96 protein-coding genes and 1 tRNA gene (1 of these 97 only partly in view) are annotated in these 94,166 nt (G+C 65.3%); 47 read left to right on the top strand and 50 right to left on the bottom strand.

Annotation, left to right across the window (positions count from 1 at the left end; genetic code table 11):
* Nucleotides 1-267 precede the first annotated feature (267 nt).
* Nucleotides 268-777 (bottom strand): hypothetical protein, encoded by a 510-nt coding sequence (locus tag IT549_RS04015; protein ID WP_292970142.1) that lies wholly within the window; start codon nucleotides 775-777, stop codon nucleotides 268-270.
* 168 nt (nucleotides 778-945) lie between these two features.
* Here IT549_RS04015 and rplU point away from each other — a divergent pair, with 168 nt between their 5' ends.
* From rplU to IT549_RS04000, 3 genes are all read left to right on the top strand, one after another.
* Nucleotides 946-1,356: a 50S ribosomal protein L21 gene (rplU, locus tag IT549_RS04010; protein WP_292970141.1), complete on the top strand. Its 411-nt coding sequence runs from the start codon at nucleotides 946-948 to the stop codon at nucleotides 1,354-1,356.
* 20 nt (nucleotides 1,357-1,376) lie between these two features.
* Nucleotides 1,377-1,643 (top strand): 50S ribosomal protein L27, encoded by a 267-nt coding sequence (gene rpmA, locus IT549_RS04005; protein WP_292970139.1) that lies wholly within the window; start codon nucleotides 1,377-1,379, stop codon nucleotides 1,641-1,643.
* 220 nt (nucleotides 1,644-1,863) lie between these two features.
* Nucleotides 1,864-2,418 (top strand): GNAT family N-acetyltransferase, encoded by a 555-nt coding sequence (locus IT549_RS04000; protein ID WP_292970138.1) that lies wholly within the window; start codon nucleotides 1,864-1,866, stop codon nucleotides 2,416-2,418.
* Between the two features lie 221 nt (nucleotides 2,419-2,639).
* On the opposite strand, the gene IT549_RS03995 is transcribed toward IT549_RS04000, so the two are convergent.
* On the bottom strand, nucleotides 2,640-3,533 hold the full coding sequence (locus tag IT549_RS03995) for a metal-dependent hydrolase (protein ID WP_292970137.1): 894 nt from the start codon (nucleotides 3,531-3,533) through the stop codon (nucleotides 2,640-2,642).
* Nucleotides 3,534-3,561: 28 nt separating this feature from the next.
* Between IT549_RS03995 and IT549_RS03990 the strand changes: the two genes are divergently transcribed.
* On the top strand, nucleotides 3,562-4,158 hold the full coding sequence (locus IT549_RS03990; protein ID WP_292970136.1) for a helix-turn-helix domain-containing protein: 597 nt from the start codon (nucleotides 3,562-3,564) through the stop codon (nucleotides 4,156-4,158).
* Here the strand turns inward: IT549_RS03990 and IT549_RS03985 are convergent.
* Nucleotides 4,146-4,856, bottom strand: a complete 711-nt coding sequence (locus IT549_RS03985) for a folate-binding protein (RefSeq protein WP_292970134.1) — start codon at nucleotides 4,854-4,856, stop codon at nucleotides 4,146-4,148. The genes IT549_RS03990 and IT549_RS03985 overlap by 13 nt on opposite strands.
* Before the next feature lie 38 nt (nucleotides 4,857-4,894).
* Here IT549_RS03985 and pyrC point away from each other — a divergent pair, with 38 nt between their 5' ends.
* Nucleotides 4,895-5,941, top strand: a complete 1,047-nt coding sequence (pyrC, locus tag IT549_RS03980; RefSeq protein ID WP_292970132.1) for a dihydroorotase — start codon at nucleotides 4,895-4,897, stop codon at nucleotides 5,939-5,941.
* Here the strand turns inward: pyrC and rarD are convergent.
* On the bottom strand, nucleotides 5,918-6,832 hold the full coding sequence (gene rarD, locus IT549_RS03975) for an EamA family transporter RarD (RefSeq protein WP_292970130.1): 915 nt from the start codon (nucleotides 6,830-6,832) through the stop codon (nucleotides 5,918-5,920). The genes pyrC and rarD overlap by 24 nt on opposite strands.
* Before the next feature lie 89 nt (nucleotides 6,833-6,921).
* Between rarD and IT549_RS03970 the strand changes: the two genes are divergently transcribed.
* Nucleotides 6,922-7,617, top strand: coding sequence for a hypothetical protein (locus IT549_RS03970; RefSeq protein ID WP_292970129.1), 696 nt, complete (start codon nucleotides 6,922-6,924; stop codon nucleotides 7,615-7,617).
* Nucleotides 7,618-7,623: 6 nt separating this feature from the next.
* Here IT549_RS03970 and astD read toward each other — a convergent pair whose 3' ends face one another.
* Entirely contained in the window at nucleotides 7,624-9,039 is a 1,416-nt protein-coding gene (gene astD / locus IT549_RS03965; RefSeq protein ID WP_292970127.1) for a succinylglutamate-semialdehyde dehydrogenase, read from the bottom strand.
* Between the two features lie 184 nt (nucleotides 9,040-9,223).
* Here astD and IT549_RS03960 point away from each other — a divergent pair, with 184 nt between their 5' ends.
* From IT549_RS03960 to IT549_RS03940, 5 genes are all read left to right on the top strand, one after another.
* Nucleotides 9,224-10,126: an alpha/beta hydrolase gene (locus IT549_RS03960; protein ID WP_292970125.1), complete on the top strand. Its 903-nt coding sequence runs from the start codon at nucleotides 9,224-9,226 to the stop codon at nucleotides 10,124-10,126.
* The gene (locus IT549_RS03955) at nucleotides 10,123-11,271 is read left to right on the top strand and encodes a glycosyltransferase (protein WP_292970123.1); all 1,149 of its coding nucleotides are present in this window, start codon (nucleotides 10,123-10,125) and stop codon (nucleotides 11,269-11,271) included. The genes IT549_RS03960 and IT549_RS03955 overlap by 4 nt, the downstream gene beginning before the upstream one ends.
* Before the next feature lie 114 nt (nucleotides 11,272-11,385).
* Nucleotides 11,386-12,186, top strand: a complete 801-nt coding sequence (locus tag IT549_RS03950) for a tetratricopeptide repeat protein (protein WP_292970122.1) — start codon at nucleotides 11,386-11,388, stop codon at nucleotides 12,184-12,186.
* Nucleotides 12,187-12,210: 24 nt separating this feature from the next.
* Nucleotides 12,211-13,554: a PQQ-like beta-propeller repeat protein gene (locus tag IT549_RS03945; RefSeq protein WP_292970121.1), complete on the top strand. Its 1,344-nt coding sequence runs from the start codon at nucleotides 12,211-12,213 to the stop codon at nucleotides 13,552-13,554.
* A gap of 51 nt (nucleotides 13,555-13,605) precedes the next feature.
* Nucleotides 13,606-14,970 carry a DUF1295 domain-containing protein gene (locus IT549_RS03940; protein WP_292970120.1) on the top strand — a complete coding sequence of 455 codons (1,365 nt, stop codon included), beginning with the start codon at nucleotides 13,606-13,608 and terminating at the stop codon, nucleotides 14,968-14,970.
* Here the strand turns inward: IT549_RS03940 and IT549_RS03935 are convergent, their stop codons facing one another.
* The 5 genes from IT549_RS03935 to IT549_RS03915 form a co-directional block, all read right to left on the bottom strand.
* Nucleotides 14,971-15,270 (bottom strand): putative quinol monooxygenase, encoded by a 300-nt coding sequence (locus IT549_RS03935; protein WP_292970119.1) that lies wholly within the window; start codon nucleotides 15,268-15,270, stop codon nucleotides 14,971-14,973.
* On the bottom strand, nucleotides 15,270-16,640 hold the full coding sequence (locus IT549_RS03930) for a glutamate--cysteine ligase (RefSeq protein ID WP_292970118.1): 1,371 nt from the start codon (nucleotides 16,638-16,640) through the stop codon (nucleotides 15,270-15,272). Before IT549_RS03930 ends, IT549_RS03935 begins: the two co-directional genes overlap by 1 nt.
* 77 nt (nucleotides 16,641-16,717) lie before the next feature.
* Nucleotides 16,718-19,141 (bottom strand): CshA/CshB family fibrillar adhesin-related protein, encoded by a 2,424-nt coding sequence (locus IT549_RS03925; RefSeq protein WP_292970117.1) that lies wholly within the window; start codon nucleotides 19,139-19,141, stop codon nucleotides 16,718-16,720.
* 56 nt (nucleotides 19,142-19,197) lie between these two features.
* Nucleotides 19,198-19,941: a 16S rRNA (uracil(1498)-N(3))-methyltransferase gene (locus tag IT549_RS03920; protein ID WP_292970115.1), complete on the bottom strand. Its 744-nt coding sequence runs from the start codon at nucleotides 19,939-19,941 to the stop codon at nucleotides 19,198-19,200.
* A 32-nt stretch (nucleotides 19,942-19,973) separates the two neighbouring features.
* Nucleotides 19,974-20,582 carry a DUF2306 domain-containing protein gene (locus IT549_RS03915; RefSeq protein ID WP_292970113.1) on the bottom strand — a complete coding sequence of 203 codons (609 nt, stop codon included), beginning with the start codon at nucleotides 20,580-20,582 and terminating at the stop codon, nucleotides 19,974-19,976.
* 373 nt (nucleotides 20,583-20,955) lie between these two features.
* On the opposite strand from IT549_RS03915, the gene ubiA reads away from it, so the two are divergent.
* Complete coding sequence (gene ubiA, locus IT549_RS03910) at nucleotides 20,956-21,873, top strand: 4-hydroxybenzoate octaprenyltransferase (RefSeq protein WP_292970111.1); 918 nt, start codon at nucleotides 20,956-20,958, stop codon at nucleotides 21,871-21,873.
* Nucleotides 21,874-21,885: 12 nt separating this feature from the next.
* Nucleotides 21,886-22,506 (top strand): SOS response-associated peptidase family protein, encoded by a 621-nt coding sequence (locus IT549_RS03905; RefSeq protein WP_292970110.1) that lies wholly within the window; start codon nucleotides 21,886-21,888, stop codon nucleotides 22,504-22,506.
* A 187-nt stretch (nucleotides 22,507-22,693) separates the two neighbouring features.
* Here the strand turns inward: IT549_RS03905 and IT549_RS03900 are convergent, their stop codons facing one another.
* Nucleotides 22,694-23,065 carry a VOC family protein gene (locus IT549_RS03900; protein ID WP_292970109.1) on the bottom strand — a complete coding sequence of 124 codons (372 nt, stop codon included), beginning with the start codon at nucleotides 23,063-23,065 and terminating at the stop codon, nucleotides 22,694-22,696.
* A gap of 249 nt (nucleotides 23,066-23,314) precedes the next feature.
* On the opposite strand from IT549_RS03900, the gene soxR reads away from it, so the two are divergent.
* Complete coding sequence (gene soxR / locus IT549_RS03895) at nucleotides 23,315-23,755, top strand: redox-sensitive transcriptional activator SoxR (protein WP_292970107.1); 441 nt, start codon at nucleotides 23,315-23,317, stop codon at nucleotides 23,753-23,755.
* Here the strand turns inward: soxR and IT549_RS03890 are convergent.
* The 6 genes from IT549_RS03890 to IT549_RS03865 all read right to left on the bottom strand — a co-directional run bounded on the left by IT549_RS03890 (nucleotide 23,752) and on the right by IT549_RS03865 (nucleotide 30,232).
* Nucleotides 23,752-23,943 carry a hypothetical protein gene (locus tag IT549_RS03890; protein WP_292970106.1) on the bottom strand — a complete coding sequence of 64 codons (192 nt, stop codon included), beginning with the start codon at nucleotides 23,941-23,943 and terminating at the stop codon, nucleotides 23,752-23,754. The two genes, soxR and IT549_RS03890, sit on opposite strands and share 4 nt — an antisense overlap.
* A gap of 20 nt (nucleotides 23,944-23,963) precedes the next feature.
* On the bottom strand, nucleotides 23,964-27,389 hold the full coding sequence (locus tag IT549_RS03885; RefSeq protein WP_292970104.1) for an AAA family ATPase: 3,426 nt from the start codon (nucleotides 27,387-27,389) through the stop codon (nucleotides 23,964-23,966).
* A gap of 32 nt (nucleotides 27,390-27,421) precedes the next feature.
* The gene (locus IT549_RS03880) at nucleotides 27,422-28,180 is read right to left on the bottom strand and encodes a thioredoxin domain-containing protein (protein WP_292970103.1); all 759 of its coding nucleotides are present in this window, start codon (nucleotides 28,178-28,180) and stop codon (nucleotides 27,422-27,424) included.
* Between the two features lie 102 nt (nucleotides 28,181-28,282).
* Nucleotides 28,283-29,020 carry a thioredoxin domain-containing protein gene (locus IT549_RS03875; RefSeq protein ID WP_292970101.1) on the bottom strand — a complete coding sequence of 246 codons (738 nt, stop codon included), beginning with the start codon at nucleotides 29,018-29,020 and terminating at the stop codon, nucleotides 28,283-28,285.
* A gap of 4 nt (nucleotides 29,021-29,024) precedes the next feature.
* Entirely contained in the window at nucleotides 29,025-29,702 is a 678-nt protein-coding gene (locus tag IT549_RS03870) for a thioredoxin domain-containing protein (RefSeq protein ID WP_292970100.1), read from the bottom strand.
* The gene (locus IT549_RS03865; protein ID WP_292970099.1) at nucleotides 29,699-30,232 is read right to left on the bottom strand and encodes a DciA family protein; all 534 of its coding nucleotides are present in this window, start codon (nucleotides 30,230-30,232) and stop codon (nucleotides 29,699-29,701) included. The genes IT549_RS03870 and IT549_RS03865 overlap by 4 nt, the downstream gene beginning before the upstream one ends.
* Before the next feature lie 29 nt (nucleotides 30,233-30,261).
* Between IT549_RS03865 and IT549_RS03860 the strand changes: the two genes are divergently transcribed.
* The 7 genes from IT549_RS03860 (at nucleotide 30,262) to IT549_RS03830 (ending at nucleotide 38,005) form a co-directional block, all read left to right on the top strand.
* Complete coding sequence (locus IT549_RS03860) at nucleotides 30,262-31,305, top strand: A/G-specific adenine glycosylase (RefSeq protein ID WP_292970098.1); 1,044 nt, start codon at nucleotides 30,262-30,264, stop codon at nucleotides 31,303-31,305.
* 14 nt (nucleotides 31,306-31,319) lie between these two features.
* Nucleotides 31,320-32,618: a serine hydrolase domain-containing protein gene (locus IT549_RS03855; protein WP_292970097.1), complete on the top strand. Its 1,299-nt coding sequence runs from the start codon at nucleotides 31,320-31,322 to the stop codon at nucleotides 32,616-32,618.
* 12 nt (nucleotides 32,619-32,630) lie between these two features.
* Nucleotides 32,631-33,950, top strand: coding sequence for a serine hydrolase domain-containing protein (locus IT549_RS03850; RefSeq protein WP_292970096.1), 1,320 nt, complete (start codon nucleotides 32,631-32,633; stop codon nucleotides 33,948-33,950).
* Nucleotides 33,947-34,828 carry an NAD(+) diphosphatase gene (gene nudC, locus IT549_RS03845; RefSeq protein ID WP_292970095.1) on the top strand — a complete coding sequence of 294 codons (882 nt, stop codon included), beginning with the start codon at nucleotides 33,947-33,949 and terminating at the stop codon, nucleotides 34,826-34,828. The genes IT549_RS03850 and nudC overlap by 4 nt, the downstream gene beginning before the upstream one ends.
* A gap of 2 nt (nucleotides 34,829-34,830) precedes the next feature.
* Complete coding sequence (locus IT549_RS03840; RefSeq protein ID WP_292970094.1) at nucleotides 34,831-35,523, top strand: DsbA family oxidoreductase; 693 nt, start codon at nucleotides 34,831-34,833, stop codon at nucleotides 35,521-35,523.
* 215 nt (nucleotides 35,524-35,738) lie between these two features.
* Nucleotides 35,739-36,110, top strand: coding sequence for a hypothetical protein (locus tag IT549_RS03835; protein WP_292970092.1), 372 nt, complete (start codon nucleotides 35,739-35,741; stop codon nucleotides 36,108-36,110).
* Between the two features lie 29 nt (nucleotides 36,111-36,139).
* Nucleotides 36,140-38,005, top strand: coding sequence for a diguanylate cyclase (locus IT549_RS03830; protein ID WP_292970091.1), 1,866 nt, complete (start codon nucleotides 36,140-36,142; stop codon nucleotides 38,003-38,005).
* Here IT549_RS03830 and IT549_RS03825 read toward each other — a convergent pair.
* From IT549_RS03825 to IT549_RS03815, 3 genes are all read right to left on the bottom strand, one after another.
* Nucleotides 38,002-38,739 carry a DNA-binding domain-containing protein gene (locus IT549_RS03825; protein ID WP_292970090.1) on the bottom strand — a complete coding sequence of 246 codons (738 nt, stop codon included), beginning with the start codon at nucleotides 38,737-38,739 and terminating at the stop codon, nucleotides 38,002-38,004. The genes IT549_RS03830 and IT549_RS03825 overlap by 4 nt on opposite strands.
* Nucleotides 38,736-39,566 carry a DUF692 domain-containing protein gene (locus IT549_RS03820; RefSeq protein ID WP_292970088.1) on the bottom strand — a complete coding sequence of 277 codons (831 nt, stop codon included), beginning with the start codon at nucleotides 39,564-39,566 and terminating at the stop codon, nucleotides 38,736-38,738. The genes IT549_RS03825 and IT549_RS03820 overlap by 4 nt, the downstream gene beginning before the upstream one ends.
* 76 nt (nucleotides 39,567-39,642) lie before the next feature.
* Nucleotides 39,643-39,927: a hypothetical protein gene (locus IT549_RS03815; protein WP_292970087.1), complete on the bottom strand. Its 285-nt coding sequence runs from the start codon at nucleotides 39,925-39,927 to the stop codon at nucleotides 39,643-39,645.
* A 183-nt stretch (nucleotides 39,928-40,110) separates the two neighbouring features.
* Between IT549_RS03815 and IT549_RS03810 the strand changes: the two genes are divergently transcribed.
* From IT549_RS03810 to IT549_RS03795, 4 genes are read left to right on the top strand one after another with little or no spacing between them, the layout of a single operon-like run.
* Nucleotides 40,111-40,386, top strand: coding sequence for a DUF2282 domain-containing protein (locus IT549_RS03810; protein ID WP_292970086.1), 276 nt, complete (start codon nucleotides 40,111-40,113; stop codon nucleotides 40,384-40,386).
* Nucleotides 40,383-40,847, top strand: coding sequence for a DoxX family protein (locus tag IT549_RS03805; protein WP_292970085.1), 465 nt, complete (start codon nucleotides 40,383-40,385; stop codon nucleotides 40,845-40,847). The genes IT549_RS03810 and IT549_RS03805 overlap by 4 nt, the downstream gene beginning before the upstream one ends.
* Nucleotides 40,844-41,371 carry a sigma-70 family RNA polymerase sigma factor gene (locus IT549_RS03800; RefSeq protein ID WP_292970083.1) on the top strand — a complete coding sequence of 176 codons (528 nt, stop codon included), beginning with the start codon at nucleotides 40,844-40,846 and terminating at the stop codon, nucleotides 41,369-41,371. Before IT549_RS03805 ends, IT549_RS03800 begins: the two co-directional genes overlap by 4 nt.
* A 4-nt stretch (nucleotides 41,372-41,375) precedes the next feature.
* Complete coding sequence (locus IT549_RS03795) at nucleotides 41,376-42,020, top strand: DUF1109 domain-containing protein (protein WP_292970082.1); 645 nt, start codon at nucleotides 41,376-41,378, stop codon at nucleotides 42,018-42,020.
* 1 nt (nucleotide 42,021) lies between these two features.
* On the opposite strand, the gene IT549_RS03790 is transcribed toward IT549_RS03795, so the two are convergent.
* Complete coding sequence (locus IT549_RS03790) at nucleotides 42,022-42,417, bottom strand: DUF1489 domain-containing protein (protein ID WP_292970080.1); 396 nt, start codon at nucleotides 42,415-42,417, stop codon at nucleotides 42,022-42,024.
* Nucleotides 42,417-43,850 carry a magnesium transporter gene (gene mgtE / locus IT549_RS03785; RefSeq protein ID WP_292970079.1) on the bottom strand — a complete coding sequence of 478 codons (1,434 nt, stop codon included), beginning with the start codon at nucleotides 43,848-43,850 and terminating at the stop codon, nucleotides 42,417-42,419. The genes IT549_RS03790 and mgtE overlap by 1 nt, the downstream gene beginning before the upstream one ends.
* Before the next feature lie 107 nt (nucleotides 43,851-43,957).
* Here mgtE and IT549_RS03780 point away from each other — a divergent pair, with 107 nt between their 5' ends.
* Nucleotides 43,958-44,407, top strand: a complete 450-nt coding sequence (locus IT549_RS03780; RefSeq protein WP_292970078.1) for a peptidylprolyl isomerase — start codon at nucleotides 43,958-43,960, stop codon at nucleotides 44,405-44,407.
* 88 nt (nucleotides 44,408-44,495) lie between these two features.
* On the opposite strand, the gene IT549_RS03775 is transcribed toward IT549_RS03780, so the two are convergent.
* The 15 genes from IT549_RS03775 to IT549_RS03705 all read right to left on the bottom strand — a co-directional run bounded on the left by IT549_RS03775 (nucleotide 44,496) and on the right by IT549_RS03705 (nucleotide 56,493).
* Nucleotides 44,496-45,200: a peptidylprolyl isomerase gene (locus IT549_RS03775; protein WP_292970077.1), complete on the bottom strand. Its 705-nt coding sequence runs from the start codon at nucleotides 45,198-45,200 to the stop codon at nucleotides 44,496-44,498.
* A 32-nt stretch (nucleotides 45,201-45,232) separates the two neighbouring features.
* A complete protein-coding gene (locus IT549_RS03770; protein ID WP_292970076.1) occupies nucleotides 45,233-46,117 on the bottom strand; it encodes a LysR substrate-binding domain-containing protein in 885 nt (294 codons plus the stop codon).
* 2 nt (nucleotides 46,118-46,119) lie between these two features.
* The gene (locus tag IT549_RS03765) at nucleotides 46,120-47,004 is read right to left on the bottom strand and encodes a hemolysin family protein (RefSeq protein WP_292970075.1); all 885 of its coding nucleotides are present in this window, start codon (nucleotides 47,002-47,004) and stop codon (nucleotides 46,120-46,122) included.
* A 58-nt stretch (nucleotides 47,005-47,062) separates the two neighbouring features.
* A complete protein-coding gene (ybeY, locus tag IT549_RS03760; RefSeq protein WP_292970074.1) occupies nucleotides 47,063-47,560 on the bottom strand; it encodes an rRNA maturation RNase YbeY in 498 nt (165 codons plus the stop codon).
* Nucleotides 47,561-47,681: 121 nt separating this feature from the next.
* A complete protein-coding gene (locus tag IT549_RS03755; protein WP_292970073.1) occupies nucleotides 47,682-48,701 on the bottom strand; it encodes a PhoH family protein in 1,020 nt (339 codons plus the stop codon).
* Nucleotides 48,702-48,940: 239 nt separating this feature from the next.
* On the bottom strand, nucleotides 48,941-50,251 hold the full coding sequence (gene miaB / locus IT549_RS03750) for a tRNA (N6-isopentenyl adenosine(37)-C2)-methylthiotransferase MiaB (RefSeq protein ID WP_292970072.1): 1,311 nt from the start codon (nucleotides 50,249-50,251) through the stop codon (nucleotides 48,941-48,943).
* 33 nt (nucleotides 50,252-50,284) lie between these two features.
* Nucleotides 50,285-51,166: a lysophospholipid acyltransferase family protein gene (locus IT549_RS03745; RefSeq protein WP_292970070.1), complete on the bottom strand. Its 882-nt coding sequence runs from the start codon at nucleotides 51,164-51,166 to the stop codon at nucleotides 50,285-50,287.
* Nucleotides 51,166-51,930, bottom strand: coding sequence for a lysophospholipid acyltransferase family protein (locus IT549_RS03740; RefSeq protein WP_292970068.1), 765 nt, complete (start codon nucleotides 51,928-51,930; stop codon nucleotides 51,166-51,168). Before IT549_RS03740 ends, IT549_RS03745 begins: the two co-directional genes overlap by 1 nt.
* A complete protein-coding gene (locus IT549_RS03735; protein WP_292970066.1) occupies nucleotides 51,930-52,352 on the bottom strand; it encodes a Fur family transcriptional regulator in 423 nt (140 codons plus the stop codon). The genes IT549_RS03740 and IT549_RS03735 overlap by 1 nt, the downstream gene beginning before the upstream one ends.
* 121 nt (nucleotides 52,353-52,473) lie before the next feature.
* Complete coding sequence (locus IT549_RS03730; RefSeq protein ID WP_292970065.1) at nucleotides 52,474-52,911, bottom strand: MucR family transcriptional regulator; 438 nt, start codon at nucleotides 52,909-52,911, stop codon at nucleotides 52,474-52,476.
* A gap of 182 nt (nucleotides 52,912-53,093) precedes the next feature.
* Nucleotides 53,094-53,540, bottom strand: a complete 447-nt coding sequence (gene rimI / locus IT549_RS03725) for a ribosomal protein S18-alanine N-acetyltransferase (protein WP_292970064.1) — start codon at nucleotides 53,538-53,540, stop codon at nucleotides 53,094-53,096.
* Nucleotides 53,537-54,157, bottom strand: coding sequence for a tRNA (adenosine(37)-N6)-threonylcarbamoyltransferase complex dimerization subunit type 1 TsaB (gene tsaB, locus IT549_RS03720; protein ID WP_292970063.1), 621 nt, complete (start codon nucleotides 54,155-54,157; stop codon nucleotides 53,537-53,539). The genes rimI and tsaB overlap by 4 nt, the downstream gene beginning before the upstream one ends.
* A gap of 18 nt (nucleotides 54,158-54,175) precedes the next feature.
* A complete protein-coding gene (locus IT549_RS03715; RefSeq protein WP_292970062.1) occupies nucleotides 54,176-54,769 on the bottom strand; it encodes a malonic semialdehyde reductase in 594 nt (197 codons plus the stop codon).
* Nucleotides 54,770-54,795: 26 nt separating this feature from the next.
* The gene (locus IT549_RS03710) at nucleotides 54,796-55,371 is read right to left on the bottom strand and encodes a NifU family protein (protein WP_292970061.1); all 576 of its coding nucleotides are present in this window, start codon (nucleotides 55,369-55,371) and stop codon (nucleotides 54,796-54,798) included.
* A 63-nt stretch (nucleotides 55,372-55,434) separates the two neighbouring features.
* A complete protein-coding gene (locus IT549_RS03705) occupies nucleotides 55,435-56,493 on the bottom strand; it encodes a hypothetical protein (protein ID WP_292970060.1) in 1,059 nt (352 codons plus the stop codon).
* Nucleotides 56,494-56,637: 144 nt separating this feature from the next.
* Here IT549_RS03705 and IT549_RS03700 point away from each other — a divergent pair, with 144 nt between their 5' ends.
* The 7 genes from IT549_RS03700 (at nucleotide 56,638) to IT549_RS03670 (ending at nucleotide 64,503) form a co-directional block, all read left to right on the top strand.
* On the top strand, nucleotides 56,638-57,699 hold the full coding sequence (locus IT549_RS03700) for a hypothetical protein (RefSeq protein ID WP_292970059.1): 1,062 nt from the start codon (nucleotides 56,638-56,640) through the stop codon (nucleotides 57,697-57,699).
* A 41-nt stretch (nucleotides 57,700-57,740) separates the two neighbouring features.
* Nucleotides 57,741-58,277, top strand: coding sequence for a hypothetical protein (locus IT549_RS03695; RefSeq protein WP_292970058.1), 537 nt, complete (start codon nucleotides 57,741-57,743; stop codon nucleotides 58,275-58,277).
* A gap of 111 nt (nucleotides 58,278-58,388) precedes the next feature.
* Complete coding sequence (locus IT549_RS03690; protein WP_292970056.1) at nucleotides 58,389-58,814, top strand: DUF2147 domain-containing protein; 426 nt, start codon at nucleotides 58,389-58,391, stop codon at nucleotides 58,812-58,814.
* Nucleotides 58,814-59,302 carry an FKBP-type peptidyl-prolyl cis-trans isomerase gene (locus tag IT549_RS03685; protein WP_292970055.1) on the top strand — a complete coding sequence of 163 codons (489 nt, stop codon included), beginning with the start codon at nucleotides 58,814-58,816 and terminating at the stop codon, nucleotides 59,300-59,302. Before IT549_RS03690 ends, IT549_RS03685 begins: the two co-directional genes overlap by 1 nt.
* Before the next feature lie 113 nt (nucleotides 59,303-59,415).
* Complete coding sequence (locus tag IT549_RS03680; protein ID WP_292970053.1) at nucleotides 59,416-62,331, top strand: M16 family metallopeptidase; 2,916 nt, start codon at nucleotides 59,416-59,418, stop codon at nucleotides 62,329-62,331.
* Between the two features lie 121 nt (nucleotides 62,332-62,452).
* On the top strand, nucleotides 62,453-63,826 hold the full coding sequence (locus tag IT549_RS03675; RefSeq protein WP_292970052.1) for a class II 3-deoxy-7-phosphoheptulonate synthase: 1,374 nt from the start codon (nucleotides 62,453-62,455) through the stop codon (nucleotides 63,824-63,826).
* On the top strand, nucleotides 63,823-64,503 hold the full coding sequence (locus IT549_RS03670; RefSeq protein ID WP_292970050.1) for a spermidine synthase: 681 nt from the start codon (nucleotides 63,823-63,825) through the stop codon (nucleotides 64,501-64,503). The genes IT549_RS03675 and IT549_RS03670 overlap by 4 nt, the downstream gene beginning before the upstream one ends.
* On the opposite strand, the gene IT549_RS03665 is transcribed toward IT549_RS03670, so the two are convergent.
* Both IT549_RS03665 and IT549_RS03660 read right to left on the bottom strand, forming a co-directional pair.
* Entirely contained in the window at nucleotides 64,500-65,309 is an 810-nt protein-coding gene (locus IT549_RS03665) for an arginase family protein (RefSeq protein WP_292970049.1), read from the bottom strand. The genes IT549_RS03670 and IT549_RS03665 overlap by 4 nt on opposite strands.
* Nucleotides 65,306-66,283, bottom strand: a complete 978-nt coding sequence (locus IT549_RS03660; RefSeq protein ID WP_292970047.1) for a quinone oxidoreductase — start codon at nucleotides 66,281-66,283, stop codon at nucleotides 65,306-65,308. Before IT549_RS03660 ends, IT549_RS03665 begins: the two co-directional genes overlap by 4 nt.
* A 98-nt stretch (nucleotides 66,284-66,381) precedes the next feature.
* On the opposite strand from IT549_RS03660, the gene IT549_RS03655 reads away from it, so the two are divergent.
* Nucleotides 66,382-68,268, top strand: a complete 1,887-nt coding sequence (locus tag IT549_RS03655) for a CocE/NonD family hydrolase (protein WP_292970046.1) — start codon at nucleotides 66,382-66,384, stop codon at nucleotides 68,266-68,268.
* 7 nt (nucleotides 68,269-68,275) lie between these two features.
* Here the strand turns inward: IT549_RS03655 and IT549_RS03650 are convergent, their stop codons facing one another.
* The 5 genes from IT549_RS03650 to IT549_RS03630 all read right to left on the bottom strand — a co-directional run bounded on the left by IT549_RS03650 (nucleotide 68,276) and on the right by IT549_RS03630 (nucleotide 75,368).
* Nucleotides 68,276-69,544, bottom strand: coding sequence for a DUF3391 domain-containing protein (locus IT549_RS03650; protein WP_292970045.1), 1,269 nt, complete (start codon nucleotides 69,542-69,544; stop codon nucleotides 68,276-68,278).
* A gap of 87 nt (nucleotides 69,545-69,631) precedes the next feature.
* The gene (locus tag IT549_RS03645; RefSeq protein WP_292970043.1) at nucleotides 69,632-71,323 is read right to left on the bottom strand and encodes a phospholipase D-like domain-containing protein; all 1,692 of its coding nucleotides are present in this window, start codon (nucleotides 71,321-71,323) and stop codon (nucleotides 69,632-69,634) included.
* A 165-nt stretch (nucleotides 71,324-71,488) separates the two neighbouring features.
* Nucleotides 71,489-71,563: transfer RNA gene (locus IT549_RS03640), tRNA-Gln, on the bottom strand.
* 50 nt (nucleotides 71,564-71,613) lie between these two features.
* A complete protein-coding gene (gene yghU, locus IT549_RS03635) occupies nucleotides 71,614-72,453 on the bottom strand; it encodes a glutathione-dependent disulfide-bond oxidoreductase (protein WP_292970042.1) in 840 nt (279 codons plus the stop codon).
* A 179-nt stretch (nucleotides 72,454-72,632) separates the two neighbouring features.
* Nucleotides 72,633-75,368 carry a putative Ig domain-containing protein gene (locus IT549_RS03630; RefSeq protein WP_292970041.1) on the bottom strand — a complete coding sequence of 912 codons (2,736 nt, stop codon included), beginning with the start codon at nucleotides 75,366-75,368 and terminating at the stop codon, nucleotides 72,633-72,635.
* 167 nt (nucleotides 75,369-75,535) lie between these two features.
* On the opposite strand from IT549_RS03630, the gene IT549_RS03625 reads away from it, so the two are divergent.
* The 4 genes from IT549_RS03625 (at nucleotide 75,536) to IT549_RS03610 (ending at nucleotide 80,378) form a co-directional block, all read left to right on the top strand.
* Nucleotides 75,536-77,191 (top strand): M20/M25/M40 family metallo-hydrolase, encoded by a 1,656-nt coding sequence (locus IT549_RS03625; RefSeq protein WP_292970039.1) that lies wholly within the window; start codon nucleotides 75,536-75,538, stop codon nucleotides 77,189-77,191.
* A gap of 244 nt (nucleotides 77,192-77,435) precedes the next feature.
* Nucleotides 77,436-78,011: a MarR family transcriptional regulator gene (locus IT549_RS03620; protein ID WP_292970037.1), complete on the top strand. Its 576-nt coding sequence runs from the start codon at nucleotides 77,436-77,438 to the stop codon at nucleotides 78,009-78,011.
* A 61-nt stretch (nucleotides 78,012-78,072) separates the two neighbouring features.
* Entirely contained in the window at nucleotides 78,073-78,726 is a 654-nt protein-coding gene (locus IT549_RS03615) for a DUF4166 domain-containing protein (RefSeq protein WP_292970035.1), read from the top strand.
* Nucleotides 78,723-80,378: an SDR family oxidoreductase gene (locus IT549_RS03610; protein WP_292970034.1), complete on the top strand. Its 1,656-nt coding sequence runs from the start codon at nucleotides 78,723-78,725 to the stop codon at nucleotides 80,376-80,378. Before IT549_RS03615 ends, IT549_RS03610 begins: the two co-directional genes overlap by 4 nt.
* Here IT549_RS03610 and IT549_RS03605 read toward each other — a convergent pair.
* The 3 genes from IT549_RS03605 to IT549_RS03595 all read right to left on the bottom strand — a co-directional run bounded on the left by IT549_RS03605 (nucleotide 80,349) and on the right by IT549_RS03595 (nucleotide 82,905).
* Entirely contained in the window at nucleotides 80,349-80,756 is a 408-nt protein-coding gene (locus tag IT549_RS03605) for a thiol-disulfide oxidoreductase DCC family protein (RefSeq protein ID WP_292970032.1), read from the bottom strand. The two genes, IT549_RS03610 and IT549_RS03605, sit on opposite strands and share 30 nt — an antisense overlap.
* A gap of 6 nt (nucleotides 80,757-80,762) precedes the next feature.
* Nucleotides 80,763-81,863, bottom strand: coding sequence for a branched-chain amino acid aminotransferase (locus IT549_RS03600; RefSeq protein ID WP_292970031.1), 1,101 nt, complete (start codon nucleotides 81,861-81,863; stop codon nucleotides 80,763-80,765).
* Between the two features lie 484 nt (nucleotides 81,864-82,347).
* Nucleotides 82,348-82,905 (bottom strand): hypothetical protein, encoded by a 558-nt coding sequence (locus IT549_RS03595; protein ID WP_292970030.1) that lies wholly within the window; start codon nucleotides 82,903-82,905, stop codon nucleotides 82,348-82,350.
* 27 nt (nucleotides 82,906-82,932) lie between these two features.
* Here IT549_RS03595 and IT549_RS03590 point away from each other — a divergent pair, with 27 nt between their 5' ends.
* The gene (locus tag IT549_RS03590) at nucleotides 82,933-83,682 is read left to right on the top strand and encodes a TlyA family RNA methyltransferase (RefSeq protein ID WP_292970029.1); all 750 of its coding nucleotides are present in this window, start codon (nucleotides 82,933-82,935) and stop codon (nucleotides 83,680-83,682) included.
* On the opposite strand, the gene IT549_RS03585 is transcribed toward IT549_RS03590, so the two are convergent.
* From IT549_RS03585 to IT549_RS03575, 3 genes are all read right to left on the bottom strand, one after another.
* On the bottom strand, nucleotides 83,679-84,851 hold the full coding sequence (locus tag IT549_RS03585; protein ID WP_292970027.1) for an L-lactate dehydrogenase: 1,173 nt from the start codon (nucleotides 84,849-84,851) through the stop codon (nucleotides 83,679-83,681). The two genes, IT549_RS03590 and IT549_RS03585, sit on opposite strands and share 4 nt — an antisense overlap.
* Complete coding sequence (locus IT549_RS03580) at nucleotides 84,851-86,398, bottom strand: acetolactate synthase large subunit (protein WP_292970025.1); 1,548 nt, start codon at nucleotides 86,396-86,398, stop codon at nucleotides 84,851-84,853. The genes IT549_RS03585 and IT549_RS03580 overlap by 1 nt, the downstream gene beginning before the upstream one ends.
* Nucleotides 86,399-86,470: 72 nt before the next feature.
* Nucleotides 86,471-87,154 (bottom strand): TetR/AcrR family transcriptional regulator, encoded by a 684-nt coding sequence (locus IT549_RS03575; protein ID WP_292970024.1) that lies wholly within the window; start codon nucleotides 87,152-87,154, stop codon nucleotides 86,471-86,473.
* 143 nt (nucleotides 87,155-87,297) lie between these two features.
* Here IT549_RS03575 and IT549_RS03570 point away from each other — a divergent pair, with 143 nt between their 5' ends.
* The 8 genes in view from IT549_RS03570 to IT549_RS03535 are tightly spaced (at most 56 nt apart) and all read left to right on the top strand, a layout consistent with a single transcriptional unit that may run on beyond the window.
* On the top strand, nucleotides 87,298-88,449 hold the full coding sequence (locus IT549_RS03570; RefSeq protein ID WP_292970023.1) for an amine dehydrogenase large subunit: 1,152 nt from the start codon (nucleotides 87,298-87,300) through the stop codon (nucleotides 88,447-88,449).
* 56 nt (nucleotides 88,450-88,505) lie between these two features.
* Entirely contained in the window at nucleotides 88,506-88,937 is a 432-nt protein-coding gene (locus IT549_RS03565; RefSeq protein ID WP_292970022.1) for a MauE/DoxX family redox-associated membrane protein, read from the top strand.
* Nucleotides 88,934-89,527 (top strand): thioredoxin fold domain-containing protein, encoded by a 594-nt coding sequence (locus tag IT549_RS03560; RefSeq protein WP_292970021.1) that lies wholly within the window; start codon nucleotides 88,934-88,936, stop codon nucleotides 89,525-89,527. The genes IT549_RS03565 and IT549_RS03560 overlap by 4 nt, the downstream gene beginning before the upstream one ends.
* A gap of 1 nt (nucleotide 89,528) precedes the next feature.
* Nucleotides 89,529-90,077 (top strand): methylamine dehydrogenase light chain, encoded by a 549-nt coding sequence (locus IT549_RS03555; RefSeq protein ID WP_292970019.1) that lies wholly within the window; start codon nucleotides 89,529-89,531, stop codon nucleotides 90,075-90,077.
* Nucleotides 90,074-90,556, top strand: coding sequence for a c-type cytochrome (locus IT549_RS03550; RefSeq protein WP_292970017.1), 483 nt, complete (start codon nucleotides 90,074-90,076; stop codon nucleotides 90,554-90,556). The genes IT549_RS03555 and IT549_RS03550 overlap by 4 nt, the downstream gene beginning before the upstream one ends.
* Nucleotides 90,553-91,029, top strand: a complete 477-nt coding sequence (locus tag IT549_RS03545; RefSeq protein ID WP_292970015.1) for a cytochrome C — start codon at nucleotides 90,553-90,555, stop codon at nucleotides 91,027-91,029. Before IT549_RS03550 ends, IT549_RS03545 begins: the two co-directional genes overlap by 4 nt.
* Nucleotides 91,030-91,047: 18 nt before the next feature.
* Entirely contained in the window at nucleotides 91,048-93,261 is a 2,214-nt protein-coding gene (locus IT549_RS03540) for a TonB-dependent receptor (protein WP_292970014.1), read from the top strand.
* 30 nt (nucleotides 93,262-93,291) lie between these two features.
* Nucleotides 93,292-94,166 carry the 5' portion of an aldehyde dehydrogenase family protein gene (locus tag IT549_RS03535; RefSeq protein ID WP_292970012.1) on the top strand. Its footprint extends 529 nt past the window's final position, so 875 of the gene's 1,404 nt are visible here — the first part of the coding sequence; the start codon lies at nucleotides 93,292-93,294; the stop codon falls past the right edge of the window.

The following is a 94,166-nucleotide window of genomic DNA, read 5'->3' as shown; positions in this document are numbered from 1 at the left end:
TAGAGCCTGTCCTGATTAGGTGGAGGCATCGTCATCGCATCAGGAAGGCCGCTGGATAGGAGCGGCGTGCAGCAGGGGCTGGTTGCCCCTGCAAGCGACGCGACGCCGCCAGCGGCCTTCCTGATGCGACCCCGCAGGGGCGGGCCGAATTTGGCCCAGCGCCACGTTGCTCGTCGGTCACTATGCAACGGCATGGCTCCCTCCTCGCGCCTCACGCTGAGCCAAATTCGGCTCCGTGCCGACGCCTCCGCCTAAACAGGACAGGCTCTAACTTCCGAGCCGGTCCCTGAGTTCGCCCAGGACCTTGTCTTCCTGATCGATCAGCGCGGTCACCGTGTCGCGTGCGGCCTGGATCGCGCTGGCATCCTCACCGCGCAGCACCGTATCGTTGTAGAGCAGGTCCAGCTCGGTCAGCGCGATCATCGCTTCGCCCCGGGCGGCTTCGAGCTCGGACACCGCGACAGTCGCGATGTTCCATGATTCGGTGCCGATCCTTGCGCCCGCCGCCGAACCGGCCAGACTGCGCGCGCGGCCTTCCTTTTCCCTGAAGCGGGCATCGGCGCTGCGGGCCTTGGCGATCAGCGGCTCAAGCTTGCCGGTGATCTCGGCCGAAGGCTGGGGCAGGGGCTGCGGCGTGGCCGGGGTAGCCGGGGTATAGGTCGCGGTAATCCGCTCCATCGGGCGACGTTCGAGCGAGGGATATTCGCCGCTGGCACCGGCACAGGCGGCCAGCGACAGGACAAGCACGAGAGCGGGAGCGGCGCGAAACATGGCCATGCCATAGCATGCCCGGCAAACCTTGCCAGAGTGACTCTTCTGCCGTTGACAGTTCTGGCACCTTGGACTAGGGGCAGCCCTTCTTTCGGCACCCTTGCTTTTGGGCGAGGGCCGATGCGCTGCCCGAATCGCCGGGTGGCTTGGGTAAAACGAACGGATAGAAGCACCATGTTCGCAGTTGTGCGCACGGGCGGCAAGCAATACCGGGTTGCCGCCGGAGACAAGATCGCGGTCGAAAAGCTGGCTGGTGAAGCCGGTGAGACCATCACGCTGAGCGACGTCCTGCTGGCCGGCGACGGCGGCGAAGTGAAGGACGCCAAGGGCGTTGTCGTTTCGGCCGAAATCATCGCGCAGGCGAAGTCGGAAAAGGTGATCGTTTTCAAGAAGCGTCGCCGCCACAACTATCGCCGCCGCAACGGTCACCGCCAGCAGATGACCCTGCTGCGCATCGTTGCCGTTGGCGCCGAAGCCAAGAAGGCCGCTCCCAAGAAGGAAGCTGCGCCCAAGGCTGAAGACGCTGCCGCCGAAGCACCGGCGAAGAAGGCCCCGGCCAAGAAGGCCGCCAAGGCCGCTGAATAAGAATTCCGGAGTAGTACGACATGGCACATAAAAAAGCAGGCGGCTCCTCGCGTAACGGTCGCGACTCAGCCGGTCGCCGCCTTGGCGTGAAGAAGTTCGGCGGCCAGGAAGTGGTCGGCGGCAACATTATCGTCCGCCAGCGCGGGACCAAGGTCTATCCGGGTGCCAATGTCGGCATCGGCAAGGATCACACCCTGTTTGCGCTGACCGGTGGCCGCGTGCGATTCCACGATGGCAAGCTCGGCCGCAAGTACGTGTCGGTGGACATGGCCCAGGCAGCCGAATAACGGACAGTCGATAACGGGCTGTCCCTGATGGGATGGCCCCGCCGGTCCATAAGCCGGCGACAAGAGGGAGAGGGGCCAACCCGTCTCCCTTTTTTCGTTTCTCCCTCAGTCCGGTCGATCGGCATGCCCCGCCACGGAGGCATCCTGACGCAGGCCGTAATGGCAATGTCACACCTGACGCCTATCTGGGCCGGGTGGGGCGAATGACGAGAGGTGAGAAATGTTCATTCGCAGCGAAAGGCTGTTTTTGCGGCCCGGATGGCCCGAGGACTGGCAGGAACTGCTGTCCCGGATCGACGACGAGCAGGTGGCCAGGAATCTGGCCAAGGTGCCCTGGCCCTATACCGCGGACGATGCGCGCTGGTTTGCCCAGCAGCCGCAGCATTCGCGCTGCCCGCATTTCTTCGTCACCCTGCCGACCTGTTCGAAGCCGGCCGAGATCATCGGCTGCGTCGGGCTGGCCGAGGATGGTGACGAGGTGGAACTGGGTTACTGGTTCGCCCGTGAACACTGGGGCAAGGGCTATGCCAGCGAAGCCGCGCGCGCGGTGGTTGGTCTGGCGCGTACGCTGGGCCACCGCAAGCTGGTGGCCGGACACTTTGCCGACAACCCGGCATCGGGCCGGGTGCTGCGCAAGGTCGGCTTCAAGCCGACCGGGCAGGTCCGCCAGCGCTTCAGCCTGGCGCGCGGCGAAGAGGTCGCCTCGATCGAGCATTGCCTTGAGCTGGCCGAACCGGGCAATTGCGACGATCCGGTAGGCATGCGCGTGGCTTAATCGGCCAATCCCTCTCCATTTTTGGCGAATGCCACAAATGGGGAGGTGGCATTTGCGCCAGCAAATGACGGAGGGGTTGCTACCCTTGCGCCATAACCCCTCCGTCTCGCCTTCGGCGAGCCACCTCCCCATTTGCACTTCCCGCACTATGCGGGAAGTTCATCCTGAGCGCGGTTGCTAAGCCGCAAGCCGAAGGATGAAAATGGAGAGGGTCTTGCGGGTCAGGCCAGCACTGCGTCCGCGAACTCGCTTTCGGCCTTGCCGATCAGCGCGCGGTCGTCGTGGTTCCAGGGGTGGAAGCCGGGCATGAAATAGGCAAACCAGGCCGGCACGATCTTGCGCAGCACGCCGGGGGTGCCGAACAGATACCAGGCCAGCTTGGCCTTGACCTTCCAGCCGGTCAGCCCGTCCTGCGCCAGCAGTTCAAGCGTGTCCTTCCAGCGGTTCTTGATGAAGTTCTGGGTGATCACCAGCATCATCACACTTTTCAGCCGATATCGGCGCCCGCGGCTCCAGTCGCGGGTGGCGTGCTTGAAGGTATCGAAGGCAACGCCCTTGTGCTCGATTTCCTCGATCGCGTGCCAGCGCCACAGTGCGATGGTTTCGGGATCGCCGCCGGCGAAGTGCTTGGGATTGGCGAGGAATTCGTGCGCCATCATCGCCGTATAGTGTTCCAGCGCCATGGTCGCGCAGAGGTTGACGATCGCCGGGCGCTTGCGGATCTCGAACATCAGTTCTTCAATCCGGGCGTCGATCCGGTCCATGTCGTAACCGGCATCGGCGGCAGCCTTGTTGAGCACGATGTGTTCGCGGGTGTGGTTGATTTCCTGCTTCACGAAGGCGCGAATTTCGGCCTCCAGCTTGGGCGGCACGCCTTCGCGGAAGGCCTTGACCGATTCGATGAACAGCGCCTCGCCGCGCGGGAAGGTGGCGGACAGCGCGTTGTGCCAGGCGGTGGCGATCGGATCGTTGTTCAGCCACCAGCGCGGCGGTGCCTTGTCGCGGCCAAAGCGGCGGTCGCGCACAACGATCTCAAGATCGGCGGGGGTCGGAACCGGCTTGCCGATGGGCGCGGCGGGTTCTACGTCGAGCGGGAACTTGGTGGGGGCGTTCATACCTCCCGATATAGGGCAACTTACATTGATGTCAATAAGGAAGCGCCTGACCCAGGAGGAGAGCCGCACCGTGGCGCTGGAAGCCGCGCGCGCGCTGCTGATCGAACTGGGCCCGCAAGCGGTGACGCTGAAGGCGGTCGCCTCGCGAATCGGGCGTACCCATGCCAACCTGCTGCATCATTTCGGTTCGGCGGCGGGCCTGCAGAAGGCACTGGCCGAGCATCTGGCGGTGACGATCTGCGCAACGATCGAGGATGCGGTGCTGGCCAGCCGCGCCGGCGAGGGGTCTCCGCGCGAAGTGGTGGACCTGACCTTCGACGCCTTCGACAAGGAAGGCGGCGGCGCGCTCGCCACCTGGATGCTGATGAACGGCAACGAGGACGCGCTCGACCCGCTGCTTGAGGCGATCCACGAACTGGTCGATGATCTGGGCGATCACGAATCGGGCCAGATGCACGATGTCACCCACGCGCTGTGCCTGATGGCGCTGGGCGATGCGCTGATGGGCGCGCCGCTTGCCGCCTCGCTGGGCCTGCCGCGCACTTCGGCGCGCGATACGGCGGAAAAGATGCTGATCGACGGTGCGATTGCAGCGGGGATCGTGGTGCCCGGTCAGGCGGGCTGAAGCCACTCTGGCAGCCACTCCGCCCTTATATCCTCCACCCGGCGGTGATCGACCGCCAGCCCCAGTTCGGGATAGGCCACGCGCTGGCGTGCCGGGTCGCTCTCAGCCAGCGGCACCACCACCAGCCGCCGGTTGACCTTCTGCCGCCAGTTCATCCGCGCGGTGTTTTCCTGACCGACATAGCAACCCTTGGTGAAGCTCACGCCATTCAGTTCGGCGGCATTGCATTCCAGCCACAGCAGATCGCCCAGTTCGGCCTGGCCTTCGCACACGCCGAGTGAAAGGCGCTGCGCCAGCCAACTCTCGTCCGCGCTTTCACCACTGGCCTCACCCAGCCAGCGCTGCCCCAGCGCGGCGAGGCGCGGATCGGGTGCGGGGCCAGCTCCGGACTGCCAGTGCACCGCCACCGAGGGATCAACTGCGATCCCGATCTTGCGGCGCAGGCGATAGAGCGAGAGCCGCTTGGCCAGCGCCTCGGCCTGTGCGGCCTCGCAATCGAGCAGCAGGTCTGCCCCATCTGCCCAGACCACAAAATCGAACAGCACCTTGCCCTGCGGGCTGAGCAGTGCGGCCCAGACCGGCAGCGGGCCCGCAACGTCGTTGGTCACCAGCCCTTGCAGGAAGGCGCCGATATCTTCGCCCGGTTCGAGCGGGGTGAGGCGGATCACGGCGCGGCTGGTCAGGTGGCTGGCGGTCATGGGTGACAGATAGGGTGCCGCCCGCCTAAGGGGAAGAGATGACCGAAGCCGCGACTCGCCTGACCATCCGCCGCCCTGACGACTGGCATGTCCATCTGCGCGATGGCGCGGTGCTGGCGGGCGTGGTGCCCTTTACGGCTCGGCAATTTGGCCGGGCGATCGTAATGCCCAACCTGTCGCCGCCGATGACCGATTGCGCCGGCGTGGCGGCCTATCGTCAGCGGATCATGGCCGCCTTGCCCGAAGGCAGCGACTTCACCCCGCTGATGACGCTGTATCTGACCGACAGCACCGATCCGGATGAGGTGGCGCGCGGCTTTGCAGATGGCACTTTCGTGGCGGCCAAGCTCTATCCCGCGCATGCCACCACCGGATCGGCCCACGGGGTGACCGATATCGCCAACATCCGCGCCGTGCTGGAGCGGATGGCGGCGATCGGCATGCCCTTGCTGGTCCACGGCGAGGTGACCGACGCGCATGTCGATATCTTCGACCGCGAGGCGGTTTTCATCGAGCGCACGCTGGCCCCACTGGTGCGCGACCTGCCCGAACTGAAAGTGGTGTTCGAACATGTCACCACCCGCGAAGCGGTGCAATTCGTCGAGAGCTGCGGCAGCAATGTCGCAGCCACGATCACCCCGCAGCATTTGCAGATCAACCGCAACGCCATGCTGGTCGGCGGGATCCGTCCGCACATGTATTGCCTGCCGGTGGCCAAGCGCGAGGTACACCGGCTGGCCTTGCGTCAGGCGGCCTGCTCGGGCTCGGCCAGGTTCTTCCTGGGCACCGACTCTGCCCCGCATGCGCAGTCGCTGAAGGAAGCGGCCTGCGGCTGCGCCGGGATCTTCAACGCGCCCTTTGCGCTGGAAAGCTATGTCCAGGTGTTCGACGAGGAAGGCGCGCTCGACAAGTTCGAGGGCTTTGCCAGCCTGAACGGCCCGGCCTTCTATGGCCTGCCGGTCAACCCCGGCACGGTAACGCTGGAACGCGGCGAATGCCGGGTGCCCGAAACGATCGATGCCAACGGCACCGCGATCGTGCCGTTCCATGCCGGCGAAGTGCTAGGCTGGCGCCTGCTCGCCTGAGGCAGCGCGGCGGCGCGCCAGGATATCCCAGACGAACACCGCAATCGCGGTCCAGATGCAGGCGAAGCAGGCCAGCTGGCTGGGCCGCAGCGGCTCGCCAAACACACCCAGGCCGATGATGAAGACGATCGTCGGGGCCAGGAACTGGACCATGCCCAGCGCCGAATAGTCCATCCGCCGCGCCGCAGCGGCAAACAGCAGCAGCGGGATTGCGGTCATCGCGCCGGAAAAGGCCAGCAGTCCGGACGAGGCCAGATCGCGGCCCATCGCCGAACCATCGGGCCCTTGCGCGAACCAGGCGGTCACCAGCGCGGCGGGGATCAGCATCAGCAGCGTTTCGATCGTCAGGCCGGGCAGCGATTCGACCGGAGCCAGTTTGCGCACCAGACCATAGCTGGAAAAGCTGACCGCCAGCGACAGGCTGATCCACAGCATGTCGCGCGCGTCCCACGCCAGCAGCGAGACGCCCAGCGCCGCCAGGCCAACCGCCAGCCATTGCCGCCTGCTCAGCCGTTCGCCCAGGAACAGCGTGCCGAACAGCACATTGGCCAGGGGGTTGATGTAATAACCCAGGCTGGCCGCGAAGATGTGGCCTGACTGGATCGCGACCACATAGATCGTCCAGTTGACCGCGATCAGTACCGAGCTGACCAGCAGCGCGCCGACCACCCGCGGATTGGCCAGCGCCCGCAGCAGTGCGCCGTGTTCGCGCCGCAGCGCCACGATCAGCAGGCAGATCGGCAAGGTGCAGATGATCCGCCAGCCAATCAGCTCATAGGGCGGCACCCAGTGCACCAGCCGCAGGTACAGCGGCATCACCCCCCAGATCAGATAGGCGCCCAGCGCCATCGGCAGGCCGCCATGGGGCTGGGAAGGAGGCTGGCGGTCCATGCCAGCGCGCTAGCCGCGCCGGCAGGGTGGGGCAAGCCTTGTCGAAGGGGCTAGGCAGCGCAGCCCGGCTGCGGCACAAGGCGGGGATGTTGCGCGCGCACCTTCTCAGCCTGCCCCTGCTGCTCCTGCTTTCCGGTTGCTGGGGTGGAAACGACGACGATCCGGCCAGGGATGCACGCGATCCGGTGGCGGCTGCCGCGCTCGATGATCCGCTGCTGACCGATCCCGATCTGACCAGCCAGAACCGCGGCAACGCGGCGCTTGATGGCGGCATTCCCGACGGCGCCGTGCCGGCCTTCAAGCGGTCGAGCGAGGAAGTGACTGCGGCCAAGGCCGATGCCGAACGCCTGCTGCGCGGTCCGATTGCGGCAGCGCCCGATCCCGGCGGTTCGACTGGCACCGCGCGGCTGGCTGACGTGGTGACCATCGGCGGGCTGGCCAAGGCCAGCGGGCTGGGCGGCGCCTGCAGCGGCAGGATCGAATACGGCTTCGTCTGGGCGGCGCGGCTGCCGGCGGCTCTGCCGGTCTATCCGCGCGGGCATGCCCTGGCGGCGGGCGGCAGCGATCAGGAAGGCTGCAAGCTGCGCGTGGTGCGGTTCGTCACTCCGGTCGAAGTCGGCGACGTGGCCAGTTTCTATTACGCCAGTGCGCGGGCCGGAAAGTTGCCGGCCGAGCTGTCGCATGAGGGCGACGATACCGTGGTCGCCGGCAAGGGCTATGCCGCCTTCGCCCGCAAACGGGCCGATGGCCTGACCGAGGTCGATCTGGTGACCAGCGGGCTCTGACGCGGGTCAGGTATCGCGCAGGCCGACGCCGATCATCGCGCGCGGCTGTTCCATCTCGTTCGAGGCGACCGGATAGGCGCAGTAATCCGCAGCGTAATAGGCGCTGGGCCGGTGGTTGCCCGACAGTCCGACCCCGCCGAACGGAGCGGAAGAGCTGGCGCCGTTGGTAGGGCGGTTCCAGTTGATCACCCCGGCGCGGACATTGGCCCAGAACCGGTTGTATTCCTGCGGACTGCCGCCAATCAGCGAGGCCGAGAGGCCGAAGCGGGTGTTGTTCGCCTCGGCAATCGCCTCGTCGAAATCGCTGACCTGGACGACCTGCAGCAAGGGCCCGAACAGTTCGACGTCGGGGCGATCCTTGACCCCGGTCACATCGATGATCGCGGGTGACAGGAACGGCAGGTCGTCGCGCGGGCGGACCATGTGCTTGATCGCCTTGCCGCCGTGGCTGAGCAGGTAGAGGAAGCTTTCGGTCAGCCCGTCGGCTGCGCCGTTATCGATCACCGGACCCATGAACGGGGTGGGATCATCAAACGGGGCGCCGACGATGATCCGGTCGGCCAGGCGCTTCACCTCACCGATCAGGGCATCGTACATGCTGGACTTGACGATCAGCCGCCGCGCCGCGGTGCAGCGCTGCCCGGCGCTGGTGAAGGCCGACTGGATCACCAGTGCGGCCGCATCGGTTGTCTTGGGAGTGTCCCACACCACCAGCGGGTTGTTGCCGCCCATTTCCAGCGCAACGATCTTGTCGGGCCGGGCCGCCAGGCGGCGATTGATCGCGATCCCGGTATGGGCCGATCCGGTGAACAGGACCCCGTCGATCCCTTCGTGGCCAACCAGCGCCTGGCCTTCCTCGGCGCCGCCGACCAGCAGCTGGGCAACCGCCGCCGAAATGCCCGCACGGTGCAGGCACTGCAGCAGCATTTCGCCGGTCGCGGGGGTTTTTTCTGAAGGCTTGAACACGATCACGTTGCCCGCGATCAGCGCCGGGATGATGTGGCCGTTGGGCAGGTGGGCCGGGAAGTTGTAGGGACCCAGCACCGCCATCACGCCATGCGGCTTGTGCCGCAGCGAAGCGGTGCCCTGCAGCGCGTTGTCCAGCTTGCGCTGCGCTGTCCGGTCGGCATAGGCGCGGATCGAAATCTCGACCTTGTTGACCACGCTTTCGACTTCGGTGCGCGCTTCCCACAGCGGCTTGCCGGTTTCGCGCGAGATCATCGTCGCGAGCTTTTCGGCGTCCTTGCGTACTTCGTTGGCAAAGCGGCGGACCAGTTCCATTCGGTTGGCCAGCGGCTGCGCGGCCCAGGCCGGCCAGGCCCGACGGGCGCGATCCACGATGTCATCGACATTGCCGTGCTTGCCGCGCCAGATCTCGGCTCCGGTCGCCGGCTCATAGGAAACCAACTGCGCTTTGCTCAATGATTTCGTCCCGTTCCGGTGGTGGTTGCGAACACCAGGGTGCTGCGTGGGCCTTAGTCGGTGTCGTCCTAGTTGGAAAGTCTTCCTTTTCCGGCCAAGTGTTATGGTTAATTTCGATAGAACGGCGTGCACCGAAAAAGACCGGTGTCCGGCTTGCGCCCCGGGCCGCATCGGGCGATAGAGCATGCCCAGAATGACCGCCGATCCTGCCTTGACCGCACCGGCCACCGGTGCCGCTTTTGCCGACCAGTTCTGGACCAGCAAGGATGGCCTGAAGCTGCATTACCGCGACTATGCCGGGCGCGCGGATCGCCCGGCGGTGCTGTGCCTGCCGGGGCTGACCCGCAACGCGCGCGATTTCGCCCATGTTGCCGAGCGACTGGGCGGCGAATGGCGGGTGATCTGTCCCGATCTGCGCGGGCGGGGCGACAGCGCCTATGCCAGAGATTCTGCCACCTACAACCCGCTGCAATATGCCGAGGATCTGGGCGAACTGTTCGACCAGGCGGGGATCGACCGCTTCGTGGCGATCGGCACATCGCTGGGCGGGCTGCTGACCATGATCATGGCGCTGACCATGCCCCAAAGGATCGCCGGGGCCCTGCTCAACGATGTCGGTCCCGAGGTTTCGCCGGCCGGGCTGGAACGGATCCGCGGCTATGTCGGCCAGGGGCGGACCTTTCCGACCTGGATGCACGCGGCCCGCGCGCTTGAGGAAAGCCAGGGCGACGTGTTCCCCGGTTATGAAATCTCTGACTGGCTCGACATGGCCAAGCGCTGCATGGTGGTGGGCGGCAATGGGCGGATCGTGTTCGACTATGACATGAAGATCGCCGAGCCGCTGGCCCAGCCCGGCGGCGAATCCGGGGTTGACCTGTGGCCCGCGATCCAGGCGCTGAAGGGCAAGCCGGTGACGCTGGTGCGCGGCGAACTGTCCGATATCCTGAGCAAGGATGTCCACCGCAAGATGGCAAAAGGGCTGCCGGGCAGCGATGCCGTGACCGTGCCCAAGGTCGGCCATGCGCCAATGCTGAACGAACCCGAAGCGGTCGCCGCGATCGACCGGCTGCTGGCCCGGGTGGAATGAGCGTCAGCGCCGGCAGGCCGCGCCTGCTGCACCTTCATTCCAGCTTTTCGCCGGGCGGCAAGGAACTGCGCGCGGCCAAGCTGATGAACCTGTTCGGTCCGTATATCGATCACACCGTGGTATCGGGCGTGCCCGGCGCGCTGGGGGCCGCCGAGGCGATCGATCCGGCGATCAGCGTTACCTATCCCGCCGATTTTCCGCCGCTGTCGGGCAAGCCGCTGCCCTGGCGGCTGCTGGCGCTGGCCCGCGCGATGCGGGGCTTTGATCTGGTGCTGACCTACAACTGGGGGGCGATGGACGCGGTGATGGCGCACCGGCTGTTCGGCCGCGCACTGGGTCTGCCGCCGCTGGTCCACCATGAGGACGGCTTCAACCAGGACGAAGCGCAGCGCCTCAAACCGGCCCGCAACCGGTTCCGGCGGATCGCGCTGGCCGGGGCGCAGGAGCTGGTGGTGCCATCGCAGCGGCTGGAGCAGATTGCTCGCCAGGCCTGGCATGTTCCGGCAGAACGGCTGCGGCGGATCGCCAACGGGATCCCGCTGGCCGATTATGGCACGGCCCCGAATGGCGCTGCGTTGCCGGGCCTCGTCAAGCGCGAGGGCGAGCTGTGGCTGGGCACGCTGGCCGGGCTGCGCGCGGTCAAGAACCTGCCGCGACTGGTGCGGGCTTTTGCCGCGATGCCGGCGCAATGGCAGCTGGTGATCGTCGGAGAAGGCCCTGAGCGCGCCGCGATCGCGGCCGAGGCCGCCCGGCTGGGGCTGGCCGATCGCGTCCACTTGCCCGGTTTTGCTCCCGATCCGGCCAGGGTCGTGGGGCTGTTCGACCTGTTCGCACTGTCATCGGACAGCGAGCAGTTTCCGATCTCGGTGGTAGAGGCAATGGCCGCCGGACTCGCAGTGGTCAGCCCGGCGGTGGGCGATGTCGCGGCGATGGTCGCGCCGGATAATGCCGCGTGGATTACCCCGGCGGGTGATGATGATGCACTGGGCGCCGCGCTGGCCGCGGCCGCGCATGACCCGGCTGCGCGCCAGCAGATCGGCATGGCCAATCGCCAGCGCGCCCGCGCCGAATACGATGAAGCGGCGATGCTGGCGGCCTATCGCGATTGCTATGCCCGGGCCATGGGCCGTCAAAACTTTCCCTGATGGGCCGTTCACCGCAGCTTCAGCGGGGCATATCCACAAGTTGCGCGTTGAAATGGCCTCACCATCCGCTAAACAGCCCCGCAATCCATTCTTAGTCCAGCGAAGGCAGTAACCTTGGCCATCGAACCTACCAAGTCCCCGGTCCCATCTTCCAAGGCCGCCGATCGCGATGCGGCACAGCAGGACGGTTTCCTGCGCGAAGTCGATGAAGCGCTGCGTGAAGAGCAGATGGTTGGCGCGATCAAGCGCTATGCCAAGCCGGTCGGCGGTGTGATCCTGGCGGGTCTGCTGGCGCTGGGTGGCTATCTTGCCTGGGACTATTCGGTGAAGTCCAAGGCCCATGAGCGCAGCGAAAAGGCCGAACTGGCCTTTGACAAGCTGCGCGGCGGGCAGCTTGATGCTGCGGCCAAGGAATACGAGGCGCTGGCCAAGGACGGATCGGACGGCAGCCGCGCCGCCGCCGCGATGAGCCTGGCGGCCATCGCGCTGGCCCAGGGCAAGGATCAGGACGCTGCCAGGCGTTTTGCCGCTCTGGCCGCCGATCAGACCGCGCCCAAGCCCTACCGCGATCTTGCGGTAATCCGCGAAGTGTCGATCCGCTTCGATACGATGAAGCCCGATGATGTGGTGGCCAAGCTCAAGCCGCTGGCGGTTCCGGGCAATCCGTTCTTCGGCAACGCTGGCGAACTGGTGGCCATGGCCTATCTCGACATGGGCAAGCCGGACCTCGCCGGGGCGCTGTTCGCGCAGATCGGCAAGGACGAGAAGGCTCCCAAGTCGGTCCGGGTCCGCGCGCGCCAGATGGCCAGCGGGCTGGGCTATGATGGCGGAGTCGAACTTCCCAAGGAAGAACCTGCCGCCGGACAGCCCACAACGACCGCCGCGCCCGCGGGCGCAGCCGCACCCAAGCAATAACCGGCAACAGCCAAGGACCACTTGATGCCATCGATCCAGATCAACCGCCGCCTTTCCGCCCCGCTGGTGCTCGCGCTTGCGCTGAGCCTGTCCGGGTGCGGCATGTTTGGCGGCAAGGGCAAGCCAACCACGCCGACCCTGGGCAATCGCATCCCGATCCTGACCAAGGTCGATACCAGCGCCAAGGTCGATGCCGGGATCACCAGCCTTGCGGTCGTGGTTCCGCCGGCGGTCGAAAACGCTGAATGGGCCCAGGCCGGCGGCACCGCCAGCAAGAGCTATGGCAACCTGGCGATTGCCGCCGCGCCGCAGCAGGCCTGGACCGCGCGGATCGCCGGTTCGACCAAGAAGCAGCGGCTGGCTGCGGCCCCGGTGGTGGGCGGCGGAATGGTCTTTGTCATGGATACCATGGGCGTGGTCCATGCCTTCGATGCCAAGACCGGTGCCGAACGCTGGAGCCAGACCTTCCGGATTTCCGGTGACGGTGCTAGTTCTGTCTATGGCGGCGGGGTCAGCTATTCGGGTGAACGCGCCTATGTCACCACCGGGGTGGGCGAAGTGGCCGCGATCAATGCCGCCGATGGCAAGGTGCTGTGGAAGGTCAAACCTTCGGGCCCGCTGCGTGGTTCGCCAACCATCGCGTTCAACTCGGTCTTCGTGATGACCCAGGCCAACCAGATCGTCACGCTCAATCCTGAAAACGGTGCGCAGATCTGGAACGCAACGGCCTCGGTCGGGCAGACCGGGGTGTTCGGCGTGGCCGCACCGGCTGCCGGGCAGGGGACGATTATTGCTGGCTATTCGACCGGCGAACTGATCGCCTATCGTTATGAAAACGGACGCGAATTGTGGTCAGACGCGCTGGCCCGCACTTCGCTTTCGACCTCGGTCGGGGTGCTGACCGATATCGACGCCGATCCGATCATCGATCGCGGCCGGGTCTATGCCCTGGGCCAGGGCGGCCGCATGGCGGCCTATGAACTGGTGACCGGGCAGCGGATCTGGGAACTCAACCTGGCGGGGATTTCGACCCCGGCGGTGGCGGGTGACTGGATCTTCACGCTGACCGACGATGCGCGGCTGCTGTGCATTGCCCGGGCGACCGGCAAGGTGCGCTGGCTGACCCAGCTCAACGCGTTCCGCAACCAGGAAAAGAAGAAGGATCCGATCTTCTGGTCGGGTCCGGTGCTGGCCGGTGACAAGCTGTGGTTCGTCAATTCGCGCGGCGAAATGTACACCGCGTCGGTGGCCGACGGTCAGCCCAGCCTGTTCGCCAAGCTCGACGCGCCGGTAACCCTGGCACCGGTGGTGGCAGGCAACACGCTCTACGTGCTGGACGACAACGGCCGCATTCACGCGTTTCGGTAAGCAGAGCGCGTTACCGCGGCTTTAACCCTTTCGCGGTTATAGGCGCGGGCGATGAATGCTCGCGCCATCCCCGCCGTTCCGCGGCCCGCCAGCGATGTGTCGGCCGTAACCGGCTGGCTCGGGCTGATCTCGCTTACCCTGTGGATCATGGTTTGCCATTTCTGGCCGGAACTGGTCACGCTGTTCAACCTGCCAAGCCGGGCTGAACGGCTGACCGGGCCCAACGCGGCACTGACCGGGCTGGTGATCTGCGCGGCGCCGATGGTGCTGTGGGAAGTGCTGGTGGTGAAGGTTCACCGCCGCGCTTCGACCGGGATCGATTGGGACAATCCGCGCCGTCTGGCCGATGTGATTGACGTGTCGATCACCAAGCTTGCCGGGCTGTGGGCGACCTGGGCGATCATCGGCTTCCTCTATTGCGTCGGCCGCTGGTACTGGGATGGCCCCTATCAGATTTCGATGCAGGTGCTGGGCACGGCGGCCGTGCCGCTGTTCGTTCTGTCGGTGCCCTATGTGCTGTGGCTTGACCGGGTCCTGGTCAATCCGCGCGATCCGTGCTGGCATTTCGGCGCCTTGCTGGTGGGGCGCGAACCATTCGATCCCGAACAGATCTGGATTCACCTGCGGGCCTGGGCGGTGAAAGGCTTCTTCACGGCCTTCATGATCATGATTGTGCCGGGCGGCTTTGCCAACCTGGTCTCGCCCGACTGGAGCTCGTTCTTCCTGACCCCGGAAGGGATCGCGGCGCTGCTGATCACGCTGATGTTCGTGATCGACGAACAGATCGGCTCGGTCGGCTATATCCTGACGATGAAGCCGCTCGACGCGCAGATCCGTTCGGCCAATCCTTACCTGGCGGGCTGGCTGGCCGCGCTGCTGTGCTATCCGCCGTTCCAGATCATGAGCCCGGGCGATCGTCCGCTGTTCTATCTGGCCGAAACCCATGGCGACGATAACTGGCTGCATGTCTTTGCCGGCTTGCCGCTGATGATGTGGATCTGGGCCTGCCTGCTGGTGGTGCTGACCGCGATCTATGCCTGGGCAACGCTGGCTTTCGGGATCCGCTTTTCGAACCTGACCTATCGCGGGGTGCTGACCAACGGACCCTATGCCTATACCCGCCATCCGGCCTATCTGGCCAAGAACACCTTCTGGTGGTGCGCCTCGATGCCGTTCATGGTCACCAATGGGTCGATGGTCGATGCGGTTCGCAATGCCTTCTTCCTCGGCTGCGTCAGCGCGATCTATTTCTGGCGTGCCAAGACCGAGGAACGCCACCTGCTGGGCGAAGATGCCAAGTACCGTGAATACCACGACTGGATGAACCGCTACGGACTGATCACCGCGCCGCTGCACCGGCTGGGCCAGGCGATCAGGGCACGGCGTCCGGCGCTGCAGGCGCAGCCCGCCGAATAGTTAGAGTGACTTGCCTTCGCCAGCTTCGTAAACCAAAATGTTGCGCTCGGTCAGGCCAAGCTCGGCCCGCTCGCGCTGCCAGCGGGCCATGTGCGGCGTCTGCATGTGCGCGGCAAGCTGCTCGCGGCTTTCCCAGACCTCGCTGACCCGGATCAGCCCGGGATCGAGCACGTCTTCACCGTAATTGTATTCGACGCACCCCGGCTCGGCGCGGGTGAATTCCATCACCCGGCGCATCACCGGACGGGCCTCCTCCATCCGCTCGGGCGGAAAGCGGAACTGGCCGACGACCACGATCATCAGAACGACAGCTCGTAAACCCGGCTGATATCGCCGCCCCATTCGCCATGGTACTTGTCGAGCAGGACCTGCGCCGGAACCTTGCCGGTGCGGACGATCTCGTCGAGGGGCCCAAGGAACCCGGCTTCGGTATCGCCCATCGAATTGAGCCGGCTGCGCGAATTGAGCCCGGCGCGGCTGATCGCCAGCACTTCGGCGGCAATGTCGCGCAGGGTGCCGCCACCCGGGATCGGGGCATCAAGCCCCAGCTTGGGCACTGCCGCGCGCAGCGCTTCGCGGCCTTCCATGTCCCAGCCCTTGACCAGGTTCCACGCGGCATCAAGCGCGCCCTGATCATAGAGCAGGCCGACCCAGAAGGCCGGCAGCGCGCAGATCTTGCGCCACGGACCGCCATCGGCGCCGCGCATTTCCAGAAAGCTCTTCAGCCGCACTTCGGGGAAGGCGGTGGACAGGTGATCGATCCAGTCGCTCTCGGTCGGGCGCTCACCCGGCAGCGCGGGCAGCTTGCCTTCCAGAAAGTCGCGGAAGCTCTGCCCGGCGGCGTCGATGTACTTGCCGTCGCGGAACACGAAATACATCGGCACGTCGAGCATGTATTCGACATAGCGATCGTAACCGAAGCCGTCCTCGAACACGAAGCCCAGCATGCCGGTGCGGTGCGGGTCGGTGTCGGTCCAGATGTGGCTGCGGTAGGACAGGTAGCCGTTCGGCTTGCCCTCGGTGAAGGGCGAATTGGCGAACAGCGCGGTGGCCAGCGGCTGCAGCGCCAGCGAGGTGCGGAACTTCTGCACCATGTCGGCCTCGCTCGAATAGTCGAGGTTGACCTGAATGGTGCAGGTGCGGAGCATCATGTCGAGCCCCAGCTGGCCCACCCGCGGCATGTGCCGCAGCATGATCGCATAGCGGCCCTTGGGCATGATCGGCAGTTCTTCGCGGGTCTTGTCGGGCCACATGCCCAGCCCCAGAAAGCCCTTGCCGGTCTTCGCGCCGATCGCCTTGACCTGATCGAGGTGGCGCCCGGTCTCTGCGCAGGTCTGGTGGATCGTTTCCAGCGGCGCGCCCGACAGTTCAAGCTGTCCGGCCGGTTCCAGGCTGACGGTGCCGTCGCTGCCGGCCATCGCGATCACCTTGCCGCCCTCGATCACCGGTTCCCAGCCATACTGGGTCAGCGCGTCCAGCAGATCGCGGATCCCGCCCGGCTCGTCATAGCTGGGGGCATGATGATCGCTGGTGCAATAGACCAGCTTTTCGTGCTCGGTGCCGATCCGCCAGCGCTCTTTGGGCTTTTCCCCCTTGATCATCGGGGCCACCAGCTGGTCGCGGCTTTCGATGATCGGATCGTTGCTATCTGAAACCTGTCTGGTGCTCATTGCGCCGGAGTTATCGCTATGTTCGCCCCCGCGCCAGCAAATTCAGCTTGGCCGCGGCCAAGCAAAATGCACGGCGACTATTGCACCGTCACGTCATAGGTCAGGGCATAACTGCTGCCCGATTCCAGCGTGGGAGCAGCCCCGGCGATGCTGGCCCCGCTGCGCGACGCGCCGAACGGATCGCTTTCATCGGTACCGCTGTTGTCATCGTCTTCGACCGTCGCGGCGGCGGCGCAGCTGCTGCCCGAACGCAGCGAAGCGGCGATATAGCTGACGCTGGCAGGCAGGCTGTCGCTCAGCGCCACGGTGCTGGCGCTGGTGTTGCCGGTGTTGGTTACCAGCACGCAATAGCGCACCGTGGCTCCCGGGATCGCCTTGGCAAAGCTGGTGCCATTGACCGGATCGCTGATCACGCTTGAGCTCTTGGTGACCGCCAGCGAGGGATAGATCACCGTCAGCTGGTAATCCTCGACCTCGCCAAAGCCGGCCAGCCCCGAACTGGCAGCGCCGGTGTTCGATGAGAAGCGGAAACGCGCAAAGGTTGCACCGGTGCTGGCGGTTGCCGGCGGGGTTACTGCCAGTACGATCGTGCCGTTTGCCGCCCCGTCGCTGTCGCCCGCGCCGCCGTCGCTGACGCTGGCGGCGATCTGTTCGCCGCTATCGGCAAAGTCGTGGTCGCCGTTGAAATCGATCCAGGCGCTGAGTTTGCCCGGACCGGAAACCGGCACGCTGATGCTGGTGGCGACGCTGCGGAACAGGTTGGGCAGGGCCACCGCATCGTCGCTGTCGGCCGAGGCAGTCGGACTGTCGTAAACCGCATTTTCGGTGGTGATGGCGCTGCCCAGCCGCAGACCGGCGATCGTGCGGTGGCTGGCGGAGCCATAGCTGGTGCCGGTCAGCGGGGCATCCGAAAAGTCATATGGCGTGAAGATCCCGAAAGCTGCGGCCGTTCCGCCCCCGCCGTTAAGCGTGACGTTGAGCGATAGGCTGGTGGCAGTGGTTTCCAGCACCGCAGTGCCGCCGCCGGCATTGGCCGGATCGCTGATCGTGGCGCTGCCACCGCCCGTGCTGTAACTGATCGAGCCATAGCTTTCGACCGCCTGCCAGTTGCTGCCACTGGTCACCGCGACGAGCGATTCGCCGGGTGACGCGTCCTCGGCATCGCCCAGCACATAGCGCAGCGCGACCGGCGCGGAGTTGAGCGTGGCGCTGAGCGTCAGGTTCAGCGCCGGGTGAACGCCGTCAACATTGTTCCGCAGGCCGATCGGGTTCAGCCCGCCGTGCAGCAATTGCAGTGTATCGCCGCCCCAGGTGCCGACAGTATAGGGCGCGATATCGTCGCTGATCCCGGTGATCTGGCCGGTGATGGTCAGTCCGTCGCCCACGGTCCAGCTCTTGTTGACCGTTGCACCCTTGTTGAACAGCGTGGTGCCGCCGCAGCTCCAGTCGAGCCAGAATATCTGGCCCTTGTAGGCACTGGTTCCGCTGGAGGCATAGCCCGATCCGCTCGCGCTGCTTCCTGCCGGGCAATTGATGGTGTTGGCCCCCACGGTGATTGTCCGGCTGGCATAGTCGTCCTCACTGGTCACACCGTTGTTGACGGTCGAATCCGGGTCAGGCTGCGAACTGGCGGTGATCTGTGCGGCGTTGGTGATAGACGAGCCGACGGCTCCGCTGGCGGTGGCTGTGATCGTCAGGCTGGCTGTGCCGCCGGCCGCCACGCTGCCCACGCTCCATAAGCCGGTGCCTGAATTGTACGTGCCGGTCCCGGTCGCGCTGACGAAGCTGGTCCCGGCGGGCAGCAGATCGCTTACGGTCACGCCGGTCGCGGTGGCGCTCGATGTGCTCGCGCTGCTCAGGGTCAGGGTATAGGTGAAATTTGTGCCAAAGACCGGTGCTGTGCTTGAACTGGTCATGTTCAGCGACAGGTCGTTCAGCGTGGTTCCGGTAATGTAGAGATCGGATCGGGTGAAGGTGCCGATATCCTGCGCGAACTGGTCGCAGATTTTCAACGTCCAGGTTCCAGCCGAATGCTGGCCATTGAATGCCGAGAGCGCCGAGCTGGGCCGAAAGGAGTGCGAGTATGGCGGCACAGCAGCGGTCGAGTCAGTTGTGCTGACCGCATGGTTGGCGATTGGCTGGCTGGCTGAATCGTCGAACAAGTCTGACAGGTTATCGCCGTCGTTGGCGACAGTCGTCATCAGGGTCACCGCCGTTCCCTGCGGTGAGGTCAGTGTGATGATCAGGTCCTGCCGAAATGTATGGAGCAGCGCGACCCCGATGTTCACATCGGTGATCGTTACATTCGAACCGACCGAGAAGGTCCGGACCAGCTCGCTTCCGGTACCGCAGGTCAGGTCGGTGATCGCGCCGCTGGTCGAATTTGTATACTGGCTGCTGCTCTGGGCCAGCGCCGGAGCTGCCGGAATAACCAGCGCGAACAGCACGATCAGCCGCCGCAGCAGGCGGCAAGCAAGCATCTGGACGGATGTGCGGGTCATGGGGCGCTTGTGCCCCGGACATGGCTAATGGACCGCGAGCAGCGGCCTAGGGGAAACTACCAGTCGCCCCGGGTTCCCATCCACAGCGCCAGCCCGGCGATCGCGGCGGTTTCGCCGCGCAGGATTCGCGGGCCCAGCGTGATCGGATGGGCCTGGGGGAGCGCGCGGATCGCCTGGCGCTCGGCCTCGTCGAAGCCGCCTTCGGGGCCGGTCAGCAAAGCTGCCGGGCCGGGGTGGGCGGCAAATTCGGCTGCGGCATTGGCCCCGCCGTTCTCGTCAGCGAAGAACAGCGCGCGGGCCGGGTCCCACTGCCTGAGCAGCGACTCAAGTTTCACCGGCGCCAGCAATTCGGGCAGCGCGGTGCGGGCGCATTGTTCGGCCGCTTCGACCAGGATCGCGCGGGCACGTTCAAGGTTGAGCTTGTCGGCCACGCAGCGCCGGGTCAGCACCGGCTGGATTCGCGCCGCGCCCAGCTCGCAGGCCTTTTCCAGCACCAGGTCGAACCGGTCCTTCTTGAGCAGCGCCGCGCAGAGCGTGAAATCGGGCACCGCCTCGCGCGGGCGGAGCAGTCCGGCCACGGCCAGCCGCACATCGCGCTTGCCCGCGCTTTCGACCTGCGCGGCCCATTCGCCGGTTGCATCGTCGCACAGCACCACCGCATCGCCGGGGGCCACGCGCATCACCCGCGCCAGATAGTGCGCCTGCGGCCCCTCGACCGAAACCTGCGCGCCGATATCCAGCGGCCCGTCGACAAACAGGCGCGGGGCACTCTTGGGCGGCCAGGCGGGGGTGGCGGGCATGGCTGGTGCGATAGCCTATCGTGGGCGGTGCGTCATCCCCATGCGACGGGTTTGGTGCGCCGGGCCAGCCACAGCCCGACCAGCAGGTTTGGCACCCAGCAGGCCCAGGCGATCCAGGCATAGATTTCGCTGAAGCGGGTCAGGTCGATCGCGGTCAGCGGCAGGTATAGCCGCAGTGTGACCCCGGCGAAGGTCAGCGCAAAGCTGACAATCATCCAGCGCCGGTGGGCGTCGAACCGTCGTCTGATCGCGGCGACCAGCGCCAGCGAGGTAAAGGCGATCCACAGCACCGCCAGGCTGCCGAAACCGACCGCCGCAATCGGTCCGCCGTTCGATCCACCGGCGATGATCAGCCCGGCCAATCCGCCTATGGTGCACGACAGGACATAGATCCAGCCCAGCGTCCGGTGGATTCGCGGGCGCTTTTGGCGCAGCAGGTCCACGAATTGCCAGGGGCCGCTGAGCAGGGCGCAGGTGCCCAGGGCGATGTGGACGATAAAGCCGGTCTGATGATTGAGAAAATTGGGCCGCAATGGCGGCGGGACCATTTCAAGTCCCAGCACATACCGCATCGATCCGAAGCCGATCACAGTGGACAGGATCATGACCATGATCCAGTTCCAGCCGGGTCGGCCTGTCATATTCCTTGCCATGTGTGCTCCTCTCGCCACGGTCAAACTCAACTCGATGTAAGCAATGTTAACTTTGTAATTCGAAGTGTTATCGGTGTCAACATTGTTGAAGTTACTGGATTTTCTGGTGTTGGCAGTGGTGTGGCGCCGGTTGGAACTTACGATCTCCACCACCTCAGGGCGGTTGCGGCGGGATCAGGAAAAGCTGAGCGAGGTGCCTGTCCTACACCCGCAAGCTGTGGCAAGAAGCAGCCATGACCGCGCTCGAAAGCTCCGTCTCACTTGTGCCGCAGGGCGGACCAGGGCTCGAACGGATCGGATCTCTCAAGGAACCTTGTCCATTGTGTCCACTCAGCCATCTGCCAGACGGAACACCTGAACGATGACACGCGCCGAAGTGGTCCCCGACAGCCAGCACAAGGGTCTGGTCGCCGCGCTGCCGCAGCCGCTGCGCGACTATGCCCAGCTGGCCCGGTTCGATCGCCCGATCGGCTGGTGGCTGCTGTTCTGGCCCTGTGCCTGGGGGCTGCTGCTGGCAGGCGGGATGGGGCAGTGGCAACTGCTTGGCTGGCTGCTGCTGGGCTCGATCGCGATGCGCGGGGCGGGCTGCGTCTATAATGATATCGTCGATGCCGATATTGACCGGCAGGTGGCGCGCACCGCGCTGCGTCCGGTGGCGAGCGGGCGGGTCAGCAGGCGCGCGGCCTGGGTCTGGCTGGTGCTGCTGTGTCTGGTAGGGCTGGTGGTGCTGCTGCAATTGCGGCGCGAGGCGCAGCTGGTTGCGCTGGGCAGCCTGGCGCTCGTCGCGGCCTATCCTTTCATGAAGCGGATCACAGGCTTCCCGCAGGCCTGGCTGGGGCTGGTCTTCACCTGGGGGGCGCCGGTCGGCTGGATCGCGATCCGCGGGGCCGATGCGGACTGGCGGCTGGACGTGCTGGCCGCGCTCTATGCTGGGTCGGTGCTGTGGTGCGTGGGCTATGACACGATCTACGCCCTGCAGGACCGCGAGGACGATGCCATGGTCGGGATCGGATCAAGCGCGCTGACGCTGGGGCGGCATGTGCAGGCGGGGGTGGCTGGCTTCTATGCCGGTGCCGTGGCGCTGTGGGCGCTGGCCTTCTGGCTGCTGCGGCCTGACTGGCTGGTGCTGCTGGCTCTGGCCCCGGCGGCCGGGCATCTGGCCTTGCAGGTGCTTACGCTGAAGCCCGATGATGGTGACAACGCGCTCGCCCGGTTTCGCGCCAATCGCTTCACCGGCCTGCTGGTCGCGGCGGCCTGCCTGGTGGTGGGCAATGCCTGAGGTCCGGGCCTGATGTGCAACCTCTACCGCATGACCAAGGGCACCGCCGAAGTGGCCAGGCTGTTCGAGGTCGAGCCCGATCTTGCGGCGAACTATGCCCACGAAGTCTATCCCGGTTACCCCGGGCTGGTGGTGGCCGAGGGGCGGGCGCGGGCGATGAACTGGGGCTTCCCGCTGATGCTGAAGGGCAAGCAGGGCCAGCCGCTCAAGCCCAAGCCGGTCACCAATGCCCGCGAGGACAAGCTGCTGACTGGATTTTGGCGCGACAGCTTTGTCCATCGCCGCTGCCTGGTGCCGGTCAGCCAGTGGGCCGAAGCCGAGGGCGAGAAGGGCCGGATGACGCGGACCTGGTACGGGCTTCCGGAACAAGAGGTCTTCGCGGTCGCCGGGCTGTGGCGCTCCAGCGAGGAATGGGGTGAGGTTTACACCCTGGTGATGGTCGATGGCCACCCGCAGATGGCGCAGGTGCATGACCGGATGCCGCTGATCCTCTCCCGCGCGGCGCAGAAGTACTGGCTGGAGGGCACGGCAGACGATGCTCTGGCGTTGTGCCGGACCTGGGAGGATGCGCTCACGGTGGAGCGGACTTCGGAGCGTTGGGCCGGTGGGGGCGGGCAGGCGGCGTTGTTCTGATTCTTGGTTTCGCGCAGAGGGCGCAGAGAAGAAGAGGAGGCGCAGAGGGGGTGTGTTTGGGCCGAAGGCCCCCTCCATTCGAGCGGGTGCGACTTGCGGACAGATGCAATTTGAAAGCGACTTCGTCGCATTCGCTACACCTCTGCGCCTCCACTTTCTTCTCTGCGGCCTCTGCGTGAAACCCCTTCTAGGTGAAGGAGACCACCTCGAACTCGATCCCGTCCCAATCGAAGAAATAGAACCGCCGCCCGGGTTCGTAGTCCATGTGATTGAACGGCACGAGCCCGGCCTGGAGCACCACCTGCTCGGCCGCCTCCAAATCGTCGACCACCAGCCCGATGTGGTTGAGCGGCGCGCCCTTGGCAAAGCGTTCGCGCGGTTTTTCGTCGGTGTAGATCGCCAGGTAATCGCGCTCGTTGCCGACATGGATGGTCCATCCGCCCAGCTGGGAAGGACCGCGCCAGCGTTCGTGCCAGCTGCACAATTTTTGCAGCAAGGCGGATGAGCGATCGGGATCGCTGACCGTGATATTGGCGTGTTCAAGAAAGCCGATCGGCATGAAAAAGTCCTTTGTTCAGATGTTTACCGCGCAAACGAATCAAGGCGCTTTATCTTTGTGCAACCTCAAGCTAACTTGAGGTCAAGCGGAATCTCCAAACCCGTTCGTGCTGAGGAGGAGACTGAACTTGTCGAAGGCCCCGTCTCGAAGCACTGCGACCTAGCAGTCCTTCGAGACACCTTCCGGTCTTCGACAAGCTCAGCCCTCCAGGCTCCTCAGGACGAACGGGAGTGGGATAGGAGCAAGCATATGGACCGCAACGACCTGCTGCCGATCGGAGACCTTGCGCGCCGCACCGGGCTCGCGGTTTCGGCCATCCGCTTCTACGAGGACAAGGGGCTGATCTCGTCGCTGCGCACCAGCGGCAACCAGCGCCGTTTCCTGCGCAGCGACATCCGCCGCCTCAGCTTCATCCTGATCGCGCAGAAGCTGGGGCTGGGTCTGGTCGAGATCGAGACGGAACTGTCCAAACTGCCACAGGGCCGCACGCCAACGATCAACGACTGGCAGAAGATCAGCCGCTCGCTGCGCAAGGAAATCGACGCGCGGATTGCGCTCCTCAACCGCACCCGCGCCAAGCTTGATGAATGCATCGGCTGCGGCTGCCTCAGCCTCCAGCGCTGCCAGCTCTACAACCGCGAAGATAGGGCCGGGGCGGCAGGGGCCGGGCCGCGGTATGTGCTGGATTAATCGGAAGGGATATCGCCAATTTCAGGCAATTCGGTCCCGCACCAAGGACAATAGCTGATCATTATCACACCGCGCCCGCCATCGTGAATGATCAGGCCGTATCCGCCCCTGATCTGGGCGACCAAGGCATCCGGGCAGTCATACCGGTCAGTGTGTTGGGCGCAGATCTGTTCGAGATCATAGGCCATGCGGTCGCAGCAGGTCGCCATCACTCCGCCGCCAGCAGCTCTTCCGCCCCCTCAAGGTCCACGCTGACCAACCGCGAAACCCCGCGTTCGACCATGGTCACGCCGAACAGGCGGTGCATTCGGCTCATCGTCACGGCGTTGTGGGTGACGATCAGGTAGCGGGTGTCGGTTTCGCCGACCATTGCATCGAGCAGGTCGCAGAAGCGTTCGATGTTGGCGTCGTCGAGCGGCGCGTCGACTTCGTCGAGCACGCAGATCGGGGCCGGGTTGGTGAGGAACAGCGCGAAGATCAGCGCCACCGCTGTCAGCGCCTGTTCGCCGCCCGACAGCAGGGTCAGCGACTGCAGCCGCTTGCCCGGCGGCTGCGCGAAGATTTCCAGTCCGGCTTCAAGCGGGTCATCGCTGTCAACCAGCGCCAGGTGCGCCTGGCCGCCTTCGAACAGCTTGGTGAACAGCCGCTGAAAATGGGTGTTGACCGCCTCGAACGCCACCCGCAGCCGCTCGCGCCCTTCGCGGTTGAGGTTGCCGATCGAACCGCGCAGGCGGCTGACGGCTTCGGTCAGTTCGGCCTGTTCGGCCAGGCTTGTCCCGTGCCGACCCTCGGCCTCGGCCAGTTCATCGGCGGCGAGCAGGTTGACCGGGCCAAGCCGTTCACGGTCGGCGACCAGCTTGTCATGCTCGGCGCTTTCCTGCGGGGCCGGGCCGACCGCATCGGACTCAAACTCGAACCGTTCGGGCAGCAGCGGCGGCGGGCATTGGAAGCGTTCGCCAGAGATGCCGGCCATCTCGGCGCGGCGGGCTTCCTCGTTCTCGGCCCGGGCGGCGGCACCGGCCCGGCTTTCGCGGGCGCTGGCCAGGGCTTCGTTGGCCTGGGAAAATTGCGTTTCGATCCGGCGTGCGCTTTCGCCCAGTTCGGCGACCTTGCTTTCGGCCGCGTCGAGTTCGGCGGTGATCCGCTTGCGCACTTCGTCGCCCGCCTCGATCTCGCGCAGCAGACTGGCGGGCTTGGCGCCGACAATCGCGCGTTCTTCGGCGATTTCCTCAAAGCGGCGTTCCATCCCGGCGAGGCGGCTGGCGGCATCGCCGGCGCGGGCCTGCCAGCCCTTGATATCGCCGCGCAGCGAATTGGTCCGCTCGCGCGCGACGGCGATTGCCTGGTCATGCGCGGCAAGCCCGGCGGTGGAGGATTGCAGGCCCTGCCGCGCGGCGTCGTGGCGGGCCTGCGCGGCGGCCAGCTGTGCGCGGCCGCTTTCGGGATCGGGCAGTTCGGCCCGGCGGGCGCGGGCGGCTTCGCGTTCACCCTCGGCCAGCTTGACCTGCTCGGCAATGTCACCCGCAGCCTCGGCCAGTTCGGCGCGGCGCTGTTCGAGCCGGGCCTTGGCCGCTTCGGCTTGATCGACCGCGCGCAGCGCCGCACGCTCCGCCTCGGCGGCCTGCGCCAGCCCGCGTTCGGTCGCGATCAGTGCGGTCTGCAATTCGGACAATTCGGCCTGGACAGCAGCGGTAACCGCCTCGGCTTCGGTCACCACGGCCTGCTTGCCCGGCAGTTCGGCTTCCAGCACGGCAAAGCGGTTCTCGGCCTCAAGCCGGGCGGCTTCGGCGGCGCCTTCGCCCTGCGCGACAAACCCGTCCCAGCGCCGGATCCGCCCGGCTTTGGTGACCAGCCATTCGCCCGGACCCAGTGCGCGGCTATCGTCGCTTTCGGCGACATGGACCAGCGCCAGGCGGGCCTTGAGTTCGGCAGGGCACAGGGTGACATGCGCGGCCAGACTGTCGGCCACTGGCCCGGGTGCTTCAGCCCCGGTCCAGAACCGGCCATCGCCTAGCTGCGCCGGACCCAGCGGGGCCTTGGCATCGCGGCCCAGCACCGCCGCCAGCGCGCGCTCATAGCCCGGCGCGGCACGTACCACGTCGAGCGCCTGGGGCAGGCCGTGCTTGCCGCTGGCCTGGCGCGCACGGGCTTCGCGGTCACGGCTCAGCGCCTGGAATTCGCGCTCGATCCCGGCCAGTTCGGCCCGGGCACTGGCCAATGCCGACCCGGCGGCGTCGCGCGCGCCTTGCAGTTCCGCCTTGCGGGCCTGTTGCAGGTCAAGCGCGGTGCGGGCCTCGGCCAGTGCCTTGGCGGCATTGTCGCGCGCCTGCTCGGCTTGGGCCAGCGCGGCAAGCGGATCGCCTTCACGCTCCAGCGCGGCGCGCAGCTCGTCCTGGCGGCGCTGTTCGCCGGCGAGGCGTGCCAGCCGCTGTTCGGCCGCCGCCAGTTCGGCATCGGCGACGCGCCATTCGGCTTCGACCCCGGCCTGATCGGCAGTTGCCTTGGCCAGCGCGAGTTCGGCCTGGCGCAGGTTTCGGTCGGCATCGTCCAGCGCGGCGGCGACCACCGGGCGGCGGCGCTCGTCGGCTTCCAGCGCCTGTTCGCCATCGGCCAGATCGCGCTCCAGCTTGGCCAGCGCGGTCGCCGCGTCCCGGGTCAGCCGGTCGGCATCGCCGCGATCTTCTTCCAGCCGCTGGTGCTGGCGTTCAAGATCCTTGAGCCGCTGTTCGGCGGCTTCCAGCTGGCTGGTGAGCTGCGCCATGCGGTGACCATGGGCGCTGGCATCGTCGCGCCGGTCGGCCAGTTCGTCGCGCGCTTCGGCCAGTGCTTCGGCGGCCTGGTGCTGGGCATCCTGCGCGGCCTTCATCGCGGCCTGGGCCTGGGCCACGCGGGCATCTGCGCCCTGGGCCTCGGCGCGGGCGGCTTCGGCAGCGGCGGCGGCATCGCGCCAGCGGGCATAGACCAGCCGGGCTTCGGCCAGACGGATCTTGTCGGACAGCGCCTTGTAGCGTTCGGCGGCGCGGGCCTGGCGGCGCAGCGAACCGATCTGCGCGTCGAGCTGTCCCATCAGGTCTTCCAGCCGCGCCAGGTTGGCTTCGGTCGCGCGCAGCTTCTGTTCGGCGTCCTTGCGGCGCACGTGCAGCCCGGCGATCCCCGCTGCCTCTTCCAGCATCATCCGCCGTTCGGCCGGTTTGGCGGCGATCACTGCGGCGATCTTGCCCTGGCTGACCAGCGCGGGCGAATGCGCGCCGGTGGCGGCATCGGCGAAGATCAGCGAGACGTCCTTGGCCCGGACATCGCGGCCGTTGACGCGGTAGGCACTGCCTGCCCCGCGTTCGATCCGGCGCATGACCTCCATTTCGCTGTCGTTGTCGCCAGAATCGGCCAGCAGCACCACTTCGGCGAAGTCACGGGCCGGGCGCTGGGCGGTGCCGGCGAAGATCACGTCTTCCATCCCGCCGCTGCGCATCGACTTGGGCGAGCTTTCGCCCATCACCCAGCGGATCGCTTCAAGCAGGTTGGATTTGCCGCAGCCGTTGGGGCCGACCACCCCGGTCAGGCCCGGCTCGATGCGCAGCTCCGCCGGCTCGACAAAGCTCTTGAAACCGCTGAGCTTGAGCCGCTTGATCCGCATGAGCCGGTCTGCCAGTCTCCGCTTTCAGCCGCTCAGCGCGCGCCGGCTGCGCGCAGCGCTTCGGCGATCTTGGTCCATTCGGACATTTCTGAAGGCAGCTGACGGCCGTTGAGCACGAAGGTCGGCGTCTGGGAAATGCCGGATTCGCCGTACTTCTTGGAATGCTCGGCGATTTCGGTGGCGGTATCCAGCTTGGCCAGACAGGCATGGGCCTGGTCTACCGAAATGCCGCGCGCGGCGAAGAATTCGGTAAAGCCAAGCGCATCGGCCAGCGCCGGGAAGCGCTGGGCCGGCGGCAGGCTGCTGGCGGCCTGAGCGCGTTGTTGGACCTCGGGGGTTTGCAGCGGTGCGTTCATGGCTTCGAAATTGGCGAAGACCTGATCGACCAGCGGGAAGAACAGTTCCTTCGGAGCGCACCGCACCAGCATGGTCAGCGGGATATCCTGCGGGTGGATCGCAAAGCTGCGGAATTCATAGCTGACCCGGCCCGAGGCGACGAATTCGCTCTTCAACCCTTCAGCCGATTCCTTGCCAAACGCAGCACAATGCGGACAGGACAACGAAGCATATTCGACCAGCTTGATCGGGGCATCGGGGTTGCCCAGCAGCATCCCGCCGCCCGCCGTCTGCTGCACCGTCTCTTCCCACTTCTGGCCGGCCGGAGCGGCGACCTTGGCGATCGCATCGCCGGTGGGAGCGCCTTCCCCGGCGCTTTCGCCCTTGCAGGCGGACATGGCGAGGACGAGCGGAGCAGCGGCAAAGGCGAGCAACAGGTTGCGGTTGGCAGTCATGGCGCGTGTGATTCCTTGGGCTTGCGAGTCGTGAAGGCTAGCCGGGTTGGGTCCGGCGATGAAGGATCGGCCCGCCCGGTGGCGGGCTTCTCCACAGGTGAATCAGATCGTCGCGGGCGGGGGCAGCAGTGCGGCCTCGATCAGGGGCTTCAGCTGTGCCCAGCCATAGACGCTCTGGCGCTTGCCGTTGATCTTGAAGCTGGGTGTTCCGTTGACGCCTTCGGCCATCGCCTGCTCGGTCATCTGCTGGAGCTGCGCACCGCGCGCCTGGTTGGCCAGGCACAGGTCCATCTGCGCAGGTGTGTAACCGCGCTTCTGCATCACTGCGTAAAGGCCAAGATCACGCGCCACGATCCGATGCTGGGCAGTCTTGTTTTCTTCGAGGGCAGCCCAGCGCTGCTTGTAGGTCGGATCGGACGGTTCATTGAACCAGGTGGCCTGGGCCGCGAAAACGGCATCGTTGTTGCCGAACCACTTGTCCTTGGGGCCGCAGGTGACCAGCAGGCTGGCGATCAGGTCAAATTCGTTGCGGATGAACGGGCGCAGTTCGACCGAGACCTTGCCCGAACGCACCATCCCGGTGCGCAGCTCGACATGCGATTCCTCGTTGAAGTGCGCACAGTGTGGGCAGGTGTACGACATGTATTCAACCAGCTTCACCGGCGCATCGGGGCTGCCTAGGATCGGCGTGTCATCAGTGCTGAGCGTGACGCGCTGGTCAAGCGTGGCGATTGCGGCAGGTTTGGCCGGTGCGGCCTTGCGCTTGGCCTGGGCGGCGAGGCCGGCTTCGGCGGAAAACAGCAGCAGACCAATCGTCAGCGCGGAAAGGGACTTCTTCATCGGGTTACATGCTCGCATCGATCTGGGGGCGCAGCTCGGACCAGGTGTTGGTGGCGTCGAGCAGTCGGCCGTTGATGGTGAAACTGGGGGTTGACCGCACGCCCAGCGCATAGCCTTGCTTGGCCTGGTTGCCAAGGCGCTGGGCCAGCGCCTGATCGGCCAGGCACTTGTCGGTGGTCAGCCGGTCGTAACCGCGGCTCTGCATGATCGCGTAGAAGTGGAAATCGGTGGCGATTGCGCGGTTGCGCTGGGCCAGGGTGCCGCTCACCCAGCGCTGCTGCTGGGCCTTGGTCGATTGCATCATCGGCTTGATCCAGGTCGACTGGCTGCGCATGAAGGCCGAGTGGTTGAGGAAGAACTTGTCCTTCGACCCGCAATTGGTCAGCATCGCCACGGTCAGGTCGATCGGATCGCGCAGCAGGTGCCGCACCTCGATGGAAACCTTGCCCGAAGAGACATAGCCGATCCGCAGCGGCCCATCGGATTCGGTGGTGAACTGCGCGCAATGCGGGCAGGTGTAGCTGACATATTCGGCCAGCTTCACCGGTGCTGCGGGATTGCCCATGATGTGGCTGCCGTCGGCGCCAAGGTTGACCTCATAGTTCCACCCGACCGTCTTGGGGGCGGCGCTGGCAGCCGATGCCAGCACGGCCAATGCGGCGAAAGTAATCCTGCCTTTCACTCCTGGTCCTTCCCGTCCTTGTCGCCCAAACTGCGCGCCAGCGATTCAAGCACCGCGCGCAGTTCCAGGTCGCCGATGTCGCGCAGACTGTCGCCCAGCTCGATCGGGATCGGCTTGAGCGACGGCGGCGCTGCGGCGCGCTTTTCAGCAGGCGGCGGCTTAACCTCGCCTTGCCGAAGCTTGACCCGGGCCACCGCGTTGTAACCGAAGAAGCGGTTCACCCGCTCGATGATTTCGGGGATCACATGGCTGATGATCGGTGCATGGGCGGGCACCACCACCAGTTGCAGGATCCCGCCGCTCTTCTCGCCCTGGGCAAAGCGGATCGATTCGGGCGCGCAGACCCGTGCGTGGCGTTCGCCCACAATCTCGGGCCAGCGGGTAACCACGCTTGACTGGATGAAGCCAAAGCGGCGGAAGGCGGTGCGGCCCACTTCGGGCATCAGTTCGGCAATCGGGCGCACGCCGGAACCGCGCGGCCGTTCATAGCGGCGCGCTTCGGGCTTTGGCGGTTTCTTCTCCCGTTCCATTCGGTTGCAGGCAATGCCATAGGCGGGCGATGGACGCCAGCGCGCAGACGATCGCCCAGCTGTTGCTGGCCTGGTATGATGCCAGCCATCGCCGCCTGCCCTGGCGCAGCCCGCCCGGCGTTCCGCCGCCCGATCCCTATCGCGTCTGGCTGAGCGAAGTGATGCTGCAGCAGACCACCGTGGCCGCCGTGATCCCCTATTTCGAAAAGTTCACCGCGCGGTGGAGCGATGTCATGGCGCTGGCCGCTGAAGACGAGGCCGAAGTGATGGCCGCCTGGGCCGGTCTTGGATACTATTCGCGGGCCCGCAATCTGGTGGCCTGCGCACGGGCGCTGGCGGCGCGGGGCGGCGACTTTCCCAGGACCGAAGCCGAACTGCGCAAGCTGCCGGGGCTGGGGGCCTATACCGCGGCGGCGGTGGCGGCGATCGCCTTTGGCGAGCGCGCCGCGGTGGTTGACGCCAATGTCGAACGGGTGGTCGCGCGGCTTGATGCAATCGACCTGCCCTTGCCGCAGGCGCGCGGCGCCATTCGCGATCGGGTGGATGAACTGACCCCGGCCGAACGCCCCGGCGATTTCGCCCAGGCAATGATGGACCTTGGCGCCACGATCTGCACCCCGCGCAATCCGCGCTGCATGCTGTGCCCGCTGGCGGATCACTGCGCCGCGCGGCCGCTTGGGCCAGAGCGGTTCCCGGTCAAGCCGGCCAAGGCGGCCAAGCCGCAGCGCCGGGGGCAGGCGTTCTGGATCGCCGCTGAGGGCAAGGTCTGGCTGGTGCGGCGGGCGGCCAGCGGCATGCTGGGCGGGATGCGGGCGCTGCCCGATGATGGCTGGAACGCCCGCGGCGATGGGCAGGCTGAGCCGCCGCTGACGGGGTCATGGCAGCCCGGCGGTGTGGTGCGCCACTCCTTCACCCATTTCGATCTCGATCTGCAATTGATGCTTTATTCGGGAAACGATTGGGCTAGGCTGGCAAAAATGGCTGGCGAGTGGTGGCCGCTCGACCGTCTGGACGAGGCAGGGCTGCCAACGCTGTTCGCCAAGGCGGCGCGGCTTGCTTTGGCCGAAAACTGAGCAGGGAGAACAAGGTGCAGCAACTGGACCCGTCTGGGCTGAGCCGGCGTGAAGTGCTGGCGCGGGGCGGCCTGGGCCTGGCGCTGGCGGCACTGCCGCTTGGCGTGCTGGAAGCCCGCGCACGGGCCGGTGACTACCCGGCGATCACCGCGCTGCTTGAAGGGCTGATCAAAGAGGGCAAGCTGCCGGGGCTGGTTGCCTCGGTCGGCCTGGGCCGCAGTGCGCCGCGCTTCGTTTCGCGCGGGACGCTGGCCTTTGACAGCAAGGCGCCGATGGGGCCGGACAGCCTGTTCCGGATCTATTCGATGACCAAGGTGGTCACCGGCATGGCCGCCATGCAGCTGATCGCGGAGGGCAAGCTGAAGCTTGACCAGCCGATCGCCGAATTCCTGCCGCGCTTTGCCCGGATGCAGGTGCTGGCATCGCCCGACGCCCCGCTTGATCAGGTGCGTCCGGCCAAGGCACCAATTACTGTAAGGCAGCTTCTGACCCACACCGCCGGGCTTGGCTATGCGGTGGTTCAGACCGGACCGATCCAGAAGGCCTTCCTGAAGGCCGGGCTCAATGGCGGGCTGGCCAGCCGCCAACCGTCCGATCAGGGGCCTCTGGTCTATCCCAGCTCGCTGGCCGAGTTCGCCGACCGTCTGGCTGAAATGCCGCTGGTGTACGAACCTGGAACCCAGTGGTCCTATTCGGCCGCGCAGGACCTGCTGGGACGGGTAATCGAAGTGGTCAGCGGAATGCCGTTCGAACGCTATCTCTGGACCCGGTTCTTCGGCCCTTGCGGGATGAGCAATACCGCCTTCCATGTTCCCGCAGCCAAGGTGGCCCGCCTGACCACCAATTACGTGGTCAAAGACGGCGAGCTGATCCCGGTTGATCCGGGTGCGACATCGATCTTCCTCGATCCGCCGCCGCTGCCGTTCGGCGGGTCAGGGCTGATTTCGACCGCGCGTGATTTCGACCGCTTCATGGCGATGCTCGTGGCAGGCGGGAAGGCCGGGGGCAAGCGTGTGATGAACCCGCTTGCCGTGACGCTGGGCACATCGAATCTGCTGCCTCCTGGTGCTGCGACCAAGGGCACCTGGCTGGAAGGGGCGGGGCACGGGGCCGGTGCGCAGCTGGGGCTGGGCGCCAAGGCCGGAGTGCTGGGCTGGAGCGGTGCGGCGGGAACGGTGTTCCGCATCGATCTGAAGCGCGGCATCCGCGTCGCGATCTATTCGCAGCACATGCCGACCAGCGCCTATGAACTCTATGACAAGTTCCCAAAGGCGGCGGGCAGCGATCTGGGCGCGCCGCAGCTGGCGATCTAGGGAGTATCGGGAATGCAAGATCACCTGGCCCTTTCGCGCCGCGCGCTGTTTCGCGGCGGGGCGGCACTGGGCGCCGGAAGCCTGCTGGCCATCCTGCCGGCCAGCCGAGCGCTGGCGCAGGCTGCGGCGCGGGCCGAAGCCGGTGCCAGCTGGCCCAACGTCACCGCCATGGTCGAAAAGTACGTCCGCAGCCGCAAGATCTCGGGAATGATCGCAACGCTGGGTTGGCAGGATCAGGCGCCGCTCTACATCGCGCGCGGCCGCGAAGGGTTTGACGATCGCGATCCCGAAGGCCCGGAAAGCCTGTTCCGCGCCTATTCGATGACCAAGCCGCTGACCGGCATGGCAGCGATGATCCTGATCGACGAAGGCAAGCTGAAGCTTGACCAGCCACTGGCGGACTTCGCGCCCGAATTCGCGCAGATGCAGGTGGCGATCGATCCCAAGACCAGCCTGGCCGCCCGCCCGGCGCAAACGCAGATCACGATCCGTCACCTGCTGACCCACACCAGCGGGCTTGGCTATGCGGTGGTCGGCAAGAACAAGGTGGCCGACCGGCTGTTCGCGCTGGGGCTCAACCCGGGCCTGATCAGCAAACGCCGGATCAAGGGCGTCAACGATGGCCCGCCCACTCCGGGGCCGGACGATTTCCTGCGGCTGAGCGCAACGGTTCCGCTGGTCGCCGAACCGGGTACCCGCTGGTCCTATTCGATGAGCCTCGACGTGCTGGGGCTGATCGTTGGCCGGGCGGCGGGAACCAGTTTCGAACAGTTCGTCAAGGACCGCATTCTGGGCCCCTGCGGGATGGCCAACAGCTTTTTCCAGGTGCCCGCCAGCGCCTCTGCCCGGCTGACCACCAATTATGGCTATTTCCTTAGCCATCCGGTGGCGATCGACAAGCCGGGGCGCTCGATCTACCAGGATCCGATCCCCTTCGCCTTTGGCGGTTCGGGGCTGGTGACCTGCCCGGCCGACTTCGACCGGTTCCTGGCCATGCTGGTCAACTATGGCCGCGCAGGCAGCACCCGGGTGATGAGCGAGGCCGCGGTGCGGCTGGGCACATCGAACCTGCTGCCCGATGGAGCCGATCTCAAGGGGACCTGGGTCGAAGGGCAGTATTTCGGGGCTGGCGGAATTGTCGGCACGGGGCGCGATGAAGGGCTTTATGGCTGGTCGGGCGCGGCCGGGACGATCGGTTTCGCACAAATGAAACTGGCACTGCGTACCAGCCTGTACGTGCAGTACATGCCGCAGGACCGCTTGCCGATTCTCAGGGAATTTCCCAAGGCGGTCGGCGCGGATCTGACCGCGATGCAGGAGAAGAAAGCATGAGCATTGGCCCGATCGCATTTGCCGGGGCCGGACTTGACCGGGCCGACCAGATCCGTTCGGACGCCGATGCGCTAACCGGGCTGATGGACTGGCGGGCCCGGCTGCTGCGGCTCGACGGACTTGATCCGGTGATCGACCCCGATGGCAACCTGGCCTGGGGCACGCTGGCCGATGCCGCGTCCGACAGCGAACTGGTGTTTCTGGGACTGACCGGGGGCAAGGCCTGCTTTGCCGAGGTATCGCCTGCCTTGCTGGGCTCGGTCGCGCCGGCCAACCCGCGGCTGTGGGCGGCAATGTCTGCGCTCGAGCATGCTGAGCTGGCGACCTATGGCACCGCGCGGGCGCTGGTCGATTGGCATGCCCGCCACCGCTATTGCGCGCGCTGCGGCAATCCCACGGTGCTGGCCAAGGGCGGCTGGCAGCGCACCTGCACCAACAATGTCTGCAAGGCGGAGCATTTCCCCCGGGTCGATCCGGTCACGATCATGCTGGTGGAGTTTGAAGACCAGTTGCTGCTGGGCCGCCAGCCGCGCTTTCCGCCGCGGCGCTTTTCCGCGCTGGCGGGCTTTGTTGAACCCGGCGAAAGCATCGAGGAAGCCGTCGCACGTGAGGTCAAGGAAGAGGCCGGGGTGACGGTCCGCGACGTCAGCTATGTCGGCAGCCAGCCCTGGCCGTTCCCGTCCAGCCTGATGATCGGTTGCCATGCCCATGCCATGGGCCGCGATCTGGAAGTGGACCGGACCGAGCTGGACGAGGCCGACTGGTTTACCCGCGAGGAAGTTGCCCATGCGATGAGCGGGGCCGAAGACGGCCGCTTTATCGCCCCGCCGCCCCAGGCTATCGCGCATCATCTGCTCAAATGGTGGCTGGAGAAGTGACCATGCCCGCAAAAGTCTCGATCGACATCTATTCCGACGTGATGTGCCCCTGGTGCATCATCGGTTACAGCCAATTGCAGAAGGGGCTGGCCCAGCTCGACGGCGAAATCGAGGCCGAAGTGCGCTGGCTGCCGTTCGAGCTCAATCCCGACATGCCCGCCGAGGGCGAGGGGCAGAGCGAGCACATCGCCCGCAAATATGGCCGCACCGTGCACGAGGCCGAGACCAACCGCCAGCGCCTGATCGAGATTGGTGACCGGGCCGGCTATTCCTTCGCCTGGACGGGCACGGGCGAGCCGCCCAAGGCGATGATCTGGAACACCTTCGCCGCGCACAAGCTGCTGAAATGGGCGCTGATCGAGCATGGCGCCGAGGTGCAGAACCGGCTCAAGCTGGCGCTGTTCGATGCCCATTTCCAGCAGCGCCGCAATGTTTCGGACCCCGAAGTGCTGACCGACGTGGCGGCCTCGCTGGGGCTCGATCCCGCTGCCGCGCGGGCCGCGCTGGATGACGAGGCACTGGGACTGATCGTCCGGCGCGAACAGTCGCAGGCCTGGGACATGAACATCTCGGGGGTTCCGGCAATGGTGGTCAACGGCCAGTTCCTGATCCCCGGCGCGCAGGAGCCAGAGGTCTATGCCCAGGCGCTGCGCCGGGTGGTGGCCAAGGGAATCACCCCGCCAGCCCAGGCGTGAGACGCTGCTCGCGCCTACGGTGGCCGCGCTGGTCTTGCAGGCGCCTGACGTAAATCTTCATACCTTCGGATACCCGGCAAACCAAGAATTTGCAGTGGGTTAGCAGGCATTTGTTAGGGCCTTGTTAGGGCTGCTGGTTTACCTTTGCGGCACAAGCCAATGCTATTGGCGGCACGATTGCGATGCCTTGCAGCTTCACGATGAGGGAATTCGAAATGCCTGTTGCCGTGCGTTTCCGGACTGTCGTCACCCGCCTCGCCTCGGATGAGGCAGGTCTTTCAACGATGGAATATGGCATGATCCTGGCGCTTGTCGCGCTGGGGTCAATTCCGGCGCTTTCGGCACTTGGCGGGTCCAGCAAGCAGAACCTTGAGCAGACCGAAGCCAGAGTGGAACAGTATCGGCGCAACAACGCCGATCCGTTCAGCCGCGGGAACGGCAGTGTTGCCAGCGACAACCTGGGTTCGGGCAGCAATAGCGGTGGCACCAACCCAAGCGCGGACACGGGTAGCAGTGGCGGCTCGGGCGGTCAGAATGCGCGTGACCCCTTCGAGCCGGCTCCGATGCAAGCCGCCCCGCCGTCGTAAGTATCTGATTGGGTAGGACAGCGAGCGGCATGGGCGCGAAATTCATCGCCAGCGTGAAAGTCTGGACGCGCCGCTTTCGCCAGTGGTGGCGCCCGCTGCTGACTGCGGTGATCCTGTGCTGCGCAGTCATCGTGCTTGGCCCTTCGGATGGGCTCGACCGGCGCTTTTCCGACCGGTTCCTGGTTGCACAGGCGCTTCCCGCCGATCCGCAGATCCTGATTGTCGAGGTTGATCCGGCCGATATCAGGCAGTTCGGCGGCCCGCCGTTCAACCGCGACGCGCTGGCGCGTGTGCTGGAACGGCTTGAGGCTGATGGGGCACGGCGCGTGCTGATCGACATGTTCCTGGCCGATGCGCTTGACCCGGGTGACGATGCCCGCCTGGAAGCGGCGCTGGCGCGGTTGGGACCTGACCGGGTCGGTCTTGTCACGGCGCTCAATCCCGATGACAAACCCTACAGTCGCTTTGCCCGGCATGCGTCGCTGATCGACGCGCGGATCACCCCCGATCCCGACGGCTGGCATCGCCGCATGGGTATGGCGAACACCTGGTGGGGGGCAACGCCGGGAGCCTGGCTGGCTGACGGGCGCAGCGATCCGGCGGTGGTCAACTTCGATCTGCGGATCGTTTCCTCGGGATATCAGCGCCTTTCGATCAGCGAATTGCTGGCCAGCAAGCAGCGACTGGCTGGCCGTCTGGTGATCATTGGCGCAAGCCCGCTGGTTGCCCCCAGCCGCGCGATGTTGCCGCTCAATCAGGCGGCGGATCGCGGGGGGGTGATGGCAGTCGCCACCCAGTCCATCCGGGAGGGCTATGGGCAGCGCTTCCAGCTTGGCGAGCGCGCCAACATGGGGCTGCAGATCCTGGCGATCTTGCTGGGCTTTGGCGCGGCGCTGATGGCGCGTTCCGGGCGCGGGATGGCAATCCTGGCGCTATCCTGCTGCGTGGCGCTCTTTTCCGCCTCGGTCATGCTGGGCACCCGGCTGGGTGTTCCGGCCTATCCGGTGCGCACGCTGGGCGGGTTCATGGTGATAGCCAATGTCACCCTGATCCAACGCTTGCGGATCATTCCGATGATGACCTCGTTCTTCAAGGGCGACATGAGCCCTGAAGAAGTCTGGGCCTGGCGCAGCTGGGAGACCGCCAGTTACCCGGCGTTGCTGTTTTCCGCCAATGGCCGGATCAAGCGCAGCAATCAGGCAGCGCAGGATCTGGTGGCCGAAGCCGGTGACCGGCTCCCCGGCCTCTGTCTGCCGCGGCTGGGCGAACGGGCCAGCGAGATCACGCTGGCCGATGCCGGTGGCGAAGCTCGCAGCTGGCAGGCCGATTGGCCCGACAATCACCTGCCGATCGTGGTTCTGCGCGATACCAGCGAGGTTGAGTCCGCCCGCAGGGCGCTGCAGATCCAGCTGGCAACCGATGACCTGACCGGTCAGTCCAACCGTCGCGGCTTCGATCTGGCGCTGGCCGATGTCATCGTGGCCGAGGCCGGCTTTGCGGTCTTCTTCATCGACATGAACGGCTTCAAGGCAATCAACGACACCTACGGTCACGACGCCGGCGACGAACTGCTGGTGGTCAGCGCCGCGCGGATCGCGCAATGCGTGCGCCCGGGGGACACCGTGGCCCGGATGGGCGGCGATGAATTTGCCCTGATTGTGCGCGGGCTGACCGATCCGGCCCGGGTCAGCGAACTGGCAGTGCTGATCGAACAGGCGGTTTCACGCCCGGTTCGGCTCAACAGCTGCGCGCAGGATGTCCGCGTTGGTGCGGCCGTTGGCTTTGCAATCGCGCCGATCGGCTCTGAACTGACCGATCCTGTCGAGCTGCTGCGCGAGGCCGATCAGGCGATGTACCGCGCCAAACGTGCCGCCAAGAAGCTGCGCGCCGCCTAATCCGCCAGGCGCAGCCCGGCGAACAGGCCGTCGCCCAGCCACTGGGCGAACCACTGCCCGAACTGGTCCAGCCGGTCTTCCCCCGCCTGTGCGGCTGCTTCGCCGAAGCTGGCACCGTCAAGCAGCGGGGCCAGCGCGGCGAACTCGTCCAGGGCGACCAGCCGGTAGTGCGGCGCCAGACCCTTGCGCCAGACCAGCAGCATGGCTGGCTCGATCGCTGCCGGGCTCAATGGCCTCGCCGCCGGATCGGCCAACGCGGACCACAGCGTGGGCAGCGCGCAGGCCACCGGCCGGAAGGCCAGCCCGGCGGCGGGAAGCAGCTCCAACCGTTCCCAGTCGCTTTCCCCCAGTTCCGCACCCGCAAGCATTGCAGGCGTCAGCTCACCGCGATCGGGAGCGGCGAAGGCCTGCTGCATGTGCCATTCCAGCCAGGTCAGGTCGGCCACTTCGGGGTCTTGCGCGAACAGTTCGCGGGCCACGTCGGGAAAGCGCTCGCCATAGGCGTCCAGCGTCCAACTGCACGGTGGGTGGGACAGGATGTAGTGCGCGCTGGCGAGGTCGAACATGTCCGCGCCGACCCAGCGGCGGGTCCGTTCGAAGCTGACCGCCAGCGCATCGGCCAGCCGCGCGCGATAGGCATTGCGGTAGATCGCCATACCCGGGCTGGAAGGGGCCAGATCATCGTCGGCGGCGATCTCGGCGATGAAGCCGCGCTGGCGTTCGATCAGGCTCATGCCGGCAGGCTCGCATGGCTGCGCGCCTGATCGAGTTCGGCCAGCAATTCGCCCAGCGGCGGCACGGCATCGTCGCGCTCGATCATCGTCGCGCAGGGGGCGAAGCGCTCGACCGCCTGGGCATAGAGCGCCCAGACCTCGGCGCAGACCGGTGCGTCATGGGTGTCGATCAGCAGGCCTTCGGGGCCCTGACTGTGTCCGGCAAGGTGGATCTGGCGCACCCGATCCCGGGGTATGGCGTCAAGGAATTCAAGCGGATCGAAGCGATGGTTCACACTCGATACGAAGACGTTGTTGACGTCAAGCAGCAGGTAGCAGCCGCTCTCCTCAGCTAGGATCCGCAGGAATTCCCATTCGCTCAGCGTGCTTTCCGGGAAGGCGTGATAGCTTGACGGGTTTTCGACCAGCAGCGGACGTTCCAGCACGTCCTGCGCCAGCCTGAGATTAGCGATCACGCTCTCCAGCGCCTCGTCGGTATAGGGCAGCGGCAGCAGGTCGTGCGCTGTGTGGCCGGGCACGCCGGTCCAGCACAGGTGGTCCGAGAGCCACAGCGGGCTGACCCGGTCGGCCAGCATCTTGAGCTCGGCAAGGTAATCGCGGTCCAGACCATGCGGCGAACCGAGCGACATCGAAACCCCGTGCATGATCACCGGATGGCGTTCGCGCACCGCGCCCAGCGTGTGCAGCGGACGCCCCCCGCAGGCCATGAAGTTTTCCGAGATGATCTCGACGAAATCGACTGGCTGCTCCGCCGCAAGGAACGCGGCATGGTGTTCCTTGCGCAGGCCCAGGCCAAAGCCGGTAAAGGGTGCGATCTCGCCAGTCATTGAAGTGCTTTCAGGAAAGGGGGTGGCCCGGCCGGCCAGGATGGGGGGCAGGGGGGACCGGCCGGACCAAGGGGGCTCAGCCCAGATCGCCGATCGTGCCGCCCTTCTTGAGGCACTGGCCAGCCGTCATCGCCTTGAAGCCATGGCCCTTGCAGGCGTTCATGCCCTTGCATTCGTGCTGGGTGGTCTTGCAGTCGGCGGTGCCCTTGCAGCTGTTGACGCCGTAACAGTGAACGGTGTCGCCAGCGCCCAGCGCCTTGCCGGTGCTTCCCTGGGGAGCCGGGGCAGCCTGGGCCAGCGCGGCCAGTGCGAAGGTGGCGGCGGTTGCCGCAAGCGCGGCGGACTTCTTGATGGGGGTCATGGTCGTCTCTCCGAAATTCGGTTGTGCCGGGGTGGCATGGGGAATTCGCGGCGGCGGGGCGGATCGGTTACAGCAGGTGCCAAATTATTTTTTTGGAGCGCACCTGTAACCGGCGCATGATGCCGGGCGAATTGGCTGGTACCTGCCGCAGCGGCGGCGGGCATTTGCGACGGGAGAGTCCCTATGAAACCTGCCAAGACCACAGCCGCAATCGCCGCAATCGCGGTTGCCGCGCTGGCCAGTGCCGCCAGCGCGGGCAACGCCCCTGCCCAGCCGATGGAAAAGTGCTATGGCATTGCCAAGGCCGGCAAGAACGATTGCAAGGCCGGACCCGGCACCAGCTGCGCGGGCAGTTCGACCCGCGACTATCAGGGCAATGCCTGGAAGCTGGTTCCCAAGGGCACCTGCCTCACCACCAGGACCCCCAAGGGGCACGGCACGCTGGAGCCCCAGGCGTGAGCGTGATCGCCGCCACGCTTTCACGCTATGATGCGGCCACGCGCAGGCTTTCGGGCGTGGTGCCCGAAGGCTTGCTGCTGGCCTTCGTGCGCGTGGTGCTGGGCGGGATCTTCTGGCGATCGGGCCAGACCAAGGTGGAAGAGGGAACCTGGTTCCAGCTGACCGAAACCACCTATGAACTGTTCCGCACCGAATATGCCGGCGTGCCCCTGCCGGCTGAATTCGCCGCGGTCATGGCCAATGCCGCTGAACATGTGCTGCCGGCCTTGCTGCTGGCCGGGTTGTTCACGCGCGGTGCGGCGCTGGGCCTGTTGGGGATGACGCTGACCATCCAGGTCTTCGTCTATCCCGATGCCTGGTGGCCCGAACATTCGCTGTGGGCGGCGCTGGCGCTGGTGCTGGTGCTGCGCGGGGGCGGGCTGTTCAGCCTTGATGCCCTGCTGGCGCGGAGGCGGGCTTGATCGCTGACGAAGCCAGCCTGGCCCGCCTGGCGGGTCTTGCCCAGCGCGGCGACAAGCAGGCCTATGCGGCCCTGCTTGGCGCCGCGCGGCATTGGCTGGCGCGCTATTTCCGGGGCAGGGGAATGCCCTGCCAGATCGATGATCTGGTGCAGGAGACGCTGCTGTCGCTGCACCGCAAGCTGGCGAGCTATGATCCCGATCGCCCCTTCATGCCCTGGCTGGCGGCGATCGCGCGCTATCGCTTCGTCGATCACCTGCGGCTGGTCTATCGCCAGGCCGAGGATGAACTGGCCGAAGATCATCCCGCGCCTCAACTGGAAGAGCCCGCAATCGCCGCACGGATCAGCCTTGACCGGCTGTTCGAGGCCTTGCCCGAGGCCCAGCAGCGGGCCATCGCGCTGGTCAAGATCGAGGGCCTGTCGATCAGCGAAGCCTCGGCCAGCACCGGCCAGAGCGAAAGCGCGGTCAAGGTCAACATCCATCGCGGCCTCAAACGCCTTGCCGCGCTAGTAGAAAGAGCCTGAAGTGATGCCCAAGTCCACCGACGATCTGATTGCCGGCCTGGTCGATGATCTGCATCCGGTAAGGCCGCTGCGGCAGGCGCGCGGCATGCTGCTGGCCGTGCTGGCGCTGATTGCTGGCGCGCTTGGCATGGCGGGATTCTGGCCGATCCGGACTGATCTGGTCGCGGCGCGTCCTGATGGCATGTTCCTGCTGTCGGCCAGCCTGTTCCTGGTCCTTGGTCTGGCATCGGCCTGGGCGGTGATCGATATGGCCCGGCCGGCGGTGGGAATGCGCCGCGAAGGCTGGGGCTGGACTGCCCTGATGGCGGCAACCTTGCCGCTGGCCGCAGCGGCGCTGCTGGCATTCGAGCTGGCGCGCGGGATGCCGCTGGCGATTGACCGCGATGGCCTGGGCTGCATGCGCTTCGGCCTGGGCTGGTCGGTGCTGACCTTCGCTGCGCTTGTCTGGTGGCTGCGGCGCGGTGCTCCGGTGCTGCCGCAGCGCGCCGGCCTGCTGACCGGCGTGGCAGCGGGCGCGGCGGGGATCTTTGCGGTGTCGCTCTACTGCCCGCACAACGATCTGGTCCACATCGGGATCTGGCATGGCCTGACGGTGGTGCTGGCCGGCCTGATTGGACGGATCGCAGTTCCGCGCCTGATCGCCTGGTAAGCTAGACCAGCCCCAGCCGCGCCAGATCTGCCGCCAGCTGGCCGGGCATGGCATCGCCGGCCACCTCGCCCTGCGCCAGATCGCGCGGGGCGTCTTCGTCATTCAGGTAGCGCCAGCCCTGGTGCGCACGATGCGGCTTGGGCAGCACATCGATCAGCCGGGTCGAGATGACGATATGGGTGCGCCCGCCTTCGGCCTCTTCGAAGCCCAGGATCTCACTGCGCGCGACCAGCTGGCGCTTGAAGATCCAGAACAGCGATCCGCCGACCAGTTCGGCATGGCGCTTGGGCAGGTAACGGGTGGTCAGCCTGGCCACGTCGCCGCGATCGGCGAACCAGGTGTGCATCTCCTCAAGGCTCTGCGCCTTGAACGCCACCTTGGTCAGGTGCAGCGGCATCAGCCGACCAGGCCGCTGGCCACGGCCAGGCCGAGGAAGGCGAAGAAGCCCATCGAATCGGTGATCATGGTCACGAAGACCGAGCTCGCCACCGCCGGGTCCTGATCGAGCCGGTCTAGTGTTACCGGCACCGCTACCCCGGCAAGCCCCGCCGTGATGATGTTGACCACCACTGCGCTGCCGATCACCACGCCCAGCAGCGGGTTGGCGAAGAAGAAGGCCGTGGCCAGACCGATCAGGGCCGCCACGGTTACCCCGTTGAGCACCGCCACGCGCAGTTCGCGCAGCAGGATGCGCCCGGTGTTGGCACGGGTCAGCTGGTTGGTGGCGAGCGCGCGGACTGTAACCGCCATGGTCTGGGTCCCGGCATTGCCGCCGATCGAGGCCACCATCGGCGAGAGCGCGGCCAGGGCAACCAGCTTTTCGATCGCCCCGCCGAAGCTGGAGATGATCGTCGCGCCCAGCAGCGCGGTGACCAGGTTGGCGATCAGCCAGCGTACCCGGCTGACATAACTGTCACGGATCGGTTCGTTGATGTCGCCTTCACCGGCACCGGACAGCAGCAGCACGTCTTCGCCGGCTTCTTCCTGAATGATGTGGACCACGTCATCGACCGTGATCTGGCCCACCAGCCGGCCATCGGCATCGACCACCGCGGCTGAAATCAGCGCGTATTTCTGGAACCGCAGCGACACTTCTTCCTGGTCCATCGTCACCGGGATCAGGCTCTGCTCGCGGGTCATCACATCGCTCAGCGCGATGTGGCGCGGGGTGCGCAGCACCCAGCTGAGCGCGCAGGTGCCGACCGGATGGTGGCGCGCATCGACCACGAACACTTCCCAGAACTCGTTGGCGAGCTCGTGGTTGTCGCGCAGGAAGTCGATCAGATCGCCCACCGTCATGTGTTCGCCTACCGCCACGAAATCGCGGCTCATCAGGCGCCCGGCGGACTCTTCTGGGTAAGACAGCGCGCTTTCGATCGCGGCGCGGTCCTCGGGCTCCATCTCGGCGAGGACGGCCTGCTGGTCCTCCTCGTCAAGGTCTTCCAGCATCGCCACCGCGTCATCGGTGTCGAGCTGTTCGGCGATGTCGGCCACTTCGCCGGCGGGCAGCGCCTCGACCAGCAATTCGCGGACGTGATCGTTAAGTTCGGCGAAGACTTCCGAACCCATCAGGTCGCTGATCGCCTTGGCCAGCGCCGGGCGCTCGTCGGCATCGACCAGTTCGAACAGGTCGGCCACGTCGGCCGGGTGGAGCGGTTCGACCAGGTTATAGACCTCGTCGGTTTCGCCCGCTTCCAGCGCTTCGCGGACCCGCCGGACGAAGTCCTTCTTCAGCGTGTTCTCCTCATCAAGGCTGTCCTCCACGCGCGCGGTATCGGACGCTTCGTGCGCCTGTTCCGCTTCCGCCTGCAGGAGTTCCTCGGGAGTCATCCGCGCCGGTCTAGGCCGCTAGATCGCAAAAGCAACAGGCCAGTCCGCGTGGGCGTGACTTTCCCCACAAGCACCCTATATCGGGCCGCAAATCACAGGAGATTGTCATGGCAGAATACCTCACCCTTTCGCTCAGCAGCGGCGGCGACGTGAAGATCAAGCTGCGTCCCGATCTGGCCCCGGGCCATGTCGAACGGATCGTCGAGCTGGCCAATGAAGGGTTCTATGACGGGGTGAAGTTTCACCGCGTGATCCCCGGTTTCATGGCCCAGGGCGGTTGCCCCAACGGCACCGGGATGGGCGGTTCGGACAAGCCCGACCTGCAGGCCGAATTCAATTCCGAACCGCACGTGCGCGGGGTCTGCTCGATGGCGCGGACCAACTATCCGCACTCGGCCAACAGCCAGTTCTTCATCTGCTTTGACGATGCGACCTTCCTTGACCGGCAGTACACCGTCTGGGGCGTGGTCGAGGAAGGCATGGAGCACGTTGACAACTTGCCCAAGGGCGAACCGCCGCGCGAACCCGGCGTGATCGTCAAGGCGACCGTTAGCTAAGATCCGGATCCTCCCCCCTTTGGGGGAGGTGGCGCACCGCAGGTGCGTCAGAGGGGGCGCTAAGCTCGCTCCCTCAATTCCCCCACGGTCAGCGCTTCGCGCTGCCACCTCCTCCAGCGGGGGAGGATTGGGGAGGAACCCGCCGCGCCTTCAGCACCTTGACCTTGGGCTCAAGCATCTGGCCCTTCATCACCCCCTCGCCCTTGGTGGGCGAGCGGGGGCTGTCATAGATCTTGCGCACCACATCCATGCCCGAAACCACGTGGCCGAAGGCAGCATAGCCCAGCTGGGCATCAGGATTTTGGCTCTTGGGATCGGCGTCATAGCTGGTCAGGTCGGACAGCAGGATCGAAAAGTCGGCCCGTGCGGTGCCCGGCGCGTTGCGCGCCATCGACAGGGTCCCGGCCTTGTGGCTGAGGCCCGTCACGCTGGTTGGCTCGTGCGGGATCGGCGGCAGCAGCTTGAGCGGAAAATCGTTGAGCCCACCCTGCAGCAGCCCGTTGGGTTCGGTGCCCCAGGGCAAATGCATCGCCCGGTAAAACACCATGCCGTCGTAGCGGCCGCTATCGACATAACGCATGAAGTTCTTGACCGTGATCGGCGCGGCCTTGTGGTTCAGTTCGACCACGATCGAACCCATTTCGGTCACCAGTTCCACCTGCACCGTATCGCCCAGCGGCGGCGGGGGCGGCGGGGCCTTGGGGGCGGTCTTGCCCTTCTTCTTAGGGGCGGTTGCACCGGTCAGCGCGATCAGCGCTGCGGGCAGGGCGGACAGGACGAATCGGCGTTTCATGGCATGATTGTGCCGCAAGCCCTGCGGCGGCGCTACAGTCCCGCCTTCGAAATCCAGTCATGGAAAATCCGCACGCTGCGCACTTCCAGTGCATGTGGGCGGCAGATGAACCAGTAGGAATAGGGGCTTTCCACCTCAACCTCGAACAGCTTGGCCAGCCGGCTGTCGTGGCTGCGGTGGAAGTGATCGTCGTGCATGATCGCCACGCCCAGGCCATTGGCCGCCGCTTCCAGGATCAGCTGGCCGGAATCGAAATGATCGACCGCGGCCGGTTCCAGCCGGGGCATGCCGATCGCCTGCTTCCAGGCCACGAAACTGTCGGGCAGTTCGGTGTGGATCAGGAAGGTCTGGCGCGACAGCACCTCTTCATCGGGGTTCTGGCCGATTTCCTCGGCCAGCTGGGTCGAAGTGAAGGCATAAACCCGGTTGTGATCGAGCTGTACCGCGTGGAATTGCGGATCGGGCCGCTTCGACAGCACGATCGCCGCATCCAGCGTATCGCCGACCCGGGCATCAAGGTGCGGGCTGGTGTCGATATCGATGTGCAGGCGCGGGTGCGCCTTGCGCAATTCGGGCAGGCGCGGGAACAGCCGCTGGGTGCCGAACAGCGGCAAGACTCCCAGGTGCAGGCGCAGCACCTTGCTGTTTTCGACCTGCCCTTCGACCGCAGCGGCCAGTTCATCGAACTTGGGGCTGACCGCGTCGTAAAACGACTGGCCATCATCGGTCAGCCGCATCGCCTGGTGCTGGCGGGTGAACAGCCGCTTGCCGATGAAATCTTCCAGCGCGGCAACCCGGCGCGACAGCGCCGAGGGGCTGAGCCCCAGTTCGTCGGCGGCGGCGCGGGCGCTGCCCAGCCGGACGATCCGCACAAAGGCCTCGATTGCACGAAGGGGGGGAAGTCGGCGAATGGCCAAGGTCAGTTTTTCCGATCGTCCTGAGCTTGTCGAAGGGCCGGAGATTCGTCCTGGGGAGCAGGCGGATGCAGGCGCAAACGGGTAACGCGTTTTTCATCGCCCGCAACAACTTCCAGCGTCCAGCCGCTATCATGTTCCAGCATGGCGCCGATCGGGGGGACTTGCCCGGCCAGCAGGAAGGCCAGTCCGCCCAGGGTATCGACGTCTTCCTCGACTTCGGCCAGCCGCGGGTCGATCGCTTCGCCGACATCGTCCAGTTCGGCGCGGGCATCGGCTTCCCACATGCCCGAATCGAGCGCGACCAGCAGCGCCTCGGGCGCATCGTCGTGTTCGTCCTCGATCTCGCCGGTGATTTCCTCGACCAGGTCCTCGAAAGTGACGATCCCGTCGGTGCCCGAATATTCGTCGATCACCACCGCCAGATGCACCCGGCTGGCGCGCATGTCGTTGAGCAGGTCAAGCGCGTTGCGGGCCTGCGGCACGAACAGCGGCTGGCGCAGCAACGTGGTCCAGTCCCGCGGGCTCTTGCCGCTGGCCAGCAGCGGGAAGACGTCCTTGATCAGCACCATGCCGACAATCTCGTCGAGCGTTTCGCCATAGACCGGCAGGCGCGAATGGCCGTGTTCGGCAAAGGCCGCGACCACCTCGTCCCAGCTGGCGCTCTTGGGGATCGCGATGATCTCGCCGCGCGGGATCGCGACATCGTCGGCATCGTGTTCGCTGAAATGCAGCAGGTTGCGCAGCATCTGGCGTTCGAGCGGGGAAAGGTCGCCATCGGCGGAATCGCCGCCGTCTTCCTCGTGCTCGTCGATCGCCTCTTCCAGCTGCGCACGCAATGACTGGTCGGGCTCGACCAGGTTGCGCAGGCGGCGCACCATGCTGTTCATCCAGCTTCTACTGTCGCCGTCTCCGGAAGATATTTCGGCCATGGCCGCAGCTTGGTCCCTATGCCTCGTCGTGGTCGCCATATGGGTCGGCAATGCCCATCTGTGCAAGCGCCTTTATTTCGATCAGTTCCATTGCGCGGGCCTCGTCCGGGCCCAGTTCATGATCGTAACCGGCCAGATGCAGCAGCCCGTGGATGATCAGGTGAGCGGCGTGATGGTCCAGGCTGATCCCCTTGTCCGCCGCCTCGCGGGCGCAGGTTTCCAGCGCGAGCGCGAGATCGCCCAGCAGTTCGGGCGGACCGAGGGTGGGCAGCGCCAGCAGGTCCGCGCGTTCCAGCATCGGGAACGACAGCACATTGGTCGGCTTGTCCTTGCCGCGCCATTCGCGGTTGAGTTCGTGGACTTCGGCGTCATCGGCGAACAGCAGGCTGGCCGAAAGGCGCGGGTTGGCAAGTTCGGGGGCGAGTTCGGCCAGCACCGATGCTGCGCGCCCGGCCAGCTCCTCCCAGTGGGGCGGGGAGGGCCAATCCGCTTCAATATCGATCTCGAGTTCCAAATCCACACTCCGTCACCCCGGGCCTGACCCGGGGTCCCGCTTCCTAGGGCGGCACAAGCCTGCGCGGCAATCAAGAAAAGCTGGCCCCCGGGTCAAGCCCGGGGTGACGCGGTAAGAAGGCCTAGGCCTCTTGCCCCTCGTAAGCCTCGACAATCCGCCCGACGATCGGGTGGCGAACCACGTCGGCCACGCTGAAGCGGGTGACCGCGATGCCTTCCACACCCTCCAGCCGGCCGACCGCATCGTTCAGTCCGCTCATTCCCGGGCCGCCGGGGATGTCGACCTGCTTGGGATCGCCGCAGACCACCATCCGGCTGTTCATCCCGAAGCGGGTGAGGAACATCTTCATCTGCTCGCGCGTGGTGTTCTGCGCTTCGTCCAGGATCACGAAGGCATCGGCCAGGGTGCGCCCGCGCATGAAGGCGATCGGCGCGATCTCGATCTCGCCGCTGGCGATCCGGCGTTCGACCTGTTCGGGCGGCATGCAATCGTAGAGCGCGTCGTAGAGCGGGCGCAGGTAGGGATCGACCTTTTCCTTCATGTCGCCGGGCAGGAAGCCCAGCCGCTCACCCGCCTCGACCGCCGGGCGCGACAGGATCAGGCGCTGGACCGATCCGGTGATCAGCTGCGAAACCGCCTGCGCGACCGCGACATAGGTCTTGCCGGTGCCGGCCGGGCCCAGCGCAAAGATCACGTCCTTGCTGGCCAGCGCCTTCATGTATTCGACCTGGGTCGCGCTGCGCGGGACGATCGTTTTCTTGCGGGTGCGGATCATGATCGGCGGGGCGCCGTCATCGCCGCTGACGATCCCTTCCAGTGTCGGTTCGGCCGACATGGCGATGATCGATTCGACCGCGCCGGGATCAAGGTCCTGCCCCTGGATCAGGCGCTGGTGCATGGCCTTCAGCACATCGCGGGCGCGGGCCACGCTATCGTCGGGCCCCTCGATCTGCACCCGGTTGCCGCGTGCGGAAATGAACACGCCCAGACGGTTTTCGATCTGCACCAGGTTGGCATCGAATTGCCCGAACAAGGCGCCCAGAATGGTCGCTTCGTCAAACTCGATCTCGGTCCTGGCCCGGCGGGGGGCTTCGGACCTGCGGGGCGCCTCGTGATAGGCGGGAATCGGTTTGCGGGCCATAAGTGCTGGGCAGGCGCTCCTTTCGCGCGGGGCAGGGGTACCCCTGAGTCGGAAGATAGGCGCACCGCTGCCACGCGCAAGCCGGTGTGCGGTGGGCGGATGGGGATAATTTGGTTCACCCGAAGAACCGAAGAAGTCACCCTTGCAGCGAAGCTGCTTCAGATTCCCGCATACCGCACCGCTGGAATGGAGGCGGGGCCTGGCGGCCCAATGCAGCAGCTTAGGTGCTTAGGGTGAACCTATTGAACCAGCCGGCCCGAAAGCGAATTCGCGCCAGCCTCGACCAGTTCCACCTCGACCAGATCACCGATCGCGGCATCGGCGGTGAAGTGGACTGATTGCAGCCAGGGCGACTTGCCCAGCCACTGGCCGGGATATTTGCCCTGGCGTTCGACCAGCACGGAGCACCTGGTGCCAACCGAGTGCCGGTTGAACGCCAGTTGTGACGCGTTGAGGGCACCCTGCAGGCGCTGCAGCCGCTCATCCATCACCGCCGCTGGTACCTGTCCGTCCATCGTTGCGGCGGGGGTGCCGGGGCGCGGCGAATACTTGAAGCTGAAGCACTGGGCATAGCCAACCTGCTCGACCAGCTTCAGCGTATCCTCGAACTCGGCATCGCTCTCGCCCGGGAAGCCGACGATGAAATCGCCCGACAGAGCGATATCGGGCCGCGCTGCGCGGACCCGGTCAAGGATCCTGAGATAGCTGTCTACCGTATGGCTGCGGTTCATCGCCTTCAGCACCCGGTCGTTCCCGGCCTGAACCGGCAGGTGCAGGAACGGCATCAGCTTTTCAACGTCGCGGTGGGCTTCGATCAGGCCCTCGGTCATGTCGTTGGGGTGGCTGGTGGTATAGCGAATGCGGGCCAGTTCAGGGATTGCGGCCAGAACTTCAATCAGTTTCTCAAGTCCGCGGTTGCTCTCGTCTCTCCACGCGTTGACGTTCTGGCCCAGCAGGGTGATTTCACGCGCGCCGGCTTCGACCAGTCTGTGCGCTTCGGTGACCAGATCGTTGAACGGACGGGAAACTTCGGCGCCGCGGGTATAGGGAACCACGCAATAGGTGCAGAACTTGTCGCAGCCTTCCTGCACGGTCAGGAAGGCGCTGGGGCCCACCTTGCGGCGGGCGGGCAGCATGTCGAACTTGGTCTCGGCCGGCATGTCGGTATCGACGACGCGCCGCCCCTCGACCGCATCGGCGATCATCGCGGGCAGGCGGTGATAGGCCTGCGGGCCGACCACCATCGAAACCGACGGGGCGCGGGCCATGATCTCCTCGCCCTCGGCCTGGGCGACGCAGCCGGCCACCGCGATCAGCGGCGCGGTGCCATCTTCACGCCGCAGGCGGCCGATGTCGGAATAGACCTTTTCCGCCGCCTTCTCGCGGATATGGCAGGTGTTGAGCACCACCAGGTCCGCCTCTTCGCCTTCGGGAGCCGGGCTAATGCCTTGTTCGGCCAGCAGCTCGGCCATGCGTTCGCCGTCATAGACGTTCATCTGGCAGCCGAAGCTCTTGACCCGGTAGGTCCTGGGGGGCGGGGTGTGGCGCATGGGGTGGGGCCTATACCGCCCTTGCGGCTGGATTCAAACCTCACCTTTGGGCGCAACGTAGCCGACCATCGGCAGGTCGAAGCGGAACGGGCGCAGCGGCTTGCCCAGCGACGCGACCAGGCGGTCCTCGATCTGGCGCCGGGCCTCTGCCGCAATCGCCTTGCGCCCGCCCACTTCGTGCGGATCGAACGGGTCAAGGAAATGGACGTTGACCATAAACGTGCCCGGGCGGGCAAAGATCCGCCGGGCATTGGCAATCCCGGATTCCTGATCAAGCCAGGCGATCCATTCGGCCACCGGGCCGTAGTCGATCACCATCGGCTGAACCAGCATCCCCGGCGGCGGCGGTTCGAGCACCGAGATCATCGTGGTCTTGAACGGCAGCAGCGAATGGCCGTCGGTCACCGTGCCTTCGGGGAAGATCACCACCGACCAGGTATCGGCAATCGCCTCACGCAGGGCGTTGATCGTCTCGGCGATGTTCATCCGCGCTTCGCGCTTGGTAAAGACCGTGCGGTTGAGCCGGGCCATCCAGCCCAGCATGAACATGTCGGCAATCTCGGCCCGGCTGACAAAGGCCGATCCGGTGATCCCGCCGATCACCGGGATATCGAACCAGGAAACGTGGTTGGGCATGAAGAACACGTCGCGTTTCAGCGGCACGCCGTGGATCTTGACCCGCGCGCCGATGATCCACGCTGCCGCGCGCAGGAACCACATCGGGAAGGGCGAGCCATATTTGATCAGCCGGAACAGGTAGTGCAGCGGCACCACCACCAGCAGGACCATGGCCAGCATGATCGAGCGGCCCCACAACCGGCAGGTGCCGGTCAGGCCCAGCGGCAGCGGCGTGCCGGCGGCGGCATAGGGGATGGCTTCGTTGGAATCGAACCGGGGGAGTTTACTGTCTTGCACTAGTGGCTCGCCAACTCGCGATGAAGCGCCTCGCGCGCGGCCTGGGCGATGGTCTTGCGGTTCTCTAGCTCTGCGCCGGCCAGCGGCGGCAGGAAATGGACCACGACCTTGACCGGCCGACCACGCGCCAGGATCCGCAGGAAATTGTCGAGCCCGTGTTCCTCGCCAATCCAGGCAATTTGCGCGGCTTCGGGGCCATAGTCGAGCAGAACCGGCTGGATCGCGATACCGGCGGGCAGCGGCTCGAACGCCGACAGCAGCGAGCTTTTGAACGGCAACAAGCCCGTGCCGTCGCTGGTGGTGCCTTCCGGGAAGATCGCCAGCGCGCCGGTTTCGCTCAGCGCGGTGCGCACATCCTCAACCTGCCGGGCAACGCTGGCGCGATCGTGCCGGGCAACGAAGACCGTGTCGTTCATCTGGCACAGCCATTTGAGCAGCGGCATCGACGCCAGGCCGTCGTGACCGACGAAGGCCGTGCCGGTTGCCGCAGACAGCGCCGGGATATCGATCCAGCTGACATGGTTGGCGAGCAGGAACACTCCCCCCGCCGCCTTGCGGCCGCGATATTCCAGATCAACCCCGGCGATCCAGGTTACTCCGCTCAGGAATACCCGGGGCCAGGGATTGTGGCGCGAAACCAGCCGATGCAGGTAGAACAGCGGGATGCAGGCCAGCAGCAGCACGGCCATGCAGGCGATGCGGATCACCGCGCGCGCCCAGCCCGGCCATGAGATGCGCCGGGGACGAGCCAGCGCCAGTGGCATCAGCCCTCGCGCTCCAGCCGTACGCCGTAGAGCTCCATCCGGTGATCAACCAGGCGGAAGCCCAGCTTGGCTGCGATCTGCCGCTGCAGCGCCTCCAGTTCGGGATCGACGAATTCGATCACCTTGCCGGTCTCGACATCGATCAGGTGATCGTGATGCGCTTCCGGCGCCGCTTCGTAGCGCGAGCGGCCATCGCCGAAATCGTGGCGATCGAGAATGCCGGCCTCTTCGAACAGGCGGACGGTGCGATAGACCGTGGCGATCGAGATCTTGGGGTCGATCGCCGAGGCGCGCTCATGCAGGGCTTCGACATCGGGATGGTCGGTTGCTTCGGACAGAACCCGGGCGATGACCTTGCGCTGTTCGGTAATGCGCAGGCCACGTTCGGCACAGAGAGCTTCGATATCGATCGGTTGTTGCACGAAGTAAGGAATCCCCAATGAACTGCCCCGCCGATCATAGACCGGCGGGGCGATAGTTCAACCTTGCTAACCCTTTGTCAGCTTCGCGTAAGGAAGTGGCTAAGCGACCGAGTCAGACCGATCAGGCTGCCTTCTTGCGGCCGCGCTTGGCGCCCGGCTTGCGGCCCAGGCCAATCTTCTTGGCCAGGTCGCGACGCTTTTCGGCATAGTTGGGGGCAACCATCGGATAGTCGGCGGGCAGGTTCCAGCGCGCGCGATACTGTTCCGGGGTCAGGTTGTAATGCGTCATCAGGTGGCGCTTGAGCATCTTCAGCTTCTTGCCGTCTTCAAGGCAGACGATGTAGTCCGGCTTGATCGAAGCGCGGACCGAAACCGCCGGTTCAGGCAGCTTTTCTTCGGCCACGGCAGCCTGGCCAAGACTGGCCAGTGCGCCATAGACATTGGCGATCAGTGTCGAGACGTCATCAACCGAGACGCTGTTGTTGCTGACGTGCGCGGCAACAATATCCGAGGTCAGCGTGACCAGCATTTCGTTTGTATCGGCATGGGTTGCATCCATGGCCAATTCCTTTCAGTTCAGTTCTGTTTTTGTCGACCCTGTCCGTTGTGGACTTTGCCAAAGGTTTCCCTTGGCAACCTTTTGACTATACCGATTCTGCCAGCCTTTCAAGCATTGATTGGCAAGATATCAACATTTGATACAATCATGAATTGCTCGACTGGGTAAATATCGAGCAAACATCAGGCCAATTGCGATGTAAAAGTAATGGCATCTAGTCGTTCGCCATTGGGGGTGCGATAATACTTAGATCTCATCCCGACTGGGATAAAGCCATTGTTCCGATAAAGCATTTCAGCAGGATTTCCTTGCCGCATCTCCAGAAACAGGCGTTTTGCGCCGCGTTCGGCGGCATCTTGCGCCAATTGGCTGACCAGTTGCTGCGCAATTCCCAGGCGGCGATACTGCGGAGCGACCGCCAGCAGCAGCAGCTCTTCTTCATCGTAACCAGTTCGAGAAAGGAAAAAGCCGGCACATTCACCCTCGTGGAAGGCCAGCGCATAATGGCAATTGCCGGTCAGCAGCGCATCTTCGACCTGCCGCCGGTTCCAGGCCTCGCCAAAGGCCGGATCGAAGGCCGCGACCATGACCTGCATGATCCGGTCAAGATCGTCGGCCGGCGCGATCAAGTCGGCACCTGGGGCAGGCGCGCATCGGGTGCGCGGCCATAGATCGGGCTGGTGTCAGCCTGCAGCAGATGATCCGGCAGCAGCGTCAGTTGGCGGGCATCGGGCCAAAGCTCGCAGGCCGTTCCCTCGCCGCGCAGGGCAACCAGCTCGGTTGCCCGGCTGCCGGCTGCGAGCGTGCCGGTACAATGCGCCGCAGCGGCATCGGGCGCCAGTGACAGCACCGCCTCGCGCGGTTCCCCCTGGGCGTCGAAACGCTGCACAAACCATTCGCCGTGACCGCCGTTCATGACCACGTCGATGTCGCCGCCGGGATAGCCTTCGCGCGCCATCGCTGCGACCAGCGCGAGCGTGGGGTAACCCACCAGTTCAGCCTGCCAGGCCAGTGCCAGCGCACGTGCGGCGGCAAGGCCAACCCGAAGCCCGGTAAAGCTGCCGGGGCCGAGCGAGACTGCAATCCGGTCAGCCTGGCCCTTGCCGGGCAGGGCGGCGATCATCGGCACCAGCGCTTCGGCATGGCCGCGCCCCATCCGCTGGCATTCTCCGGCCAGCAGCGTGCCCTGCTCGAACAGGGCGACCGAGCAGGCCTCGGTCGCACAATCAATCGCCAGCAGTCTCATCGCCCAGGCTGTAGCGCGTCAGGCCATGCTATTGAAAGTATCGAAATCCGGACGCGGGCTGCGCTCAAAGATGCTGGCCGGATCGCCATAGCCCAGGGTCGAGACCATCAGCGTCCTGAAGTTGGGCTGATCGGCAAAGAAGGCGGCATCGATCGCCGGGGCGGCAATCCCGGTCATCGGCCCGGTATCCAGCCCCAGCGCGCGCGCGGCCATGATGAAATAGCCGCCCTGCAGGGTGGTGTTGAGGAAGGCCGAGCGCTCACGGAATTCGGCGCTGCCTTCGAACCAGGCCTTGGCATCGGTATGCGGGAACAGCCAGGGCAGGTTTTCATGGAACATCGTGTCCATCGCGATGATCACCGAAACCGGGGCCTTGAGGATCTTTTCGGCATTGGCGGGCATGGTGCAGGCGGCCAGCTTCTGCTTGGCTTCGTCGCTGGTGCACCAGACCAGCCGCGCGGGCAGCTGGTTGGCCGAAGTCGGGCCCATCTTCATCAGGTCCCAGATCGCGTGGAGCTGCTCGGTGCTGACCGGCTTGTCGAGATAGCCGTTATAGGTGCGGGCGGTACGGAACAGCTGATCGAGCGCAGCATCGGCAAGCGGCTGGGACATTTGGTACTCCGATTAAGGGGAAATGGTCAGGCGGCGCGCACTTCGCTCACTTCGGGGACATAGTGCTTGAGCAGCGTTTCGATCCCGTTCTTGAGCGTGGCGGTGGAGCTGGGGCAGCCGGCGCAGGCGCCCTGCATGGTCAGATAGACCACGCCTTCGCGAAAGCCCCGATAGACGATATCGCCGCCATCGTTGGCCACCGCCGGGCGGACGCGGGTTTCGATCAGGTCCTTGATCTGGGCGATCACATCGGCATCGGCGAGATCATCGCCCAGATCCTCATCCTCGGCCGGAACCGCAATTCCGGCGGCGCTGGGCGCGTTGAACAGCGGCGCGCCGGTGATGAAATGATCGAGCAGGATCGCCACCACCTGCGGCTTCAGGGCCGACCAGTCGACCCCCGGCGCGGCGGTGACCGAAACGAAATCGCGGCCGAAGAACACCCCGGTCACATCGCCCAGATCGAACAGCGCGCTGGCCAGCGGCGAAGCGGCGGCGTCCTCATCATCGCGGAAATCGCGGGTGCCGCTGGGCATCACCTGCTCACCAGGCAGGAACTTCAGCGTGGCCGGGTTGGGCGTCAATTCGGTTTCGATGAACATGCCTGCCCATGTAGGCGCGGCGCGGGTCAGGTCAAGCAGGCAGCGGCTTGGCGCGCGACAAGTTCAGCTATCGAGCAGGTCCTTCACCCCGATCCGGCCTTCGACCCCCAGCCGGCCATAGATCCGCCGTGCATACTCACGGTAGGAAGCCGGTGAGAGGCCGACCAGCTGGGCGATCGCTTCGCCATTCGCCGAAGTGCACATTGCCACTGCGACCTCGCGCTCACGCGGCGACAGATCAAGGAACGCAGCCTTGCGAATCCGGGCCAGGGCGCGCGGCACCAGCCGATGCAGACTGATCACATATTCGCCGCCGGCGGTGCGCTGGTGGGCAATGACCTTGATAGTGCCCCAGGGCGTGGAAATGACCTGCGAGGGCGGCTGCGCATTGCGGCCTTCTTCCGCCAGGTCAAGGCGCCGCATCAGTTCGCGCAGGCTGGCCGGGGCACTGGTCACGTTGACAAGGTTCCTTCCATCCCACGCGCCTGCCAGCTGGCTCAACAACAGCTTTGCGGTCGGGCTGGATGTTTCGATCCGGCCATCGGGTTCGACCAGCAGGATCTGCGGATCATCGGGCGTGGCGGCCTGTTCGATCGACAAGGTGACATCGACGCAATCAAGCGCGTGGAGGAAATGGGCGCGAAGGCCCAGCATCGCCTCAACCTCGCGGCGGGTATAGCTGCTGCTGCCCGGTTCGCGTCCAAAGGCCAGGATCGCGCGGGTCTTGCGGCCCTGGCGCAAGGGGAAATCCAGGTTGTTGCCGATCCCGTAGCGACGGAAAATCTCGTTCTTGAGCATCGACTTGTCCCACCCGGGGAAGTGTTCGAATACCCGCCAGCCGCCATATTCGAAGGGCGACTGGGCCATCTTGTTGGTTGATGGCGCGTGCGGATCAGCAGCCAGTTCGGGGCCGGCCGCGATCATTGCCTCGATCGCTTCGGGGATCGGTTGCTGCTCGTACATGTCGGTCTGGTTGCCGTCATCGTCGAGCCACATGAAGGTGCGGGTGCGTGACGGAATCAGCCGCTCCATCGCATCGACCATGGCCGGAATCGCCAGCCGCGCGCCAAGCCCCTGCGCGGCAATATGCCGGATATGCTGGATTGTTGCCGATGGTCCCATCGATCTTGCCCCCTGGCCCGGCGACTTTTGCCTGCCTCGACCCCCTGAGCGACCGGCGCGCAAACTCCCTCCAAACGGCAACAGTTTCAAGTCCGAATTTTGGATAGCCTCGCAGCAAAGTCATGCGATCAAGGAGGGCGGCCAATGCGGGGCACGATCGGCGGTTTCACTTCGCTGGGTCTTGGCATGGTTGCCCTGGGCGGGATCATCATGCTCGAACCCGCGCAGGCCGAACCCAACGGCCGGCCGCCGCCGATCAAACTGGGCACCCCGTCGCCCAGCCCGACGCCGGCACCGGCGCCGATCAAGATCGGCAAGCCTTCCCCCAAACCGGCCTCGGGGCCGCTGAGCGGCGTTGATTTCGACAAGATGATCGACGCAGCGCTCAAGCTGCCGCTCGATCCGGTGGACTTCACTTGGACCAGCGGAGACAAGCCGATCTACATGGGGTCGGCAGATTCGATGATCTGCGTGCTCACCAGGGTCAGTGGCAACTTCGCCGGCGGGGCCGAACATGTCCTGATCGACCTGAAGAAGCTGCCCAACGGCCAGGTCATGTGGCGGCTATCCGGCACCAGCGCCGCCGGACATATACAGGCCGGGGCGACATGTGTGAAGAAGGATCGCTTTACCACCGCAATGGTCGGCAACGAAAAGATCTTCCCGGCTCCGCTGCCGACAAAATCATATGGCGGCTGTGATGAGCATCGCTTCAAATCCGAGCTCGACGGGCCGAACGTCGCCCATTTCCTGGCTGAAGTGGCCGGCAAGTTCCGCGGTGGCGGGGACAGTGTGAAGGTCGGCGGGAGCTCAGTTTATGTCTATGGCTGTTCGGGTTACGCCGCTGGTTCGGCGATTGCCGTACAGATGAACGGTTCGGGGCCGGTCAAATACATTGGCCCAAAGGGCAAGACCACCAGCTTCGCGGCGGCAACTTTCGAAGGCTGGTCGAACAAGTACGAAAACTGGGAAAAGGTCCAGCCGGCCGAGACCTGGGTGGAAGGCGCAAGGTGGCTGTCGGCGGTCGACGGCAGCCTGTGCGGATTGACGGCCATTGCCGGCAACCTGGGGGATCACAACCACCATGTCGCGATCGTTCGGGAAAAGCACCCCGACGGCCACACCTACTGGAAACTGAACGTAGCCAATTCAACAGTGGGGATCGTGCGCGCCCGGGTGCGCTGTCTGGCCCGCGACCAGCGCTGACTTCACTTCCTGGCAAGCTCCATCAAAGAAGAGGATATTTCATGCGTAAAATGGTGCAGATGGTTTCGGTGGCCCTGTTGGCGGGGCTTGGGTCTGCGGCGCTGGTTGGCCAGGTGACAACCACCAACCGGCCGGCCCCGATCAAGATCACCACCGCGCAGGTTTCACCGGGAACCGCCAACACGGTCAGCGGCGAGGGACGGGCCGAAGCCCGGATTGCCGAGCTGGAGGGGCAGCTTGCCGCGCTTCAGGCCGAACTCAAAACGCAGAAGAACGCGATCGTTGGTCTTCAGAACGGCCTGAAAACCACCGCCACCAAGGGGTTTGAAACCGCCGGACAGGTCTCAAAACTGAGCACGAACTACGAACGCCATTCCCACTTCATCAACGATAACAATGTCTCGATGGCTCATGACCCGGACGGGCGCAATGTCATTCGAATTTACACAAATCATACTTCAACACCAACCCATGGCTGTACCGAGATTCCCAATTTTCAAGCGCTCGGGAAGTGGAAGTTCAACGTGAATCAGAATTGGGCTTTTCAATGGAACTGTCCGTCGACGAACGGTCACTAGGTCGTCCCGCCGTACTTGCCTGAGCGCGCCTTGCCCTGTCATCAAGCTATTCCCCCTGCTTGCGCGGCACGCAGCACCTATGCAACAACGCCTGGGCAGGGGGACTGCCGAATGGGTCTGTATCGCAGTGGGTTAAATCTCGCCGCAGTGGGGCTGGTGTGGATGGCCAATGGCGCGGTGGCGGCAACGTCGTCGCTTCCGCCCGGTGCGGTCGTCGGCAACTGGATCAACCCCAAGCGCAATGTTACGGTATCGACCGCGATGTGCGGCAAGCTGCTGTGCGGCACGGTCACTTCAGCCTCGCCCGACGCGCAGGCTGCCGCCCGCAAGGCCGGGGCGCCGCCGCTGGTCGGCACCCGGCTGCTGCGCGATTACAAGCAGACCGGCGCCAACAGGTGGCAGGGCAAGGTTTTCGTGCCTGACCGCAACGACAGTTACTATTCGACGATCAGGCAGATCGATGTGAATCACCTCAAGATCAGCGGCTGCATCCTGGGTGGTTTGCTCTGCAAGTCGCAGGTGTGGGAGCGGCAGTAGTGCGCCGGGCAGCCATGGCAACGGTGCTGCTTGCGGCGCAGGCAGCGCAGGCCCAGGCCCAGGCGCAGGCGCAGCCGCAGCCGATCCTGCCGGTGCCGCTGCAGCCGGTGGTGAGCGAGGCATTCCGCACCTGCACGCACAAGACGCCGTCCGGCCTGGGTTATCAATTGCTGCGTCCCGGCAAGGGCCGGCTGCCCACCCCGGTCGACGTGGTGCAGCTCGATTACATCATCTATTCGGCCTATTCGGGCGAAGTGTTCGATCAGGGAGTGGACAAGACCTTCCCGATCGCCGGGCTGGTTGCCGGCGTCACCGAAGGCCTGCAACTGGCGCCGCAGGGCGGTTTGGTGCGGCTGTGCCTGCCCGCCGCGCTGGCCTATGGCGACAAGGGCGCTGGACCGATCCCGCCCGATACCGATCTGGTGTTCCAGGCCGAGCTGCGCCAGGTGATAACCCGCAAGGAACTGGAGGCCAGGGCCCGGCGTTGATGCTTTCGTGCAGGGTCGGTTATTCACTGGCCCTTCACAAAGTGGCTGCCTATAGTCTGCCGCCTATGCACCTGAAATCCCGCGCCGCGCGCCTTTCCGCCCTTGTTATCTCCGTGCTTTCGCTGGTCGTCGCGCCAGCACTCGAAGCGGCTTCGGCGCCGGTTCGCAGGCCAGCTCCCGCCAAGCCGGCTGCCCCCAGGGTCGATCCCAACACTCCCTGGCTCTATCGCGGCAGTGACATTCCGCAGGACAAGGAATGGATCTTTGGCGAACTGTCCAACGGGGTGCGCTATGCGGTGCGCAAGAACGGCGTGCCGCCCGGCCAGGTTTCGATCCGCGTGCGGATGGATGTTGGCTCGCTGTATGAACAGCCGAGCGAAATGGGCTATTCGCATTTGCTGGAACACCTGGTGTTTCGCCAGTCCAAGTATCTTGGCGATGGCCAGGCGATCTCCACCTTCCAGCGGCTGGGGGCAACCTTCGGCAGCGATACCAATGCCCTGACCGGGCCGATCAGCACCACCTTCAAGCTCGACCTGCCCGACGTGAGCGGGGCCAAGGTGGACGAGGCGATGAAGCTGCTGTCGGGCATGGTGATCGCCCCGACCCTGTCGGAAGCCAACGTGCGCAGCGATGTGCCGATCGTACTGGCTGAAAAGCGTGAACGCGGCGGCACTGCTGAGCGCGTGTTCGAACAGACCCAGCAAACGCTTTATGCCGGGCAGAAGCTGGGCTCGCGCCCGGTGATCGGAACCGAAGCCGCGCTGACCGGTGCCAATCAGGCCTCGGTCAGGGCCTTTCACCAGCGCTGGTATCGTCCCGAAAACTGCGTGATCGTGGCGGTTGGCGATATCGATCCGGCCAAGCTGGAAGCTTTGATTAAGACCTGGTTCGGCGATTGGCGGGGTGTTGGGCCGCGCATGCCTGAACCGCCGTTCGGTGATCCGCTGGCGCCCAAGGGGGCCAAGGGCCTGGCCCCGGTTGGTGAAACCCGGGTGATCGTGGAGTCGACCCTGCCGCGCCAGATCACCTATGCGGTGCTGCGCCCGTGGCGGCCGGTGCGCGATACGGTGGTCTATAATCAGGGGATCATGATCGAATCGCTGGCTCAGGCGATCATCAACCGCCGGCTTGAAGCCCGCGCGCGGGCCGGGGGCAGCTTCCTGGTGGCGCAGGTGGACAAGCAGAAGATCAGCCGCTCGGCCGATGTTACCTATGTCTCGATCACGCCGCTGGGGCCGGACTGGAAGACCGCACTCGGCGATACCCGCGCGGTGATTGCCGATGCCCTGGCCAAGCCGCCGACCCAGGAAGAGATCGACCGTGAGGTCAAGGAATTCGCGGTCGCCTTCGAAAGCTCGGTCGAACAGCGCCGCCTGCTGCCGGGTGCGCGGCTGGCCGATGATATGGTCACCGCGCTCGATATTCGTGAAACTATCGCATCGCCCGAAACGGTGCTTGATATCTTCAAGCGCTCGATCCCGCTGTTTACCCCGGCCAATGTGCTGGCCCGCACCCGCGCGATCTTCCGCGGGACGGTGACCCGTTCGGTCTATGTCACGCCGCAGGCGAACGAGGCGAGCCCGCAGGCGCTGAAGCTGGCGCTGGCCGCGCCGATCGCGGCCGATGGCAAGTCGCGGGTCGATGCCAAGCCGATCGATTTCGCCAGCCTGCCACCGATTGGTTCCGCGCAGCAGCCTTCGGCCCGCAAGAACACCGGACTGCTCGACATCGAGCAGCTCGATTTCGCCAACGGGGTCAAGGTGCTGCTGTGGCCGACCGAGGACGAGCCCGGCCGGGTTACGCTGAAGGTCCGCTTCGGCGCGGGCTGGCGTGCGTTCAATCCGCAGACCGCGCCCTATGCGGCACTGGGTGATCTGGCGCTGGTCAGTTCGGGAGAGGGCAAGCTGGGCCAGGAAGAAATCGACAAGATCATGACCGGGCGCAAGATGGGCTTCGATTTCAAGATCGAGGAATCGACCTTTGTTTTCGCCGCCGATACCCGCTCGGCAGACCTGGCCGACCAGCTCTATCTGTTCGCTGCCAAATTCGCCACGCCGCGCTGGGATCCGCAGCCGGTACTGCGCGCCAAGGCGGCCAGCAAGTTGAGCTATGCGGCCTTCGCGGCCAGCCCGCAGGGCATGCTCGAACGCGATCTGCGCTATTTCGAGCGCAACCGCGATGCCACCTTCCGGACCCCCGATCCGCAGGAGATCGAGGCCACCACGCCCGAAGGCTTCCGTCAGGTGTGGGAGCCGATCCTGCGCCAGGGGCCGATGGAGATCCACCTGTTCGGCGATTTCGATCGCGATGCCGCCGTCGCCGCGCTGGCGAAGACCTTCGGTGCGCTGCCAGCACGCGGCGGGCTACCGGCCGGGACCGCCCCCGCGACGGCGCGGACCCTGGCACCTTCGCTTGAACCGGTCCTGCTCCACCACAATGGCGACAAGGACCAGGCCGCGGCGATCATCGGCTGGCCAACCAGCGGCGGGGCCGCCAACATCCGCGAAAGCCGCCAGCTGGAGATCCTGACCCAGCTGTTGCAGAACCGGGTGCTGGAAAAGCTCCGCGAAAAGCTGGGCCAGGCCTATTCGCCGCAAGCGGTCAACGACTGGCCGGTGGATCTCGACAACGGCGGCAAGATCATGGTGATTGCGCAGCTCAAGCCCGAGGCGGTGCCGGTTTTCTTCCAGCTTGCCGACGAGATCGCGGCCGATCTGGTGGCGCGCCCGGTCAGCGCGGACGAGCTGGGGCTGGTCACCGAACCGCTCAAGCAGCAGCTGACCCGCGCGGGCACCAGCAGCGCGTTCATCATGTACCTGATGGAAGGCGCCACCACCGATCCGGTACGCTTCACCACGGTGCGTTCGGTGATGAATGACTACACTGTCACCACCCCTGAAGCGATGCAGGCGCTGGCGAAGAAGTACCTGACCCGCAACGCCAGCTGGCGCCTGGCAGTGCTGCCGCAGGGCCGCACGCTGGCCAGCCTGCCGGGCTGGGTGCCGGGGGCCGTGCTGACGAAGTAAGGTAACCGGACGAAGCGCCGGAGTAACAAAATTTCACGATTGCCGCGATTGGCTTTGCAGTCTTTGCATTTGCGTCGATCTGGCGCTATGGCGCGCGCTTTCGTGAACCGGAGTATGTGACGTGGCGAGCAATTGGAACCCTGAAAGCTGGACGGCAAAGGAAGCGCGGCACCTGCCCAGCTATCCCGATGCTGCGGCCCTCGACCGGGTAACCGAAACGCTCACCAATTTCCCCCCGCTGGTCTTCGCGGGCGAGGCGCGCGCGCTCAAGGCGGACCTTGCCGAAGTGGCGCAGGGGCGTGGGTTTCTGCTCCAGGGCGGGGACTGCGCGGAAAGCTTTGCCGAATTCCATCCCAACAACATCCGCGATACCTTCCGCGTGCTGCTGCAGATGGCGGTGGTGCTGACCTTCGCCGGCAAGCAGCCGGTGGTGAAGGTTGGCCGGATGGCCGGCCAGTTCGCCAAGCCGCGCAGCTCGCCGGTCGAAGTGCAGGGCGATCTGGAACTGCCCAGCTATCTGGGTGACAACATCAACGGGATCGATTTCACCGCCGAATCCCGCATCCCCGATCCGCAGCGGCTGCTGCAGGCCTATTCGCAAAGCGCCGCGACGCTGAACCTGCTGCGCGCCTTTTCGACGGGCGGCTATGCCAACCTGCGCCAGGTCCACCAGTGGACGCTCGATTTCATGGGCCGCAGTCCCTGGGCCGATCGCTTTGCCGAAGTGTCGAACCGGATCGGTGAGGCGCTGGACTTCATGCAGGCCTGCGGGATCGATCCCGAAACCGTGCCGCAGCTGCAGGGCACCAGCTTCTATACCAGCCACGAAGCGCTGCATCTGCGCTACGAACAGGCGATGACCCGCCAGGATTCGCTGACCGGCGACTGGTACGATACCTCGGCGCACATGCTGTGGATTGGCGACCGGACGCGCTTCGAAGGATCGGCGCATGTCGAATTCCTGCGCGGGGTGGGCAACCCGGTGGGCTTCAAGTGCGGGCCCAGCCTGGCTCCCGACGAACTGCTGCGCCAGCTTGACCTGCTCAACCCCGCGCGTGAGGCGGGGCGGATCACGCTGATCAGCCGGTTCGGCGATGACAAGGTTGAGGCAGGCCTCGCCCCACTGGTCCGCGCGGTCAAGCGCGAAGGGCACCCGGTGGTGTGGTCATGCGATCCGATGCACGGCAACGTGATCAAGGCCGAGAGCGGTTACAAGACCCGTCCGTTCGACCGGATACTGAACGAAGTGCGCGGGTTCTTCGCGGTGCACCGCGCCGAAGGCACCCACGCCGGCGGGATCCACATCGAAATGACCGGCCAGGACGTGACCGAATGTGTCGGCGGAGCGGTAGCGATTTCGGATTCGGCACTGGCCGACCGCTATCACACCCACTGCGACCCGCGGCTCAACGCGGCGCAGTCGATCGAACTGGCGTTCCTGCTGGCCGACATGCTCAATCAGGAAGCGGTCGAACGGGCCCAGCGCGCGGCGTGATCCAGCGCGAACTGCTCGGCACTGCACAGGTCCCAGGGGGTGAGGAGCTGAAGCTCTATGCCCACGGGCGCGATTTCATGATTGTGCTGGGGCATAACGAGCTGATGAGCACGCGCATGCGCGGCTCCGAGGAAAAGCTCGCGACCATGACGCTTGACCGGCTGAAGGGCCTGGCCGATCCGCACCTGCTGGTCGGCGGTTATGGCATGGGCTTCACCCTGCGCGCCGCGCTGGCGCAGATGGGGCCGAAGGGACAGGTCACGGTGGCCGAACTGGTGCCCGAGATCATCGCCTGGGCGAAGGGTCCGATGGCCGAGATCGCGGCTGGCTGCCTTGACGATCCGCGCGTCACGCTGCGGATGGAGGACGTGGCCGACGCCATGCTGCTCGCGCCCGAACCGTTCGATGCGATCCTGCTTGATGTCGATAACGGCCCCGACGGGCTGGTCCGCAGCGAGAACAACCGGATCTACAGCAAGTCAGGCCTCCACAACGCGCGCCGCGCGCTGACGCCGGGCGGGGTGCTGGCGGTCTGGTCAGCCTTTCCCGACCCGAAGTTCCGCCGCCGGATGGAAGATGTCGGCTTCGCGGTCGAGGAAGTCGAGGTCCGCGCGCGCTATGATGCCCAGGGCAAGGGCAAGGGCCCAAGGCACGTGATCTGGTTCGGGCGGGTCTAACCGCCGTTTCGCACCGTCAGCGCGGCAAGTTCACGCACCAGCTTTGCCGCCAGGATAGCCGTGCGCTCGTTCTGGTCGAAGCGCGGATTGAGCTCGACCACGTCGGCGCCGACCACCCGCGCGCGCTGACGGCGCAGCACGGCCAGCACCTCGCGCACGGTCAGCCCGCCAGGTTCGGGGTGCGAGACGCCCGGCGCTTCGGAAGGGTCGATCCCGTCCAGGTCGATGCTGATGTAGAGCGGGCCTTCGAGCACCGGCACCCGATCCGGCGTGAAATCCGCCATCGGTACGATCTCTACCCCGAAGCGCGCGGCCTGGGCGCGGCAGTGGGCATTAAGCGTGCGGATCCCGACCTGCACCAGCCGGCTCGCCAGCCCCGCCTCCATGATCTGCGCGAAGGGTGAGGCGTGGCTGCGCGGATTGTCTTCGAACCTGTCGTAGAGATCGGGGTGAGCATCGAAATGGAGGATCGTCAGCGGGCCGTGCGCGGCGTGGACCGCGCGGACCACCGGGTGGGTCATCGCGTGATCGCCGCCCAGCGCCAGCGGGGTCGCGCCATCCGCGATGCTGGCCGCGACGGCCGCGGTGATAGCGGCATCGTCCTCGGGCACTTCGCGCAGCGCCAGATCGCCGCGATCGTCCAGAGTGAAGTCAAGCCCCACTTCCAGCCCGTCCTCGCAGGCCATGTTGCCGCGATCGGACCACAAGGCGGCGCGGATCGCCGCCGGGGCCAGCGCCGGGCCGCGTTCGAACGACGAATTGACGTCGCTGGGCAGCCCGATCAGTGCGATGCTGGGCAGGGTCACGGCAGCAGAAGGGTCGATCCGGTGGTCTGCCGGGCCTCCAGATCGCGGTGCGCCTGCGCCGCCTCGGTCAGCGGATAGGTCTGGCCGATGGTGATCGAAAGCTTGCCGCTGGCGACCATGTCCCACAGCCGGGCGGCACCCGCCTGGGCTTCGGCCGGATCGCGGTAATAGTCATAGACCCCCGGACGCGTGACGTAGAGCGATCCGCGCGTGGCCAGATCGCGCAGCGCCACGCCGGTCACCGGTCCGCTGGCATTGCCAAAGCTGACCACGGTGCCGCGCGGTGCCATCGAATCGAGCGAGCTTTGCCAGCTGGCCGCGCCGACCCCGTCATAACTGACCCGCACGCCCTTACCGCCAGTGGTTTCACGCACCTTGGCCACAAGGTCTGCGCCACCCGAAAGGAATACGGCTTCGGCCCCTGCGCCTTCGGCCAGCGCAACCTTTTCCGCGCTGCCCACGGTGCCGATCACTCGCACCCCGCGTGCCTTGAGCCACTGGACCAGCAGCAGGCCCACGCCGCCCGCTGCCGCCGGAACCAGCGCCCAGCCGCCCGGTTCGACCGGGGCAACCCGTTCGGCCAGGGCTTCGACTGTTGCGCCCTTCAGGAACACTGCCGCGGCGGTGCGGCTGTCGATCCCGTCGGGCAAGGGAAACAGTTCGGCGGCCTTGGCGATCCGCGCGGTGGCATAGGCCCCCGGCGTCCCGCCGAAACTGGCGGCGCGCTGGCCTGGGCGGAGGTGGCTGACCCCGTCACCGACCGCTTCGACAATTCCGGCCGCTTCGAACCCCAGCCCGCCGGGCAGGCGCATCGGATAGAGCCCGGTGCGCAGATAGGTGTCGATGAAGTTGAGGCCCACCGCCTCATGCCGGATCAGCACTTCGCCTGGACCGGGTGCGGGCAAGTCCACCTCGCGCCATTGGATCACTTCGGGGCCGCCGGTGGTTTCGATGAATGCCTGGGTCGCGCGCATGCTGGTTCTCTCCTGTTGTTCGCAGAATAGGCAATTGGCGCACCTTCTCAAGCGCAACAAAGCTGCTAGCCTTGGCAAAAATCCTTTGGGGAGCTTTCATGCGCCGTCATATCGCCACCGTCCTGCTGCTTGCCGCCGCCACACCCTTGTTCGCTCAACCGGCCGCCGCGCCGCTCGATCCGATGACCAACGACAAGGTGCCCAGCTATGACTGGGTGCGTCCGCAGGCTGACTTTGTCCGGCGTGAGGTGATGGTGCCGATGCGTGACGGGACCAAGCTTTACACCGTGATCGTGTTTCGCAAGGGCACCAGCGGAGCGCCGATCCTGCTCAGCCGCACGCCTTATGATGCCAGCGGCGCGACCAGCCGCAACCGCAGCCAGAAGATCGAAGAGATCCTGCCGGTGATGGACGCGCCGTTCGTCAACGATGGCTATATCCGGGTCTATCAGGACGTGCGCGGCCTGCACAAAAGTGAAGGCGACTATGTGATGGCGCGCCCGGTGCGCGGGCCGCTCAACAAGACCGGGATCGACCATTCGACCGACGCCTATGATACGATCGACTGGCTGGTGAAGAACGTGCCCGAGGCCAACGGCAAGGTCGGGATCATCGGCTCCAGCTATCTGGGCTTTACCGCGCTGATGGCGCTGATCGATCCGCATCCGGCCCTGAAGGCCGCAGTTCCGCAATCGCCGATGGTCGATGGCTGGATGGGCGACGACTGGTTCCACTATGGTGCGTTCCGCACTTTCGGGTTCGACTATGCGCTGGGCCAGACGGTGGAGAAGGGCGGCGGTTCGGCCCCGATCGGCAGCGGTGACGAATTCGACAGCTATCTGGCTGCCGTGTCCTCCGCCGGGTTCGCGCGGGCCTGGGGGATCGATGGCCTGCCGGCGGTGCGCAAGATGATCGAGCATCCCAGCTATGACCAGTTCTGGCAGGAACAGGCGGTCGACAAGATCCTGGCCAAGCGCAAGCTGACCGTGCCGACGCTGGTGATGCTGGGGCAGTGGGACCAGGAAGACAGCTATGGCGGCCCGGCGGTGTTCAAAGCAATCAAGGCTGCCCAGCCTGACGCACCGGTTACCCTGGCAATTGGCCCATGGCGGCATTCGGGCGCGAACTATGAAGGTTACAACCTGGGGCCGATCAGGTTCGAAGGTGATACCGCGCTGCAGTTCCGTACCGGGTGGATCAAGCCGTTCCTCGATTGCCGGCTGAAGAGCGCGGCACCGCCGTGCAAGCCGATGCCGGCGGCGGTCACCTATGCCACCGGCACCAATCGGTGGGAGAGCGACGCGACCTGGCCGGCGGGCAGCGAGAAGCCGCTTTACCTGGCCGGCAATTTCAGCCTTTCGTTCGACAAGCCGGCCGCGGCGGGCAGCGATGGCTATGTTTCCGATCCGGCCAACCCGGTGCCGTTCATCCCGCGCCCGGTGCGGATGGAAGGCGATACCTGGCGCAACTGGCTGGTACAGGACCAGCGCTTTGCGTCGGGGCGACCCGATGTGCTCAGCTATACCGGTCCGGTGTTGACCGAAGCGGTCCAGATCAAGGGCGCGCCGCGCGTGGAACTGCATGCGGCAACCTCTGGTGCGGACAGTGACTGGGTGGTCAAGCTGATCGACGTCTATCCGTCCGAACAGTCCGCGCCATCGGGCCTGCCGGGTTACCAGCTGGGGATCGGGATCGAGATATTTCGTGGCCGCTATGTCCACGGTTTCGCCACGCCCGCGCCCCTGAAGCCCGGGCAGACCTATAAGTTCGGCTGGTCGCTGCCCAATGTGAACCACGTGTTCCTGCCGGGCCACCGGATCATGGTGCAGGTCCAGTCGAGCCTCTACCCGCTGTATGACCGCAACCCGCAGACCTGGGTCCCCTCGATCTTCGACGCACCGCCCGCCGCCTACAAGAAGGCCAACCAGACGGTGCGCTGGGGTGGCAGCGAGGCGAGCGCGGTGTGGCTGCCGGTGGTGAAATAGCGCCGGGCTATTTCCCCCGCGCCAGCTTGGCCATCATCTGCGTGCGCAGCTCCATCACCTCTTCGGCTTCAAAGCGCGAAAGGTCGGCCAGCCCGACGATTTCGTCGGCGCCATAGCAGTTGGCCAGGTCGATATCCTCGCTGCGAACCGTTTCACCGGTGGCAAGCGAGAAGAAGGTGCGGACCTTCGGCTTGGTGTAGTCAGCCGGATCCTGGTCGATCACCATCGCCAGCCGCTGGCTCTTGAGCTCGACAAAGGTGCCAATCGGGAACGTGCCGATGCACTGGACGAAGGCGGCGAAGACCACCGGATCGAACCGCCTGCGCTGTTCGGACATGGCCTGCAGCACCGCGCCGGGATCGACCGGCTGGGCGCCGGGCATATAGCTCGCCAGCTCGTCATAGGCATCGCAGACCGCGGCCATGCGGCACAGCAGCGGGATGTCGCCGCCGATCAGCCGCTGCGGATAGCCCGAGCCGTCGTTGCGCTCGTGATGGTGACGCGCCACCGCGACAGTCGCTTCGGCCATACCGCTGGCCGCCAGGAAATTGGCGCCCAGTTCGGTGTGCTGGGCCAGCACATCGGGCGGCAGCCGGCGATGGTCGCTGCCATAGTCGGCCAGATCGACCGGCAGCAGATTGACCCCGACGTCGAACATCAGTCCGGCCAACCCGGCCTCGCGGATTTCACCGGGCGAGAGCTTGAGTGCGCGGCCCAGCGAGACCATTAGCGCCGAACAGGCCAGCGCGTGGCGATAGAGGTATTCGTTGTCCTGTTTGCAGCGCATCAGCCCGTTGAAGGCGTGCGGGTTGCGCTGGACCGAGGCGAAGATGTCCTCGATCACCGGCTCGACCGTATCGGCCCTGATCGACTTGCCCAGCCGCATTTCAAGGAACACTTTCGACACCACCTTGCGGCCGCGCTCGGCGATCCGCGTGGCATGGCCGAATTCGCGCGCGGTGCTTTGCGGCGTGGTCGAGCGATAGTCGAACTGCACCGGGCTGCTGGGCGGCACGAAGCGGCGGCGTTCGGCTTGCTGGCGGGCTGGCGGGGCCGGGCGGGCAACCGGCAGGTCGCCGCGCCGGACCAGCACGTCGCGGCCCTTGGAGATGTCGATCACCACGGCCTCGATATCGGCATCGCGCAGGTCCTGCAGCGTTTCCTCGTCATCGAGGACGAATTTGGTCTTCCAGAACGGATGCTTCAGCCAGCTGCCTTCCAGCTTCTGCACGAACATGCCCATTTCGACCTGTGAGGGGCTGATTCTCTTGAGCATTTTCCGTGCGTTCCCGTGCTGGCGTTACGCTTCGCGCATAACGCCGCCGGGACTGCGGCACGGTGAAGGGGGCGCTAGGGGTTTCTCCTAGTCGCCCAACATATAGCGCCGCCGTTTGGCCTTGTAGCCATCGGGTATCAGGTGCGGCGGCAGCCATTCGTCGGTCTTGGTCTTGAGATAGCCGGCATCGGGATCGGCCTTGCCCGCGGCCTTCAGCTTGGCCACCAGATAGCGGGCATAGTGGTGATCGAAGATCCGCATGAATTCGCCGAAATAGATGTCTGCCACGCGGGTATCGCCGCGGATCACCAGCATGTTCTCATCATTGTTGCGCTGCGACGGGCGGCTGAAATTGGCCGATCCGGTGATCACCAGCGGATCGTCGTCCAGCGGATCGACCAGCATGAACTTGTCGTGGATGTAGTCATTGGAATTGAGCGGGTTGCCGCTTTCTTGGGCGAAATTGGCCAGGGCCCCGGCATCCAGCTTGCCCCCCGCCGCGAACAGCACGTCCCGGTCCACCCCGATGCTTTCGTCGGCGGCAAGGTCATCGTCCTTGACGATGAAGCGCAGCACGTCGTTGTCCTTGGCGATAACATCGGAAAACAGCTTGTCGAGATTGAAGGCCAGCGTGATGCAGACCACCTTCTTCGCCTCATCCATCCGGTCGGCGTACCATTGCAGCGAGGTCAGCTCCTGCGTGCCGTCGCGCGGGCTGAACAGCGGGATCGTGCCCTTGCCGGGCTTGCCGGCGGGCAACGGGCTGAGTGCGCGGGCGGGCCCGCGCAGACTGCCGACGGCAGTATCGGCCTTCAGCAGCTTCCAGTATTCGTTATAGGCCGTGGCCACCGTCCGATCCCAGACGATGTGGCCGACATTCGAATGGCCGAAAATCCCGCCGTCCGAGATGTTGGTCGATCCGGTCCAGACCGCGACCGGATCATCGCCCTTGAACAGGATCATGAACTTGTTGTGGCGGATCCCGGTCGAGGTCCGGCGCGGGAAGGCACAGTTGCGTTCGGCCAGCCCGGAATGGGCGATCACCGCCTCGTTCTCGGCCTTGTAGCTGCTTTCCGCGTCATAGACGATCTCGACCAGCGCCCCGCGATCGTGCGCCTTGGCCAGCTCGATCGCCACCGGCAGGTAGTGGAATTCATAGAACGCGGCGCGCAAGCTATAGCCGTCCTGGGCGAGGCCAATGAACCCGGTCAGCGCTTCGAACAGCCCCCGCGACAGCCAGACCATTTCCTCGGCCCGGGGATTGTCGCGATCGGGCTTGCGGTTGTCGAACCGGCGGGCATAGGCCTGCGATCCGATCACCCCGCGGTTGAAATAGACGTCGTGCCGGGCCTTGTCGTTGGGCTGCTGCGGATCGAGCAGGTATTCCTTCTCGGTCGATATCCGGACCGAGGTGGCATGGCCGCTGCGCAGTTCGAGCAGCTTGGGCTCGCCATAAACCGGCACCACCTTGTAGCGATAGGTCTTGCCGGTCTGGGCGGTGTAGTCGGCCCACAGGAAGCTCTGCACCGGATGGTCGGCGCTGCTGACCGGAGTGCCCGGCGCCAGCCCGCGGTCCTTTTCGCGAAACCGCTTGATCCCGCGCATCCAGTAGCGTTCGACCACGGTGTTGCCTTCCAGCTCGGCGCGCTCGATCGCAAAGCCCATCAGCCCGTCGCGGGCCGCATCCTGCCCCGGCATGAAATCCCATGCCAGAACCACCACATAGGTCCCGGCGATCGCCCGGACCTTCAAAACCTGACCTTCCTTGATAATGCGCATGGACCGTCACCCTTCTGACCAGAGGATTTGCGACCCGGCCCTGTTGGCAACACGCGGCTGCACTGCGCTGCGCGGCGCAGGATATCAGCGACCCGCCGGATTTCCAGCAGCAATTTGGGGGGCGATGCCCGCGTGGCCGAACAAGACCGGCTGCAGGTCCATTCCTGGCTGGGGCGGAAGGATTCGAACCTTCGCATGCCGGTACCAAAAACCGGTGCCTTACCGCTTGGCTACGCCCCAGCAGGAGCGCGGCCTATAGTCAGGCCGCGCCGCCAAGGGAAGGGGGCAATTCAGTCTGCCAGCTTGTCGAAATCGGCGGCCGAATGGCGTTCGATCAGGCCGGTCGGCAGGTTGACCTTCTGCCCGCGCTTCACCGCCGGGCGGGCCAGGATTTCCTCCACCCAGCGCCCGATACTGGTGTATTCGTCCAGCGACAGGAACGTCGCCGCATCGTTGTAGGCAAAGCCGCGATAGAGCAGCCCCAGCCAGGCATAGGTTGCCATGTCGGCGATGGAGTAGTCATCGCCGGCCAGGAACCGGCTTTCCGCCAGCCGCTTGTCGGCAACGTCGAACAGCCGCTTGGTTTCCATCGCATAGCGGTCGATCGCGTATTCGATCTTGATCGGCGCATAGGCATAGAAATGCCCGAACCCGCCGCCGATGAACGGCGCGCTGCCCATCTGCCACATCAGCCAGCTGAGGCATTCGGCGCGGGCCTTGCCGTCGCTGGGCATGAAAGCGCCGAACTTCTCGGCCAGATGCAGCATGATCGCGCCGCTTTCGAACACCCGGAACGGTTCGGGCCCGGACCGGTCGAGCAGGGCGGGGATCTTCGAATTGGGATTGAGCGCGACAAAGCCCGAACCGAACTGGTCGCCATCGCGGATGTTGACCAGCCAGGCGTCGTATTCGGCGTCCTTGTGCCCGGCTTCCAGCAATTCCTCGAACAGGATCGTCACCTTCTGTCCGTTGGGGGTGCCCAGCGAATAGAGCTGGAAGGGATGCTCACCCACCGGCAGCTCCTTCTCACACTGCGCGCCAGAGGTCGGCCGGTTGATCGCGGCGAACTGCCCGCCGTTGTCCTTGTTCCAGGTCCAGACCTTGGGCGGGGTGTATTCGGTGTCGGACATGGCGGGGCTCCTGAAAAAAAGGGCGGGCAGATTGGTGCGTCGCAATGCACCAATCTGCCCGCCAGGCAGGGTTCAAGCAAGTGGGAACGGCGATAACGCATCGCTCAGGGCAGCCCAGATTGCTTGAGGTAAGCTTCCGGCGGAAGGAAGGGGGGCCAGAAGCAAACGCAGAAACCAAATCAGAGGAAGAAGTCACTCCCGCCAAGCGTGCCGGAAAGCCCGGACATCTGGATCTGAAAATCGGCAATGCCATCGCCATCGACGTCGGCAGAGATCACCCCGCCGGAATAGCGCAGCTGCCCGGCGACCCTGCTGAAACCGGCATTGCCGATGAAGGTGAAGGCCTGATCGCCATCGAGCAGGCTGTTGGCATCGAGCCCGGCGAGGTCGATCTTGTCCGAACCGCGGGTGAAGTCGGTGATCCGGTCGCGATTGCCCGATCCGACGCCGCTGTCGGACAGGGCGGTGAACTGGAAGATATCGGCACCGCGGCCGCCTTCGAGCACGTCCACGCCTGCGCCGCCAAGCAGGATATCGTTGCCGTTGTTGCCCAGCAGTTCATCGTTGCCGGCATCGCCTTCAAGCCGGTCATTGCCGTCACCGCCGCTCAGCGTGTCGCGCCCGGCGCCGCCCTGCAGCCGGTCGGCATCATCGCCGCCGAACAGGTAATCGTTGCCGGTGCCGCCGATCAGCCAGTCCAGCCCCGATCCGCCCAGCAGGAAGTCATCGCCAGCGCCGCCGTCGATCCGGTCATTGCCATTCGCTCCGAACACAACGTCATTTCCGCCCAGCGCGTTGATGATGTCGCCGTTACCGGTGCCGAACAGGAAGTCACGCCCTTCGGTGCCAAGGATCGGCAGCGGGCCGCTGGGGGCAACATTGATCCGGAAGGTATCGCTAACAGTCGCTCCGGCGCGGTCGGTGGCGGTGACCGTAATGTCCACCGGCCCGACATTCCCCGCCCCCGGGGTGCCCGAGAAGATCCCGGTTGCCGGATCATAGCTGAGCCAGGCCGGCAGGCTGCCGGGTGCGATCGTCAGGCTGTCGCCCACATCAGCATCCGCAAAGGTCCCGCTGGGCAGGGTGAAGCTGAATGCCGTGCCTTCGGTCGCCGCCTGGTCGGGAACGGCGATCGCCACCGTGGGCGCGTCATTGGTGTTGGTCACCGTGATCCGGAAGGTATCGCTGGCGCTGCGGCTGCCATCCGATGCCGTGACCGTAACATCAAAGCTGCCGACATCGCCATTGGCGGGGGTCCCGCTGAAGGTTCGCGTGGCAGGATCGAAGCTGAGCCAGGCCGGCAGGCTGGATACGCTGTAAACCAGCACAGCGTTATCGACATCGCTGAAGGTGCCTGCGGGAAGCGTATAGTTGAACGCGGCATCCTCGGCCGTGGTGCTATCGGCCAGCGGATTGGCCAGTTCCGGCGCGTCGTTGACCGCCGCGATTGCCAGCGCGATCGTTGCGACATTGCTGGTCAGCGAACCATCGCTGGCCCGGAAGGTAAAGCTGTCGGTACCGTTGTAGTTCGCGCCGGGCGTATAGACATAGCTGCCATCCGCATTGAACACGATCGTGCCGTGTTCCGGCCCGGTGACCAGCGTATAGGTCAGGCTGTCGCCATCGGGATCGCTGGCGGCGACCTGTCCGGTGATGGTGTTGTCCTCGTCGTTCGATCCGGTGCCGTTCTGCGCCACCGGGGCGCGGTTGGCCTGCTGTCCGGTGTTGAAGCTGCGGTGGCGCCACAGATCGAGGACAGTATCGACACTGCCATTCCAGGGATCGAAGGCTTCGCCGCGGTCAAGCCAGACCGCAGTAAAGCCGCCGCCGGGCATGGCCACCAGATCAAGCTGGCCCTGATCGCCGGTGGTGGTCGTGTTGACCGGCACCCAGTCTCCTACCGGGGTGCCATCGCGGTTGAACTGGCGCGCGACGATATCGTAACCGGTTGGGCTGGACAGGCTGCCAACAAAGCCCGCGACCACAAAGGTGCCGTCGGGCAGGGTAATCATGTCATGGGCATATTCGGGATGGTAGCCGGTCAGGTCCGTGGTCAGCGTGGCCTTGGGGCCCTGTGCGCTGCCATCGGCGTTGAACACCTGGAAGGTCAGGCCATGGATGTCGTTCCAGGTCATGATGAACGATCCGTCGGCAAACGCTTCGATCACCGGCGTGACAAGGTTCGTGGTGAAACCGCCAAACGAGCCAGAGCCGCTGTCGATGACCTGCGCGGGGGCCAGCGCAACGCCCGAAGGACTGAACACCTGGGCGTGCAGCGAAGGCAGGTCAAAATTCGTCAGCAACGGCTCGACCCAGGTCGCAACGATATTTCCATTGGGCAGAACCGAAATGTCGGCATGCAGCGGCACGTCGCCGCTGTTCTGGACAGTGCCTTCGACGATAGTCTGGCTGAGCTGGTTTCCGGCCGCGTCAAGAATGCGCAGCACCGGCTTTTCGACATACCAGGATGATCCGTCGCCCTGCGGAACCTCGAACAGGTCAACGCCGAACACCGCCAAGCCGCCATCGGACAGCACGGTCATTTCAAAGCCATTGCTGAACTTGGACATCGTTTCCGATTGCCCCAGCAGCGTGCCTGCGCTGTCAAAATGGAGGAAGTCGATCACTTCGCCTGAAACGACGCGCTGCACATAGAAGCTGCCATCGGCCCCGGCGATCGCGCTGCCAAAGGCGGTGGCGTTGCCCAGATCGGCTGGAAGGGTGAATGCCGCGCCCAACGGATTTCCGGCAGCATCGAACAGTTGCAGCATCATGGCTGGCGGTGAACCGGCTTCATCGGTCCAGCCCATCAGGGTGTTCCCGTTGGACAGCACCAGCGCCTGGCGCGGCACCAGAGTGCCATCGCTGCTGGTGTTGGGATTGGTGACGACTTCGCCTGAACCGGTAAGCGGCATGGTGGTTGCTCCTTTGCGGCTGAAGCTAACCGGCCAGCGCCGCGAATTGCAGGTCCAAGGACGTACTGGTGCATCGCAGCATTCCTCCCGTTCTGGGACAGTTGGTCGAACGGGGCTTAAGCGGATTGGCTGATTGCCCGGGCGGCCCGATTGGCTATGGTCGGGCGATGAAAAGACTGATCATGGCCTCGCTGGTGTTCATCGGGCTCGTCGCAACCGGTGCGCCCGCCACTTCGCAAGAACCGCTCAGCGCCGAACGGATCGTCGATACCGTCAAGGTGCTGACCGACGACTGGTTTCAGGGCCGCGCGCCGGGAACGCTGGGGGAAGAACGCACGGTCGGCTATCTGATCGGACGCTTTCAGGCCCTGGGGCTGGAGCCGGGCGGGCCGGGCGGCAAATGGGTCCAGCCGGTGCCGCTGCTGCACACCCGGCTGGGAACGCCCCAGCAGCTTGAGTTGGCGACGCCGCAAGGGGTGGTGCCGATCAAGCTGGGCACCGATGCCTATCTTTCGACCTTGCAGAATGCGGACGCGGCGAAGGTCAGCTCTGCACCGCTGGTCTTCGTCGGCTATGGCGTCACCGCGCCGGAACGCAAATGGGACGATTTCAAGGGCCTGGACCTGAAGGGCAAGGTCGCGGTCTTCCTGATCAACGATCCCGATTTCGAAGCCTTGAAGGGTGAGGCCGTGGCCGGCCGGTTCGGCGGCAAGGCGATGACCTATTACGGGCGCTGGACCTACAAGTTTGAGGAAGCCGCGCGGCGCGGGGCGGTGGCGGCGCTGATCGTCCACGACGCCGAAGGGGTCGGCTATGGCTGGAACGTGGTGGTCAGCCCGGGGGGCGAGAATTACGGCCTGGTTCGCAAGGACGGCAGCCAGACCAGCCTGGCGCTGCAGGGCTGGCTCAGCCACGAAATGGGCGACCGGCTGTTCGCGATGGCCGGGCAGGATCTGGGCAAGCTGCGCCTCGCGGCGCGCTCGGCCAAGTTCCGGCCGGTGCCGCTGACCGGCGTGACGCTCTCGGCGGCGATCCCGTCAAACCATGAGGTGGTGATCAGCCACAACGTCCTCGCCCGGCTGCCGGGCACCACCCGCGCGGATGAAGTGGTGATGATCGGCGGGCACTGGGATGCCTATGGCCAAGGCAAGCCCGATGCGCAGGGCCGGATCTATCGCGCCGGGGCCAATGACGATGCGCTGGGGATCGCCGCGATGCTGGAGATTGCGCGGCGGATGAAGGCCGGACCGGCGCCGCAGCGCTCGGTGGTGTTCGCCGCCTGGACTGCGGAAGAGCGCGGGCTGCTCGGCAGCGAAGGCTATGCCCAGGACCCGGTCTATCCCTTCGACAAGACCGTCGCCAACCTGACGATCGACGTGCTGCAAACCGCCGGTGCGGCCAAAGACGTGGTGCTGATCGGCAAGGGCCAGTCAACCATGGAGGACGAACTGGCCGCTTTCGCCGCCAGGCAGGGACGCACCGTGACGCAGGAAAGCCTGCCCGAACGCGGCCTGTTCTTCCGCGCCGACCATTTCCCGATGGCCAAGCGCGGAGTGCCGGTGCTGCTGATGATGGGCCTGGCCGGGGCCAGCGACCTGGTCGAAGGCGGCCGACCCGCCGGGCAGAAGTGGATCGATGACTATACCGGCCGCTGCTATCACCAGGCCTGCGACGCCTGGGACGCCAGCTGGAACATGGCCGGGGCAATGCAGGACATCGAACTGGTCCACGCACTCGGCTGGGACCTCGCCAATTCGAGCCGCTGGCCGCAGTGGAAACCGGGCAGCGAGTTTGCGGCGGCGCGGGGGAATGTGGGGAAGTAGGTCTCCCCCATTTGGGTCAAGAGACAGATTGGTTCACGCAGAGGGCTTGAGCTGAGCCGCAGGCTCTTCTCCCGAATGATGCTGCGTTTGCCGCACCGTCGCCTTCTGAGAGCGGCTTCGCCGCAGGCGAGACATCTCTGCGCCTCTGTTTTCTGCTCTGCGCCCTCTGCGTGAACCCCCTTGTTCTTGGTCGGCCTGAAAGCTCAAGCTTGACAGGAAGACACGTATATCACATATTTCTGTCATGACAGAAATTACCAACGAGTCGTCCAAGCTTCATCCCGCGGTGCAGGAATTCGTGCTGCGTTGGGGGGACCTGGGCGGGCAGTGGGGGGTGAACCGCTCGGTCGCGCAGATCCAGGCGTTGCTGATCCTCAGCGAAACCGCGCTGAATGCCGAAGAGATCGCCGACCGGCTAGGCATGGCGCGCTCCAACGTGTCGAACAGCGTCAAGGAACTGCTGGCGTGGAAGCTGATCCGGCGGGTGCCGGTGCTGGGCGACCGGCGCGATTACTACGAGGCCGAGACTGACATGTGGCAGATGGCCAACAAGGTTGCCCAGGGCCGCAAGGAGCGCGAGATCGACCCGATGCTCGCCGCGATCGATGCGGCCATGGCCCAGGCTGACCAGACCCCGCTGCACCCCACGGTCGCGCGGCGGCTGGCCGACATGCACGGCTTCATCCACACGGTCGAGGGCTGGTACCGCCAGATGCTCAACGTGCCGCCGCACCAGATCATGCGGCTGATCAAGCTGGGCGCGAAAGTGGTGGGGCTGCTCAAGTTCGTTGGCGGCAAGGGTGAGAAGGAAGCGGACTAGCGGGCGAAAAAAATTTGCTCGCCGATTTCTCTTGATACAGAAATTACGAAAGGAACGGGAGATGGCTCAGGCACTGGCAAGATGGGAGGCGCAACTCGCTTCCGATGCGGCACTGGCCGATCTGCGCTTCGCCCGGCTGCTGGGCAGCGAGGGCTGGGCGCGGCTTCCGGCTTTGGTGCGGGCGCGGTTTGCCAAGCGTTATGCTCCCGGGTGCTCGGTAAGTTACGCGGGTGTGATCGGTGAGTGCCGCTTGAGTGCCATCGGCCTTTGCCTTGCGCACCTCTGCCGGCTGATCGGGGCACCGTTGCCGCTCGATCGCGGCGGCGGGCTGGCGGCGGTGGTGACGGTGACCGAACACGGTCCCTCGGGCGGGCAGGTCTGGACCCGCGTCTATGCCCGCCGCCGCGGCTTTCCGCAGGTGATTCACAGCGCCAAGATGTTCACCGGCCCCACCGGGCTGGAGGAGTATCTGGGGCTCGGCTTCGGGGTCGCGCTGACGGTATCGGCCGAGCGGGACCGGATCGTCTTCCGCTCGCACCACTACTTCCTGAAGCTCGGAAAACTGCGGTTTCGCCTGCCGCGCTGGCTCGCGCCGGGCCAGCTGACGATCGATCACATCGACCATCATCATGGAGCATTCGCTTTCGTGCTCGACTTGCGGCATCCCCTGCTGGGCGAGCTGATCCACCAGCACGGGGAGTTTCACGACCAATGAGCAAGCCCCTTGTCCTGATCCTTGGCGGTTACGGCGGCTTTGGCGCGCGGCTGGCGCGGCGGCTGGCAGGCGATGGCTGGCAAGTACTGGTTGGTGGCCGCAATCTGGCCAAGGCCCGGGCTTTCGCGGCGACCTTGCCGGAGGGCGAGGGGATCAGCGCCGATCGCGGGAGTGACCTGGTGCCATTGCTCGAACAGCATCGCCCGCTCCTGCTGGTCGATGCTGCCGGGCCATTCCAGGGCAGTTCCTACTGCGTTGTCGAGGCCTGCCTGGCCGCTGGCGTGCACTACATCGACCTGGCTGACGGCCGTGACTTTGTCTGCCAGATCAATCAGTTCGATCGAGCTGCGAAGCAGACCGGACTGGCTGTCATCGGCGGAGGATCGAGCGTGCCGGCGTTGTCCGGCGCGGTGGTGCGCGAACTGGCTGCGGGCATGGAGCGGGTGGTCGCGGTCGATATGGCGATCAGCGCCACGACCCGCGCCAGCTCGGGCCGCTCGGTGGTCGCGGCGGCGCTCAGCTATGCCGGAAAGCCGATCCGGCTCTGGCGGGCGGGCCAGCAGGTCGAGGCCCACGGATGGTCGCTGATGCGGCGCGAGCACTTTGCGGTCGATGGTGTGGCTCCGCTGGGCCGGCTGGTCGGGCTGGCCGAAGTGCCGGATCTTGAATTGATGCCCGACCAGCTCCCCGGCAAGCCTGCCGTAACCTTTCGCGGCGGCTCGGAATCGGGCCTGCAGATGCGCGCGCTCGGCGTGCTCAGCTGGATCGCGGCGCGCGGGTGGCTCCAACGGCCCGCGCGTTTGGCGGCGCTGCTTGCTCCGCTTCAGCAAGCAAGCGCGCGGCTGGGCGGAACACGCTCGGCCATGAATGTAGATGTGATCGGCCTGGCAGAAGGGGCGCCGCTCCACCGCAGCTGGACCCTGATCGCCGAACAGGGGCTGGGGCAGGAAATCCCCACCCTGGCGGCGCAGTTGCTGGCGCGGCGATTGCGGGCTGGAGCGCTGGCGCCCGGTGCGCGCGATGCCTCGCGCGAGCTGGCTCTGGCCGATTTCCAACCCTTGCTGGCCGAGCTGCCGCTGTCGCAGCAGGTTCGGGAAGGGAATGTTGAACCACTCTACCAGCGCCTGCTGGGCGAGCGTTTTGCGGCGATGTCCGTGCCCTTGCGCTCGATGCATGCTCCACTGGCCGAAACCAGCGCGCAAGGTGAGGCCAGGGTTGAGCGTGGGCGCAATCCGCTCGCCCGCCTGCTGGGCTGGATCATGGGCTTTCCGGCGGCTGGCCACTATCCACTCGACGTTCGCTTTAGTCCTGAAGCAGGCACGGAGCGTTGGACGCGGACCTTTGGATCATACCGCTTCTCCAGCGAAATGGCTGGATCCCGCGACGGCTTGCTGATCGAGCGCTTCGGCCCCCTGCGGTTCACGTTCCGGATCGTGATTGATGGCGAGGGGGCCTTGCAGCTTGAGCTGGCCCGCTGGTCGGCGTTCCACCTGCCAATGCCCGGGTTTCTCGCTCCCAAAATTGCCGCGCGCGAATGGGATGCCGGTGGGCGCTTCGGATTTGATGTGGGCGTGACGATGCCGCTAATCGGTCCGGTGGTGCACTACGTCGGTACGCTGACGCTAGAGAATTCGGGCCTGGTGCTCGGCTGAGGGAACCCAGCAGGTCGCGCGCTTGCCGAACAGACGGTAACGGTTGCGCGCCACCAGCCGATAGACCGGATCGCGCAAGGCGCGGGGAACCAGCCGAAGCAGACCCAGCATGCGCCAAGGCCAGCCCAGTCCGGCATAGATCGCCAGTACCGCATCGCTGTCACGCAAGGCGTGATCCCCCTCGACCACGATCAGCGTTTCGGGGTCGGCCGGGTCGATCCCGAAGCGGCGGTAAAGCGCGCTGCCAACCTCGCCCTGCATCGAAGCCAGGTGGAAAAGGCCGCGCCTGTCATGCCGCAGGACGAATTGGGCATTGGCCGAACACAGCACGCAGAGCGCATCGAACACGATGATCGGTCCCGCTGCGTCCCGGTCCATCAGCGGTCAGTCCAGCCGCATCACCCAGCCATGCGGATCGGGCGCTTCGCCGCGCTGGATCGCGGTCAGCCGGGCCTTGAGCTTGCCGGTCAGCTGGCCGGGACCGCCGCTGCCGATAGTGAATTCACCATCGCGACCGGCAACCTTGCCAACCGGGGTGACCACTGCGGCGGTGCCGCAGGCGAAGGCTTCGACCAGCTGGCCCGAGGCGGCATCGGCGCGCCACTGGTCCAGACTGTACTTGTCTTCTCGAACGGTCAGTCCTTCATCGCGGGCCAGCGCGATCAGACTGTCGCGGGTCACCCCTTCGAGGATCGTGCCGCTGATCGGCGGGGTCAGCAGGCTGCCATCGGCAAAGACGAAGAACAGGTTCATGCCGCCCAGTTCCTCGATCCACTTGTGCTCGGCCGCATCAAGGAACAGCACCTGATCGTGCCCCTTGGCAAAGGCTTCGGCGGTGGGGACCAGGCTGGCGGCATAGTTGCCGCCGCATTTGGCCGCGCCGGTTCCGCCCGGGGCCGCGCGGGTATAGTCCGAAACCCAGATCGACACCGCCGGGGCGCCGCTCTTGAAGTAATTGCCGGCCGGGCTGGCGATCACCAGGAACTTGTAGCTCTTCGCTGCCCGCACGCCCAGGAAGGCTTCGGTCGCGATCATGAACGGGCGCAGGTAGAGCGAACCGCCTTCCACGCTCGGGAACCAGTCCTTGTCCACCTCCACCAGTTCGCGGATCGCCTGGATGAACAGTTCTTCGGGAAGTTCGGGCATGGCAAGGCGCCGGGCCGACTGGTTGAAGCGCCGGGCATTGGCCTGCGGGCGGAACAGCGCCATCGAGCCATCGGGGTGGCGATAGGCCTTCATCCCTTCAAAGATTTCCTGAGCATAGTGCAGCACCGAGGCCGCCGGATCGAGCGCGATCGGGCCATAGGGCAGGACTGCGGCATTGTGCCAGCCAGCCTCTTCAGACCAGTCGATCGAGACCATGTGGTCGGTGAAGCGGGTGCCGAAGCCGGGGTTCGCCAAGACTTCGGCGCGCACCTCGGCCGGGGTCGGCGCGGGGTGGGGCACTTGGGCAAAACGGGTCGCGGGTTCGGCGAGGGTAGCCATCAGAATCGAATCCTTGCACTGCGAAGCGCGGGCATTGAACGAAAATTACATCTCGCGCAACCCGCAAGCAATAAAAGTAATGACGTTATTTCTTTTTCCTTCATAGCCCATGAACGGGCCGAGGCCAAGCGGCAGCCCCAAATGAGAAGGGCTGCCCCGGCCTAACCGGAAGCAGCCCTTCGCATGGTCAGCGGCCGGAAAGCGCCGCTCACGAAGCCTCTATCGCTTAAACAATGCTCAGCGATAATGCTCCATCAAGCGGGTTACCGACCTCCCTGCTGAACCATGAGACATCGGTCACCTCCTTTCGCGCTGTTGAGCCATTCGCCCCCGGACGAGGACTGGACCGTGGCGGAAAGACCGCTTTGGCCTTGGTCATAGGTGTGATTCATTTCTCGCTGCACAACAAGTCTTGCGTGAAAAAAATTTGCTGTCAGAATTCTGCGCTTCGGCCCGCGACCGGGCAGTTCTCCACAGCCAAGCTTCAGCGGCAATCCTCGATCACCCGGCCGATCTCGGGCCAGCTGGGCAGGTAGAGTGTTTCCATCCCTGCGACTTCAAAGGCGAAGCGTCCGCGCGAAAAGGCGATCGAATCCAGCATCGGATCGCTGGCATGCAATTCGGCCACGATCCAGCCGGGCGGCGAACGCAAGGGATCGCTGCTGAGCGGCCGGGTTCCGAAGGTGCTGGTCAAAGCCATTGGGGTGGCGACTGCCTGGCTGCCAGCCCGCGACAGCAGCACGCGGCCATTGAGCTTGTCACAGCTCAGGCCGGCCTTGGCTGAACCGTCGGTTCCGACAAAGCTGGCGGTTGAACGGCCCTGGACGATGGCCCAGCGCCAGGTGCCCGCAGTTTGCGCCGCGTCACGCCAGTCGGCCGGGGGCCTGGGCAGCGGCGGGGGCGGCGGGAGCGGTGCCGGCGTGGGTGCCGGCGCGGGGACTGGCACCGGCCTGGGCGGCGCGGCGCAGGCGGCGAGCAATGCCGGGCCAAGCAGCGCGGCGGCCTTGGCCCAGACTGGCGACGAGGGAGCAATTGCCTTCACCAGCCTTCTATGGAAGGAGGCGCGGCAATGAGCAAGCAGCGCAAGGAACGGGTGGACCAGATGCTGGTCGAACGCGGCCACGCCGAAAGCCGCACCCGCGCGCAGGCGCTGGTGCTGGCAGGCCTGGTCTTTTCCGGCGAAACCAAGATTGCCAAGCCCGGCCAGACGCTGCTTGCCGATGCTCCGCTGGAGGTGCGCGGACGCGATCACCCGTGGGTTTCGCGCGGCGGGATCAAGCTGGCCCACGCGATCGACCATTTCGGGCTCGATCCGGCAGGCGCGGTGGCGATGGATATCGGCAGTTCGACCGGCGGGTTTACCGATGTGCTGCTGAGCAAGGGTGCCAGCCACGTCTTCGCGGTTGATTCCGGCACCAACCAGCTCGCCTGGAAACTGCGCCAGGATCCGCGCGTCACGGTGCTGGAACAGACCAGCGCGCGGGTGCTGACCCCGGATCAGATCGACCGGCCCTGCAACTGGGTGGTTTGCGATGCCAGTTTCATCGGGCTGGCCAAGGTGCTCGACGTGCCGCTGAAACTGGCCGCCACACCCTGCCGCCTGGTCGCGTTGATCAAACCGCAGTTCGAAGTGGGCCGGGCCGAGGTGGGCAAGGGCGGGGTGGTGCGCGATCCGGCGCTGCACCAGCGCGTCTGCGATGAAGTGCGCCAGTGGATCGAGGGGCTGGGCTGGCAGGTGCAAGGTATCGTCGAAAGCCCGATCACCGGGCCGGAAGGCAATGTGGAGTTCCTGATTTCGGCCTTGCGCGAAGTGGACTAGCTTTCGAGCAGCACCGAACGATCGACATTGCGGGCATCGATCGCTCCGGTCAGACCCAGCGCGGTGCGCATGTCCTGCTTGACCAGGCCCAGATAGCGCGCAAGCGCTGCCTCGCCGCCAGCACCCAGGGCCAATGCCCAGGGGCGCCCGATCAGCGCGGCCTTGGCCCCCAGCGCCAGTGCGCGGACCAGGTCTTGCCCGGTGCGGATCCCGCCATCGACCAGCACTGTGGTCTTGTCGCCAACCGCATCGGCAATCCGGGGCAGCATCGCCGCACTGGATGCAACGCCATCGAGCTGGCGGCCGCCATGGTTGGAAACGATGATCCCGTCAGCGCCAATCGCAACGGACTGGCGGGCATCGTCGATATCGAGAACGCCCTTGAGTACCAGATTGCCCTTCCAGATCCCGCGCAGCCATTCGATATCTTTCCAGGTTACCGAAGGATCGAACTGTCCGGCCATCCACAGCATGAAATTGGCGACGTTGCCCGACCCCGTGCCCGCAACATATTTGGCGACGTTGCCAAGGCCGTGCGGGCGACCGCGCAGGCCTACGTCCATCACCCAGCGCGGATGCAGGCCATAGTCGATCGGCCCGGCCCGCAATTTGCCCCAGGCACCAAGGCCGCCGGCCATGCCATTGCGGATATCGCGATAGCGCGTGCCCAGCACTGCCAGGTCGATCGTGAAGGCCAGCGTCCGCACCCCGTGATCCCAGGCACGGGCAAGGATATCCTGCACCACCCCGCGGTCCTTCAGCATATAGAGCTGGAACCAGAATGGCCGGTCCGAGACCTTGGCAACCTCTTCCATCGAGCAGACCCCGACGGTGGAAAGACAAAAGGGAATTCCGGCCGCATCGGCCGCGCGCTTGGCCTGTACCTCGCCGCGCCGCGCGGTCATCCCGCCCATGCCGACCGGGGCCAGCACCAGCGGCATGGCCAGCTTTTCACCGAACAGTTCGACCGAGCAATCCATCTTCGAAGCATCGCACAGGACCTTCTGGACCAGCTGAACCGCTTCCCAATCGGCGGTGTTGCGCCGCAGGGTCACTTCCGCGCCCGATCCACCGTCGATGTAATCGAACAGGAAGCGCGGCAGGCGCCTTTCGGCGCGGGCGCGAAAATCGGCATAGCTGGCGGGAAGCAGGTTGAGCGTTTCGCCCATCAGAGCAGCGCCTCGATCAGCCGCGGCCCCTTGTGCGCCAGCGCATCGGCCAGCGCCTGGCGGAAGCCTTCTGCCGTATCGACGCGCACCGCCGGCACGCCCATCCCTTCAGAGATCTGCGACCAGTTGATCGCCGGATTGCGCAGGTCGAGCATCGACAGCGCCTTGGGCCCGGGGTTTTGCACGCCCACCCGCATCAGTTCGATGTTGAGGATCGCGTAGGACCCGTTGTTGAGGATGATCGTGGTCACATCCAGGTTTTCGCGCGCCATGGTCCACAGCGCCTGGACGGTGTACATCGCCCCGCCATCGCCGTGCAGCGCGATCACCTTGCGGTCCGGGCAAGCGACCGCAGCCCCCACCGCCAGCGGCAGGCCCTGACCGATCGAGCCGCCGGTCAGCTGCAACCAGTCATGCTTCCTGGCCGCCGCGCAGGCCAGCATTGATGCACCGCCCTGGGTCGCGCCCTCATCGGAGACGATCGCGTTCTCGGGCAGCAGTTCGGCCAGCACCGCGCCCAGGTTGGCGCTGTTGAGCTGGCCTTCGGCGGCCGGGAATGCGCCCGCTTGCTGAACCAGCGCGGGTTCGGCCGGGGCATTCAATGCCGTGGCCAGCCCGGACAGGGCGTGCAGGGCATCCTCGCGCATGCTGGCCAGGCGGACCAGGTTGGCGCCCTCGGGTGACAGCCAGCTGGGCTTGCCGGGATAGGCGAAGAACGAGACCGGCGGTTCGCTGCCGCAGAACACGATGGTCTTGAATTCGGCAATGAAGGCCTGCGCCTGCTCACCGAAATAGGGCAGCTTTTCAACCGCGACCCGGCCCACGCCGCGCTGGTGGCGGGTGGCAAAGGTTTCGCAGACCAGCCGGCAGCCGGTAGCCGCCGCGATCCGCCCGGCTTCGATCAGCGCCTCCTCGCGCAGCGCCCGTCCGCCCAGGAACAGGCACTTCGGTCCCTCGCCATCCTTGAGCGCTGCCGCAGCCGCAGCAATTGCCGCGTCCGGCGTCTTCGCAACGGCGGGGACAGGCAGGGGGGCAACCGGAGCGGAGCCTTCGCTCCAGGCATGGTTGGCGGGCACGATCACCGTGGCGATCCGGCCGGGATAGCCCTGCGCGACCGAAAAGGCTTCGGCCCCCGCCTGGGCCAGGTCACGTTCGGAGGTTGAGGTGCGGACCCAGTCCGACATCGGCCGGGCAACGCCTTCGGTGTCCGAAGTCAGCGGAGCATTGAAATGCTTGTGATAAGTCGCATGGTCGCCGACCATGTTGATCACCGGACTGCCGGCCTTCTTGGCGTTGTGCAGGTTCGCCAGGCCATTGCCCAGACCCGGGCCCAGATGGAGCAGGGTCACCGCCGGCTTGTCGGCCATGCGGCCGTACCCATCCGCCGCGCCGGTCACCACGCCTTCGAACAGGCCCAGGATCGCGCGCATCCCGTGCTGCCGGTCGACCGCCGCGACCAGCTGCATTTCGGACGTGCCGGGGTTGGCGAAGCAGACTTCCACTCCGCAGGCATGCAAGGTTTCGATGAATGCTTCAGCGCCGTTCATGATCCAGAATCCTCCCGTTTGCAGCCAAGTTTTCAGACATTGCGGCGTGGTGCAAGCGCGATCAGACTGACGCTACGGAATGTCTTCCTCGCGGATCGTGCGGACCAGATCCTTGAAGGCCTTGGTTGCGACTCCTTCCAGCGCTGGCATCATCGGTTCGAAGGGTTTGCCATAGCCGGCGAAGACCGTCAGGCCTTCCATCGCGGCGGAAATGAACAGCACCAATGCGGCCCGCTTCTCTGCTGGCAGGTCGGCCCTCATGTCAGCCACGATCTCATCAAGCGGGGCGCGGGCGCGGACATACAGTTCGTGCATGCGCTCGAAAACGAACGGATCGTGATTGGATAGCGCCCACAGTTCGGGGAAGAACCGGGTGGTCTTCAGCGTGCGCAAGTCCTCCAGCACGGTCTCGCAGTACAGATCGAGACGCCCTTCGGGGGGCAGCTGGGGGTGATGCATGATCTTGTCGAATTCGATCTCGTAGCTCGAGATGACCGAATCGAGCAGCGCCTGGACCAGGTCTTCGCGGGTTGGAAAGTGGTAGGTCAGGTTGCCCAGCTTCATGCCGCAGGCCGCCGCAATCTTGCGCATCGACATGGCCCGATAGCCCGAATTGACCAGCAGGTGCAGCGCGGCGCGCAGGATCTCTTCGCGAGTCTCGTGCCCCTTGGCATAGCCGCCTTCACGCGGAGGAAAGGCCAGATCGGCGACTGTAATGGCCTGAATCTTGCGTTCAAAGGTAAGCGAATCAGGCATTTGTTGTCGAATCTCCGGATCAGTCAGAAACCGTACGATAGACAAATTTAGGACACTTGATAAACTTTACCTCAAACCGTCAGCATGCGGTCAACGGCGGGGGATGGGTCAAGACTCCGCTTGGGGAGGGACCTATGCGATCGATGTCATTCGCGCTTGCGCTCTTGCTGACAGCCGGCTCGGCCGTGGCGGCAACGCCGCCGCCGCTGCCGGAAGAGCCGATCCCCAGCGTCGGCACGCTGCCAGACAGCTATCCAAAGCATTGGGTGCTGGTCCATGACTTCAACTTCAATGCCATTCTTGATGGCAAGGTGGTGGTGGTCGATACGGAGAACCTCGCGCAGCCGATGAAGGGCGTGGTCCGCACCGCGCAGTTCGGGAACCTGCTCTACGCGCCGGAAAAGCACGAGTTCTATACGGCAGAGACCTTCTATTCACGCCTGACCCGCGGCGAGCGCACCGATGCGATCACGGTGTGGGATTCACGCAGCCTCCAGCCCAAGGGTGAAATTCTGCTGCCTGGCGGCAAGCGCCAGCAGTCGGTAACCTACAACGGGCTGTTCCAGTTCATCAACGGCAAGAAGTGGGCGGTGGTCGCCAACTTTACCCCGGCGCAGTCGGTCACCGTGGTCGATCTGGATGGCCGCAAGGTGCTGTCGGAAATCGACCTGCCGGGCTGCTCGCAATTCTATCCCACCGGCGCGCGCGGTTTCACCACCTTCTGCGCCGATGGCTCGCTGACTTCGATCCAGCTTGACGATGCCGGCAAGGTCGCCAGTTCGAAGACCCTGCCCAATGTCCAGGATATCGACAACCAGGCCCAGTTCCAGAACGCCGCCTTTGCCGGTCAGACGGCCTGGTTCGTCACCTTTGGTGGCTTGCTGAAGGGCTATGACCTGTCGGGGCCGGTAGCGCGCCCGCTGCCGGGCAAACTCTCTGTCGGTACTGCCGAAGGCGGACAGCCAGCGTGGCGTCCGGGCGGCTGGCAGGTGATCGCCGCCGGGCCGACCGGTCTGCTCTATGTGCTGATGAGCCCCTATGGCAAGGAAGGCAGCCACAAGGACGGCGGCAGCGAGGTCTGGGTGATTGATCCGTCCAGCGGCCAGCGCACCCAGCGGATCGTGCTGCAGGGCCATTCGGGCTCGATCGCGGTGACCAGCGAAGCCAGCCCGCATCTGGTGGTCGCGCGCGCGCCCGGCGATATCGACGTCTATGATGCCGTCAGCGGCAAATTCGTCCGGTCGCTCGGTGCAACCGTGGCAGCCAGCCCGGTCCTGATTACGCCGGTTCCGTAATGGCGGCGGTCGCTCTTTTCCTGGCCCTGCTGTTGGCCGCTTCGGCCGTGCACAAGGTGACGGCACGCGATCGGCTGGGCGCAGTGGTCGCGCGGCTTGCCGGCGTCCCCATGCCGCTGGGCGTGTTGCTACTGGCGCTGGCCGCCACGGTTGAGGGGTTGGCGGCGCTCGCCCTGCTGGTTCCGGGGTTGCAGATCGGCGGGGCACTGGCTGCCGCCACGCTGTGGACAGTCTATTGTCTGACCTTGCTGCGCCAGCGCGGCAAAGTGCTCGATTGCGGTTGCGATTTCGTAGCGCGCGAGCGGCCGGTCGATCTGTTCGCGATCCTGCGTCCGGCGTTGCTGGCCCTGCTTGCCGCACTGGTGGGGCGGTTTGCACCGCTGGGCCTGACGCTGGAAACCCCGTTCGCCGCGCTGGCGCTGGCCGCGCTGTGGTTCGCTGCGGGCGAACTGCATTCGATTCCCCGTCCAAGGAGTGCCCGGACATGATCCTGACTTCGCAAATCCTCTTGTGGGTGGCGGTTATCGTCCTGGCGGTAATGGTCGCCGCGCTGGCCCGGCAGGTCGGCATCCTGCACGAACGGATCGCCCCGGCCGGCGCGCTAACCCTGCACCAAAGCGTAAAGGTGGGTGAGGTTCCGACCTCGCTTGAACTCAAGACCGCGCAGGGCGGGTCGATCACCATCGGCGGCAAGCGCGACGGGCGCAGCCAGCTGGTGTTCTTCGCCGCGCCCGATTGTCCGGTCTGCAAGAGCCTGTTGCCGGTGCTGAAAAGCTCGGCCCGGGCTGAAGCGGACTGGCTGGAGGTGGTAATCGCCGGCGATGGGGACACTGCGGCCTATCAGGCAATGACTGCCAGCCATGGAATCGGCGATCTGCCGCTGGTTCTCTCTGAAGCGCTGGGTCGATCCTACGGTGTGTCGAAGCTGCCCTATGCGGTGCTGCTCGACGAGACCGGAAAGCTCGCCTCGCTGGGCCTGATCAACAGCCGCGAACACCTTGAAAGCCTGTTCGAAGCCAAGGAGCGGGGCGTCGCCTCGATCCAGGATTTCCTTTCGCGCCGCAATGGGGGTGCCTGATATGTCCGCATTCGACAAATTTACCGAAAAGCTGGCCCGCCGCCTGGCGCGCGGCACTTCGCGCCGATCCTCGCTGGCAGTGCTGGGCGCCTTTGCGACCGGCGCGGCGGTGCTGCCGGTCTTGCCGGTATCCCGGGCGGCTGCGGCGGCTCCGGCCGGCGGCGGCGGCAAGCGCCCGCCGATCGAAAGCGGTAACCCGCAGGATCCGGGCGACCAGGGGGCATGCGACTATTGGCGCTATTGCGCGATTGACGGGTTCATCTGTGCCTGCTGCGGCGGCACGGTCAACACCTGCCCGCCGGGGACCGAAATGAGCCCGATCACCTGGATCGGCACCTGCACCAACCCGGCTGACGGGCGGGCCTATGTGATCAGTTACAACGACTGCTGCGGGGTTTCATCTTGCGGGCATTGCCTGTGCAACCGCAACGAAGGCGACCGCCCGCAAGTCCGGCCGCAAGCGAACAACGACTATAATTGGTGCCTGGGCACGGAAAGCAGCATCTACAACTGTTCGGTCGCCGCGATCGTCGGGGTTGCCGAGAAATGAGCGGACTGCGCCTGCTTGCCCTGCCATTGGTCGCGGGGGCTGCAATTCTGACCCTGGCCGCCCAGCCGGTGACCGGAGCCGCCCCGCCAAATGGTGCGGTGATCTATAACCGCTGTGCGGCTTGCCACACCGCGACCGGCAAGGGAATTCCCGCAACCTATCCGCCGCTGGGAGCCGACTTCCGCAAACTGGCCAGCAAGCCTGGCGGGCGGCGGTATCTGGTGCTGGTGGTAACCCGCGGCATTTCTGGTCCCTTGACCGTTGAAGGCAAGCCCTATCGCAATGTCATGCCGGCCCAGGCCGGTCTGGATGATGCTGCGGTCGCCGCCGTGCTCAATCATGTCGGGACCAGGATCGCTACCCAGGGACCGGCCTTCAAGCCGTTCACTTCGGCAGAAGTCGGTACGGCCCGGGCCAGCGGAGCCAGCATGACTGGCAATGACGTGGCCCGGCTGCACACGGCGGTCGGGGGCGGATGAAACCGGCACTGGGCCTTGCGTTGCTGACGCTGGCCACAGTGCCGGCGCTTGCGGCAGGACTGGCCGGGCAAGAGCCCGGGCCGGTGATGCGCGGCGTGCCTAACCCGGCGCAGGCGCGGACCGACTATCAATTGAAATGCCAGGGCTGCCATCACCCCGACGGCAGCGGGAATGCCGTGAACACCCCGCCGCTGGCCGACGAGACGGCGCGTTTCCTGCACGTTCGGGGCGGGCGCGAATTCCTGGGCCAGGTGCCGGGTGTCGCGAGCGTCGATCTGGGCGATGAACGGCTCGCCCAGTTGCTCAACTGGACGCTCTATCGCTTTGATCCGCAACATGTTCCGGCGGATTTCAAACCCTATTCTGCCGCCGAGATCGCCAAGCTGCGCAAGACGCCGCTGCGGCTCGACCGGCTCGAAGTTCGCAGCCGCCTGGTCGCCGATCTGGCCAGGGCCGGGCTTGCTCCAAAATGAAAACAGGGAGGATCTGAAATGCGCAAATCGAACCCAAGGGCGCTGCTGCTGCCCAACCTGGCGATCGCCCTGGCACTGGTGGCATCGCCCGCCATGGCCCAGTCAACCGATGGCGCCGAAGCCGATGACGCGGACAATGCCGATATCGTCGTGACCGCGACCAAGCGATCCGAAAGCCTGCAGAAGATCCCGCTGTCGGTTTCCGCAATCGGCGGCGACGATCTGGCCAAGGCGCGGGTCAACAGCGTCGATTCACTGGTGACCAAGGTCGCCAACCTGCAGCTGACCAGCATCGTTGGCGACAACACGCCGATCTTCGCGCTGCGCGGGGTTTCGATGTCGGACTATTCGCTCAACCAGTCGAGCCCGGTGGCGACCTATTATGACGAAGTCTACAAGGGCAATTTCGCCTTCCTGGGCGTGGCCATGTACGATCTGGAACGGGTCGAAGTGCTCAAGGGTCCGCAGGGTACGCTCTATGGCAAGAACACCACCGGCGGCGCGGTCAACCTGATCACCAAGACTGCCAAGCTGGGCGAAACCAGCGGCAATTTCAGCATGGGCTATGGCCGGTTCAACCGCGTCGATCTGAACGGCGCGGTCAACCTGCCGATTGGCGACAAGGCCGCGCTGCGCGTGGCGGGCACCTTTGCCCAGGCCAATGGCTGGTTCAAGAACGTCGTGCCCGGCCAGCCGGATCTGGCCGAAACCCGCGAATGGGGGCTGCGCGGCACCCTGGTGTTCGAACCCGCCGATGGTGTGAAGTTCACGCTGCGCGGTTCGACCAGCTATCAGGATCCGCGCAATTACGGGATCTATGCCCAGCCTGAGGCGATCAACCGCGCGGGCCTTGGCAAGTGGGAAATCGCTTCCAACGAAACCGCGCGGCGCAAGGCGCGGACCACTTCGGTGGCCTTGACCGCGAACTTCGACCTGTCGGACACTCTGGCGCTGACCAGCATCACGTCATACGACAAGGGATCGCTGCACTTCATCGAGGATACCGATGGCCAGTCGATCCAGCTGCTCGAAATTCCCTATGACGACGAGGCCAAGCAGTTCGCGCAGGACCTGCGCCTGACCAGCGACACCGGCGGCCCGTTCGATTTCATCATCGGCGCCTATTACAACCGTGAACAGGTGTTCAATTCGAGCAACTTCAAGATCGCCAACGACTATGATTACAACGGCGATCTGGTGGTCGATGCGCAGGACTGCATCGACAGCGGGATCTATGCCTGCCAGTTCAAGAACCAGTTCGACCAGACCAAGGAGAGCTTCGCGCTCTACAGCGATCTCAAATACGAACTGGGAGAGAACCTGACGCTGCGCGGCGGCTTGCGCTTCACGCACGACAAGGGCCGGCAGTACGGGTTCGAATCCAACGCCCTGGCGGTTGACGGCACGTTCCTGCAGAACCTGATTCCGCTGTCAGAGCTCAACTATTCGACCGACAACCTGTCGGGCAAGATCGGGCTCGACTACAAGTTTGCCAGCGGCAACATGGTCTATGCCAGCTTCAGCCGCGGCTATCGCGCGCCCAGCTTCAACGCCCAGGCGTTCTTCGATCCGTCGGAACTTTCGGTGGCCCAGTCCGAAAAGGTCAATGCCTTCGAAGTGGGCGCCAAGACCCAATTCGCCGATCGCAAGGTGACGCTGAACATGGCGGCGTTCTATTACGATTACCGCAACCAGCAGTTCATCAACGTCGATCCCAGCACGGCCGCGCAGACCCTGCTCAACATCCCCAAGTCGCGGATCATGGGCGCCGAGGCTGACCTGACGGTGCGCGCCAGCGACGGGTTCAGCCTGCATGCCGGGCTGGGCGTGCTGTCTACCAAGATCCTGAGCGGCACGGTCAGCGGCAACAATGTGGTCGGCAACCGGCTGTCGAACTCGCCCGAGTTCAGCATGAACCTGGGGCTGGATCTCACGCTGTTCGACGGGGCTTCGGGCAAGCTCTCGCTGCACCCGGAAATGGTCTATCAGACCAGCCAGTACTTCGAAGTGATCAACGTGCCGCGGCTCAAGCAGACCGGCTATGCGCTGCTGGGCGGGCACATCGACTGGGAAAGCGATGACGGTCAGTGGAACCTGTCGATCTGGGGCAAGAACCTGACCGATCAGCAGTATTTCACCTCGCGGGTGGACCTGCTGGCAGGCTTCGGTTTCGACTACAACCATGTGGGTTCGCCGCGCAGCTATGGTATCACCGTTGGGATGAATTTCTGAGTCGGGGCAGCCGACCGAAGGAGAGGAATGATGTCGGACTACAAGTTGCTGATCGGCGGCCAGCTGGTCGATGGCGATGCCGCGATGGATGTGATCAACCCGGCTACCGAAGAAGTGCTGGCGGTGTGCCCGCGCGGTTCGGAACGCCAGCTCAACGAAGCGGTGGCGGCGGCCAAGGCGGCGTTCAAGACCTGGCGCAAGGTGCCGATGGCAGATCGCCGCGCGATGGTCATGAAGCTGGCCGACGCGGTTGAGGCGCGGGTGGATGAATTCGGACGGCTGCTGACCCAGGAACAGGGCAAGCCGCTGGCGGAATCGACTGCGGAAATCGCCTATACTGCGGCGTTCCTGCGTTACCTCGCCTCGCTCGACCTTGAGAACAAGCTGATCGAGGACAACGAGACCCGCCGGGTCGAAATGCGGCGCAAGCCGCTGGGCGTTGTCGGGTGCATCATCCCGTGGAATTTCCCGGTACTGATCGTGGCCTTCAAGGCCCCCGTGGCGCTGCTTGCGGGTAACACCATTGTCATCAAACCGGCACCAACCACCCCGCTCACCACCCTTCGGCTGGGCGAGCTGATCAACGAGATCTTCCCAGCCGGCGTGGTCAACATCGTCACCGACCAGAATGATCTGGGCGGCGTGCTGACCACCCATCCCGATGTCGCCAAGATCAGCTTCACCGGATCGACCGAGACCGGCAAGAAGGTGATGGCCAGCGCCGCCAGCTCGATCAAGCGGATCACGCTGGAACTGGGCGGCAACGATGCCGCGATCGTACTGCCCGATGTCGATCCCAAGGTGGTCGCGCCGGGGATCTTCGGCGGGGCGACGATGAACGCCGGGCAGGTCTGCCTGGCGATCAAGCGGGTCTATGCCCACGAATCGATCTATGACGAACTGTG

The organism is Novosphingobium sp. (assembly GCF_020852455.1).
Classification (GTDB): Bacteria; Pseudomonadota; Alphaproteobacteria; order Sphingomonadales; family Sphingomonadaceae; genus Novosphingobium.
This window is presented reverse-complemented; position numbering and strand designations above follow the sequence as displayed.

What these genes read in the sequence shown, in the direction of transcription:
- IT549_RS04015 (WP_292970142.1), bottom strand. Translation starts at nt 777, where the DNA reads ATGGCCATGTTTCGCGCCGCTCCCGCTCTCGTGCTTGTCCTGTCGCTG.
- rplU (WP_292970141.1), top strand. Translation starts at nt 946, where the DNA reads ATGTTCGCAGTTGTGCGCACGGGCGGCAAGCAATACCGGGTTGCCGCC.
- rpmA (WP_292970139.1), top strand. Translation starts at nt 1,377, where the DNA reads ATGGCACATAAAAAAGCAGGCGGCTCCTCGCGTAACGGTCGCGACTCA.
- IT549_RS04000 (WP_292970138.1), top strand. Translation starts at nt 1,864, where the DNA reads ATGTTCATTCGCAGCGAAAGGCTGTTTTTGCGGCCCGGATGGCCCGAG.
- IT549_RS03995 (WP_292970137.1), bottom strand. Translation starts at nt 3,533, where the DNA reads ATGAACGCCCCCACCAAGTTCCCGCTCGACGTAGAACCCGCCGCGCCC.
- IT549_RS03990 (WP_292970136.1), top strand. Translation starts at nt 3,562, where the DNA reads ATGTCAATAAGGAAGCGCCTGACCCAGGAGGAGAGCCGCACCGTGGCG.
- IT549_RS03985 (WP_292970134.1), bottom strand. Translation starts at nt 4,856, where the DNA reads ATGACCGCCAGCCACCTGACCAGCCGCGCCGTGATCCGCCTCACCCCG.
- pyrC (WP_292970132.1), top strand. Translation starts at nt 4,895, where the DNA reads ATGACCGAAGCCGCGACTCGCCTGACCATCCGCCGCCCTGACGACTGG.
- rarD (WP_292970130.1), bottom strand. Translation starts at nt 6,832, where the DNA reads ATGGACCGCCAGCCTCCTTCCCAGCCCCATGGCGGCCTGCCGATGGCG.
- IT549_RS03960 (WP_292970125.1), top strand. Translation starts at nt 9,224, where the DNA reads ATGCCCAGAATGACCGCCGATCCTGCCTTGACCGCACCGGCCACCGGT.
- IT549_RS03955 (WP_292970123.1), top strand. Translation starts at nt 10,123, where the DNA reads ATGAGCGTCAGCGCCGGCAGGCCGCGCCTGCTGCACCTTCATTCCAGC.
- IT549_RS03945 (WP_292970121.1), top strand. Translation starts at nt 12,211, where the DNA reads ATGCCATCGATCCAGATCAACCGCCGCCTTTCCGCCCCGCTGGTGCTC.
- IT549_RS03940 (WP_292970120.1), top strand. Translation starts at nt 13,606, where the DNA reads ATGAATGCTCGCGCCATCCCCGCCGTTCCGCGGCCCGCCAGCGATGTG.
- IT549_RS03935 (WP_292970119.1), bottom strand. Translation starts at nt 15,270, where the DNA reads ATGATCGTGGTCGTCGGCCAGTTCCGCTTTCCGCCCGAGCGGATGGAG.
- IT549_RS03930 (WP_292970118.1), bottom strand. Translation starts at nt 16,640, where the DNA reads ATGAGCACCAGACAGGTTTCAGATAGCAACGATCCGATCATCGAAAGC.
- IT549_RS03925 (WP_292970117.1), bottom strand. Translation starts at nt 19,141, where the DNA reads ATGACCCGCACATCCGTCCAGATGCTTGCTTGCCGCCTGCTGCGGCGG.
- IT549_RS03920 (WP_292970115.1), bottom strand. Translation starts at nt 19,941, where the DNA reads ATGCCCGCCACCCCCGCCTGGCCGCCCAAGAGTGCCCCGCGCCTGTTT.
- IT549_RS03915 (WP_292970113.1), bottom strand. Translation starts at nt 20,582, where the DNA reads ATGACAGGCCGACCCGGCTGGAACTGGATCATGGTCATGATCCTGTCC.
- ubiA (WP_292970111.1), top strand. Translation starts at nt 20,956, where the DNA reads ATGACACGCGCCGAAGTGGTCCCCGACAGCCAGCACAAGGGTCTGGTC.
- IT549_RS03905 (WP_292970110.1), top strand. Translation starts at nt 21,886, where the DNA reads ATGTGCAACCTCTACCGCATGACCAAGGGCACCGCCGAAGTGGCCAGG.
- IT549_RS03900 (WP_292970109.1), bottom strand. Translation starts at nt 23,065, where the DNA reads ATGCCGATCGGCTTTCTTGAACACGCCAATATCACGGTCAGCGATCCC.
- soxR (WP_292970107.1), top strand. Translation starts at nt 23,315, where the DNA reads ATGGACCGCAACGACCTGCTGCCGATCGGAGACCTTGCGCGCCGCACC.
- IT549_RS03890 (WP_292970106.1), bottom strand. Translation starts at nt 23,943, where the DNA reads ATGGCCTATGATCTCGAACAGATCTGCGCCCAACACACTGACCGGTAT.
- IT549_RS03885 (WP_292970104.1), bottom strand. Translation starts at nt 27,389, where the DNA reads ATGCGGATCAAGCGGCTCAAGCTCAGCGGTTTCAAGAGCTTTGTCGAG.
- IT549_RS03880 (WP_292970103.1), bottom strand. Translation starts at nt 28,180, where the DNA reads ATGACTGCCAACCGCAACCTGTTGCTCGCCTTTGCCGCTGCTCCGCTC.
- IT549_RS03875 (WP_292970101.1), bottom strand. Translation starts at nt 29,020, where the DNA reads ATGAAGAAGTCCCTTTCCGCGCTGACGATTGGTCTGCTGCTGTTTTCC.
- IT549_RS03865 (WP_292970099.1), bottom strand. Translation starts at nt 30,232, where the DNA reads ATGGAACGGGAGAAGAAACCGCCAAAGCCCGAAGCGCGCCGCTATGAA.
- IT549_RS03860 (WP_292970098.1), top strand. Translation starts at nt 30,262, where the DNA reads ATGGACGCCAGCGCGCAGACGATCGCCCAGCTGTTGCTGGCCTGGTAT.
- IT549_RS03850 (WP_292970096.1), top strand. Translation starts at nt 32,631, where the DNA reads ATGCAAGATCACCTGGCCCTTTCGCGCCGCGCGCTGTTTCGCGGCGGG.
- nudC (WP_292970095.1), top strand. Translation starts at nt 33,947, where the DNA reads ATGAGCATTGGCCCGATCGCATTTGCCGGGGCCGGACTTGACCGGGCC.
- IT549_RS03840 (WP_292970094.1), top strand. Translation starts at nt 34,831, where the DNA reads ATGCCCGCAAAAGTCTCGATCGACATCTATTCCGACGTGATGTGCCCC.
- IT549_RS03835 (WP_292970092.1), top strand. Translation starts at nt 35,739, where the DNA reads ATGCCTGTTGCCGTGCGTTTCCGGACTGTCGTCACCCGCCTCGCCTCG.
- IT549_RS03830 (WP_292970091.1), top strand. Translation starts at nt 36,140, where the DNA reads ATGGGCGCGAAATTCATCGCCAGCGTGAAAGTCTGGACGCGCCGCTTT.
- IT549_RS03825 (WP_292970090.1), bottom strand. Translation starts at nt 38,739, where the DNA reads ATGAGCCTGATCGAACGCCAGCGCGGCTTCATCGCCGAGATCGCCGCC.
- IT549_RS03820 (WP_292970088.1), bottom strand. Translation starts at nt 39,566, where the DNA reads ATGACTGGCGAGATCGCACCCTTTACCGGCTTTGGCCTGGGCCTGCGC.
- IT549_RS03815 (WP_292970087.1), bottom strand. Translation starts at nt 39,927, where the DNA reads ATGACCCCCATCAAGAAGTCCGCCGCGCTTGCGGCAACCGCCGCCACC.
- IT549_RS03810 (WP_292970086.1), top strand. Translation starts at nt 40,111, where the DNA reads ATGAAACCTGCCAAGACCACAGCCGCAATCGCCGCAATCGCGGTTGCC.
- IT549_RS03795 (WP_292970082.1), top strand. Translation starts at nt 41,376, where the DNA reads ATGCCCAAGTCCACCGACGATCTGATTGCCGGCCTGGTCGATGATCTG.
- IT549_RS03790 (WP_292970080.1), bottom strand. Translation starts at nt 42,417, where the DNA reads ATGCCGCTGCACCTGACCAAGGTGGCGTTCAAGGCGCAGAGCCTTGAG.
- mgtE (WP_292970079.1), bottom strand. Translation starts at nt 43,850, where the DNA reads ATGACTCCCGAGGAACTCCTGCAGGCGGAAGCGGAACAGGCGCACGAA.
- IT549_RS03780 (WP_292970078.1), top strand. Translation starts at nt 43,958, where the DNA reads ATGGCAGAATACCTCACCCTTTCGCTCAGCAGCGGCGGCGACGTGAAG.
- IT549_RS03775 (WP_292970077.1), bottom strand. Translation starts at nt 45,200, where the DNA reads ATGAAACGCCGATTCGTCCTGTCCGCCCTGCCCGCAGCGCTGATCGCG.
- IT549_RS03765 (WP_292970075.1), bottom strand. Translation starts at nt 47,004, where the DNA reads ATGAACAGCATGGTGCGCCGCCTGCGCAACCTGGTCGAGCCCGACCAG.
- IT549_RS03755 (WP_292970073.1), bottom strand. Translation starts at nt 48,701, where the DNA reads ATGGCCCGCAAACCGATTCCCGCCTATCACGAGGCGCCCCGCAGGTCC.
- miaB (WP_292970072.1), bottom strand. Translation starts at nt 50,251, where the DNA reads ATGCGCCACACCCCGCCCCCCAGGACCTACCGGGTCAAGAGCTTCGGC.
- IT549_RS03740 (WP_292970068.1), bottom strand. Translation starts at nt 51,930, where the DNA reads ATGCCACTGGCGCTGGCTCGTCCCCGGCGCATCTCATGGCCGGGCTGG.
- IT549_RS03730 (WP_292970065.1), bottom strand. Translation starts at nt 52,911, where the DNA reads ATGGATGCAACCCATGCCGATACAAACGAAATGCTGGTCACGCTGACC.
- tsaB (WP_292970063.1), bottom strand. Translation starts at nt 54,157, where the DNA reads ATGAGACTGCTGGCGATTGATTGTGCGACCGAGGCCTGCTCGGTCGCC.
- IT549_RS03715 (WP_292970062.1), bottom strand. Translation starts at nt 54,769, where the DNA reads ATGTCCCAGCCGCTTGCCGATGCTGCGCTCGATCAGCTGTTCCGTACC.
- IT549_RS03710 (WP_292970061.1), bottom strand. Translation starts at nt 55,371, where the DNA reads ATGTTCATCGAAACCGAATTGACGCCCAACCCGGCCACGCTGAAGTTC.
- IT549_RS03705 (WP_292970060.1), bottom strand. Translation starts at nt 56,493, where the DNA reads ATGGGACCATCGGCAACAATCCAGCATATCCGGCATATTGCCGCGCAG.
- IT549_RS03700 (WP_292970059.1), top strand. Translation starts at nt 56,638, where the DNA reads ATGCGGGGCACGATCGGCGGTTTCACTTCGCTGGGTCTTGGCATGGTT.
- IT549_RS03695 (WP_292970058.1), top strand. Translation starts at nt 57,741, where the DNA reads ATGCGTAAAATGGTGCAGATGGTTTCGGTGGCCCTGTTGGCGGGGCTT.
- IT549_RS03690 (WP_292970056.1), top strand. Translation starts at nt 58,389, where the DNA reads ATGGGTCTGTATCGCAGTGGGTTAAATCTCGCCGCAGTGGGGCTGGTG.
- IT549_RS03660 (WP_292970047.1), bottom strand. Translation starts at nt 66,283, where the DNA reads ATGCGCGCGACCCAGGCATTCATCGAAACCACCGGCGGCCCCGAAGTG.
- IT549_RS03655 (WP_292970046.1), top strand. Translation starts at nt 66,382, where the DNA reads ATGCGCCGTCATATCGCCACCGTCCTGCTGCTTGCCGCCGCCACACCC.
- IT549_RS03650 (WP_292970045.1), bottom strand. Translation starts at nt 69,544, where the DNA reads ATGCTCAAGAGAATCAGCCCCTCACAGGTCGAAATGGGCATGTTCGTG.
- IT549_RS03645 (WP_292970043.1), bottom strand. Translation starts at nt 71,323, where the DNA reads ATGCGCATTATCAAGGAAGGTCAGGTTTTGAAGGTCCGGGCGATCGCC.
- yghU (WP_292970042.1), bottom strand. Translation starts at nt 72,453, where the DNA reads ATGTCCGACACCGAATACACCCCGCCCAAGGTCTGGACCTGGAACAAG.
- IT549_RS03630 (WP_292970041.1), bottom strand. Translation starts at nt 75,368, where the DNA reads ATGCCGCTTACCGGTTCAGGCGAAGTCGTCACCAATCCCAACACCAGC.
- IT549_RS03625 (WP_292970039.1), top strand. Translation starts at nt 75,536, where the DNA reads ATGAAAAGACTGATCATGGCCTCGCTGGTGTTCATCGGGCTCGTCGCA.
- IT549_RS03620 (WP_292970037.1), top strand. Translation starts at nt 77,436, where the DNA reads ATGACAGAAATTACCAACGAGTCGTCCAAGCTTCATCCCGCGGTGCAG.
- IT549_RS03615 (WP_292970035.1), top strand. Translation starts at nt 78,073, where the DNA reads ATGGCTCAGGCACTGGCAAGATGGGAGGCGCAACTCGCTTCCGATGCG.
- IT549_RS03610 (WP_292970034.1), top strand. Translation starts at nt 78,723, where the DNA reads ATGAGCAAGCCCCTTGTCCTGATCCTTGGCGGTTACGGCGGCTTTGGC.
- IT549_RS03605 (WP_292970032.1), bottom strand. Translation starts at nt 80,756, where the DNA reads ATGGACCGGGACGCAGCGGGACCGATCATCGTGTTCGATGCGCTCTGC.
- IT549_RS03600 (WP_292970031.1), bottom strand. Translation starts at nt 81,863, where the DNA reads ATGGCTACCCTCGCCGAACCCGCGACCCGTTTTGCCCAAGTGCCCCAC.
- IT549_RS03590 (WP_292970029.1), top strand. Translation starts at nt 82,933, where the DNA reads ATGAGCAAGCAGCGCAAGGAACGGGTGGACCAGATGCTGGTCGAACGC.
- IT549_RS03585 (WP_292970027.1), bottom strand. Translation starts at nt 84,851, where the DNA reads ATGGGCGAAACGCTCAACCTGCTTCCCGCCAGCTATGCCGATTTTCGC.
- IT549_RS03580 (WP_292970025.1), bottom strand. Translation starts at nt 86,398, where the DNA reads ATGAACGGCGCTGAAGCATTCATCGAAACCTTGCATGCCTGCGGAGTG.
- IT549_RS03575 (WP_292970024.1), bottom strand. Translation starts at nt 87,154, where the DNA reads ATGCCTGATTCGCTTACCTTTGAACGCAAGATTCAGGCCATTACAGTC.
- IT549_RS03570 (WP_292970023.1), top strand. Translation starts at nt 87,298, where the DNA reads ATGTCATTCGCGCTTGCGCTCTTGCTGACAGCCGGCTCGGCCGTGGCG.
- IT549_RS03560 (WP_292970021.1), top strand. Translation starts at nt 88,934, where the DNA reads ATGATCCTGACTTCGCAAATCCTCTTGTGGGTGGCGGTTATCGTCCTG.
- IT549_RS03555 (WP_292970019.1), top strand. Translation starts at nt 89,529, where the DNA reads ATGTCCGCATTCGACAAATTTACCGAAAAGCTGGCCCGCCGCCTGGCG.
- IT549_RS03550 (WP_292970017.1), top strand. Translation starts at nt 90,074, where the DNA reads ATGAGCGGACTGCGCCTGCTTGCCCTGCCATTGGTCGCGGGGGCTGCA.
- IT549_RS03545 (WP_292970015.1), top strand. Translation starts at nt 90,553, where the DNA reads ATGAAACCGGCACTGGGCCTTGCGTTGCTGACGCTGGCCACAGTGCCG.
- IT549_RS03540 (WP_292970014.1), top strand. Translation starts at nt 91,048, where the DNA reads ATGCGCAAATCGAACCCAAGGGCGCTGCTGCTGCCCAACCTGGCGATC.